General features: G+C 69.3%; 30 protein-coding genes and 1 pseudogene. 16 read left to right on the forward strand and 15 right to left on the reverse strand.

Annotated elements, in window-relative coordinates; genetic code table 11:
- The first annotated feature begins 471 nt into the window (after positions 1–471).
- From E1161_RS17380 to E1161_RS17390, 3 genes are all read left to right on the forward strand, one after another.
- A complete protein-coding gene (locus E1161_RS17380) occupies positions 472–2250 on the forward strand; it encodes a hypothetical protein (protein WP_132624550.1) in 1779 nt (592 codons plus the stop codon).
- Positions 2251–3680: 1430 nt separating this feature from the next.
- Positions 3681–7748, forward strand: coding sequence for an AAA domain-containing protein (locus E1161_RS17385; protein ID WP_132624552.1), 4068 nt, complete (start codon positions 3681–3683; stop codon positions 7746–7748).
- Positions 7748–8602: a hypothetical protein gene (locus tag E1161_RS17390; RefSeq protein ID WP_132624554.1), complete on the forward strand. Its 855-nt coding sequence runs from the start codon at positions 7748–7750 to the stop codon at positions 8600–8602. The genes E1161_RS17385 and E1161_RS17390 overlap by 1 nt, the downstream gene beginning before the upstream one ends.
- A 186-nt stretch (positions 8603–8788) precedes the next feature.
- Here E1161_RS17390 and E1161_RS28705 read toward each other — a convergent pair whose 3' ends face one another.
- Positions 8789–9598: an excalibur calcium-binding domain-containing protein gene (locus E1161_RS28705; protein WP_408011993.1), complete on the reverse strand. Its 810-nt coding sequence runs from the start codon at positions 9596–9598 to the stop codon at positions 8789–8791.
- Between the two features lie 1071 nt (positions 9599–10669).
- Between E1161_RS28705 and E1161_RS17400 the strand changes: the two genes are divergently transcribed.
- On the forward strand, positions 10670–11167 hold the full coding sequence (locus tag E1161_RS17400) for a hypothetical protein (RefSeq protein WP_132624556.1): 498 nt from the start codon (positions 10670–10672) through the stop codon (positions 11165–11167).
- A 195-nt stretch (positions 11168–11362) separates the two neighbouring features.
- Here the strand turns inward: E1161_RS17400 and E1161_RS28545 are convergent, their stop codons facing one another.
- Complete coding sequence (locus E1161_RS28545) at positions 11363–11872, reverse strand: DUF397 domain-containing protein (RefSeq protein ID WP_328591281.1); 510 nt, start codon at positions 11870–11872, stop codon at positions 11363–11365.
- A gap of 1333 nt (positions 11873–13205) precedes the next feature.
- On the opposite strand from E1161_RS28545, the gene E1161_RS17415 reads away from it, so the two are divergent.
- A complete protein-coding gene (locus tag E1161_RS17415) occupies positions 13206–15347 on the forward strand; it encodes a DEAD/DEAH box helicase (protein ID WP_165939843.1) in 2142 nt (713 codons plus the stop codon).
- Positions 15348–15568: 221 nt separating this feature from the next.
- On the opposite strand, the gene E1161_RS17420 is transcribed toward E1161_RS17415, so the two are convergent.
- From E1161_RS17420 to manD, 5 genes are all read right to left on the reverse strand, one after another.
- A complete protein-coding gene (locus tag E1161_RS17420; protein ID WP_132624560.1) occupies positions 15569–16873 on the reverse strand; it encodes a TRAP transporter large permease in 1305 nt (434 codons plus the stop codon).
- Entirely contained in the window at positions 16873–17385 is a 513-nt protein-coding gene (locus tag E1161_RS17425) for a TRAP transporter small permease (protein ID WP_132624562.1), read from the reverse strand. The genes E1161_RS17420 and E1161_RS17425 overlap by 1 nt, the downstream gene beginning before the upstream one ends.
- Positions 17382–18416: a TRAP transporter substrate-binding protein gene (locus E1161_RS17430; RefSeq protein WP_235875101.1), complete on the reverse strand. Its 1035-nt coding sequence runs from the start codon at positions 18414–18416 to the stop codon at positions 17382–17384. The genes E1161_RS17425 and E1161_RS17430 overlap by 4 nt, the downstream gene beginning before the upstream one ends.
- A gap of 11 nt (positions 18417–18427) precedes the next feature.
- Positions 18428–20947, reverse strand: coding sequence for a glycoside hydrolase family 31 protein (locus tag E1161_RS17435; RefSeq protein WP_235875102.1), 2520 nt, complete (start codon positions 20945–20947; stop codon positions 18428–18430).
- A gap of 88 nt (positions 20948–21035) precedes the next feature.
- Positions 21036–22274: a D-mannonate dehydratase ManD gene (gene manD, locus E1161_RS17440; RefSeq protein ID WP_132624564.1), complete on the reverse strand. Its 1239-nt coding sequence runs from the start codon at positions 22272–22274 to the stop codon at positions 21036–21038.
- Positions 22275–22434: 160 nt separating this feature from the next.
- On the opposite strand from manD, the gene E1161_RS17445 reads away from it, so the two are divergent.
- From E1161_RS17445 to E1161_RS17455, 3 genes are read left to right on the forward strand one after another with little or no spacing between them, the layout of a single operon-like run.
- Positions 22435–23430: a LacI family DNA-binding transcriptional regulator gene (locus tag E1161_RS17445; protein ID WP_132624566.1), complete on the forward strand. Its 996-nt coding sequence runs from the start codon at positions 22435–22437 to the stop codon at positions 23428–23430.
- Positions 23431–23487: 57 nt separating this feature from the next.
- Positions 23488–24975, forward strand: a complete 1488-nt coding sequence (uxaC, locus tag E1161_RS17450; protein ID WP_235875103.1) for a glucuronate isomerase — start codon at positions 23488–23490, stop codon at positions 24973–24975.
- Complete coding sequence (locus tag E1161_RS17455; RefSeq protein ID WP_235875104.1) at positions 24972–26279, forward strand: mannitol dehydrogenase family protein; 1308 nt, start codon at positions 24972–24974, stop codon at positions 26277–26279. Before uxaC ends, E1161_RS17455 begins: the two co-directional genes overlap by 4 nt.
- A gap of 394 nt (positions 26280–26673) precedes the next feature.
- Here the strand turns inward: E1161_RS17455 and E1161_RS17460 are convergent.
- Positions 26674–27500, reverse strand: a pseudogene (locus E1161_RS17460) (DUF1684 domain-containing protein).
- 535 nt (positions 27501–28035) lie between these two features.
- Here E1161_RS17460 and E1161_RS17465 point away from each other — a divergent pair.
- Entirely contained in the window at positions 28036–28830 is a 795-nt protein-coding gene (locus E1161_RS17465) for an SAM-dependent methyltransferase (RefSeq protein WP_132624568.1), read from the forward strand.
- A 100-nt stretch (positions 28831–28930) separates the two neighbouring features.
- Here E1161_RS17465 and E1161_RS17470 read toward each other — a convergent pair whose 3' ends face one another.
- Both E1161_RS17470 and E1161_RS17475 read right to left on the reverse strand, forming a co-directional pair.
- Positions 28931–30259 carry an MFS transporter gene (locus tag E1161_RS17470; RefSeq protein ID WP_132624570.1) on the reverse strand — a complete coding sequence of 443 codons (1329 nt, stop codon included), beginning with the start codon at positions 30257–30259 and terminating at the stop codon, positions 28931–28933.
- Positions 30259–31290 carry an MBL fold metallo-hydrolase gene (locus E1161_RS17475; protein ID WP_132624572.1) on the reverse strand — a complete coding sequence of 344 codons (1032 nt, stop codon included), beginning with the start codon at positions 31288–31290 and terminating at the stop codon, positions 30259–30261. The genes E1161_RS17470 and E1161_RS17475 overlap by 1 nt, the downstream gene beginning before the upstream one ends.
- A gap of 100 nt (positions 31291–31390) precedes the next feature.
- Here E1161_RS17475 and E1161_RS17480 point away from each other — a divergent pair, with 100 nt between their 5' ends.
- Positions 31391–32272, forward strand: coding sequence for a LysR family transcriptional regulator (locus E1161_RS17480; protein ID WP_132624574.1), 882 nt, complete (start codon positions 31391–31393; stop codon positions 32270–32272).
- Between the two features lie 708 nt (positions 32273–32980).
- A complete protein-coding gene (locus E1161_RS17485) occupies positions 32981–33991 on the forward strand; it encodes an NAD-dependent epimerase/dehydratase family protein (protein ID WP_132624576.1) in 1011 nt (336 codons plus the stop codon).
- Positions 33992–34333: 342 nt separating this feature from the next.
- Here the strand turns inward: E1161_RS17485 and E1161_RS17490 are convergent, their stop codons facing one another.
- Positions 34334–35428, reverse strand: a complete 1095-nt coding sequence (locus E1161_RS17490; RefSeq protein WP_132624578.1) for a 3-deoxy-7-phosphoheptulonate synthase — start codon at positions 35426–35428, stop codon at positions 34334–34336.
- 641 nt (positions 35429–36069) lie between these two features.
- Here E1161_RS17490 and E1161_RS17495 point away from each other — a divergent pair.
- From E1161_RS17495 to E1161_RS17515, 5 genes are all read left to right on the forward strand, one after another.
- Positions 36070–40488 carry an ATP-binding protein gene (locus E1161_RS17495; protein WP_132624580.1) on the forward strand — a complete coding sequence of 1473 codons (4419 nt, stop codon included), beginning with the start codon at positions 36070–36072 and terminating at the stop codon, positions 40486–40488.
- Positions 40489–40513: 25 nt separating this feature from the next.
- Entirely contained in the window at positions 40514–41554 is a 1041-nt protein-coding gene (locus E1161_RS17500) for an FkbO/Hyg5 family chorismatase (protein ID WP_132624582.1), read from the forward strand.
- Between the two features lie 206 nt (positions 41555–41760).
- Positions 41761–43140: a glycosyltransferase gene (locus tag E1161_RS17505; protein WP_132624584.1), complete on the forward strand. Its 1380-nt coding sequence runs from the start codon at positions 41761–41763 to the stop codon at positions 43138–43140.
- A 7-nt stretch (positions 43141–43147) separates the two neighbouring features.
- On the forward strand, positions 43148–44320 hold the full coding sequence (locus tag E1161_RS17510; RefSeq protein WP_132624586.1) for a cytochrome P450: 1173 nt from the start codon (positions 43148–43150) through the stop codon (positions 44318–44320).
- A gap of 47 nt (positions 44321–44367) precedes the next feature.
- The gene (locus tag E1161_RS17515) at positions 44368–44562 is read left to right on the forward strand and encodes a ferredoxin (protein WP_132624588.1); all 195 of its coding nucleotides are present in this window, start codon (positions 44368–44370) and stop codon (positions 44560–44562) included.
- Between the two features lie 502 nt (positions 44563–45064).
- Here E1161_RS17515 and E1161_RS17520 read toward each other — a convergent pair.
- From E1161_RS17520 to E1161_RS17575, 4 genes are all read right to left on the reverse strand, one after another.
- Positions 45065–75457, reverse strand: a complete 30393-nt coding sequence (locus E1161_RS17520) for a type I polyketide synthase (RefSeq protein ID WP_132624590.1) — start codon at positions 75455–75457, stop codon at positions 45065–45067.
- Positions 75458–75482: 25 nt separating this feature from the next.
- Positions 75483–94397: a type I polyketide synthase gene (locus E1161_RS28140; RefSeq protein ID WP_408011992.1), complete on the reverse strand. Its 18915-nt coding sequence runs from the start codon at positions 94395–94397 to the stop codon at positions 75483–75485.
- The gene (locus tag E1161_RS17570) at positions 94360–104820 is read right to left on the reverse strand and encodes a type I polyketide synthase (RefSeq protein ID WP_132624592.1); all 10461 of its coding nucleotides are present in this window, start codon (positions 104818–104820) and stop codon (positions 94360–94362) included. Before E1161_RS17570 ends, E1161_RS28140 begins: the two co-directional genes overlap by 38 nt.
- A gap of 37 nt (positions 104821–104857) precedes the next feature.
- A partial coding sequence (locus E1161_RS17575) for an SDR family NAD(P)-dependent oxidoreductase (protein ID WP_132624594.1) occupies positions 104858–107110 on the reverse strand: 2253 nt, incomplete at its 5' end.

The following is a 107110-nucleotide window of genomic DNA, read 5'->3' on the forward strand; positions in this document are numbered from 1 at the left end:
GCGGTCGTCCCACCACCCCCGCCGCCCACCATCAGACTTGCGACCAAAGCCGTTCCCACAACCCCAGCCGACGCCTGCTTCGTCCAGCGGCCCTGAGCATCCCGGGGCTGCTTCGGGTTGTACGCCAAGAACTTCCCTCCACCGAGTCGATACAGCGTCCCGATGCTCTTACCCAAATCCCCACCCGTCCGGATAACGCAACGACGCCACCCGAACGGCCTATCCGCCGTGCACTCCCAACCCAACCCACCGATCCCCAATCACGACGAGTGTCGAAGTAGATCACCCGGTTGTCGCAATTTCAGCCACCCTCAGCACCAATCATGAATCCGCCTGCAGATCCTGCGGGTGATCCAGATTACCGTGATCACCTACGACATTCAGCGGTCGCGGATAGGGGGCGCGCGCTTGAGTACAGTCCGTCGGACCAGGCAAGACGCGGACAGCACGGCTTACTCGGCAATCTGGACAGTGTCTGAGGACCACGGCCTGGTCCAGGCCGTCGAGTCCCAGTTCGAGAGCTGGCTGCGCGGGAAAGGATCGTGGGACCCACCAACGGAAAAGACGGGCTACTTTGCCGGCCCTCGGGGACAAGAACTCCTGGTGGTGCACCGCGATGGGGCGGACGGTCACAGCCTGAGGCTCCGTTTGACCGAAACAGGCGCGAACGGGTCCTGGCGGACCAACTTGACCGCCCACCAGTCAGCCGACGCGGAGTCCTGGCTAGGACTCCGCGTCGAGAATCCCGGCGGGAAACCTGCCAAGGTGCCACGCCTTGCCGCTTATCTTCTCGACGCACTGAAGCTCCACGATGGCGGTACGTGGCTGTCGGCTTCTCCGCGTCGCGTCTTCGGCCCGGACGTCGAACAAGTCGCGGAAGAGGTCACCGACGTCGACCGGCAGGGCCTCTACTTCGTCGCTGGCACCGACGAGCAGCTGCCGTTCGATTCGTTCGCGGACAAGGTCGGGCACTGGACTCACGACACGCGGGGCATGGCGCAAGTGGTCGTGCTCGATCCAGCCGCCACGCGCCAGTTCGAAGAGATCCTCGGACCGAGCCACGCGGTTTCTCCCTGGACGATCCGCACTTTCGATACCGATGTCGACCCGGCGGTCCCGGCTGATGGGCGACGACATCGCATTCTCAGCACGGGTCGACTCCTCGGGCGTGACGGCACCGTCCGCTCGATTCTGGGTCGCGCGACCCGCCTGCACGCCGTGCAGCGACCGCAGCCCGCTCGGTTCTCGCCTGTCCACCGGGCACTTTCCCGCCTGGAAGACAAGCTGCTCGTTGACGACCTGCTCCCGTCCACAACACCGGAACCGGAGGCTCCCTCCGAGGTCACACCGGTCCAGGAACCCGTCGCCCCTACCGCTCTCATCCAAGTAGAGGGGATCAATGGGGAAACCACCTTCCACGACGAACAGATCGAGCTCGTCAAAGAAGTCCTCGGCATCGCGAACATCGACCGCGAAGCGCTCACGGAGATCCGCAACCGCGCCGATCACGCATCCCGGAGCACGAACGCGATCGAACGCGTCACCAGGCAACTTCAAGAACGACTCGAACGCATCGAGGAACTCGAACTCGAACGCGACATCATGCAGGAGGCCAGTGAGGAACAAGAGCTCGAACTCGCGGTATCACTGGCTGATCAGGCAAAACTCGCTGACGAAGTCCGCTGGCTACGACGCCGGCTAGCGGCATCGGGAGACGCCGAGAACGCATACCGGCTCCTGCCGGAGGAGGAAACGAGCCGCTACCCGGGCGACTTCGCGGAACTGGTGGACATGCTCGCCACCAAGTCCGGAGAGGGCGTCGTGTTCAGCGGTGACGAAGAGATCGTGCGCGAACTCGCCGAACACGACACGATCGGCCGCGTTGCCGGCGTGACCTGGGACTGCGTGCTGGTCCTCTGCGACTACGTCAGAGCCCGCGAAGCCGGCGACCACACCCACGGCCTCCGCCAGTATCTCGAAAACACACCGCAGGGTTATCGAGCCGTGTCGCCCAAGAAGTTCGCAGCCAAGGAAACCGCCCGCACGATGCAGGAATGGGGCGACCAACGCCGCTTCCCGGCCCCCACCCACGTGGATACCACCGGAGAAACCGTCATGGAAGCCCACTTGAAACTCGGCAAGGTAGGCATGATCAGCCCCCGCATGTACTACCTCGACAACTACACCCAAGACGGCAAGGTCTACATCGGCTATATCGGAACCCACCGCCGAAACACCCAGACCAACTGAGACGGACGTCCATAAGAGCGCGACCTACGCCAGGCACCCCGGCCACAGCAAGCTCGTTCACAAACGCCCTCTTACTTGGAGCTAGCACGCTTGATTTCAAGAGAGCGAGCGACCAGCAAAAATGAGGGTATCCAACGTACTAAGGATCACCATCAACGACCCACCGAACTTACTGATATTCGATCGGTCAGCCTGATGGTCAATGGGGTATCCTTGGCAGCAGCGGACTGTGTCTGCGACACCAGAGAGTCCCCGCTCAACAGGGCTGGAACCGCACGGGCAGCGACCACGACCAACGCCAAAACCAACCCGAAGAGCAAGACGAGGCTCACTTCCATTTGGACGAATTGTTTACGACGCGAAACATCCCGCCACAACAAGACCACGGCCAGAGCGCTCGAAGGCCAATTCCGACTTCGCCGTGTCTAGTCCTCCAAGGGCGACTCACAAGGAACTTGCGCACCGAGGAGATACACCAGAATCCCTACCACAGCAACGTTCGCCGTCGGTGCGAGTGCCAGCCAGAGAAACACCGGCGATCTCTGTCGAACGATACGCATGAAGTACTCTGAAAGCCTCACGCAACTTCCGATGAAACCAGCTCTCGGAGACCTCTTCATCGCCAGCTACCTCCGGCTCGTTCTTGACTGTCGGTAATTCGGAATTGAAACGGAGATTTGCACACCCCCATCGACAGATCCCGTTTAAAACCAGATTCCCGACTGTAGAGCCCTCAACGCTGTTGCGGACCTGACCTCCGAGATTCTGCCGAGCGCAGCCACTCTCACCTCCTTCACCCATCGCTCTGCAGTGATCGTCGGACTCGTGGATCGACACCCGGAACCCCCAGTATCCCCAGCTGGTGCTCCGATCATTCTAGCGTCCGACCGTGGAATAGGTACGCGACCTACCATCACAACACCACGCGCAGGCACCAAAGCTCGTGCTGCCTTCTTGCCCTACCTGACCTCATCGATCGACGGCCGACATCCACCCGAATCAGCACCATCTGACTACTCCATTCGGGCGTTGATTGATCAACTGGTAAACGCCCGTGTCGTATGCCGTTCTAACCTTCCCCGGCCTGGCTCACGTGTGACGTCAGCGCAGACGCGACCTCCTGAACGACGAGGAGATTCACCGGTTCAAGATCTGCAAGCCAAGCGACCTGGCGGCCAGGAGCACACCAACCAGGAACTTCGTAACAAGCTGGACAACATCGACTGTTCACCGATGGCCGCTCCGCCAATCGGTTCATCTGCGCGCGCATCCGAGTGAAGCTTCGCGTGGTTCCTCGGCGGATACCAGCTTGTTCCCTATCAATTGATGACAGGACCCGATCTTTGATGCATACTGGAGAGTTCACCTTCAGCAGGTGGACCCTGACTCGGCTGATGCGGACAGGTCGACCGTTCTGATGGAGGTAGTGGATGGCCAGTCCGGCCGATGCAACGCGGCAACAATTGGTGCTGGAACAGTCAGACAAGTGGGCGAAAGATCTTATCGATCTCGACCACAAGAATACGCTGGTGAACTTCCGTCATTCAAAGACTGGAAGTCTTGACCTGTCCAGATGCGAAACGGAAACCCTCGCCCGCCTCCTCGCCGGCAACAAGACCTCGTTGAAGTCCCTGTTTCAGGAAACCCAGCAACACAAAGATGCATGCACCCGGGCCATGCACCTGAATCGGAAAATCACGACTTTCCGGGAGGAGCAGGGCGTCGAGGTCGGTCGCCTGGCAAGCGGATTCGTCAAGGTCAAGTCGGTCAAAACCGGTTCCCGCCCCAGCCTGCCTCTCTACGCACCGCTCTTGCTTCGCCCGATTGCCCTCGACCCCAAGACTGCCGCAGGAAACGACTTCAGCATCTCCGTTGAGTCAGAAGCCGAGCTGAACCCGGTGCTGCTACATGCACTCGAGCGCGAGTACGGACTCGATCTCGCCTTGGATGACATCAACGAGAAGTTCACCGCCCGATTGACCGAGCTCGTCGAGTTCCAGGATCAGGTCGACGGCACCTTCGAAGTTCTGGAAGAGATTGCAAGATCAGAGCGGCTAGAGCTCGAACTGGAACACGGGTGTGCGCTCGGCATCTTCAACTACCAGAAGCTTCCGATGGTGCGCGACCTCCAGGCAGCCGGCGAGCTTCTAGCCGAACACGAGCTGATTGCTGCACTTGCAGGCCACCACGAGTCCGTGAAACTGGCACACGACGAGGCTGCCGGGTATCAGCCGACCGCACCGGACTCGCTCACACCCGAGGACGAGTTTCTCGTGGTGGACGCGAACTCGTCTCAGTTCGAGGCCATCGATGTCGCTATGAACGGCCACCACCTGTCGATCGAAGGTCCTCCCGGAACGGGGAAGAGCCAGACGATCGCGAACATCATCGCCGGGGCGGCCGCACGTGGGAAGCGCGTTCTGTTCGTCGCTGAAAAGCGTGCTGCCATCCAGGCGGTAACGGACCGCTTGGAGCAGGTCCACCTCGCTGACTTGGTACTTGATCTCCACCGCAGCACGATCGACAAGAAGCACGTCGCGCAGCAGCTATCGGAAAGCCTGGCCCGGCTTACGCAGGAACCGCCTGTTGACGTCAGTTCGATCCACGAACGTCTTGCTACCCGCCGCGCTAAGCTGAACGACTACGAACGCGAGCTGCACGATAAGCGGGATCCCTGGGGATTCAGCCCCTATCAGGTGCGGGACGAGCTCATAGACCTCGGCGACGAGTACCGATCGCAGTGCTCGTTTCGCGGCCGACAGCTGAGAGATCTACACGCTGATGTCATCCCCAAGATCGAAGAAGACCTTGAAAACTTCATCGAGCAGGGTGGACTTCGGATCCTCAACGAGGAGTCTCCGTGGGCCCATGCCGACGTATGGGACGACAAGGACATGGCTCGTGTCATGCACGAGTTGGACGCGGTCACCACCCAGAATTTGAATCGCAGTAGCGACCGGATGCACAAACTGGTCAGCCAAGCCGGCCTACCGCTTCCGCAGGAGATCAGCGGTTGGCAACCAATACTGCACCTCCTCGATGAAGTTGCTCGGAGCGTGGACCGGTTCGGGCCAGAGGTTTTTAGCAACGACCTGGACGACATGTTCTTCGCGACTGCCGTCCGAGCAGAGCGCAGGAAACACCGGCCGGGTATGGACTGGCGGCAGCGCCGGTCACTGCTCAAGCGTGCCCGTTCGCTGCCGAAGAACGGACTTCGAAAGAAGGACCAACTACACAACGCACTTGCGGAAGTCCTCAGCCAGAGAGATCGCTGGTGGCAAATCGGCGGCCCTGAGACGAAGCCTGAGCAGGTAATAGGGCTCGCCGACATGATGGACGAGTACCAGCAACTCCGACGGCAGCTGGCTGCCGTCGCGTTGTCCACCAAGGCTGGCGACCTCGAATCACAACCGATCTCAAGGGTCACCGAACAGCTCGAGGAGCTGAAAGCCGACAAGGAGATGCTGTTTCGGCTTCCCCAAATCAACGGTCTACGTCAGCGATTCACCTCCATGGGGCTGTCGCCGCTGCTCGAGGAGTTCGCGGCGAAGCGCGTCCGAGCGAAAGACGCCAAGCGGATCTTCAGGCACACCTGGCTGCGATGCCTGGATGACGAGTTCAAAATGCACAGCCCGGCGCTGCGCCAGTTCACCCCGAGCCAGCACGACCGATACGCGGCCGAGTTCCAGGATGCCGACCGCAGGCATCGGGATACCGCAGCTTCGCGTATCCGCCGCAAAGTGGCGGTTGCGGCGCGGCAGGCCAAGGATAATTTCCCTGAGCAGACAAGGGAATTGCGCAAGGAGGCCAGTAAGAAGACTCGCCACATGCCATTGCGCAAGCTGGTCGAACAGGCGCCCGACGTCCTGCTCTCCCTGCGGCCGTGCTGGGCGATGTCCCCTCTGGTGGTGAGCCAGACTCTCCCTGCAGCACAGCTTTTCGATTTGGTAATTTTCGACGAGGCCAGTCAGGTCAGGCCACACGAAGCGATCACATCGATCATGCGTGGAAAACGGCTGGTCATCGCCGGAGATGAAAAGCAGCTCCCTCCGTCCTCGTTCTTCGACCGGCAGTTTGAAAGCCACAGCGAAGAAGAGGACGATTCCGACGAGCTGTCCGACTACGAATCAATCCTAACCTCCCTCCGACCTGTCGTACCGATCAGCCGCACACTTCGCTGGCACTACCGGAGCCAAGATGAACGTCTGATCGCCTTCTCAAACAAAGAGATCTACAACGGCGACCTCGTCACCTTCCCTGGTGCGCGCCAGGAGACCCCACTGCGCCACGTACAAGTCGAATCCGGCGCGGCATCACCCGGGCAGGCGGGCCTGCCCGAGGAAGAGGTCCGGCGAGTCGTCGAACTCGTCATCGAACACGCCGAAAATCGGCCTCACGAAACACTCGGTGTGATCACATTGGGGAGCAAGCACCGAGACCGCATTGAGCACTCCGTCAAGAATGCGCTTCGCGACCGTCATGACCTAGAGAAATTTTTCTCCGAAGGAGGCGACTCGAACCGCCGGTTCTTCGTCAAGAACATCGAGACCGTACAAGGCGACGAGCGAGACGCGATCATCTTCAGCATCGGCGTTGCCACGGGCCCGACGGGGCGGGTAAACCGTACCGGCTTCGGCGCACTTAACAGGCAGGGCGGCGGCCGGCGACTCAACGTAGCCGTGACCCGAGCACGAGTGCGTATGACTGTTGTCAGCTCGTTCCCTTCAACCGCACTCACTCCTGAAGAGTCAGCGAAGGGCACCGAGCTGCTGCGGCGGTTCCTGGAGATGGCCGAGCGAGAATCCGATCCCGCCGAGGTCGGACGAGCAAAAGACGTCGAGCTGAACGGATTCGAGCAGGACATCGCACGGCGACTGACAGACCAAGGCATCGACGTCTACCCGCAATGGGGCGTGTCGAGCTACCGAATTGACTTCGCCCTGGCTCACCCCGACGAGCCCGGCCGGATGGTCCTTGCTGTTGAGGCCGACGGAGACCGCTACCACAAAGCCGGTAGTGCGCGCGATCGCGACCGGCTCCGGCAGGAACACCTGGAGAGGCTGGGATGGTGCTTCCATCGAGTCTGGGCGTCAGCTTGGTTCGCCGACCCCGAAGGAGAAACCCGCAAGATCGTAGCCGCGTGGAGGGACGCGGTTGCCCACGCGAGCAAACCTGCCCCACCCCAACCTGAACCGACGCCAAAGCCCGAAAAAACACTCACAGTCCGCGGAAGCGCGCCAGAGCCCGACCTGGCAAGCCGTCGTGGCTCCAGGCCCCTTCTACGCGCACCGGGCACCAGCATCGATAGCTACGAGGAAGCCGAACTGATCGCGCTGTTCCGGTGGTTGCTGAGTGACGGCTTGCCTCTCGACCGCGAGGAACGGATCACGCAAGCAATCCAGGAGCTCGGCTACCGACGCAGGGGCCGGAAAATTGCAGAGCGATTGACCCGAGCCGCACAGATCGCGCAACACTTGGCAGATAAAGAGGAGAGTTGATGTTCCCCTTGGACCCGCGGACGCTCGAACGCATCGCCGCAATCGTGGTCGACACAGGCGGCCATTACGAGCGGAAAGGGTGGCAGCTGGAACAGCTCTTCTCTGCTGCTGGTTGGGTCGACCCACCGGAGTACGATGGGTCCCCACGAGTCCCATGGGTTGTCGAACAGCTGACGGAACGTTCGACTGATCGCTCAGCGATTGAACGGTTCCTCTGCCGCATATGCGACCCTGTTGAATACGACGAGGGCAAGCCCGCAGCGGACGCCTTTTGTCAGATCATCAATGAGAAGCTCCAGCCAGAGCGACTTGCGATCACCTACATCAGCGGCCGCCCGGTGCTCGGTGAGCTGACGGATGACGGCGGCGAGCCCATGTTCGTCCAGCCGCCAAACCTCGATCAAAGGCTGCGAGGACTAATCGAGAGCAAGACCACTGTCGACGTTCTGGTGAAGCGAGCAAAGGAAGCGGACATATGCGCCAGTTCCGGGGCGCACACGCTTGCGATCATTGGGATCGGAAGCTTCGTGGAAGGAATGCTTCTAGCCCTGCTGACCGAGCGCGACCGCGAAATCTGCGAAAACGGCTTTCCTGCTGGGAAGAACGGAAAGCACATCACCCCGCAGCGCGCAGGCCTCGAACTTTTGATCAACACAGCCCGGTCCAAGAACTGGATTCAGTTCGTCGCCGCCGACTTCATGCACCGGGTTCGTGATTACCGGAACTTTGTCCACCCCGGAAAGGAGCTCGCCGAGCTTCCAGACTTCGATCAAGAGAGCGTTCGCCTCTGCTGGGCACCTGTTCACGTCGTACTGAACGACCTCGAGGAACGTCTCACGCGGGTCGGCGGATAGCCAGTACAGAGTCACCGGTTCCGGTCGACGCCTCGGGACACCAACGTAGGTATGTAACCTGATCAAGGTGCGGCCGCGAGAAAGGCCCTGTGGGTCCTTGACAGAAGTGATGCCACCATCCGCTTCTCGTGAATATCAGGACCCACAGGCCACTTCTTCGGTCGCGCCATCTATCGAGAGCTCGGCCTACTCACAAGCTGTTCCGTCCCCATCGCGGTCGAGCCCCTTCCTGTAGCCGGGGTCTCCGGCGTACAACGGCGATTTGCCCGCTGCTCGCGCGGCTGCACAACTGGAGTAGTAGGCAGACCCACCGTCGTCACTTGACCTGTCCTCGGTACCCGACCCACTATCGTTGGCGCTGGGAACCGGCACATAACGCCTGTCCAAGTCCGGATCCGGGACATCAACCGGAGGGTTAAAATTGATGCCCGGCTGCTGCGGACACTCAATTCCCGGGGCGGCAACACTCAGGGTTCCGGACATCGAGCTTCGAACCGCGATTCCGGCCGCAGGATCCTGGAAGCAGACGATCCACTCATTCGGATTCGCCGGCGGCTGCTGGTCAAGATAAGCGCCGCGGGCCGTCAAGCTGCTAATCCCGACCTCTCGGAACTTGTTGGTTGCGTCCAAGTATTTTAGCCGTAGGACATCGGGGACCTTCGCCCACGGGATCGACTCTCCGTCCCGCGCAGGACACGGAGCACCGGACGGGACAACGCCGAAGTCCATGGACCGCTGCTCCGTCACCACCTGGAAACAAACGACCCAGTTCATATCGACAGTCGGCCTCACATCGCCGTCTGAAGCGTCATGCGCGACAGCGAGAATCCCCTTCTCCTGCGCCGCACGCTTCGCCTGAGTCAACGGCTGCCCAACCATACTGGGCATCTGATGCGGTTCGACGGAAGAGCTATTTGCTACCTCACTGGACCCACCACAACCCGATACCACCACCGCGAATAACCCCACAGCGAAAGCAGTGGCTGTTTTCCTCATCTTTCGCGACAGCTCAATCTTCACTATGCCCCAATCTCCGCACGAGGTTGGCCAATGCCCAAACCTGGCTGACAGCACCAGGATGGCGATGCTCGCAGGAGCCTAGGGGCGCAAGTTCGTTCGACTCAGCAACTTCTATCGGCGATCACCCAAATAGACCATTTGTAGTCCGCACGAGACCGGCCCAAAGCTCAGAGCTTGCGGCGTCTGTGTCTACTCTACCGACCCGGAAACTTAGGAGTACCTGGAGAAGACCACGCGTTGAACTGACCCATCGCCTCCGGCGACCTCACCCACGCCGGCAACCAGGAAGGCCACCGAGAAAAACGCACTCGCCCGTCCAGCTGTTCGCCGTACCGTGGCATCGCGGCCAGCATGGGTACCAGCCGCGCTCTGGGCCAACCGGCGCAGCTCAACCTCAGCTGGGTCACGGTCATCACGTCGGGCCTCGGCCAAGAGGTTTCTTCCGATACCGTCGCCCCGGCGCTTCTGCTTGTGTTCGTATTGACGAGCCTAGCGACTCTCGCCCTTCGTCCGCTGCCGGGCTCGTTCCGCGTGGACGGTGCCCTTCGTCTTCCTTGGCTTCCCTGCCGAGGACCACCTCCGGATCTGCTCGCAGACTCGCCGATCAACAACGACGACCTGCCATCCCAGCCCACGGGAGCCAGCACTGGGATAACGTCGCTGGCAACACACCGACCCAGCAGACATCAATGTCCCGTAATTAAAACGGAATCCACATCCTCGATGGTGGCGCCGATGGCACTGGCGGCCACTTCTACGGCACCGGCACCCCCGACAAAGACCGAATTCCCCGAATCCTGGTATGACGCGAAGATCTTCGATGCAGTTGAGGACGTCGCCAGAATTCTCACAGCCCGACGTTTCTGTCCGACAGTGGAAACTACAAGGGCAGTGGAACCCGGGGTGGCGTCGAGATCGAGGGGCACGTGACGCCAGAAGGCCAAGTCAAGCACCGGATTCCCTATTCGCGGCGAAGGCGTCGTCCGCAACGACGGATCTGGCAACCCGAACCCGGTACCCTGAAGCAAGTGTGTGGAGACGGAACGATTGACGGACGACTTGAACGGCGCTACACGAGAGCTGCTGGAGCAGCTCGCTGATCGTCTCCCGAAGCGTCGTCTGGACTCGTACCGAACGCTCGCCGATTCGGGTGAGTCGGCCGCACTGCTCAACGAGTTGTGCAAGGTTTTGATCGCCCGTAGCACCGCGGTGACGCCGTTCGAGAAGGCGATGTTGGCGCGGTTGCTGGACATGGCTCCTGCTGAGGGCCACGAGTACATCGCGAACCGCGACCAAACTTTGCCTCGATTCAGGTGGCCGAGCAGACGCAAACCCGTACTCAAGAGGATCTCCGCAAGCTCGGTTCCGATGCGCAGGCTCTTCTTGAGGTTTTGCCCGGCCGGCTTCCATCCGACCGGCAGGCGGAGTACCGGACGTAGTCACGTCGACGAATGGCCGATGCTCATCAACGAGTTGTCGGCCAGCCTCGTCAAGCGGCAGATCCCCGTGACCGTTGAGAACGGAACGCGCCCGAGGCGCTGCTGAACTGGTTTCCCACGGACTCGGGCCTAGAGTACATCCGCGACCGTGAAAATACGCTCGCCTCGTTGAACGTCAGCTGACCTGTCGACGCCACATCGATGCTGACCTGCAATGACAACGGAGGACAACCCGGGCACGTTTGCCCTGAGCAACCATCCCGCAGCATCAATTCTTGAGCTATTACCCGCTCTTCAGCGTCTACAGGAACGCTACCCAGTTCTCGCGGGTGAAGGCCAACATGCCGTCTTCGCGGTTCTTGGTGTCGCGGACTCCAACGATGGAGTGGGTTAACGCCACCTCGACGCAGTTGCCTCCCGCATCGCTGATGGTGGACTTGCGCCAGGTGACCTTGGACAGGCCAGGCATGGGTCGTGCCTTCCGATGCTGTTGCTCAGGTACTGCAACCAGCATCTCGGCTGAGTCAGCCTCGGACAGCGCCATATGGCGCAAATCATCAAACCTGTTGATCAGGGTGACTACGCCGGCATCGTCGCTGACCATGTGCCCGCCCAGCGGGCCGTCGAAGTAACCCAGCGGCGAATCGATCTTGGCGTCGGCGAAGTGCAGGACGGTGAAGTTGCCGGCTACGCCACCGCTCCCACAACTGTCCGCGGCAAGCACCTGGATGGTGATGGTAAGGTCCTGCGGAGGCTTCCACGAGGCGTCGCCCGAAGCTGCACGGAAGCGCCACCGACACCGTCGCTCTATTCACGGACCGTCATCGGGAAGACCAGAAGCCACGCGACGCCCTTGGCTGCCGCACGACTGAGACCGGGTTTCTGCACGACTTCGTACATCTCTTCGCCAAACTCGGTTTCACCCGAAGCCGGAGCCCTCACCTGGGATCGATGAGTTCCAGAACAGTGGAGCCTGGGACTGGCCAGCCCTTGAGGATCAGCGCGGAACTGTAGGTTCCGGGCACGAGGTTGCCTGAGCTGGTCTCGGCCGCACGAACGAGCTGTTTGCCTTCACATAATAAACAGCACGTGTTTCGGCGTCGTGATGTCGCTTTCCATGTCGACTGGGAACCCAACGACCCGCTCGACCTCTCCCGGTCGTCGTACTCGCCGAAGATGTGCACGGTGTCCCAGTCACCGGGCACGAGTTTGCTCATCGACCTGTGCCGTCCGGGTGATTGACAGCTTCGATCTTCCCGCAAGCTCCGCGTCGACGTGTGGTTCCACCTCGGCTCGAAATCCACCGCAGCCGGTAAGCATCGTGCCGAGCAACGCCATGGCGATGAGCCGTCGCAAGCCCGTGAACCGGCTCGACTTCCCGTCGCGGTTCGCCGTAGGAACCTGAGTACAAAAAAAATTGGGTCCGTCTTGCGTTGAAACACCTCATCGAGTCCCCCTGGCTGGTCAGAGTCGGTGACGCGGAGGTCGCATGACACGACCCCATGCTCGTCTCGCAACGTGATCGACGGCGGAGCGGAGTTCTCGACGATCACCTTCGTCTTGGGGTGCCAGCGTGAACCAACCGCGCTGGTACGGAGCTGGTGGTAGTGCTCGACGACCTGATACCGAAACCAAACGCAGCGAGTCTGGCTGAGATGCGACTGGAAGATCTCGCTTTCCGCTTGCCAGGGGAACGCGACCAGGTTTGGCCCCGGCTGCCGTAGCTCCCGTGTCGTGACCGGCCTGGCCCTGCGGACGGCCCGCACGTCACGCAGCACGGAGTGGTCAACCGACAACCCTACCGGCAAGAGCAGTAGGAACAGGCATCCGATGACGATCAGAACTACGACACATCCACGATCTCAATGAGCAGCACACGACAGAGTTGGTGCGGGCCCAGACACATCGTCGTGATCCCGATCCACGTCTAAGGAGATCTGCGCGCGGACTCACATGGCCGTAGCCAAATAACCGGTCTAACCGGCTCGTCACCGTATAGCGGTGCGCTTAACAACCCGAAGCACCAAGCAGCCGCGAGCGGACGAGGTGATCCGGCATAATACTCGGGCGACGTAAGGAGAGGAATGGCTCCGAAATCTGGGGGATCTCTGCCGGCTTTGGGTGGCTTCTCTGCTGCCAGGTCCGTGCTTTCGCATGCCAAGTCGTTCCTGGATGCTGCGGGGTCTGTTCACGCGGCACCCCAGAGCCTCTGGCAGCGGGCGCACGAGCAGTATCGCTGGTTGCAGGAGCAGGAGGTCCTGCGGCTTCTGGGGCAGATGCCTCTCGAGAAGTTGCGCGAAGTGAGCTCGGGGCAGCTCCGGCTCGGCGGCCTCGAGAAGGCGGGGAGACGGAGCGTCGGCGACGTCGCTTTCGCGTCGCTCGAGGAGCTGCAGCGCCACCCTGGTATCGGGCCGAAGACAGCGCAGCAGATCCGCCATGCGGCTGACGCGCTGGCCGGCTCGGCTCGGAAGAAGGCGGTCTTCCGGTTCGACGCAGACCGTCCGGATGAAGCCCAGAAACAGCTGCTCAGCACACTGCACGCCCTGGAGGTCGCCGAGCGCGAGGTCAAAGAACTGGGCCAGGGCGTCCACCCTCTGACCGGCCATGTCAATGGGCTGCACAAGCAGGCGCGACGCACGGGCAGCCGCGTGCGGATGTTCTTCTCAACACCGAGGAAGAAGTCCGAGGCACGGCAGGCGTTGGACGAGCTCGCAAACGTGCTCCGCGGGCCGCTCGCGGAACGGACATTCGCGGCAGCCCGGCGGTTCGGGGAGGCCACCCAAACCGACCCGAAGTGCCTGTGGAGCGATTACCGGCAACGCGCGGCCAGCTACAACACCCTCCTCGGCCGCGTCACCGGCGAGCGATCCACGGACTCCACGCGGGAGACGATGCCTGACGAGATCCAGCGCGAGATCTCCGCGACGGCACTCGACACGAGCCTCCTCCGCGTCTCCCTGCGCGGCTACCAAGAGTTCGGCGCCAAGTTCGCGCTGGCGCGTCGCTTTGCGATCCTCGGCGATGAGATGGGGCTCGGGAAGACGATCGAGGCCCTCGCTGTGCTGGCACACCTCACCACGACCGGCCGGCGGCACCACCTGGTCGTCTGCCCGGCGAGTGTGCTGGTCAACTGGTCTTCCGAGGTCGGCAAGCACAGCCGCCTCGACGTCCACATCCTGCACGGGCGGGACCGCGATGAGCAGGACCGACGGTGGATGCGCGAAGGCGGCGTCGCGGTGACCACCTATGACACCCTGCGGCGGCTACCCGAGTTCCGCCAGGTGCGGCTGGGCGTGGTCGTCGTCGACGAGGCACACTACGTGAAGAACCCGGGCGCCAAACGTTCCCACGTCGTTGCCGCTCAGGTTCGGCAAGCCGAGCATGCGTTGTTCCTCACCGGCACTCCCATGGAGAACCGAGTAGAGGAGTTCAAGCAGCTGGTCTCCTACCTCCAGCCGGATGTCGCGCGGAAAATCCGAGCCCAAGATGCGCTCATGGCTCCCGAGGCGTTCCGGCGGACCGTGGCACCGGTGTATCTGCGTCGCAACCAGGAGGACGTGCTCACCGAACTGCCCGAGAAGCTCGAACTCGACGACTGGGTCGAACTCGGCGACGCCGACGGGCGCACGTACCGGAAAGCGGTCGTCGACTGCAGTTTCATGGCAATGCGGCGAGCCGCCTACGCGCCAGGCACAGTCAACGACTCAGCGAAGCTCGACCGGCTGCGCGACATCGTCGAGGAGTCGGCCGCCAACGGCTGGAAGGTCGTGGTCTTCTCGAACTTCCTCGACGTCCTCGAATCCGTGCGCAAGGTCGTGGGACCGAGTTCGATGCCACCGCTGACCGGGAAACTCTCACCCGAGGCCAAACAAGAACTCGTCAACAAGTTCAGCTCGCACGATGGGCCCGCGGTCCTCCCTTGCCAAATCAACGCCGGCGGGGTCGGTATGAACATCCAGGCGGCGTCGGTGGTCATCATCGCAGAGCCCCAGCTCAAGCCGAGCACCGAGTCCCAGGCCATCGCACGCTGCCACCGCATGGGTCAGACCCGCAAGGTCCACGTCCACCGTCTGATGGCCAAAGACACCATCGACCAGCGACTTCAGGAAGTGCTCGAAGGCAAGACCCGCCTGTTCGACGCCTACGCCCGCGAAAGCACCACCAAGGACAGCAACACGGCGGCCACCGACGTCACCACGGTCAACGAGAACCTGCTGCACGACACCACGATTCCAATTGATCACCGGATCGTGCAGGCAGAACGCCAACGGCTTGAGCTTGACTGATCGGTGGGGCTCTCTCGGGAGCCGACGATGCGCCATAGAACTCGATCTGCATCCGCGCACGACATGGGCACGCGCAGCCGTGGCAAGCTACATCAATCAAACCTCCCATAGCCAGTGCTCTGAGCCTGGGTGCGAATCTGGGTGCGAACTGCAGCCAAGGGCGCCTACGAAGCGACATCTTCGCCCGCGATTCGATGCCGATCCTCTTCCCGGCGGAGGAGCTACTCGAGCAGGCCCATCATGCCCGGCAGCGCCAGGGACAGCGCCGGGATGAAGGTGACGGCGATGAGCAGCAGGAGCAGCCCGATGAAGTGCGGGATCAGCTTCGGGACGACTCGTTCGATCGACACCCCGCTCACGCCGGTCCCGACGAACAGGACCGAACCGACCGGCGGCGTCATGGTGCCGATGCACATCGCGAGGATGAGCACCATGCCGAACTGGACCGGGTCCATCCCGAGCTCTTCGGAGATCGGCAGCAGGATCGGGGTGAAGATGAGGATCGCCGGCGTGATGTCCATGAACGTGCCCACCACCAGCAGCACCACCAGCATCAGCCCCAGGATGATCACCCGCGAGTCCGACACCGAGAGCAGCGCCTCGGTGATCGCCGCCGGGATGCCGGTGTAGGCCATCACCCACGACATTCCCGTGGAGGCCGCGATGAGGAACATGACGACACCGGTCGCGACGACCGTTCGGGTCACCACGTCCTTCAGGGCCGTCCACGACATGCTCCGGTACGCCAGCGACAGCACCAGCGTGTACAGCACGGCCACCGCGGCGCCCTCGGTCGCCGTGAAGACGCCGTACACGATGCCGCCGACCACCACGACGATCAGCAGCAGGCCGGGCAGCGCCCGGAACAGGCACTGGATGGCCTCGCTCGAGGTGACGCGGTCGGCCTTCGGGTACTCCGCCCGCCGGGTGACGACGAACGCGATCACCATGATCACCAGGCCCATCAGGATGCCCGGCACGTAGCCCGCCATGAACAGCGCCGAGACGGACACACCACCCGCGACCGTCGAGTAGACGATCGCGGCCGTCGTCGGCGGGATGAGCAGCCCGGTTGGGGCCGAGGCGATGTTGACCGCGGCCCCGAACGCCGGGTCGTACCCGGCTTCGCGCTGGCGGTCGTGCAGCGTGCTGCCGATCGCGGCGGCCGACGCCACCGCCGAGCCGGACAGCGCGCCGAACAGCATGTTCGCCAGCACGTTGGTGTGCGCCAGCGCGCCGGGAACACGGCCCACCACGACCAGCGCCAGGTCGACCAGGCGGCGGGCGATTCCGCCTGTGTTCATGATGTTGCCCGCGAAGATGAACAGCGGCACGGCCAGCAACGAGAAGCTCTCGAGGCCAACGTTCATCTGCTGCCCGATGATGTAGGTCGAGTCGTCCCACGGCAGGAACGCCAGCGCGGTGACGAACGAGGCGACCCCGAGCGAGACCGAGATCGGCACGCCCCCGAACAGCAGGACGAAGAACGCGCCGAACAGGATGGCGACAGCGGCCAGAGCACTCATCAGTCGGTCCCCTCCGTCTCGATCGAGACCTCACCGATGAGGTCCTCCCAGATGTTGAGCAGCTGCGCGAGCGCGATCGCCAGCCCGGCGACCGGGCCGACCGCGTAGACCAGGCCCCGGGAGATGCCCAGCAGGGCCGAGTAGTTGGTGGCCGCGCTGAACGCCAGCATCGTGCCGCCGATCACCAGCACGACCACGGCGAAGACCAGCACGAGCACGTCCGAGCCGAGGACCAGCGCGCGCCGGGTCGCCGGCGAGAACCGGTCCACGAGGACGGCGAGGGCCATGTGCTTGCGGTGGACGAACGCGTACGCGGCGCTGATCATCGACGTCCAGATGAGCGCGTAGCGCACGAGCTCCTCGGTGAAGGCCGCGGGCGAGCCCACGACGTAGCGGGTGAAGACCTGGTACAGCACCAGCAGGGTCATGATGACGAGCAGGGCACCGGCTAAGCCCGCCAGCGCGCCGCCGAGCGCTCGTCGCACCCCGTGCAGTCGATCGAGTGCGGTCATGGTGTGCCTCGCTTCCCGGCCGTGATGACGGAGAGGAGTTCCGCGACCTCCGGGTACTGCCGGGCGTAGCGGTCGACCACCGGCCGGGACGCGTCGCGGAAGGCTGTGGTGTCGACGTCGGTGATGAACTCGACGCCCATCGCCTTCGCCTCGGCGACCGCCTGCTCGGTGGTCTTGGCCCAAGCGGCCTTCTGCTGCTCGGTCGAGGCCCGGGCTGCGTCGGTGAGCATCTGCTCGTCGGCCGGGGCGAGCCGCTCCCACGTCTGGGTGCTGATCACGAGCACGTCGGGGATCCGGGTGTGCTCGGTCTTCGAGAACGCGTGGGAGACCTCGCCGTGCGCGCTCTCGGTGAGCACCGTCTCGTTGCTCTCGGCTCCGTCGATCAGGCCGGTCTGCAGCGAGGTGTAGGTGTCGCTGAAGGCCATCACGACCGGGGCAGCCCCCAGACCGCCGACCAGGTCGGTCTGCGATCGCATGTCCTGCACGCGGATCTTCATCCCGCGCAGGTCTTCCGGGGTGCGCACCGGCGTGTTCCGGGTGTAGAAGGAGCGCGCGCCGGAGCTGTAGTAGGTGAGTCCGAGGAAGCCCTCGTCCGCCGTCGATCGGAAGTACTCGGCCATCTGAGGCGAATCCATCGCCTCGTAGAACTCCTGCTCGGAGTTGAAGACGTAGGGCAGGCCGAAGGTGTGGTAGCCGGGGGCGTAGGTCGCCAGGCCCGGCGCGCTGGTGCGGGTCATGTCGACGATGCCCTCGTGCAGCTGGCCGAGCACCTCGGGTTCGGCGCCCAGCTGACCGCTGCCGTAGATCTTCACCACGACGCGGCCACCGCTGCGCCGCTTGACGTCCTCGGCGAAGGAGGCCAGCGCTTGGGAGGTGACGTGGTCGTCATCGAGGTTGTTCGCCAAGGTCAACACCAAGGGGTTCTCGGGCGTCGCCTCAGCGCTCGTTCGCGCGCCGGACGCCGGCGCGCACGCGGCGAGGGCCGCAACGAGGACCAGGGCGACGGTGCCGCTGATCAATCGGTTCCTCATGGCTGCCTTTCTCACATGCCGATCATGTCGACGGGCTCGAAGGAGATCGTGACGGCGAGATCGCCGCCGGGGTCGGGGGTCTTGATCAGCACTGATCCGAGCTCGATGTCGTAGTGCCAGCCGACTTCCGCCGCGTCGAAGCGACCGCGGTGGAGGTGCTGCGGGAGGCGAGCGCCGTCGAGGGTGACCCAGTGCGGGCTCTGCCCGGGCCGGACGACGTCGAACAGCAGTCGCTCGACAGTGCTCCGGTGCTCACCGCGCCGGGTCAGCTCCAGGCGCACCTGCTCGCCCGCGATCATCCGGACGTCGGTCTCGCGGAACGCGCCGTGCTCGTGAGCGCGGGTGAGGCCGTCGTCCTCGTAGAGGGTGAAGTGGGCGTCGCGCTCGGGGACGCAGATCAACCGCAGGTCGGTCACCGCGTCCCGGGTGAGGCTGTGCAGCTGGTTCTCCGCGACCGGAACGATGCCGCCGCCGCGCAGGAACAGCGGGATCGAGCCGAGGTCCACCGGCAGTTCCACGACCTGCCCGCCCTCGTGGCGCTCCCGGGTCCAGGCGTCGTAGAACACCTCGCCTTCCGGGAGCCGGACGACGCGGGTGCTCGCCCCCGGGCTGAGCACGTTGGCGACGAGCAGCGCGTCGCCGAGCATGAACTCCTCGGACGTCTCGTCGAGGGCCGCATCGTTCTGGAACGCGCTGACCAGCGGTTCCATGATCGGCCATCCGGTCGCCGCAGCGCGCGCCGCGAGCGAGTACAGGTACGGGAAGAGCCGGTAGCGCAACTTGATCGCGTCCCGCACGTGGTGCGTGTGGGCCGGGTACATCCACGGTTCGGTCACCGTGTTGTCGGAGTTGACCGAGTGGATCGAGAACCTCGGTTGGAAGACGCCGTGCTGCACCCACCGCACCAGCAGCTCGGGATCGGGCGCCGGGCCGTGGAACCCGCCGATGTCGCAGCCGTGGTGCGGGAACCCGGACAGGCCCATACCGAGGATCGTGGCGATGTTGTGCCGCAAAGATTCCCAGGACGTGGAGTTGTCGCCCGCCCAGCTCTGGGCGTAGCGCTGGATGCCCGCGTGACCGGAGCGGCACACGATGTAAGGGCGGACCGTCGGGTTCGTCGCGGCGATGCTGTCGCGGGTCACCCGGCACATCAGGTTCGGCATGACGCTGCGCAGCCGGCCGATGGTCGCGCCGGCACCTTCGAAGTCGACGCCGGAATCGGCGTCGATGATGCCGTCGTACTCGCAGTTGTCGTTCCAGACCGACGTCGTGCCCTTGTCCAGGACCGCTTCGGTCAGCCAGCGCTGCCACGCCTCGCGGGCGGCGGGCTTGGTGAAGTCGACGAACCTGCCCGGCCCGCCCCACCACGCGCCGACGGCGGGGCCGTCGCCGGCCGTCGCGGCGGCGTCGGCGCTGCGGGTGACGAAGACGTCCGCGCTGCTGAACTCGTCGATGCGGGGGTGGACGTCGAGGACGCCGGGTTTGACGTTCGGCGACACGGTGATGCCGCGCTCGGCCATTCCAGTGAAGAAGCTCTCGGGATCGGGGAAGCGGCGCTCGTTCCAGGTGAAGACGCAGCGCTTCGACCCGGCCTCGGTGTCCTGCGCCGTGTAACCCGAGGAGAGCTGGAAGCCGTCGACGGGGATGTCCTCGGCCCTGGCGATGTCGATGAACTCGGTGATCGCGCGTTCGCTGTCAGCGTCGAGCTCGGAGTAGTACATCGACGAGGCGAGGTAGCCCAGGGCGTGCTTGGGCAGCAGCGGCGGCCTGCCGGTCAGCGCGGTGTAGCGCTGCACGACGTCGCGGATGCCCGGGCCGGCGATCAGGAAGAGGTCGACGTCGCCGCCGTCGGCGCGGTAGCGGCTGTGCGGCGGCCAGTAGTTGCTGCGCTCCCGGCCGAGGTCGAAGTCGCAGTCGTGGGTGTTGTGGTAGAAGTACCCGACCGCTGTGCGGTTCTGCCTGTTCATCTTCAGGTAGAACGGGATGTGCTTGTACAGCGGGTCGGTTTCGCGCGGGTCGTAGCCGAGGGCGTCCTTCGGGCTCATCGTGATGAGCTTCTGCGCCTTGTTCAGCGGTCCCGTGGTCTCGCCGAAGCCGTAGAAGGCGTCGTCGCGCGAGATCTCGCTGGTGTGGATGCGGCGACCGTTGGGATCCTGCAGGTACCCGAGGCCGACGACGTCCGAGTGCAGCAGGGTGCCCTCGTCGTCGTGGACGCGGATTCGGAACGGGTCCTTCTCGATGTCCACGCGGAGGTTCCCGCCGGTCACCCTGACGACGTCGCCCAGGTCGTCGACGTCGAGCGGCAGCGGCGTCACTCGCGTGCGCTCGGGACCCATGAACTCGTCGAGCCGGTCCGGCCACGCCGTCGTCGTGAGCGTGTAGGACTCCTCGGCGAAATCGCCGTCGAAGCCGGCCCGAATGCGCAGGATTCCGCCGGCCACGACGATGAGCCGGATTTCGACGCCATCGGTGTGGACGTCGACCCGGTCACCGGCTCGTTCCACTCGCTCGACTCGTGATGTGACGCGCACGTGAACTTCTCTCGATCTGGCGGACTGATCGCTGCCGAGCAGCGCCGACGTTGTCAAGGATGAGGCAGCAGAAGCGGTGACGCGGCTGTCACCAGTCGTGGACCGTTCCGTCCGGGAGCCGGTTCACCGGCAGGTACGCCCGCTCGTAGGGGTGCTCGGCCGCCAGGGCCTCGTCGAAGTGGATGCCCAGACCGGGTTCCTCGCTCGGCCGCAGGCCGCCGCCTGCGAACTCGTGCGTAGGCCCGAACACCTCCCGCGTCCGTTCACTGTGGACCATGTACTCCTGGATGCCGAAGTTGTGCAAGGCCATGCCGAGGTGCACCGCGGCCGCCAGCCCGATCGGCGAGACGTCCGTCGGCCCGTGCATGCCGGACTTGACCTGGTACATCGCCGCGTAGTCCATGATCCTGCGCACGCTGCTGATGCCGCCCGCGTGCGTGATCGGCGAGCGCACGTAGTCGATGAGCTGCTCGCGGATCAGGTGCTGGTAGTCCCACACGGAGTTGAACACCTCGCCGATGGCGAGCGGCGTCGTCGTGTGGTGGCGCACCCAGCGCAGCGCCTCCTGGTTCTCGGCCGGCGTGACGTCCTCGAGCCAGAACAGGTCGTAGGGCTCCAGGGACTTGCCCAGCTTCGCCGCCTGGATCGGGGTGAGCCGGTGGTGCGCGTCGTGCAGCAGCGCCACGTCCTCGCCGAACTCGCCGCGGACGGCTTCGAAGACCGAGGGCACGTGGCGCAGGTAGGCGCGCGTGTCCCAGCTCTCCTCCGCGGGCAGCGCCGAGCGGCGGGCGGGTTCGTAGTCGTAGCGCGTGTCGTCCCCGATCGAGGCGGCCGCGCTGGAGGCGACGCCGTACACCGAGTCCAACCCCGGCACGCCGGTCTGGATGCGGATCGCCCGGAAGCCCTCCTCGAGGTGCGCGCGCACCGAGTCGAACAGCTCGGGGACGTCCTTGCCGCTGGCGTGGCCGTAGACCAGGCACCGCTCGCGGGAGGCTCCTCCGAGCAGCTGGTAGAGAGGCAGTCCGGCGACCTTGGCCTTGATGTCCCACAGGGCCGTGTCCACGGCGGCGATCGCGGCCATCGTCACCGGACCGCGCCGCCAGTACGCGCCGCGGTACAGGTACTGCCAGGTGTCCTCGATGGCGTGCGCGTCACGCCCGATCAGCAGCGGGACGACGTGGTCGGTGAGGTAGCTGGCCACCGCCAGCTCCCGGCCGTTGAGCGTGCCGTCGCCGTAGCCGACCACCCCGTCGTCTGTGGTGATCTTCAGCGTGACGAAGTTGCGCCCGGGGCTGGTGACGATGACGTCTGCGCGCTCGATGAGCACTGGTCCTCCTTGACTGGAACGACGAGCGGTCGCCTGTCCGCCGGGTTCTGGTGATCGGTGGCCGCCTCGTGGTCGGTTCAAAGTAGGAGCCACCCCCTAGGCTGGCAATCAGTTGCCATTTGTTGCCAACATCAACAGCGCAGGACCACGGAGGTACGCGGTGGACGGGACCAAGCCGACGATCTACGACGTCGCGCAGCGCTGCGGCGTCGCGGCCTCCACCGTGTCGCGGACCTTCTCCCACCCGAGCCGGGTCAACCCCGCCACCCGCGAGAAGGTGCGCGCCGCCGCGGAGGAGGTCGGTTACCTGCCCAGGCCGCTGGCGCGCGCGGAGGCGCCCGGCCGCACGCGGACGATCACCCTGGTCGTCACCGACATCGCCAACCCGTACTACGTGCCGCTGATCAAGGCCGCCCAGTCGCAGGCGCTGGAGAAGGACTACACGCTCGCGCTGACCGACAGCGACGAGTCACCGCACGTCGAGGTCAGCAACCTGCGGCAGCTGCTGGCCACCACCAGCGGCGCCATCCTGGCCACCTCCCGCCTGTCCGACGACGTCATCCGCCAGATCGCCCAGCACCGCCCGCTGGTCATGGTCAACCGCGAGATCGAAGGGATCCCCGGCCTCGTGGTCGACACCGCGGGAGGGATGCGCAAGGCCGTTCGCCACCTGGCCGCCATCGGGCACCGCCGCATCGCCTACCTCGCCGGCCCCCGCAACTCCTGGATCAACAGCGCGCGCTGGCGCGCCGTGCAGGAGGAATCCGGCGCGCTCGGTCTCGACGCGACGTTCCTGGGACCGCACGTGCCGAACGTGCGGGGTGGCCACGAAGCCGCCGACGCGCTGATGCTGGAGCGCGCGACCGCCGCGATCGCCTACAACGACCTCATCGCCATCGGCGCCCTGCAGCGCGTGCAGGCGGCCGGTGTCAGCGTGCCCGCGGACTTCAGCCTCATCGGGTGCGACGACATCTTCGGCTCGGACCTGACCTCCCCCGGCCTGACCACGATCGCCGGTCCGACCGAACGCCTCGGCCGGTCCGCCGTCGACGCCTTGCACGCCCAGCTCACCCGTCGGACGCGGATCGATCCCACGCGCTTCGACGCCCACCTCGTGACCCGCGGCTCCACCGCCGCCCCGCGACATGACAACTGATGGCAACTAGTTGCACCAGTTGCTCCCGATGACCAGGCTGCCGGTATGGAACGCGGCATGGCAGCAACTCCCGGGTCCCCGCACGGCCACGAGCACGCCGACTCCCCCGCCCCACCTCGTGCGACCGGCCGCGTGCCGCTGGCCCCGCACCCGGACCGGCTCCTCCCGCCGGAACCGTCCCAGCGGGGCATCGCGCGGCGGCTCTACGAGAGCGTGCGCGATCTCCCGCTGATCAGCCCGCACGGGCACGTCGACGCCCGGTTGCTCGCGACCGACGAGGCGTTCACCGACCCCGCGTCGCTGCTGGTCACGCCCGACCACTACGTCACCCGCCTGCTGCACTCCCACGGCGTCCCGATGGCCGACCTCGGACTGCGCGACAGCACCGGCGACACCGCCCCGGCTCAGCCGCGCGAGGTGTGGCGGACCTTCTGCGAGCACTGGCACCTGTTCCTCGGCACCGCGTCCCGCGGCTGGCTGGAGGCCGAGCTGCACGACGTGCTCGGCGTGACGGTGCAACCCTCGGCCGACACCGCCGACGAGCTGTTCGACGAGCTCACCGCGCGGTTGCGCGAACCCGAGTTCCGGCCGCGCGCGCTGCACGACTCGTTCGCGATCGCGGCGCTGGCCACCACCGACGACCCGGCCGACGACCTGTCCCACCACCGGGCCTTGGCCGAGGACCCGTCCTGGTCGGGCCGTGTCGTGCCGACCTTCCGCCCCGACCGCTACCTCGACGCGACCGGCTCCGGCTGGACGGCGGCGCTGGACGACCTGGCCGCGGCCAGCGGCATCGGCACCGGCGACTACGACGGCCTCGTCCAGGCGTTGGAGGACCGCCGGGAGCACTTCCGCGCGCACGGCGCCACCGCCACCGATCACAGCGCCCCCGATGCGCGCATGGCGTTCCTGGACATCGCCGAGGCGCGGCGCTTGTTCGACGCGGTCCGATCCGGCACGGCCACCACCGAGGACGCACGGCTGCTGTCGCAGCAGCTGCTCGGCGAGATGGCCCGGATGTCCAGCGAGGACGGCATGGTCATGGCGCTGCACACCGGCAGCAGGCGCAACCACCACCCGGACACGATGCGCCGGTTCGGACCCGACACCGGCCACGACATCCCGCTGCAGGCGGAGTTCACCCGCGCGCTGCAACCGGTGCTGGAGCGCTTCGGCACGAACCCGCGGTTCCAGACGGTGCTGTTCACCCTCGACGAGACGGTGTTCTCCCGCGAACTCGCTCCCCTCGCCGGGTTCTACCCCTCGGTCTACCTGGGCGCGCCGTGGTGGTTCCTCGACGCTCCCCGCGCGATGCACCGCTTCCGCGACGCCGTCACCGAAACGGCCGGCTTCTACCGGAGCGCGGGTTTCATCGACGACACCCGCGGGTTCTGCTCCATCCCGGCCCGCCACGACACGGCCCGCCGGGTGGATGCCGCCCACTTGGCCGGACTCGTCGCCGAGCACGTGCTCAGCGAGGACGACGCCGCCCGCGTCATCCACGACCTCCACGACCGCCAGCCGCGAAAGGCGTTCCGCCTGTGACGACACGACTGACCCGCTCTTCCGCCGACGCGCGCCCGCCCGCTCCGGTGCGCGCCGTCCACCTCGGACTCGGCGCGTTCCACCGGGCCCACCAGGCCGTCCACACGATGGCCGACCCGGAGTGGGGCATCGCGGCGTACACGTTCCGCAACACCGAGCTGCCGCGCAGGCTCACCGAGCAGGACGGCCTGTTCACGCTGCAGGTGCGCGGAGAGGGGCAGCCGGAGGCCGTGATCGTCGATGCGATCAGCCGGGCTCATCCCGGTGGCGACACCGACCAGTGGCTCACCGACTTGGCGTCGCCGGACGTGGCGCTGCTGACGCTGACGATCACCGAGGCCGGGTACCGGGGTCATCAGGACGGGAGCGCGATCGGCCGCGTCCTGGCCGGTCTGCGCGGACGGCACCGCGCCGGTGGCGCCCCGATCGCACTCGTCCCGTGCGACAACCTCCCCGGCAACGGCGGCGTGCTGCGCGAGGCGCTGCGCACCGCCGCAGCCGGAGAGGCACCGGACTTCCGCTCGTGGATGGAGGACCAGGTGTCCTACGTCGACACGGTCGTCGACCGCATCACGCCTGCCACGACCGAGGAGGACGTCACCACCGCCGCGCGGCTCACCGGGTTCGAGGACCGGGCTCCAGTGGTGACCGAACCGTTCAGCGAGTGGCTGCTGTCCGGGGACTTCCCGCTCGGCAGGCCCGCGTGGGAGGAGGCCGGGGCCTGGTTCGTCGACGACCTCTCGGCGTACGCGCAGCGCAAACTCCGGTTCCTCAACGGGGCACACACCTTGCTGGCCTACGCCGGTTCCGCGCTGGGCTGCGCGACGGTCGACGAAGCCGTCCAGCACCCGGTGCTGGCGAGCTTGACCGCGTCGTGGTGGGACGTCGCGGCGCGCCACACGCCGCTGCCGGCGCAGGAGTTGGCCGACTACCGGCAGCGCCTGCTGCTGCGCTTCTCCTCCCGCGGGGTGCGGCACAACCTGGAGCAGATCGCCGCCGACGGTTCCCAGAAGCTCCCCGCGCGTATCCTGCCCGTGCTGCGAGCCGAGCGCGCCGAGCAGCGGATGCCGGAGGCCCCGGTCGCGGCCTTGGCCGGCTGGCTGATCCACCTGCGCGACCGCCCGGTCAGCGATCCCCGGGCCGACGAACTGGTCCCACTGGCCCGCTCGAAGGACGCCCCGCGACGTGTCCTCTCCGCGCTCGACGTCACCCTCGCCGATGACGGGGAGCTGGTCTCCGCGGTGGGGGACTACGTCGAGCACCTCCGGTTCCCTGGCGCCCGAACCGCGCGAAGCCGCCACTGAGGCAATGCGCGGCTGAGCTCGTTCGTCACGCATCCTCCACACGACCGCGACGCAATGCCGATGACCCGGAAGGTGCCGACCGCGTGCGTCGCATCAGTCCCGCTTGGCCCTACACCCGCGCTGTTCACCCGGTGCATTCGATCCGGGTGACGGTTTCCGTGGTGCGACCGCCATGCGGGTTGGTCTCGTCGTCCTCCGAGCGTGCGCGCACTGCAGAGCGCGTTTGGAAGACCCACCCCGCAGCTCGCGCCGCTGTGTCGTTCCCTGCCGGGCGGATTTCTGACACGTCGGCACCGTTAGGACGACACGAAGCCGTGGCAGGCGTGCACGTGTCCTGGCGCCTGGGGGCCGGACGGCGTGTCGAGTTCAGCTACCCCCGCTCCGCATGACGAGTTCAGGAGCGAGCTCGGGGTTCTTCGGATCGCTCGTAGGGGAGTAGTTCGCCGGCTGTTACCTCGAAGGGCAGGTGGTTCCCCTCGGGTGGTAGTGGGCAGGTGGCGAAGTCGGTGAAGGCGCAGGGGAGGTTGATCGCGCGGTTGAAGTCGAGGGTGACGGTGCCGTCGGCGGCAGGTTCGGTGGTGGCCACGGAGCGGTTCGCCGGGTAGGTGGTGACCCCGCTGGTGGCGTCGGTGAACAGGATGTTGAGGCCGTTGCCGGTCTTCCCGTTGACGCGGTCAGCGTGTGCTCGGTGCCGTCGTGCTCGAATCGCACGAGACCGGGGGCCTGGTAGACGTGGTTCAGGCCGGGCGTGACGGCGCCGACCGTCGTCGGTCGGGGTTCGGCGAACGGTTCGAAAGTACCCGTGATGACCCAGTTCGGGTCCGGTTGGTAGGTCGGCACGCCTCGGAACTCGCTTAGGGCTGGGGCTTTCGGCGAGTGCACCCGGATCAGGTAGCCGGAGCGGCGTGCCACCTCGACCTCCACGTCACTGGTCGACACCCGGGTGCCTGCTCCGCTGTTGACCAGTTCGAAGTGCTGGACCCCGGTGATCGGCTCGCCCTGGTAGGAAAGTTCGGCGCCCTGTGGATCGACGTAGGCGGCATCGGCGTCCTGCCACCACACGCCGGGGGCCGCCGGGTAGGTGGCGGGAACGTCGGTCAGCCATTCCAGGGAGACCAGGGCCAGCCAGCCGTAGGGGTCGGCGAGCTCCCGCTCACGGTTGGCGTGCCAGTCCTGCCACTGCTCGATGAACGCACTCACGGCTCCTCCACCAAGTCGCATCCAGCTGCGGGTCGACACCGTCGCCGCCAGCCGGGCGACGGAGCTATGCCTCCCGATGGTTGGTGCCCTCGACGATACGGCGCTCGCCCGCAGGTCGACGGCACCGTCCACAGCGTGGAACCACACGCACGGACCCTGCCGACCAGCGGAGCTGTGGCCCTCCCCGCCTTTGTTGTGCTCATGTTCTGCTCCGTGAGCCTGCCGTGCAGGAGGGCGCGCCCTTCTTGCTGAGGAAGGTTGGCCCCACTGTCGGTGACGCCAGCAACCAGCGAAGGCCAGCTGCGCCGACGCACGGGCGCCTGCTGCCTGAGTCCCTCGCCCCAGCAGACAACTCATTCGACTTCGCGTGGTGCGCTGCAGGGCGCCCCGTGCTCCGAGTTGCTCATGTCCTGGTGTGCTCGAGACGTGCCAGGTCATCGACGGCGGTGACGGACAGTGGTTCGACCGTTACGATTGCGCCCGATATTTTCCGCGCGAAGGAGTTTGGCTAGTGTGCTCTGACTACAAGCGATGGGCCGGCCGCGAGGGTCGGCTCATGCCGTCGGTGGGACTGGACGACGGCGTGCCGACGGCGGCCCGCGTCTACGACGTCATGCTCGATGGCAAGGACAACTATGCCGTTGACCAGGAAGTGGCGGCCGCAAGTCTGGCCGTGATGCCAGAGCTCAAGCAGATCGCCATCCACAACCGAGAGATGCTGCACCGCGTCGTGCGATACGTCGCCGCAGAACGAGGAGTCACCCAGTTCCTCGACCTCGGGTCTGGATTACCGACTGCGAGGAACACCCACGAGGTAGCCCAGGAAGCTCGTTCCGACGCACGCGTTGTCTACGTCGACATCGATCCCATCGTGCTTGCCCACGGACGCGCGATCCTCGCCAACGACGACAACACACGCGTGGCCACCGCTGATATTCGTCAACCGCAGCAGGTGCTCGAACACTCCGAAACACTCGAGCTGATCGACTTCAGCCAGCCGGTGTGCGTGATGCTGTGTGGCATCCTGCACCACATCCTCGACGAAGAAGACCCCCACGGCATCGTCGCCACGCTGCGCGGAGCGGTTGCGCCCGGTTCCTTCTTCTTCATCACCAACTTCACCAAGCTCGGTGATGCGCCGGAATCCGTTGAGCTCGAGCGGGTTCTGCTCTCCCAACTGGGCACCGGCCGCGTCCGCACACCAGAGGAGCTCGCACGCTTCTTCACCGGCCTGGAGCTCTTGACCCCGGGAGTTGTCCCGCTCCCGTTGTGGCGTCCGGACGCACCCGTCACCGATGCCACCTCCATCGCAGCGCGCTTCATGACGGGAGGGCTTGCGCGGAAGCCCTAGTGGACGCGGCCTGCGTTCCCCCGATCTCGTGCGCGGGCAGGATGGCCTGCCCGTGCACGAGCGGCGCAGAACGGGCGCATGGCAGCACCGATATGGCCGGTCATGCGATGTCGTGCAGATCGCGGTCCTTGCCCTCGGTGGACAGCAGCAGCGCGACGAGGCTGATCGACGTCACTCCCATCCATGCCAGCGCGACCATCCACAGTCCGCCGCCGGCCAGCAGGACCAACGACGTCGCGGTGATGGGCATGAGGCCAGCCCCGAACGCGGCGGCGATCTGGTAGCCCAGTGACGCGCCGGTGTAGCGGATGCGGGTGGGGAACAGTTCGGCGGCGTAGGCACCGTAGGGACCTGCGACGAATGACTGGATCCCGGCCAGGCCGAGGAACAGGGCCAGGAACACCGTGAACACGCTGCCCGAGTCGAGCAGGAACATGATCGGGAAGGCGAGTGCGATCGCGGTGACGTTCCCGCCGAGCAGAACTCTGCGGCGGCCGAGCCGGTCCGACATCCGGGCTGCGACGACGATCATGGCGATGACGCAGACCCCGGCCACCGCTTTCACGTTGAGCACCCCCGTCGAGGACAACTGCAGCTCCTTGACGGCGTACGACAGCGCCCACACGCCCATCAGGCCCTGAGCGGCCTGGCCGGACACGCCGGCGCCGATCGCGAGCAGGAGCTGGCGGGGGTAGCGGGTGACGATCTCGCGCAGCGGGACCTGCTTGTCCTTCGCGGACTCGGCCGCCTGCAGGAACACGGCGGACTCGGCCGTCTTGAGCCGGATCACCAGGCCGACAACGGCCAGCACCGCGCTGAACAGGAACGGGATGCGCCATCCCCAGCTCAAGAAGTCCTCCCGGGGCAGCGTGGAGAAGAGGCTGAAGACCAGCGTCGCGAGGATGGTGCCGGCCGGTGCTCCCATGTAGGCGAAGGAAGCCGCGAATCCGCGAGACCCCTTCTTGGCGCGCTCGAAGCCGAGCAGCATCGCACCACCCCACTCGCCGCCGACCGCGATGCCTTGCAGGATCCGCAGGAACACCAGCATCAGCGGTGCCGCGACGCCGATCTGCTCGGTCGTTGGCAGCAGCCCGATCAGCGTGCTCATCACGCCCATCAAGACCAGGGTCACGACCAGCATGGACTTGCGGCCGAGCCGGTCACCGAGGTGACCGAAGATGATTCCGCCGAGCGGGCGGGCGAAGTAGCCGGCGGCGAGGGTTCCGAAGGCCAGGACCTGGCCAGTCCCCGAGCTCACGCCAGTGAAGAAGACGGTGTCGAAGACAATGCTGGCGGCCGTGGCGTACAGGAGGAAGTCGTAGTACTCGATCGCCGTGCCGATGAAGCTGGAGGCGAGGATGCGACGCATCTCCTGCGGGGATGCCTCGGTCGCCGGTGCCACGGTCGGAGAGTTCCCGGGCGAGTGCATCAGGCCACCTCCGTCCGGAGCCGGGCGCCGACCGCGAACTCGATGACGTCGAGGTCGTCCGGGATCAGCAGCGGGCCGTCGAAGGTCTCCGACGCCGTCAGGAATGACGAGGCGGGGGAATCGCCAGGGACGAGGTGGTGGAGCACCAGCGCGCGGGCGGTGGCCGCGGTGGCGATCTCGCCGGCCTGCCGGGGAGTGGTGTGCGCACGGCGGTGGTGCTCCATCGTCGCCCGGCGCATCGCCTCGTCCGTGTAGCGGCTGCTGATCGCGTCGAGGTCGATCGCCTCGTGCAGCAGCAGGTCGGTGTCGCGCCCCAGCCGAACCAGGTTGTCGCACGGCGCCGTATCTCCGGAGATCGTGACCGAACCGTCGGCCGTGTCGAACCGGAACGCGTACGCCGGTGCGGTCGGTGGGTGGTCGACCAGCGTCGCGGTGACGAGGACGCGGTCGTCGCGGAAGATCTCGATCGGCTCCATCGGCGGGGCGACGGTGTGGTCCGGGTCGAAGCCGGTCCCCGCAGGCAGCTCGATGTCGTGCACTGCGAGCTGGTCCGCCGGAGAGCTGGTCAGCGAGTCGAAGATCCGGTCGTTGAGGTCGGTCGCGTGCGCCGCGCAGAGCAGTTCGATCATCTCGGCCGTACCCGGGGTGGGGTTGGCAGGGGCCACAGGTTCCGGTCGCAGGTTCGCGTGGGGCGAAAGCGGGGGCAGCACGCCGCGCGGGCCGGGCCCGTGCACTGCGAGCGGCACCACGTCCGGTTCCCTCCGCTCGAAGAGCCCGAAGAGCAGCAGCCCGGTGAGGTCGGCGACGTGGTCAGAGTGGAGGTGGGTGAGGAACAAGGCGCGGACCTGGTCCATCCGGAGCCCGGCGCGGGTCAGCTGACGGCCGGCGCCTTGGCCGGCGTCGACGAGGTAGATGGCGTCGCCTACGACAACAGCGGTACTGATGCCGCTGCGTGCCGCTGCAGCGCCCGGGCGGTCCCACCAGCGGGGGCCGCCAGCCGTTCCGAGGGTCACAACGTGCGGACTGGGCATGGCACTCCTTTGTGCGTGTTCTCCTGCCTTCGGAACACTGTCGCGCGGCCCGATGCCCAGGCATAGTTGATTCTGCTTCGCCAAGTCATAAGCTGCGCTTGTGAAGGACGTGACGCTGAGGCAGCTCGAGTACCTGGTGGCGGTCGCCCGGGACGGGTCGATCACGCGCGCCGCCGTGCGGTGCCAGGTCACCCAGGCGGCGATCAGCCAGGCAATGCGCGAACTGGAGACCGCCTTGGGTGTGCAGCTCGCCGTGCGGCGCACGGCGAAGGGCGTCCACCTCACGTCGGCGGGCCGGGCGGCCGCGACCCAGGCCCGGAACGTGCTGCAGGAGGTCGGCCGGCTCACCGGCCACGACGAGGGCGAGGTCGGCACCTTCACCGTGGGCTGCTTCCCGTCAGTGTCCGCTCAGGTCATTCCCGAGATCGTGGAGCTGCTCGCACGCAGACGGCCGAAGGTGCACGTCGACATCGTCGAGGCGCCCGCTGCGGAGCTGCAGGACCGCATGCTGCGCGGGCAGATCGACTTGTGCTTCCTCTACGAGGTGCAGCTGCTGAAGGAGATCGAGCCGATCGTCCTACGCGAGCGCCGGATCAAAGTCGCTGTGGCCGCGGATCACCCGCTGGCCGACCGGCCAGTGGTGCACGTCGCCGACCTCGCCGACCACCCCGGGGCCCTGCTGAACGTCGAGCCGGCCAGCTACCTCAACGAGACGCTGTTGCGCCGGTTCGGCGTCACGCCTCGGATCTCCTACCGCAGCTCCGACATCCAGACGATTCGGGCGATCGTCGGCCGAGGGCTGGCCTGGTCATTGCTCATGACCGAGGTGCGGGCCAGCCACGACGGCCGTCCCTTGAAGTTCCTGCAGATCGCCGAGCAGCTGGGGACGAACTCGCTGGTCGCCGCCCTTCCTCGCGACACCCGGGCCACTGCCGTTGTCGACGAGGTGATCGCACACTGCCACCGTGTCCTGCCAGCGTGACTCGCGCGCACGGGTCGCCGTGGAGAGCTGGCATGTCGCCGGTGGCGACCGGGTCAGCCAGGCCGCGCACTGGCGTAGCCAGTGCACCTCGTCGGACAGCCGGTCGGCCACCTTCGATCCGCTCGCCCAGCTCGAGATCACCACCGCACCCGCGCACCGGAGATCGCCTCGCCGGCCCTGGAGCAGCCACCGACGCTCGTCGGCCACGCCGCCCGGACGGCCCTCGTCGGCGGCCAACCGCGGGCTGAGGTTGTGCTCGCGGCGCGGAGTTTCGATGTGGCCCACGGCCTCGGCAGGGTCCCTCGTCCCGATCCGACGACAGGCTCGAACGTCGAGTCCACCGGCCCGTTTTCGCGTCGAGTTCGCAGCGGCCGACTCATTTCGCGGGTCTTCCGGGCGATGCCGGCATCTGCGCGATGGACCGCTTGTGCTCGGTCCCACGCACAACGCAGGCGACAGCGTCCCTCCGGAGTCAACGACGCGCCTGTGGTACCTGGTACGCGGTCCCCGTCGCGGCGACGGGTGCATGGGTTCGCGCCACGATCTGCCGGGGACCTGCCCTTCGTCACCACCCCGAACAGATCACTGTCTACAAAGCTCACCGAACACCAGCTTGAAACACAGTAGGGTCAACATCATCCCGTTTCGTTCACTACATGGTGGTTCGCGCCGGGCAGACGTAGCCGTCCTTGGAAGATCCTCTAACCCATGGACGTTGTGGTCACCGGTGGTGCCGGATTCATAGGATCGACGCTTGTCGATCGCTTGCTCGGGGACGGGCACCGCGTGCACGTGATGGACAACTTCAGCAGTGGCTGCAGGCAGAACCTTGCGGCAGCCGAGAGCTCAGGAATGTGCACCGTGTTCGAGCTCGACATCAACGGCCCTGAATTGGCCAGCGCGATGGCTGCCGCTAGCCCGGAGATCGTGTTCCATCTCGCCGCCCAGGTCGGCGTGCACACAAGTGTGAATGATCCGCTCGCTGACGCGGCGGTCAACGTGCTCGGCACGATCAACGTAGCGCAAGCCGCGAGCGGAGCTGGGGTGCGCAAGGTCGTCTTCGCCTCCTCTGGGGGCGCGATCTACGGCAACGCAGGTGCTTTGCCGTTGGGCGAGAACGCGCCCAGCCAGCCGATTTCTCCGTATGGCGCGGGCAAAGCGGCCGCCGAGGTGTACCTGAACACCTATGGCACGATGCACGGTTTGAACTGCTCGCACGTCGCTTTGTCCAACACCTACGGACCGCGGCAGGACCATCGCGCAGAAGCGGGTGTGGTTGCCGCGTTCGCCGATGCGCTGCTCACCGGGAAGCCCACCCGGCTGTTCGGCGACGGCAGCAATACGCGCGACTACGTCTACGTCGACGATGTCGTCGACGCGCTCGTGCGAACGGCGATCAGAGGCCGCGCGGGCGCTCGGTACAACATCGGAACCGGCGAGCAGACAACTGACCGGGAGCTGCACGCGATCGTCGCCGAGGTGGTTGGCGCGCGCGACGCACCCGAGTTCGTCCCGGCACGGCTCGGCGACGTCAGAGCTTCAGCGCTCGACGCCTCTGCGGCATACCGGGATCTGGGCTGGACACCCCGCATGTGCCTCGCCGAAGGCGTTCGACGAACCATCGCACACATTTCGCAGCAAGCTGTCATCAGCAGCGTGTCATTCCCAGCCCAGGTGCAGGACGATCAGGCGCTAGCCCATGCGACTGCGAGGCTGTGACTGAAGCCCGGTTGGAGACGAGGCGTGGCGCAGGTGGGTGCGCTTGCGATCGTCCTCGCACTCTGGACCGACCTCATCGGCTTGACACGTCATCAACTACACCTGCAATAGGAACCAGGAGTCGGTCAAGGTCACGCTGGCAACACGTCCCAGTGCAAGCTTCAGCCGTAGAGACGGCCCGAACAAGAGGAAGCTGCTGGGACGACTGTCGATTATCACTTCGGGAGGACGAATCCCTGCTCCTCGACTGCCCGCGGGTCGGTTCCGGTCCCTTCACGAACACGATGTCCAACGCTGAGCAGGACGGCGAGGTTTGGCCCCGATCTAGCTCGTCGACTCCTCTCAGCCGGCGCGGCGTCGGGTTCCTACCGTGGTGGCGAGGTGGTCGAGGAGGGTTGCCGTGGTCGGCCAGTCGAGGCAGGCGTCTGTGATGCTGCGGCCGTAGGTGAGTTCGTGGGCTCTGCCGAGGACCAGGTCTTGGCGGCCTGCGGCCAGGAAGCTCTCCAGCATCATGCCGACGATGCCCCGCTCACCAGCGCTGATCCTGTCGGCCAACTCCATGGCCACGGCGGCTTGGCGTTCGTGGTCCTTGCCGCTGTTGCCGTGGCTGGCGTCGACGATGACCCGCTCCGGCAGGTTCGCGGCGCGCAGGCGGGTCAGGGTGTCGGCCACGGTGGCGGCGTCGTAGTTCGGGCCTGCCGATCCGCCCCGCAGGATGACGTGGCAGTCCGCGTTGCCGGTGGTGGTCAGCAGTGCGGCCACGCCGTCCGCCGTGATCCCGGTGAACACGTGGCCGGCCGCGGCTGCGCGGATGGCGTCGACGGCCACCTGCACGTCGCCCTCGGTGGAGTTCTTGATCCCGACCGGCATGGACAAGGCGCTGCACAGCTGGCGGTGCACCTGGCTAGCCGCCGTGCGGGCGCCGATCGAGCCCCAGCTCACCGCGTCGGCGATGAACTGCGGGAGGATCGGGTCGAGGAACTCGCAGCCCACCGGCAGGCCGAGCGCGCCGATGTCCAGCAGCAGGCGGCGGGCGGTGCGCAGGCCCTTGTTGACGGCGAAGCTTCCGTCCAGGTCCGGGTCGTTGATCAAACCTTTCCAGCCCAGCGTCGTCCGCGGTTTCTCGAAGTAGACCCGCATCACCACGTGCACCTGATCTCGCACCTCGGCGGCCTTGCGGGCGAGCCGCTGAGCGTAGTCCAGCGCTACTTCCGGGTCGTGCACCGAGCAGGGTCCGACGACGACCAGCAGCCGATCGTCACGTCCGGCGAGGATGTCCGCTGCGGCGGTGCGGCCGTGCTCCACGGTCTTGGCCACATCCGGGGTCATCGGATGTTCCTGCCGCAGCAGCGCCGGTGAGATCAGCGGGTTCACAGCTGTGATCCGCTGATCATCCAGGTCGGGTGAGGCGTCCGCTGGGCCTGCGGTCAGAGTCATGGCGGAGGGTTCCTTTCGGTGACCGGCCCGCAACGGCAACCCCACGAGCCGATCTCGTCGATCCGGCTCGCGGTGGGAGGTCAGCGCACGGCGGGAGAGGCGGGCTGGATCGTCTCGGGCTGACCAGCCGGACCAGGAGAATGACAGCCGCGTTGCTACCGCTGGAGGACCGTAGCACCCCGGCGCAACCGCTCCGCCTGGCTCCACGACAAGCGTTGCGGGTCATGCGTTGTCGCTCAACGACCCTGGAGCGCTCATTCCACGTTGGACATACAGCGGCCGTTGTCGCTGCGCACGACCATTGCGTTGATCGGCGACACGGGGACCGAAGGGGAGGGCCGCCATCGCGTGCGAACCGCCTCGGGCGACGAGCTCGTGATCACGCGCCACAATCCGGCATTTCCCTAGTCATTCGCGCCGTAGGGTGCTGTCGTGTTGCGCGCCAGCCTCGCATGGAACGACGACTGGGAGGCATTCCCAGAGGCGCGTTCCGCCGAAGCCCTGCACAACCGCAGGTCCGGCACGGGCGATGCGGGACGTTGGCGCACCCGTCAACGATCGACCACTGTGGACAGGTGGCGACCGGCGCCCCGGTGCCTGGACGCCGCCTTCCGCACGCGGGTACTCGGGAGGCTTGACCGATGTTCAGCCGTGTCGCCATCGTCAACCGCGGGGAAGCCGCCATGCGGCTCATCCACGCCGTCCGCGACCTCTCAGCGGAAATCGGGAAGCGCATCGAGACCGTCGCGCTGCACACCGACGCCGACCGCGACTCCACCTTCGTCCGAGAAGCCGACCTCGCCTTCTCGCTGGGCCCGGCCGCGGCCCGCCCCTACCTCGACCACGCGGTGCTGGAGCGCGCACTGGTCGATTCCGGTGCCGATGCGGCGTGGGTCGGCTGGGGCTTCGTCGCCGAGGATCCGGCGTTCGCCGAGCTCTGCGAGCGGATCGGCATCACCTTCGTGGGCCCGAGCGCGGAGGCGATGCGCAAGCTCGGAGACAAGATCGGTGCCAAGCTGATCGCCGAAGAGGTCGGCGTGCCGGTCGCGCCGTGGAGCCGCGGCGCCGTCGCCACGCTCGACGACGCGTTGCGCGTCGGCGACGAGATCGGGTACCCGCTGATGCTCAAGGCCACCGCGGGCGGCGGCGGGCGCGGCATCCGCAAGGTCGCCTCCGCCGTGGAGCTGTCCGAGTCCTACGAGCGCACCGGCCGGGAGGCGTCGCGCGCCTTCGGGTCCGGCACCGTCTTCCTGGAGCGGCTGATCACCGGGGCCCGCCACGTCGAGGTGCAGGTCATCGCCGACGGGCAGGGCACCGCGTGGGCGCTGGGCGTGCGGGACTGCTCGGTGCAGCGGCGCAACCAGAAGATCATCGAGGAATCCGCGTCCCCGGTGCTCCAAGTGGATCAAGTCGCCGAGTTGAAGGCCTCGGCCGAGCGGCTCGCCGTGGCCGTCGGCTACCGGGGCGCCTGCACCGTCGAGTTCCTCTACCACCCCGGGGAGGAGGTGTTCGCCTTCCTGGAGGTCAACACCCGCCTGCAGGTGGAACACCCGATCACCGAAGTCACGACCGGGACCGACCTGGTCCGGATGCAACTGCACGTGGCCGGTGGCGGAACGCTCGATGGCGCCCGGCCGGACGAGGTGGGGCACGCCGTGGAGGCCCGGCTCAACGCCGAGGACCCCGACCGCGACTTCGCACCCGCCCCTGGCCGCATCGCCCGGCTCGTGCTGCCCGCTGGGCCCGGCATCCGGGTGGACACCGGCGTCAGCGAGGGTGACACCATCCCGCCGGACTTCGACTCGATGATCGCCAAGATCATCGCTCACGGCCGGGACCGCGACCAGGCGCTGGCCCGGCTGCGCCGCGCGATGGCCGACACCACGGTCATCATCGAAGGCGGCGCCACCAACAAGAGCTTCGTGCTCGACCTGCTCAACCGGCCCGAGGTCGTCGACGCCAGCGCCGACACCGGCTGGATCGACCGGGTGCGCGCCGAAGGCGGCCTGGTCAGCCACCGGCATTCGGCGGTGGCCCTGGGCGCGGCCGCGATCGACGCCTACCTGGACGCGGAGGAGATCAGCCGCCGGCGGCTGCTGGCCACCGCGCAGGGCGGACGGCCGCAGGTGCAGCACGACCCGGGTGCGCCGCTGGACCTCAAGCTGCGCGGCGTCGGCTACCGGGTGAGCGTGGTCCGCGTCGGGCAGCAGCGCTTCCGCGTGGGCATCACCAGCGGCGGCGACGTGCACCCCGCGGACGTCGAGGTCGAGCGGTTCGACGCGCACAGCAGCCGAATCGTCGTCAACGGGCGCGGTTTCCGGCTGACCTCGGCCACCCACGGACCCACCCACCTCGTCGAGGTCGATGGCGTGACGCACCGGATCAGCCGGGACGAGGGCGGCGTGGTGCGCTCTCCCGCGCCCGCGCTGGTCGTGGCGAATCCGCTGTCGGTCGGCGACGAGGTCGCGGCGGGCGCACCGGTGCTGGTGCTGGAGAGCATGAAGATGGAGACGGTGCTGCGCGCACCGTTCCGCGCCCGGATCCGCGAGTGCCCGGTGTCGGTGGGCAGCCAGGTCGAGACCGGTGCGCCGTTGCTGCGGTTGGAGCCGCTGGTCGGGGACGGCGCCGAGCAGACCGAGGCCAACCCCGAAGTCGTCAAGATCGATCTGCCCGCGCAGCCCGCGCCCGGCGAGGCGACCGAGCGGGCGGAGCGCGGCCTGCGAGACCTGCGCGGCCTGCTGCTCGGCTACGACACCGATGAGAGGCACCGGGAACGAGTGCTGTCGGACTACCTCACCGCGCGTGCGGAGGTGGGCTGGTCGTCCTTCGAGGGCGAGCTGGAGCTGCTGGCGGTGTTCGTGGACCTCGCCGAGCTCAGCAGGGACAAGCCGCGCGGCGACCTCGACACCGAACCGGGCAACCCGGTGCACAGCCCCCGCGAGCACTTCCACCGCTTCCTGCAGAGCCTCGACGTCGAACGTTCCGGTGCCAGCGAGGTCTTCCAGGACCAGCTCCAGGAGGTTCTCGCGCATCACGGCGTCACCGAGCTGGAACGCACTCCGGAGCTGGAGGGCGCGATCTTCCGGATCTTCCTCGCGCTGCAGCGGATGCCGTCGGACATCGTGGTGGTTTCCGAGTTGCTGACCCGGTTGCTGGCCGGACCGACACCGGACGAGTCGGTGCGCGAGCGCGCCGGGCTCGTCCTGGAGCGCCTGGTCGAGGCGACGCGGATGCGCTACCCGGCGGTGTCGGACCTGGCCCGCGACGTGCTGCTGCGGAGGTTCTCCCGCCGGTTGCCGCGCGTCACCGCGGACCCCGTGCGCGGTGCGCGCGTGCACGCTGAGGAGCCCGCTCGGCCGCTGGACGACTACCAGCAGAAGGTGCTGCGCGCCGCCCGGCGCGGGACCGTCTACCCGTACGAGCTGATCGACCTGCTCACCGGTCCGAATGGTCGTTTCGTCGAGCACGACCTCGACGAGGACGGCGTGCTGGTGCCGGTGGACCGGCCGAAGGGCTACAACACCTCGGCGATCGTCGCGGGCGTGGTCACCACGCCGACCGCGCTCCACCCCGAGGGCGTCGAACGCGTTGTGCTGCTGGGCGATCCGACCAACGCGCTCGGTGCGCTCGCCGCGCCGGAGTGCGCTCGGGTTGTCGCCGCGTTGGACCTGGCCGAGCGGATGCAGGTGCCGCTGGAGTGGTTCGCGCTCTCGGCCGGTGCGCGGATCTCGATGTCCTCGGGAACCGAGAACATGGATTGGGTTGCCGCCGCGCTCAAGAAGATCGTCACGTTCACCCAGGGTGGCGGTGAGATCAACTTCGTGGTGGCCGGTATCAACGTGGGTGCGCAGCCGTACTGGAACGCCGAGGCCACGATGCTGATGCACACCAAGGGGATCCTGGTGATGACACCGGATTCGGCGATGGTGCTCACGGGAAAGCAGTCGCTGGACTTCTCCGGTGGTGTCTCGGCCGAGGACAACTTCGGCATCGGCGGTTACGACCGGGTCATGGGCCCGAACGGTCAGGCGCAGTACTGGGCGCCGAACCTCGCAGCGGCCAACGACGTGCTGATGGCCCACTACGAGCACACCTACATCGCCCCGGGCGAAACCGGGCCGCGCAGGGCCCCGACCACCGACCCGCGCGACCGCGACATCTCGACCTACCCGCACGAGCTCGCCGACAGCGACTTCACCCGGGTCGGCCAGATCTTCTCCGACGTGCACAACCCCGACCGCAAGAAGCCCTTCGACATCCGGACCGTGATGCGCGCCGTCTCCGACCAGGACCACCCGGTGCTTGAGCGGTGGGCCGACATGGCCGACGCCGACACGGCCGTCGTCCAGGACGCGCACGTCGGCGGCCTGCCCGTCTGCCTGCTGGGCATCGAATCGCGCTCGGTGCAGCGGCGCGGTTACCTGCCCACCGACGGCCCCGACACCTACACCTCGGGGACGCTGTTCCCGCGCTCGTCGAAGAAGACCGCTCGCGCCATCAACGCGGCCAGCGGGAACCGGCCGCTGGTGGTGCTGGCGAACCTCTCCGGGTTCGACGGCTCTCCCGAATCCATGCGCAAGCTGCAGCTGGAGTACGGCGCCGAGATCGGCCGGGCCATCGTCAACTTCGACGGCCCCATCGTGTTCTGCGTGATCTCCCGCTACCACGGCGGCGCGTTCGTCGTGTTCTCCAAAGCGCTCAACCCCAACATGACCGTCCTCGCCGTCGAAGGCTCCTACGCCTCCGTCATCGGCGGCGCACCAGCAGCGGCGGTGGTGTTCTCCCGCGACGTGCACAACCGCACCGAGGACGACCCGCGAGTGGCCAAGCTGCACGAACAGCTCGCGGCAGCGGACGACGCCGAGCGGGACGCGCTGAACGCGCAGCTCGCCGACGTCTGGTCGGCGGTGCGGGCGGACAAGCTCGGCGAGGTCGCCGCGGAGTTCGACCGGATCCACAACATCGAGCGCGCGGTCGAGATGGGCTCGGTGGACGCGATCATCAGCGCGGCCGAGCTGCGGTCGCGAATCGTCGAGGCCGTCGAGCACGGCTTGAACTGACATCGACCCCTGGAGCGACCTCCCCATGACACAGCAGCAGATCCTCGACCTGCCCGCTTCGAAGTTCGCGATGCCCGACGACCTCGATGAGGAGACGTCCGGGGCCAACGTGCTCGGAGTCATCAACTACACCTCCGGTGCCACCGACCCGGACGTGACGAGCGGGCACCTGCGGTTCGACCTCCACATGACCGGGACGGCCGCTGACGGGTTCGCCGAGGTGTGGACGACCGAACGGCCGGTGGAATCAGGAGAGTCCGGCGGCATCGCCTACTCGCACGACGGCGAGCACCTGCTGTGCGCGGGCCGCATCCCGCCCGCCACCAGCTACGCGGAAGGCACCCGCGCCGCGTACACGACGACGCTGGAGCTGATGGACGCCCTCGGCTACGACAACTGCGCGCGGATGTGGAACTTCGTGAACCGCATCAACGAGGACAACGCCGAGGGCCTGGAGATCTACCGGGACTTCTGCAAGGGCAGGGCCGAGGCCTTCGAGGCGTTCAACTTCAGCGACACCTCGGTGCCCGCGGCCACCGGAATCGGATCGCTGGGAGGCGGGATCGCCTTCTACGTCCTGGCTTCCCGCACGAGCTCGCTGACCGCGATCGAGAACTCCAAGCAGGTCTCGGCGTACAACTACCCGGAGCAGTACGGTCCCCGGCCGCCGAAGTTCGCCAGGGCCACCTACCAGAGCGCGACCAGCGCGGACCGCACGTCCGGGCAGATCTACGTCGCGGGAACGTCGAGCATCCGCGGGCACGAGACGCTGTTCGCCGGGGACGTCGAGAAGCAGGCGCTGCTGGCGCTGGACAACATCGCTCACCTGATCGGGCCCGAGACCCTCGCCGACCACGGGATCGAGCAGCGCAACACCCTGGCAGACCTGGACACCATCAAGGTCTACGTCCGGCACGGCGAGGACATCCCAGCCGTCCGGCGGATCTGCGAGGAGCACTTCTCGCCCGACGCCCAGGTCGCCTACCTCAACGTCGACGTCTGCCGCGCAGACCTCTCGGTGGAGCTGGAGGGGATCATCCACTCGGCGAACCGGTGCGAACCGTAGTCCTCGTCACGCCGGCCGGCTCGCGCACCCGCAGCCGCCCCGTCGACCAGTTCCACAACGGCCCGGCACCCGGTGGTGGGAAGCAGCGCCCAGGACTAGGGCTTCTCCTCGACCTCCCCGCAGATCCGGGACAGCGCGGAGCCAGTCCGGCAGGCTTCCGCGGGAGTGCCACGTCGGCCCGCCTACGCCGAAGGGTGTTTTTGTCCATGAGCTCGACTCCACGGCCGATCCTGTTCGTCAGCCTGCCCGAGGCCGGTCTGCTGAACCCGATGCTGGTGCTCGTCGAGGAGCTGTCGCGCAGGGGCGTGACGGACCTGTGGTTCGTCGCGGACGAGAAGGCGCGGGCCGGCGTGGAGGCGGCCCAGGTGGGATCACCCATCCAGTTCTCCTCCCTCGGTGACGTGACCCCGGAGATGTCGTCTGTCACCTGGGACGACGAGACCTACCGCCGGGTCACCCAGCGCTCGCGGTTCAAGGCCCACCGCGCGGTGATCGAGCAGACCCACCGGCCGGAGCAGCGGGTTCCCAAGTACCGCGCGCTGGAGGAGGCCGTCGAGGAGGCGCAGCCTGCGTTGATGGTCATCGACTGCATGTGCCAGTTCGGGCACGAGCTGGCGATCACCAAGAAGATCCCGTTCGTGCTCAGCGACACCTTCGTGCCGAGCTACATCCTCACCTCCGCCGTACCGATCGGGAAGTCCTACACGCCGGCGAACTTCCCCGTGCCGAACTCGGGGCTTCCGCTGGAGATGAACGTCCGCCAGCGGCTGGCGAACCGGCTGTTCAAGTGGCGCACGCTGAGCCTGGCGTTCTCCTCGATGATGAAGGAGCGCAACGCCCGCGATGCGCGGGTCCGCGCCGAACTCGGCATCGACCCGTCCACGTACGGGCAGTTCACGCGCGTCGAATTCGCCGAACTGGTGCTGTGCTACGCGATTCCCGAGATGGACTACCCGTTCGAGATCCCCGGGATGCTGCACAACGTCGGCGCGATGATCCCGCCGCTGCCGCAGGCGCCCGGCGAGGAGCTCGGCCGGTGGCTGGACGAGCGGCAGTCGGTCGTCTACGCCGGTTTCGGCACGATCACCCGGCTGACCGGCGAGCAGGTCCGCTCCTTCGTGGAGGTGGCGCGGCGCCTGGAAGGGCAGCACGACGTCCTCTGGAAACTGCCTCAGGACCAGCAGCGATGGCTCCCAGAGGACCTGCCGGGCAACCTCCGCATCGAGTCGTGGGTGCCCTCGCAGCTGGACGTGCTGGCGCACACCAACGTCAAGGTCTTCTTCACCCACGGCGGCGGCAACGCCTACACCGAGGGCATCCACTTCGGCACACCGATGGTGATGCGGCCGCTCTGGGTCGACTGCTACGACCAGGCGGTGCGCGGTCAGGACATCGGCGTGAGCCTCACCCTCGACAAGCCGCACGCCATGGATCCGGACGACGTCCTCGACAAGCTCACCCGGGTGCTCGGCGATCCCTCGTTCCGGCAGCGCGCCGAGCACCTGGCCGAGCTCCAGCGCGTCGCCGGGGGCCGCACCGCTGCGGCCGATCTGGTACTCGGCCTGCCCGCGCTCGCAGTGGAGTGAATCCGCGATGAACACAGAACAACAGCCGGTCCCGTTCATGCTCCGCCGGCCGGGGGTGTCGTTCCCGCCGCCGGAGTACGCGCAGTTCCGGCAGCGGCCGGGCCTCACCCGGGCGGCGCTGCCCACCGGCGACACGGTGTGGCTGGTGACCAGGCACACCGACGTGCGCGAGGTCCTCACCGATCCGCGGATCAGCTCCAACCCGGCGCACGAGGGCTTCCCGACCCCCGGCCGCACCGGTGGGGTTCCCGCCGCGAGCGAGATCCCAGGGTGGTTCGTCGCCCTCGACCCGCCGGATCACTCGATGTTCCGCAAGCAGCTGCTGCCCGAGTTCACCGTGCGGCGGATCCGGGCTCTGCGGCCGGCGATCGAGGCGATCGTCGACCAGTCCATCGACGCGATGCTCGCCCGCGGCAACAGCGCCGACCTCGTCGAGGACTTCTCGCTGTCGGTGCCGTCGCTGGTCATCTCGGCGCTGCTGGGCGTGCCGAAGGGCGATCGGGCCTTCTTCGAGGCGAAGACGAAGATCCTCGTGACGATCAACTCGACGGACGAGCAGCGCGACGAGGCGAGCAAGCAGATCCTGCGCTACCTCAACAGGCTCATCGCGATCAAGCGGAAGCGCCCCGGGGACGACCTGCTCAGCAAGCTCGGCACGAGCGGCGACATGTCCGTCCAGGAGCTCGCCGGCGTCGCGATGCTGCTGCTCATCGCCGGGCACGAGACGACGGCGAACAACATCTCGCTGGGCGTGATGACCCTGCTCTCCCACCCCGAGTGGATCAACGACGAGCGGGTCGTCGAAGAGCTGCTGCGCTACTACTCCGTGGCCGACATGGTGGCGCTGCGAGTGGCGACCGAGGACGTCGAGATCGGCGGGCAGCTGATCAAGGCCGGCGAGGGCGTCGTGCCGCTGGTCGCCGGAGCCAACCACGACTCGACCGTCTTCGAGCGGCCGGACGAGTTCGACCCGACCCGCTCGGCGCAGGGTCACGTGGCCTTCGGCTACGGCGTGCACCAGTGCCTCGGGCAGAACCTCGTCCGGCTGGAGATGGAAGTCGCCTACTCGAAGTTGTTCGAGCGCATTCCGACGCTGGAGATCGCCGTCCCGCTGTCGGAACTGCCCTTCAAGTACGACGGAATCCTCTTCGGACTGCACGAGCTGCCGGTGCGCTGGTGACGGCTTCGGGGTCCGATCCAGGGTCTCCCGCAGAAAGGTGAACGAGCATGGCTCAGATCGTCGTGGACACCACGAAGTGCGTCGGAGCGGCACAGTGCGTGCTCTCCTCCCCCGACCTGTTCGACCAGGACGACGACGGCTTCGTGATGGTCCTGGAGGACAACCCCACGGGCGAACTCGCCCAGGCGGCCGCCACGTCCGCCACCCTCTGCCCGTCGCAGGCCATCACGGTCCAGGACTGACCAGGATCGACAAGAGCCCCTGGCCACCGAGTCGCTCACCGGAGCGTCGCTGGTGCACGATGCTCGCCCCCTGCCGGTATCAAGCGACCACGGCGACCAGGACGACGATGCCCCGCACCCGCACGAGGTGCGGGGCATCGTGCTCACCGCTGGCCGAGCCCGTCCGCCTTGACCGCGGATGAGGACGACGCTTGCCGCCGGCTCGGCGTGGCGGTGAACCAGCCCTGGACGCGGTCCTTGGGATCCCTCACCGCAGCATGCCCGTCGGCGTTGCCGATCTCGGCGGCTCACCGTCGCGAGGACGGCCTGCTGCGCGGAGCACTGGCGTCCTCCGCTGTTGGACCGCCTGGAGCAGCCTCCCTGATCAACGCTCACATCGCCGCCGTTGCCGAGATGTACCCAACGCAGTCACCGGCCTTCCCCGGCTGATCGCCGGAACCCCGGATCACGGCGGTGTTCCGGGGTTCCGATCACGGCCGCGATCCGGGCGTCTACGGGCTGGTCAGGCGTCTCCTAGTTCGTCGTCGAGGAGAGCGAACATCTCGTCGTCGGAGGCGTTGTCTAGGTCGATCTGCTGCTCGGGGACTTGGTCCGCTCGGCGGGATTCCCACCTCGTCCTGAGCACTTCGAGTCGGCCTGCGACCTGCTTGTGCAGCTCGTCGTCGATCTGCGTGTTGGTGAGGGCGTTCTCCAGGCGTTCCAGTTCGGCGAGGAGCGAGGTGACTCCTGGTTCGTCGGCCGGGGCCAGTGCCGCGAGCAAGTGGTCGGCGAGTTCCTCCGGGGTCGGGTAGTCGAAGACCAGGGTGGCGGGCAGACGGGTGGCCGCCGCCTTGCTGAGTCGGTTCCGGAACTCCACCGCTGTCAAGGAGTCGAAGCCCATCTCCTGGAACTGGCGGGTGGGTTCGACCGCGTCCTTGTCGTGGTGGTTGAGCACTTCGGCGGCTTGGCGCTGGACGAGGTCGAGGACGATCTCCGCTCGTTCGGTGGCTGCGCGGCCGGCGAGCTTCGTCACGAGCGGGTCCACCGACGACTCGGTGACCGCGCGGCGGGTACGGCGGCGGAGAAGGCCGCGCAGCAGCGGTGGTGTCTCACCGCGGGCGCGGATCGCCGCCAGGTCCAGCCGGACCGGGAGCACCACCGCGCGGTCGACTGCCAGGGCCGTGTCGAACAGCGCCAGCCCCTCCCGGGTGGACAGCGGTGGCATCCCGGATGTGGCCATCCGCTGCGCTTCCACGTCAGCGGCCATGCCGGTCTGGTCCCACGCTCCCCACACCATCGACGCGCCGGCGAGGCCGAGCGCGCGGCGCTTCTCGATCAACGCGTCCAGGAACGCGTTGCCCGCCGCGTAGTTGCCCTGCCCGTGATTGCCGAACGTGCCTGCGATCGAGGAGAACACGACGAACGCCGAGAGGTCCTCGGTGAGCTCGTGCAGGTGCCAGGCGGCGTCCACCTTGGGCCGCAGCACGGCGTCCACGCGTTCGGGGGTGAGCGCGTCGATCGGGCCGTCATCGAGCACGCCCGCGGTGTGCACGACCGCCGACACCGGGTACCGGCCCAGCAGGTCGGAGACCCCGGCCCGATCCGCCACGTCGCAGGCCACCACTTCCACCGAGGCGCCGAGCTCCTCCAGGTCCGCGATCAGCTCCTCGGCGCCCGTGGCGTCCGGTCCGCGGCGGCTGACGAGCAGCAGTCGGCGCACGTGGTGCTCGGTCACCAGGTGCCGGGCCACCACCGCGCCCAGACCACCGGTGCCGCCGGTGACCAGCACGGTGCCGTCCGGTTCCCAGTCGGTGCGGTGCGACGGGCTCACCCTGCTCAGGCGCGGCGCCAGCACGTCACCGCCTCGGATCAGCAGCTGCGGTTCGTCGGTCGTCAGCGCCCGAGCGAGCACGGCCGGGTTCACCGCGTCGGCGTCCACGTCCACCAGCAGGAACCGGCCCGGGTGTTCGGACTGCGCCGACCGCACCAGACCCCACACAGCGGCTCCGGCCACGTCGGCACCCGACACTGCTCCCCGCGTCACGAACACCATGCGGGAGTCGCCGAACCGCTCCTCGCCCACCCACTCCCGCGCCAGGCCGAGCGCGTGCGCGGTGAGGTCGTGCGCGGAAGCGACCACGTCGTCCGCAGACCCGGTGATCGGGACCAGCACCACACCGGCATCGGTACCCGCTAGGCCGTCGCAGACCGCCCCTGGCAGTTCCAGGGCGTCCGGCGCGAGCACGGCCCATTCCAGTTCGGGTGCGTCGGTCGGCGCGGTGACCGGGACCCACTCCAAGCCGAAAAGGCAATCGCGTCCCCGACCTGCGATGTCGGTCGAGACCGGGCGCACGGCCAGCGAGTCCACCGAGGCGACCGGAGCACCGGTGGTGTCGGCCAGCACGATGTTCATCGATTCGTCGTCAGCCACCGACAGCCGCACCCGCAGTTCCGCGGCACCCGACGCGTGCAGCGACACGCCGGTCCAGGAGAACGGCAAACCGGCTCCGCCGTCGCCATCGCGGAGCAGCGCCGCGTGCAGGCTCGCGTCCAGCAGCGCGGGGTGCAGGCCGAACCCGCCGGTCTCCACACCCTCGGGCAGCGCGACCTCGGCGAAGACCTCGCCGTCGCGCCGCCACGCCGCGCGCAGCCCCTGGAACACCGGGCCGTAGTCGAAACCGGCTTCCGCGAACCGCTCGTAGCAGTCCTCCAGCGGAACGGGCTCAGCGTCGGCGGGGGGCCATGCGCCGTGGTCGACCGGGGCCGGGTCTCCCCCGGCCACGAGCACGCCGGTGGCGTTCTCCGCCCACGGCGCGTCGACCTCTCCTTCGGCGCGGGAGAACACCGCCACGCTGCGACCGCCCGACTCATCAGGGGCGCCGACCGCGACCTGCAGCTGGATCGACCCCTCTTCGGGCAGCACCAGCGGCGAGGCGAGCGTCAGCTCCTCGACCCGATCACAGCCCACCTCGTCGCCCGCGCGAACCGCGAGTTCCACCAGGGCGGCTCCGGGAACGAGCACCTGACCCATCACGACGTGGTCGGCCAGCCAGGGCTGCGACCGCACCGACAAGCGGCTGGTGAACAGGTACCCGTCCGACCCGGCCAGCTCCACCCCGGCACCCAGCAGGCGGTGCTCGACCTCCTGCAGACCCAAACCCGTGGCGTCCCGGGACTCCGTCGTCGGCATCGGCCAGAACCGCTTGTGCTCGAAGGCGTAGGTGGGAAGTTCCACCCGGCGAGCACCGGTTCCCGTGAACAACGGCGCCCAGTCCACGTCGATCCCGGACACGTGCAGCTGGGCCATGGCGGTGACCGCGGAAACCTCTTCGGCACCGTCCTTGCGCAGTATCGGGACCAGGACCGCGTCTTCGGCCGACTCGGCCGCCATGGCCGAGAGCACGCCGTCGGGCCCGAGCTCCAGGAACGCCGTCACGCCCGCGTCGGCGAGGTCGGTGACGACATCACCGAACCGCACCGCCTCCCGCACGTGCTGCACCCAGAACTCCGGCGAACTGACATCGCCCGCCACCACGACCGGGACGCTCGGCGCCTGGAACGACAGCCCGCTGATCGCTTCGCGGAAGTCGTCCAGCATCGGGTCCATCAAGGGCGAGTGGAACGCGTGCGAGACCTGCAGGCGGGTCGACTTCCACCGCGAGGACACAGCCAGCACCGCGGCCTCGTCACCGGCCAGCACCACCGATGCCGGGCCGTTGACCGCCGCGATCGAGACGCCGTCCGCGAGGTGCGGCAGCACCTCGTCCTCACCGGCCCGCACGGCCACCACGGCGCCGCCCGGCGGGAGGTCCTGCATGAGGCTCGCCCGCGCGCTGACCAGCGTGCAGGCGTCCTCCAGCGAGAGGACGCCAGCCACGTGCGCGGCCGCGATCTCCCCGACCGAATGCCCGGCCAGGTAGTCGGGCCGCACACCGAAGGACTCGACCAACCTGAACAGCGCGACCTCGACCGCGAACAACGCGGGCTGGGCCATCCCGGTCTGGTTCAGCGCTTCGGGGTCCGCGCCCCACATGACATCCCTGACACCTGCGTCGAGCTGGTCGAGCACGGCGTCCAGCGCCTCTGCGAACGAGGGGAACCGGTCGTAGAGCTCGCATCCCATGCCGATGCGTTGCGATCCCTGACCGGAGAACAGCACCGCCAGCGACGGCTCACCGGCCACGCCGCGCGCTGCCTCGACGAGGCCGGTGTCCCCGTCCAGCAGGACCGCGCGGTGCTCGAACACCGACCGCGAGGTCACCAGCGAGAACCCGACGTCGACCGCGGATTCCTCCTCGACAGAGGACTTGATCCGCTCGATCTGCCCGGACAGCGCGCCCACGGACTTCGCCGACACCGGCAGCGGCACGACACCGGGGAGCACCTGCGTGTCCTCCACCGGAGCGTCCACCACGGCGGGCTGCTCCAGGATCAGGTGGGCGTTCGTCCCGCTGATCCCGAAGGACGACACCGCCGCCCGGCGAGGCCGGTCCACCTCCGGCCACGCGGCCGAGTTCGTCAGCAGGTCGACGGTGCCCGATTCCCAATCCACTCGGGACGTGGCCGCTTCCGCGTGCAGGGTCTGCGGGAGCACACCCCGCTGCATGGCAGTGATCATCTTGATCACACCAGCAACACCGGCAGCAGCCTGCGTGTGCCCGATGTTGGACTTGATCGACCCGAGCAGCAACGGTCGCTCGCGGTCCTGACCGTAGGTGGCCAGCAACGCCTGGGCCTCGATCGGATCGCCCAAGGCTGTCCCGGTCCCGTGGCCCTCGACGGCATCGACGTCCGATGTGGACAGATCGGCGCTGGCCAATGCTTGGCGGATCACCCGCTGCTGCGACGGACCGTTCGGGGCGGTCAAGCCGTTGGAGGCACCGTCCTGGTTCACGGCAGAGCCGCGGACCACGGCCAGCACCTCGTGTCCGTTGCGCCGGGCGTCGGACAACCGCTCCAGCACGACCACGCCCGCGCCCTCGGACCAGCCCACACCATCGGCCGAATCCGAGTACGCCTTGCACCGGCCGTCCGGTGCGAGTCCGCGTTGCCGGGAGAACTCCACGAACGACCCGGGAGTCGACATCACCGTCACACCGCCTGCCAGCGCCAGGGAGCACTCGCCGCTGCGCAGCGCCTGCATCGCCCAGTGCATCGCCACCAGCGACGACGAGCACGCCGTGTCCACCGTGACCGCCGGACCTTCGAACCCGAAGGTGTAGGAGACGCGGCCGGACACCACGCTCGGCGAATTGCCGGTTCCCTGGTGGCCTTCCGAGGTTCCGCTGAGGAGTTGGCTGTAGTCGCTGTACATCACCCCGGCGAACACGCCGGTTCGGCTGCCTCGCAACGTGTTCGGGTCGACCCCGGTCCGCTCCAGCGCTTCCCAGACCGTTTCCAGCAGCAGGCGCTGCTGGGCGTCGGTCGCCAACGCCTCGCGCGGCGACATCCCGAAGAACGCGGGGTCGAAATCGCTTGCCTCGTGCAGGAATCCGCCAGATCGGGTGTACGAGGTGCCCGGGTTGTCCGGATCGGAGTCGAACAACCCGTCCAGGTCCCACCCTCGGTCGGCCGGGAACTCCGAGATGGCGTCGACACCGTCCGACACCAGCCGCCACAAGTCCTCCGGCGACGCGACACCACCGGGGTACCGGCACGCCATGCCCACCACGACCACCGGGTCGTCGGCCGTGCTCGCCAGCACCGGCAGCGAGGCAGTGGGCTCGTCAGCTCCGCCGAACAGCTCGTCCCGGAGGTGGTCGGCGAGCGCGTTGGCCGTCGGGTAGTCGAAGACCAGCGTGGCGGGCAGCCGCAGCCCGGTCGCGGTGCCCAGCTGGTTCCGCAGCTCGACCGCCGTCAACGAGTCGAAGCCCAGGTCCTGGAACGCCCTCGACGGATCGATGGCACTCCCGTCCACATGTCCCAGCACCGCGGCGACCTCACCGGTGACCAAGCCGATTAGCGCTTCCTGGCGGCCCGCCGCGCCCAACCCGCTCAGGCGGGCGATGAGCGACTCGGCCGTGCGCGTCTGCGCCAGCGACCGACGCGCCCTGGTCCGCACGAGCCCGCGCAGCAGCGGCGGAACCTCGCCCCGCGCGCGGATCGCCGCCAGGTCCAGGTGGACCGGCAGCACTACTGGCCTGTCCGTGGACAACGCGGCGTCGAACAGCTGCACACCCTGCTCGGTGGACAGCGGCGGCATCCCCGATCGCGCCACCGCGTCGGAGGCCATGCCGTCCTGGTCCCAGGCGCCCCAGGCGAGGGAAACACCGGGCAAGCCGCGTTCGCGACGATGCTCGATCAGGGCATCCAGGAACGCGTTGCCCGCCGCGTAATTACCCTGACCCGGAGTGCCGAACGTTCCAGCTGCCGAGGAGAACACCACAAACGCCGAGAGATCCTCCGCCAGTTCGTGCAGGTGCCAAGCCGCATCCACCTTCGGCCGCAACACCGCATCCACACGTTCAGAAGTGAGGGACTCGACCACACCGTCGTCGAGAACACCCGCCGCATGCACCACCGCCGACACCCGGTGCTGCTGCAACAGATCCACGACCGCATCTCGATCGGCCACATCACACGCAACCACATCGACGCGGGCGCCAAGATCGGTCAGCTCAGCCGCCAACTCACCAGCACCCGCCGCACCCAGACCCGAACGGCTCACCAGCAACAGGTCACGAACACCGCGCTCAGCGACCAGGTGCCGCGCCATCACAGCACCCAAACCACCCGTACCACCGGTGACCAGCACGGTGCCCTCGGGCTCCCAGGCGGCGCCATCCGAAGGGCTCACCCTTCCCAGGCGCGGCACCAGCACTTCACCGTCGCGGATCAGCAGCTGCGGCTCATCGCTGGACAGCGCCCGCGCCAGCACCGACGAACCCACCGAATCGACGTCCACCAGCACGAAACGGCCCGGGTGCTCCGACTGCGCCGACCGCACCAAGCCCCACACAGCAGCAGCAGCCACATCAGCACCCGACACCGCGCCCCGCGTCACGAACACCAGACGCGAACCGGAGAACCGCTCCTCAGCCAACCACTCCTGCAGCACGAACAGCACGTGAGAGGCGTTGGCGCGAACGGAATCAACGACGGCATCGTCATCACCCACCACCGGCACCAACACCACACCGGCATCGACACCGGTCAAGTCGTCATGCCGAGTTCCGGGCAGGCCCAACGCGTCCGGCCCCACCACGGCGCACTCCGGCGCATCCGCACCGGCCGAAGCCGGAACCGGGACCCAGTCCACCCCGAACAGCAAATCGCGGCCGATGCTCGAGCCACCGAGCTGATCGGCCGAGGCCGGCCGTACCGCCAGCGACCGCACCGAGGCCACCGGGACCCCGGCGGTGTCGGCCATGTCGAGCGTCATCGCGCCGTCAGCGCCTCGGGACAGCCGCACCCGCAGTTCCGTCGCCGCCGCGGCGTGCAACGACACCCCGCGCCAGGAGAAGGGCAGACCGGCCCGGCCGTCGTCCTCCACGACGAAGGCCGCGTGCAGGCTCGCGTCGAGCAACGCCGGGTGAAGCCCGAATCCGCTGGTCCGCACCCCGTCTGGCAGCTCGACGTGGGCGAAGACCTCGTCTCCGCGTCGCCAGGCGGCACGCAGGCCCTGGAACACCGGACCGTAGTCGAAGCCGGCCTCCGCGAGCCGGTCGTAGCAACCTTCCAGGGACACGAACTCGCCGCCGGCGGGCGGCCACGCTTCCAGGTCGACATCGGCCGGTTGCGCTCCCTTGCTGAGAACACCGCTGGCGTGCTCGGTCCACGGCGTCTCCGCCGCGCTCTCCGGCCGCGAGTGCACAGTGATCGGGCGCCGGCCCGACTCATCGGCGGCGCCGACCGAGACCTGCAGCTGGACCGCATCCCGTTCGGGCAGCACCAGGGGGGCCGCCATCACCAATTCCTCGACCTGGTCGCAGCCGACCTCGTCGCCCGCCCGCAGCGCCATCTCCACCAGGGCGGCACCGGGAACGAGCACCTGACCCATCACGACGTGGTCGGCCAGCCAGGGCTGCGACCGCACCGACAGCCGGCTGGTGAACAGGAACCCGTCCGACCCGGCCAGCTCGGCACCGGCGCCCAGCAGCGGGTGTCCCAGGGCCGTCAGGCCCAGGCTCGACGCGTCCTGGAGCTGCGTCGTCGGGGTCGGCCAGAACCGCTGGTGCTCGAACGCGTAGGTGGGCAGGTCAACCCGGCGGGCACCCGTACCCGCGAAGAACGGGGACCAGTCCACATCGATCCCGCAGACGTGCAGCCGGGCGAGCGCGGTGGCCGCGGCCGCCTCTTCAGCGACGTTCTTGCGCAAGATCGGGACCAGCACCGCTTCCTCAGGTGTGGAGTCGGCCGCCATGGCGGACAGGACACCGTCCGGCCCGACTTCCAGGAACGCCGTGACCCCCGCACCCGCGAGATCACCAACGGCATCGGCGAACCGCACGGTGTTCCGCACGTGCCGCACCCAGAACTCCGCCGACGCCGCGGAACCCGGACCACCCCCGCATTCAGACCCCTGATCGCGGCCGTATTCCGGGTCCGCGCTCGTGACGAGCGCAATGACCGGTTCGTGGAACGACACACCGCTGATCGCCTCGCGGAACTCCTCCAGCATCGGGTTCATCAGCGGCGAGTGGAACGCGTGCGACACGTTCAGGCGCGCGGACTTCCAGCGCGAGGACACCGCGAGAACGGACTCCTCGTCACCAGCCAGGACCACCGATGTCGGGCCGTTCACCGCCGCGATCGCCACACCATCGATGAGGTGCGGGAGGACCTCGTCCTCGCCGGCCTGCACCGCCACCATCGCCCCGCCCGACGGCAACGCCTGCATCAACCTCGCCCGCGCGCTCACCAGCACGCAGGCATCCTCCAGCGAGAACACACCCGCCACGTGCGCAGCAGCGACCTCACCGATCGAATGACCCGCCACGTAATCCGGCCGCACACCGAAGAACTCCACCAACCGGAAAAGAGCCACCTCGACCGCGAACAACGCAGGCTGCGCATTGCCCGTCTGGTTCAGCGCTTCCGCGTCCTCGCCCCACATCACATCCCGAACCGCTGGGTCCAGGTGCTCCAACACCGCGTCCAAGGCCTCGGCGAACACCCGGAACCTGCCGTACAACTCCCGCCCCATCCCGAGCCGCTGCGAACCCTGACCCGAGAACAACACCGCCAGCGAGCCTTCGCGGGCGACGCCGGTGGCGACCTCCGAGGTGTTGTGGTCCTCCGCCAGCAGCACCGCGCGGTGCTCGAACACCGACCGCGAGGTCACCAGCGAGAAGCCGACGTCGACCGCGGATTCCTCGTCGACGAACGTCCGGATCCGCTCGACCTGCCCGGACAGCGCGCTGTCGGTCTTCGCCGACACCGGCAGCGGGACGACGCCCGGAAGCACCTGCGGTTCTTCCGCAGGCACGTCCACCACGGCCGGCTGCTCCAGGATCAGGTGGGCGTTCGTGCCGCTGATCCCGAAGGACGACACCGCTGCTCGGCGAGGCCGACCGGTCTCCGGCCACTCGCTCGACGACGTCAGCAGCGCGACCGAACCGGCTTCCCAATCCACGTGCGACGACGGAGCCTCCGCGTGCAACGTCTGCGGGAGCACACCCCGCTGCATGGCAGTGATCATCTTGATCACCCCCGCCACACCAGCAGCAGCCTGCGTGTGCCCGATGTTCGACTTCACCGACCCCAACAACAACGGCTGCTCACGATCCTGCCCGTACGTCGCCAACAACGCCTGAGCTTCAATGGGATCACCCAGCGTCGTACCCGTACCGTGCGCTTCCACCACGTCCACGTCCGAAGTGGACAAACTCGCGCTGGCCAACGCCTGGCGGATCACCCGCTGCTGCGACGGACCGTTCGGGGCTGTGAGCCCGTTCGACGCACCGTCCTGGTTCACCGCAGAACCCCGCACCACCGCCAGGACCGGGTGCCCGTTGCGCTGCGCATCCGACAACCGCTCCAGCACCAGCAGGCCCACACCCTCCGACCAACCCACACCGTCGGCCGACTCGGAGAACGACTTGCAGCGGCCGTCCGGCGACAAGCCACCCTGCCGCGAGAACTCCACGAACGAACCAGGGGTCGACATCACCGTCACACCACCGGCCAGCGCGAGCGAGCACTCACCGCTGCGCAGCGACTGCGCCGCCAGGTGCATCGACACCAGCGACGACGAGCACGCCGTGTCCACCGTCACCGCCGGACCTTCGAAACCGAAGGTGTAGGAGACGCGGCCGGACACCACGCTCGGCGAGTTCCCGGTTCCCTGATGGCCCTCGGACGCTCCGCTCAGGAGCTGGACGTAGTCGCTGTACATCACCCCGGCGAACACCCCGGTCTGGCTTCCCCGCAGCGAGGTCGGGTCGATGCCGGAGCGCTCCAAGGATTCCCACGCCACCTCCAGCAGCATCCGCTGCTGGGCGTCGGTCGCCAGCGCCTCGCGCGGCGACATCCCGAAGAACCCGGCGTCGAAATCACCGGCGGCGCCGAGGAACCCGCCCGACCTCGTGCAGGAAGTTCCGGTGTGCTCGGGGTCCAGGTCGAACAGCACGTCGAGGTCCCAGCCTCGGTCGGCCGGGAACTCCGAGATGGCGTCGACGCCCTCCGACACGAGCCGCCACAAGTCCTCCGGCGAGGACACGCCGCCCGGGTACCGGCACGCCATCCCCACGACGACCACCGGGTCGTCAGCGATCTGGGTGGGCATCAGCACCGAGGCCCCGGTCTCGGCCCCGAACAGCTCGTCTCGCAGGTGTTCGGCGAGAACCGCGGTGTTCGGGTAGTCGAAGACGAGCGTGGCGGGCAGCCGCAGCCCGGTGGTCGAGCCGAGCCGGTTGCGCAGCTCCACCGCCGTCAGCGAGTCGAAACCGAGGTCCTGGAAGGCCTTCGACGCAACGATCGCACTGCCATCGGCATGTCCCAGCACCGCGGCGACCTCGCCGCGCACCAGGTCGATCAGCGCTCCGAGGCGCTCGGCCTCATTGAGACCGGCCAGTCGAGCGACCAGTGACTCCGCCGTGCGGGAGCCCGCCCCAGCCCTGGACATCCTGCTCCGGACCAACCCGCGCAGCAGCGGAGGCACGTCGCCCCGCGCGCGGATCGCCGCGAGGTCCAGGTGAAGCGGCAACACCACGGGCCGGTCGGTGGACAACGCCGCGTCGAACAGCGCGAGCCCGTCCGAGACCGGCAGGGCGGGCATCCCCGTCCGCCCCGCCGCTTCGTGGACCATCCCGGTCTGCTCCCAGGCACCCCACGCCAGCGAGGCGCCCGGCAGACCGAGGGAACGCCGGTGCTCGACCAGCGCGTCCAGGAACGCGTTGCCCGCGGCGTAGTTGCCCTGGCCGGGGTTGCCGAAAACTCCCGCGGCGGACGAGAACACCACGAAGGCCGAGAGGTCCTCCGCCAGTTCGTGCAGGTGCCAAGCCGCGTCCACCTTCGGCCGCAGCACCGCGTCCACGCGCTCAGGGGTCAACGACTCCACAACACCGTCATCGACAACACCCGCCGTGTGCACCACCGCCGACACCCGGTGCTGGTCCAGCAGATCCGCCACGGAGGACCGATCCGCCACATCACACGCGGCCACCTCGACACGAGCACCCAAGTCGGTGAGCTCGGCCGACAGCTCGCCGGCGCCGTCCGCGTCCGGCCCCGAGCGACTCACCAGCAGCAGATCGCGCACACCGCGCTCGGCGACCAGGTGCCGCGCGACCACCGCCCCCAGGCCACCGGTGCCACCGGTGATCAGAACCGTGCCATCGACATCCCACTCGACCTGCTCGTCCGCCGGGGTCAGCCTCGCCAACCGGGCAGCCAGCACGTCACCGCCGCAGACCACCAGCTGCGGCTCGGCGGATTCCAAAGCCGCTGCCAGCGCGCCGGGATCCACGGACTCGGCGTCCAGGTCCAGCAGCCCGAACCGGCCCGGGTGCTCCGACTGCGCCGACCGCACCAGGCCCCACACGGCGGCCGCGGGCACATCGGCACCCGACACCGCGCCGCGCGTCACGAACACCAGACGCGCATCGTCGGGACGTTCCGCGGCCAGCCACTCCTGCAACACGCTCAGCACGCGGGTCACAGCGGCGTGAGCCGAACTCGGAACCGAGCCCGGCTCCGGTGCGGTCGGGGCGAGGACCACGCCGCCGGCCACCGATCGGAGGTTCGGCGCGGGGCTCACCTCGACCCCCGCCTCGCGCAGGAACCCGATCAGCCCGAACCCGTCCGAACCGACGACGGTCACCGGCTCGTCCAAGGCCTCCGACGAGACCGGGACCCACTCGACCCCGAACAGCGATCGCCGCTCGGGGCGCGTGGTGGTCAGCTGGTCGTCGGAGACCGGGCGCACCGTCAGCGCTGCCACCGAGGCCACCGGCGCACCGTCGGGATCGGCCATGGCGAGCTCGATCGAGCCGTCGGCCTCCCTGCGAATCCGAACTCGCAGCTCCGCGGCATCCCAAGCGTGCAGCGACACACCCGACCAGGAGAACGGCAGGCCCGGTTCACCGTCGCCGGCGACGGCCGCCGCGTGCAGGCACGCGTCGAGGAGTGCGGGATGCAGGTCGAACCCGTCGCTGCCCACCCCGTCGGGCAGAGCGACCTCGGCGAAGGTTTCCGCACCTCGCCGCCAGACGGCGCGCAGGCCCTGGAAGACCGGTCCGTAGTCGAGCCCGGCCTCGGCGAGCCGGTCGTAGCAGTCGTCCAGCGGAACGGCTTCCGCCTCGGCCGGTGGCCAACCTGCGGCGTCGAAGTCGGTCATGCGCGATTCGCTCGTGAGCACGCCGCTAGCGCACGGCGACCAGGGCTGGTCCTCGTCGCCGTCCGGCTGGGTGTAGACGTTCACCGAACGGCGCCCGGACTGGTCCTCCGCGCCGACCCAGACCTGCACCCGCACCCCGCCGTGATCGGGAAGGACCAGCGGTGCGATCAGGATCAGCTCCTCGACGCCGCCGCAGCCGACTTCGTCACCGGCGCGGGCGGCCATCTCGACCAGCGCCGCGCCCGGCACGACCGGTCGCCCCAGGACGGCGTGATCGGCGAGCCACGGGTGCGACTGCAACGAGAGCCGGCTCGTGAACAGGGCACCTTCGCCCTCGGCCAGTTCCACCGCGGAACCCAGCAGCGGGTGCTCGGTCGACAGCAGCCCGAGTCCCAGCGAGCTGTCGTGCCGGGCCGCGACCGCGGGCCAGAACCACTGGCGCTGGAAGGCGTAGGTGGGCAGGTCGACGCGGCGCGCACCGGTTCCCGCGAAGAGCGGTTCCCACGTCACCTCGACACCGGACGCGTGCAGCCGGGCCAGTGCCGTGACTGTCGAGTCCTCCTCGCCGCGTCCCTTGCGCAGGAGCGGGACCAGGACGGTGTCCTCACCAGCGGTGCTCGCGGCCATGCCGGAGAGCACTCCGTCGGGTCCGAGCTCCAGGAACGCCGTGGCTCCGGCTTCGACCAGGTCCGCGACTGCGTCACCGAAGCGCACCGCTTCCCGCACGTGCCGCACCCAGAACTCGGGCGAGGTCACGTCGCCGGAGGTGACGACGGGAACGCTCGGCGTGTGGAGGGAAAGCCCGCTGATCGCCTGGCGGAAGTCATCGAGCATCGGGTCCATCAACGGAGAGTGGAACGCGTGCGAGACCTCCAACCGCGTCGACTTCCACCGCGAGGACACCGCCAGCACCGCTTCCTCATCACCGGAGAGCACCACAGACGACGGGCCGTTCACCGCCGCGATCGCCACACCATCGATGAGGTGCGGGAGGACCTCGTCCTCGCCGGCCTGCACCGCCACCATCGCGCCACCCGACGGCAACGCCTGCATCAACCTCGCCCGCGCGCTCACCAGCACGCAGGCGTCCTCCAGCGAGAACACACCCGCCACGTGCGCAGCAGCGACCTCACCGATCGAGTGGCCGGTGAGGTGGTCGGGCCGCACGCCCAGCCACTCCACCAGGCGGAACAGCGCGACCTCGATGGCGAACAGCGCCAGCTGCGCGTTGCCGGTCTGGTTCAGCGCTTCGGCGTCCTCGCCCCACATCACGTCGCGCACCGCGGGATCGAAGTGCGCGAGCACGGCGTCGAGGGCTTCGGCGAAGACCGGGAACCGGTCGTGCAGCTCGCGGCCCATGCCGAGGCGTTGCGAGCCCTGGCCGGTGAACATCACCGCCAACGATCCCGTGGCCGCCACACCGCGCGCGGCCGGGACCACGCCACCTTCCGAAGCGACCAGCACCGCGCGGTGCTCGAACGACGAGCGCGACGTGGCCAGCGAGTACGCGATGTCCAGCGAGGACGCCTCAACCGATCGGAGTCGTGCGACCTGGTCGTCCAAAGCGGCCTCGGACTTCGCCGACACCACCCACGGCACTGCCGCGGGCACCATCCGCGGTTCTTCGGCGAGCGCGTCGACGGCGGGTCCCTGCTCCAGGATCACGTGCGCGTTCGTGCCGCTCACACCGAACGACGACACACCGGCCCGGCGAGGGCGGTCCAATTCCGGCCACTCGGTGGCCGCGGTCAGCAGCTCGACCGTTCCCGCTTCCCAGTCCACGTGCGACGACAGAGCCTCGGCGTGCAGGGTCTGCGGGAGCACACCCCGCTGCATGGCAGTGATCATCTTGATCACACCAGCAACACCGGCAGCAGCCTGCGTGTGCCCGATGTTGGACTTGATCGACCCGAGCAACAACGGTTGCTCACGATCCTGACCATAAGTGGCCAGCAACGCCTGGGCCTCGATCGGATCACCCAGCGTCGTACCCGTACCGTGCGCCTCCACCACGTCCACGTCCGAAGTGGACAAACCCGCGCTGGCCAACGCCTGGCGGATCACCCGCTGCTGCGACGGACCGTTCGGCGCCGTCAACCCGTTCGACGCACCGTCCTGGTTCACCGCAGAACCCCGCACCACCGCCAACACGCGATGCCCGTTGCGCTGCGCATCCGACAGGCGTTCAAGCACCAGCAGGCCGACACCCTCCGACCAACCCACACCGTCGGCCGACTCGGCGAACGACTTGCACCGACCATCCGGCGACAGGCCGCGCTGCCGCGAGAAGCCGATGAACGCACTGGGCGTGGACATCACCGTCACACCGCCGGCCAGCGCCAACGAGCACTCGCCCTGGCGCAGCGACTGCGCCGCCAGGTGCATCGAGACCAGCGAGGACGAGCACGCCGTGTCCACCGTCACCGCAGGGCCCTCGAACCCGAAGGTGTAGGAGACGCGGCCAGACACCACGCTCGCTCCGCCGGTGGCCTGGTAGCCCTCGGCGTCACCGGTCAGGAGCTGGGCGTAGTCGTTGTACATCACGCCGGCGAACACACCGGTCCGGCTGCCGCGCACCGACACCGGGTCGATGCCGGAGCGTTCCAGGGACTCCCACGCCACCTCCAGCAGCAGGCGCTGCTGGGCGTCGGTCGCCAACGCCTCGCGCGGCGACATCCCGAAGAACGCGGGGTCGAAAACACCTGCGTCGTGCAAGAACCCGCCCGACCGCGTGTAGGACGTGCCGGCGCGATCCGGATCAGGGTCGAACAGCGCGTCCAGGTCCCAGCCTCGATTGGCCGGGAAGTCCGAGATGGCGTCGACCCCGTCGGATACCAGTCGCCACAGGTCTTCTGGTGTCGAGACACCACCGGGATAGCGGCACGCCATGCCCACGACGACCACCGGGTCGTCGGCCGTGCTCGCCAGCACCGGCAACGAGTTCGTCGGCTCGTCGAGCCCTCCGAAGAGCTCGTCGTGCAGGTGGTCGGCGAGCGCGTTGGCCGTCGGGTAGTCGAAGACCAGCGTGGCGGGCAGCCGCAGACCGGTGGTCGAGCCGAGCCGGTTGCGCAGCTCGACCGCCGTCAGCGAGTCGAAGCCCAGGTCCTGGAACGCCCTCGACGGATCGATGGCCTTCTCGTCGGCGTGCCCCAGCACCGCGGCGACCTCGCCGCGCACCAGCTCCACGAGGGCGGCCGGACGCTCGGCCTCACCCAACGACCCCAACCGTGCGACCAGGGACTCCGTCGCGCCCGATCCGGCCAGTGATCGTCGCGACCGGGTCCGCACGAGCCCGCGCAGCAGCGGCGGAACCTCACCGCCCGACCGCAGCACCGCGAGGTCCAACCGGACCGGCAACACCACTGGACGAACGGTGGACAACGCGGCGTCGAACAGCCGCACACCCTGCTCGGTGGACAACGGCGGCATCCCCGATCGCGCCACCGCGTCGGAGGCCATGCCGTCCTGGTCCCAGGCGCCCCAGGCGAGGGAAACACCGGGCAAGCCGCGTTCGCGACGATGCTCGACCAACGCGTCCAGGAACGCGTTGCCCGCCGCGTAATTACCCTGACCCGGAGTGCCGAACGTTCCAGCTGCCGAGGAGAACACCACAAACGCCGAGAGGTCTTCGGTCAGTTCGTGCAGGTGCCAAGCCGCATCCACCTTCGGCCGCAACACCGCATCCACACGTTCAGGAGTAAGGGACTCGACCACACCGTCGTCGAGAACACCCGCCGCATGCACCACCGCCGACACCCGGTGCTGCTGCAACAGATCCACGACCGCATCTCGATCGGCCACATCACACGCAACCACACCGACGCGGGCGCCCGCGTCGGTCAACTCAGCCGCCAACTCACCAGCACCCACCGCACCCAGACCCGAACGGCTCACCAGCAACAGGTCACGAACACCGCGCTCAGCGACCAGGTGCCGCGCCATCACAGCACCCAAACCACCCGTACCACCGGTGACCAGCACGGTGCCCTCGGGCTCCCAGGCGGCGCCATCCGAAGGGCTCACCCTTCCCAGGCGCGGCACCAGCACTTCACCGTCACGGATCAGCACCTGCGGCTCATCGCTGGACAGCGCCCGCGCCAGCACCGACGAACCCACCACATCAGCATCTACCAGCACGAAACGGCCCGGGTGCTCCGACTGCGCCGACCGCACCAAGCCCCACACAGCAGCAGCAGCCACATCAGCACCCGACACCGCGCCCCGCGTCACGAACACCAGACGCGAACCGGAGAACCGCTCCTCAGCCAACCACTCCTGCAGCACGGACAAGACGTGAGACACGTTGGCATGAACGGAATCCACAACACCACCGGCATCACCCACCACCGGCACCAACACCACACCGGCATCCACAGCCGTCAAGTCCTCGCGGACGGAGCCCGGCAGGCCCAGCACGTCCGGACCGACGACCTGCCACTCCCCCGCAGGCTGCTCGCCGGTCACCGGAACGGGAGTCCACTGCAGACCGAACAGCGCATCGCGTTCCGGACGAGCGAAACCCTCGGCCGACACCGGTCGCACGGCCAGCGAATCCACGGACGCCACCGGAACTCCGGTGGAGTCGGCCAGCGCGATCGACATCGAGCCATCAGGACGCCTGGACAACCGCACCCGCAGTTCGGTCGCGCCCGAGGCGTGCAACGACACGCCGGACCACGAGAACGGCAGGCCGACCGAGCCGTCCCCGGTCGCCCCGGCCGCGTGCAGGCACGCGTCGAGCAGCGCTGGGTGGAGGTTGAAACCGCTGGTCTCGGCCTCATCCGGCAGGGCGACCTCGGCGAAGACCTCGTCGCCGCTCCGCCAGGCGGCTCGCAGTCCCTGGAACACGGGTCCGTACTCGAACCCCGCCTCCGCGAACAGGTCGTAGCAGCGGACCACGTCCACCTGCTCGGCGTCCGCAGGCGGCCTGAGGTCGTCGTCGAACATGAGCGGTCGTTCCCCGGCGGCGAGAGTTCCGGTCGCGTGTTCCGTCCAGAGCGCGTCCACGGTCTGCGCGGACCGGGAGAACACCGTCATGGGACGGCTGCCCGACTCGTCCGCGGCACCCACCGAGACTTGCACCTGGACGGCGCCCCGCGCGGGCAGCGTCAGCGGGGCGGCCAGCGCCAGCTCCTCGACCCGGTCGCAGCCGACCTCGTCGCCTGCCCGCAGCGCCATCTCCACCAGGGCGGCGCCCGGAACCACGACCTCGCCGAGGATGACGTGATCAGCCAGCCAAGGCTGCGATCGCACCGACAGGCGGTTGGAGAACAGGAACCCGTCCGATCCGGCGAGTTCCGCGCTCGCGCCGAGCAGCGGGTGCTCCACGTCCACCAAGCCGAAACCGGAGACGTCGCCGTTCCGGGTCGGCAGGTTCGGCCAGAACCGCCGGTGCTGGAAGGCGTAGGTGGGCAGATCGATCCTGCGCGCCCCCGTGCCCTCGAACGCCGGTGCCCAGTCGACCTCGACGCCGGAGACGTGCAGTCGAGCCAGCGCCGTCAGCAGCGCCGGTTCCTCGGCGCGATTCTTGCGGAGCACCGGAGTCGCCACCGCGTCCTCGGGGATGGAGTCGGCCGCCATGGCGGACAGGACACCGTCCGGCCCGATCTCCAGGAACGCCGTGACACCCCCATCAGCGAGATCCGCGACCGCGTCGGCGAACCGCACGGAGTCCCGCACGTGCCGCACCCAGAACTCGGGCGAGGTCACGTCGCCGGAGGTGACGACGGGAATGCTCGGCGTGTGGAACGACACACCGCTGATCGCCTCGCGGAAGTCATCGAGCATCGGGTCCATCAGCGGCGAGTGGAACGCGTGCGACACGCTCAGGCGCGCGGACTTCCACCGCGAGGACACCGCGAGAACGGACTCCTCGTCACCAGCCAGGACCACCGATGTCGGGCCGTTCACCGCCGCGATCGCCACACCATCGATGAGGTGTGGGAGGACCTCGTCCTCGCCGGCCTGCACCGCCACCATCGCCCCGCCCGACGGCAACGCCTGCATCAACCTCGCCCGCGCGCTCACCAGCACGCAGGCATCCTCCAGCGAGAACACACCCGCCACGTGCGCAGCAGCGACCTCACCGATCGAATGACCCGCCACGTAATCCGGCCGCACACCGAACGACTCGACCAACCTGAACAGCGCGACCTCGACCGCGAACAACGCGGGCTGCGCGTTGCCGGTCTGCCTCAGCAGTTCAGCATCCGCACCCCACATCACATCGCGCACCTCGGGGGCCAGGTGCGCCAGCACGGTGTCCAGGGCTTCGGCGAACACCGGGTAGCGGTCGTAGAGCTCCCGGCCCATGCCCAGACGCTGCGAGCCCTGACCCGAGAACAGCATCGCCAGCGAGCCTTCGCGGGCGACGCCGGTGGCGACCTCCGAGATGTTGTGGTCCTCCGCCAGCAGGACCGCGCGGTGCTCGAACGTCGACCGCGAGGTCACCAGCGAGAGACCGATGTCGGTGGGAGGTTCGTCCCACTCGCGGAGTCGTGCGACCTGCTCGTCCAAGGCGGCCTCGGACTTCGCCGACACCACCCAGGGCACCACCTCCGGGACGGTCTGCCCCTCGGGCTCCTCGACGGCGGGTCCCTGCTCCAGGATCACGTGCGCGTTCGTGCCGCTCACACCGAACGACGACACCCCCGCCCGGCGAGGGCGGCCCACTTCCGGCCACTCGGTGGCCGCAGTCAGCAGCTCGACCGTTCCCGCTTCCCAGTCCACTTGCGACGACGGCGTCTCGGCGTGCAGCGTGCGGGGCAGCTGACCGCGCCGCATGGCGGTGATCATCTTGATCACACCGGCAACACCGGCAGCTGCCTGCGTGTGCCCGATGTTGGACTTGATCGACCCTAGCAACAACGGCTGCTCACGATCCTGCCCGTACGTCGCCAACAGCGCCTGAGCCTCGATCGGATCGCCCAGCGTCGTACCCGTACCGTGCGCTTCCACCACGTCCACGTCCGACGTGGACAAACTCGCGCTGGCCAACGCCTGGCGGATCACCCGCTGCTGCGACGGACCGTTCGGGGCGGTGAGCCCGTTCGACGCACCGTCCTGGTTCACCGCAGAACCCCGCACCACCGCCAGAACCGGGTGACCGTTGCGCTGAGCATCCGACAGGCGTTCAAGCACCAGCAGGCCCACACCCTCCGACCAACCCACACCGTCGGCCGAATCGGCGAACGACTTGCACCGACCATCCGGCGACAAGCCACCCTGCCGCGAGAACTCCACGAACGGGCCCGGTGTGGACATCACGGTCACGCCGCCGGCCAGCGCGAGGGAGCACTCGCCGCTGCGCAGCGACTGCGCCGCCCAGTGCATCGCCACCAGCGACGACGAACAGGCCGTGTCCACCGTCACCGCAGGGCCCTCGAACCCGAGGGCGTAGGAGACACGACCGGTGGCGATGCTGGGAGAGCTGCCTTGTCCCTGGTGGCCTTCGAAGTCACCGCCGTTGAGCAGACCGCTGTAGTCGCTGTACATCAACCCGGCGAACATCCCGGTCTGGGTGCCGCGCAGCGACACCGGGTCGATGCCCGAGCGCTCGATCGCCTCCCATGCGACCTCCAGCAACAACCGCTGCTGGGAGTCCGTGGCCAGCGCCTCGCGGGGGCTCATCCCGAAGAAGTCCGCGTCGAAATCGGCGGCGTCCCGGAGGAACCCACCGGATCGCGTGTACGAGGTGCCGACGTGGTCGGGGTCCGGATCGAACAGGGTGTCCAGCGGCCAGCCACGATCGGTCGGGAACTCCGAGATCGCGTCGACCCCGTCTGACACCAACCGCCACAGGTCCTCCGGCGACGACACGTCGCCCGGGTACCGGCAGGCCATGCCCACGACCACGACGGGGTCGACAGCGGTGTTCCCCAGGACCGGCACGTTCGCAACGTCCTGCGCACCCGTGCCGAACAGTTCGTCGTTGAGGTGCTCGGTGAGGGCATGGGCGTTCGGGTAGTCGAAGACCAGCGTGGCGGGCAGCCGCAGACCGGTGGTGGAACCGAGCCGGTTGCGCAGCTCCACCGCCGTCAGCGAGTCGAAGCCCGAGTCCTGGAACGCTCGCGACGGGTCGATCGCCTTGCCCTCGGCGTGCCCCAGCACAGCGGCGACCTCGCCGCGGACCAGGTCGAGCAGCGCCTCCGAACGTTCAGCCGCGCCCAGCCCGCTCATGCGTGCGACCAGCGATTCCGCCGCTCGCGATCCGGCCAGTGATCGTCGCGAGCGGGTCCGCACGAGCCCGCGCAGCAGCGGCGGAACCTCACCGCCCGACCGCAGCACCGCCAGGTCCAACCGGACCGGCAACACCACTGGACGAACGGTGGACAACGCGGCGTCGAACAGCTGCACACCCAGTTCGGTGGACAGCGGCGGCATCCCCGATCGGCCCAGCCGCTCAGCATCCACATCCGAGGCCATCCCCGCCTGCTCCCAAGCACCCCACGCCAGCGAAGCGCCCGGCAGACCAAGAGAACGCCGATGCTCGACCAACGCGTCCAGGAACGCGTTGCCCGCCGCGTAATTACCCTGACCCGGGCTGCCGAACGTTCCAGCTGCCGAGGAGAACACCACAAACGCCGAGAGATCCTCCGCCAGTTCGTGCAGGTGCCAAGCCGCATCCACCTTCGGCCGCAAGACCGCATCCACACGTTCAGAAGTGAGGGACTCGACCACACCGTCGTCGAGAACACCCGCCGCATGCACCACCGCCGACACCCGGTGCTGCTGCAACAGATCCACGACCGCATCTCGATCGGCCACATCACACGCAACCACACCGACGCGGGCGCCCGCGTCGGTCAGCTCAGCCGCCAACTCACCAGCACCCACCGCACCCAGACCCGAACGGCTCACCAGCAACAGGTCACGAACACCGCGCTCAGCGACCAGGTGCCGCGCCATCACAGCACCCAAACCACCCGTACCACCGGTGACCAACACCGAGCCATCCACACCCCACTCAACCGGCTCGTCCCGCGGCGTGACCCTCGCCAACCGAGCGGCCAGCACCTCGCCGTCGCGCACCAGCACCTGCGGCTCGGCAGATCCGAGAGCCGCTGCCAGCAAGTCGGAATCCACGGGTCCTGCGTCCAGATCTAGCAAACCGAACCGGCCCGGATGCTCCGACTGCGCCGACCGCACCAAGCCCCACACAACAGCGGCAGCCACATCAGCACCCGACACCGCGCCCCGCGTCACGAACACCAGACGCGAACCGTCGAACCGCTCCTCAGCCAACCACTCCTGGATCGAACCCAGCGCGTACGACGCACGAGCATGAGCGGAGTCCACGACACCACCGGCACCGCCGACCACCGGCACCAACACCACACCGGCATCTACGGTGGTCAAGTCGTCATGGCGAATTCCGGGCAAACCCAACGCGTCCGGCCCCACCACGGCGCACTCCGGCGCCTCCGCACCGGCCGAGACCGGAACCCACTCCACGCCGAACAGCGAATCGCGCGCCACCTGCGCATCGCTGACCTCGTTGTGCGCGAGCTCGCGCACGACCAGGGACTCCACAGTCGCAACCGGAACACCGCCGGCGTCGGCCAGCGCAATCCGCATCGACCCGTCGTGGGCCACCGACAGCGCCACCCGCAGCTCGGAGGCGCCCGAGGCGTGCAGCGAAATTCCCCGCCAGGAGAAGGGCACACCAGCGGACGTGCCCTGACCGACGAGCGCCAGCGCGTGCAGGCTCGCGTCCAGCAGGGCGGGGTGCAGGCCGAATCCGCTGGTGTCCACGCCTTCCGGCAGCACGACATCGGCGAACACCTCGTCGCCGCGTCGCCACGCCGAGCGCAGGCCCTGGAACGTCGAGCCGTAGTCGAAACCGGCCTCGGCGAAGCGGTCGTAGAAGCCGGCGACCTCCACCGGTTCGGCGCCCGCAGGCGGCCACACCGCCGTGTCGAAGTCGTGGGACAGCGCTTCGAGACCGAGCAGCCCGACGGCGTGCTGCGTCCAGGGAAGTTCCGCGTCGTGCTCGGGCCTGCTGTGGACGGTGATGGAGCGGTGGCCGGAGTCCTCCGCCGGGCCGACGCGCAGCTGCAGCTGCAGCGCGCCCTGCTCCGGCAGCACCAGTGGCGAGGAGAGCGTCAGCTCCTCGATCCGCTCGCACCCCGCCTCGTCGGCGCCCCGGATCGCCAGCTCCAGCAGGGCGGCTCCGGGAACGAGCACCTGCCCCTGCACGACGTGATCGGCCAGCCACGGCTGGGACCGCACCGACAAGCGGCTGGTGAACAGGAACCCGTCCGAATCCGCGAGCTCCGCCGCCGCCCCCAGCAGCGGGTGCTCCACCGATGCCAGGCCGGCGCCGCGCACATCACCCGACTCGCCCGACACGTCGGGCCAGTACCAATGGCGTTCGAAGGCGTAGGTGGGCAGGTCGATCCGACGAGCGCCCGTGCCTTCCAGCACCCGCTCCCACCGCAGGTCCGCACCGGCCGAGTGGAGCTTGGCGAGCGCGGTGACGAGCGCGGTCTCCTCGTCGTGGTCCTTGCGCAGGACCGACGTGATCACCGAAGCGTCCGGCGCGGATTCGGCCGTCATCGCGGAGAGCACGCCGTCCGGCCCGATCTCCAGGAACGCGTCCACACCCAGCTCGTCCAGCGCCCGCACGCTGTCAGCGAACCGCACGGTATTCCGCACGTGCTGCACCCAGAACTCCGGCGACGTCACGTCACGCCCAGAACCCGGAAAATCTCCGTACTCCGGTCCCCGACTTCCACTGAAACCCGGAACCCGGCCGGTGACCAGCGGGATCACCGGCTGCTGGAACGACACACCGCTGATCGCCTCGCGGAAATCCTCCAGCATCGGATCCATCAACGGCGAGTGGAACGCGTGGGAGACCTCCAAGCGCGTCGACTTCCACCGCGAGGACACCTCCAGCACCGCGGCCTCATCACCGGCCAAGACCACCGACGACGGGCCGTTCACCGCCGCGATCGACACACCATCCGTGAGGTGCGGCAGAACCTCCTCCTCACCGGCCTGCACCGCCACCATCGCGCCACCCGACGGCAGCGCCTGCATCAACCTCGCCCGAGCGCTGACCAGCGTGCACGCGTCCTCCAACGAGAACACACCAGCGACATGGGCAGCAGCGACCTCACCGATCGAATGCCCCGCGAGATGGTCCGGCCGCAACCCGAACGACTCCACCAAGCGGAACAGCGCCACCTCGACCGCGAACAACGCGGGCTGCGCGTTGCCGGTCTGGTTCAACGCCTCCGCGTCCTCACCCCACATCACATCGCGGACCGCAGGGTCCAGATGCCCCAGAACCGCCTCCAAGGACTCGGCGAACACCGGGAACCGGTCGTAGAGATCCCGACCCATCCCCAACCGCTGCGAACCCTGACCCGAGAACAACACCGCCAAGGGAGGCTCACCGGCCAGGCCACGCGCGACCTCGACCACGCCGCTGTCCGAGGTAAGCAACACCGCGCGGTGCTCGAACACCGCTCGCGACGTCACCAGCGAGAGGGCGACATCGGCAGGTGCCGCGTCGAGGTCGCGAAGTCGCGCGATCTGCTCGTCCAACGCCGCCTCGGACTTCGCCGACACCACCCACGGCACGACGCCCGGCGTCACCCGCGGCTCGTCCGCGGGTTCCTCGACGGCAGGACCCTGCTCCAGGATGACGTGCGCGTTCGTGCCGCTGACACCGAACGACGACACACCGGACCGGCGAGGCCGACCCGTCTCCGGCCACTCCGCGGGAGCTCCCAGCAGCTCGACCGAACCGGCTTCCCAGTCCACGTGCGACGACGGTACGTCCGCGTGCAGCGTCCGCGGAACCACGCCGGTGCGCATCGCCATGACCATCTTGATCACGCCCGCGACACCGGAGGCGGCCTGGGTGTGCCCGAGGTTCGACTTGATCGAACCCAGCAGCATCGGCTGTTCGCGTTCCTGCCCGTACGTGGCGAGCAGCGCCTGGGCCTCGATCGGATCGCCCAGAGCCGTACCGGTTCCGTGCCCCTCCACCACATCGACGTCCGAAGTGGACAGACTTGCGCTGGCCAACGCCTGGCGGATCACCCGCTGCTGCGAGGGACCGTTCGGGGCGGTGAGCCCGTTCGACGCGCCATCCTGGTTCACCGCGGAACCCCGCAGCACCGCCAGAACGCGATGACCGTTGCGCTGCGCATCCGACAGCCGCTCCAGCACCAGCAGACCAGCGCCCTCGGACCAGCCCACGCCGTCGGCCGCATCCGAGTAGGACTTGCACCGGCCGTCCGCGGCCAGGCCGCGCTGGCGGGAGAAGACCACGAAGGACGCCGGGGTCGACATCACGGTCACACCGCCGGCCAGCGCCAACGAGCACTCGCCGTGCCGCAGCGACTGCGCCGCCAGGTGCATCGACACCAGCGACGACGAACAGGCCGTGTCCACCGTCACCGCCGGCCCCTCGAACCCGAAGGTGTAGGAGACGCGACCGGACAGCACGCTCTGCGCGGTGCCGGTGCCCTGGTAGCCCTCGAAGGTCTCGCCGTCCAGCAGCGTGCCGTAGTCGTTGACCATCACACCGGCGAAGACGCCCGTCTGGCTGCCCTGCAGCGACGTCGGGTCGATGCCGGCCCGCTCGATGGCCTCCCACGCCGTCTGCAGCACCAGCCGCTGCTGGACGTCGGTCGCCAGCGCCTCTCGCGGTGACATCGCGAAGAAGTCCGCGTCGAACTCGCCCGCGTCGTGCAGGAATCCGCCCGCGTTCGCGTAGGAGGTCCCCGATCGGTCCGGATCGGTGTCGAACAGGCCCCCCAGGTCCCAGCCCCGGTTGGTCGGGAACCCGGTGATCGCGTCTGAGTCCTCGGTGACCAGCCGCCACAAGTCCTCCGGCGACGACACACCACCCGGGTACCGGCAGGCCATCCCCACGATCACGATCGGGTCGTCGTCGAGCGACGGGAGCGGCGAAAGGGGCGCGGGCGTGTCGAAGACCACGCCGAACAAGTCGTCGCGCAGGTGCTCGGCGAGCCTGGTCACCGTCGGGTAGTCGAACACCGAGGTCGCGGACAGCCGGGTGCCGGTCGCCGCCGTCAACCGGTTCCGCAGCTCCACCGCGGTCAACGAGTCGAAGCCCAGGTCCTGGAAAGGACGCGAGGGATCGACTCCCCCGGCGCTCGTGTGCCCGAGCACGGCCGCCACCTCGTCGCGGACCAGCTCCACCAACCGCTCGGTGCGCTCGGCTCCGGTCAACGCGGCGAGGCGATCCCCTAGCGCTTCCGTCTCAGCGCGGGACGCCGCCGACGTCCGCCGGATCGGCGTGCGGATCAGCCCTCGCAGCAGGGGCGCGAGCTCTCCGCGAGCGCGCAACGCGGGTAGGTCGAGGCGCACCGGCAGGAGCTGCGGCTCGCCGGTTCCCAGCGCCGCGTCGAACACCTCGACGCCCTGCTCCACCGACAGCGGGCGGACTCCCATCCGCGAGATCCGCTGGAGGTCCGCTTCGGAGAGCTCGCTCGTCAGGCCGACCGACTGCTCCCACGCACCCCACCCCAACGACACGGCAGGGAGCCCGCGCTCCCGCCGGTACCGCGCCAGACCGTCGAGGAAGGCGTTGCCCGCTGCGTAGTTGCCCTGCCCGGCGCCTCCGAAGGTGGCCGCGGCGGAGGAGAACAGGACGAACGCCGACAGGTCCCCGGCGAGTTCGTGCAGGTGCCAGGCGGCGTCGACCTTCGGGGCCAGCACGGTGTCGACGGCCTCGGGCGTCAGCGACTCGATCACGCCGTCTTCGACGACGCCCGCGGTGTGCACCACGGCTCGCACCGGGTGCTGCTCCAGCAGTGCGGCGACCGAGGCGCGATCCGTCACGTCGCAGGACACGACCTCCGCGGTGGCGCCCTGCTCGGTCATCTCGGCGACGAGCTCTTCGGCTCCCTCGGCGTCCGGGCCCCGGCGGCTGACCAGCAGCAGGTCGCGCACGCCGTGCCTGCTCACCAGGTGACGGGCCAGCACAGCGCCCAGGCCACCGGTGCCACCGGTGATCAGCACGGTACCCCCGCCGTCCCAGGCGGGTTCCTGCTCGGAACCGGTCGCCCGGCCGATGCGCGGGGCGAGCACCTGGTCACCGCGGATCAGCACCTGCGGTTCGTCGCTGGTGAGCGCGCGGGCCACCGCCTCAGGTCGGGTTCCGGGCTCCACGTCGACCAGCACGAACCGTCCCGGGTGCTCGGTCTGCGCCGACCGCACCAGGCCCCACACCGCCGCGCCGGTCAGGTCCTCGCCCGAGGTCGCGCGGCAGGTCACGAACACCAGTCGCGAGTCGGTGAACCGGTCTTGCGCCAACCAGTCCTGCAGGAGCTCCAGGACGCGCGTGGTCGCCGCGTGGACGGAGCCGACGACGTCCTCGCCGTCACCGACGACGGGCACCAGGAGCACGACGGCGTCGACGTCGGCCAGGTCGTCGTGCGCCGCTGCGGCCAGGCCGAGGTCGTCCGGGCTGAGCACGGCCCATTCGGGGTCGATCGCCTCCGAGGTGGCGACGGGAGTCCAGTCGAGCTGGAACAGCGCATCGCGCGCTGCCGATGCGTCGGCGAGTTGTTCGGCGGGCAGTTGCCGGGTGACGAGGCGGTCGATCGTGGCCACCGGGGAGCCGGTGGCGTCGGCGACGGAGAGCACCGTCGTGGCGTCCGGTCCCGGGGCGAGCCGCATCCGCACCACCGAAGCGCCCGAGGCGTGCAGCGACACGCCTTGCCACGAGAACGGCAAACCGCTCCGGCTGAGCGCGCCGACGTCGCCGAAGCCCGATGCGTGCATTCCGGCGTCCAGCAGGGCCGGGTGCAGGCCGAAGTCCTCGGCGCCGACGCCGTCCGGAAGCGCGACTTCGGCGAACAGTTCGTCACCACGGCGCCACACCGCACGCAGCCCGCGGAACACCGGGCCGTAGTCGAACCCGACCTCGGCGAACCGCTCGTAGCAGCCGGCCACGTCGACGGGCTCGGCACCGGCAGGCGGCCAGGCACCCAGGTCGAACGTCGGATCGGCCGCCGTCACGGCGAGCACGCCGCTGGCGTGCTGGGTCCAGACCCTCTCACCCTCGTCCGCACGGCGGGAGAAGATGGCCACCTGTCGTCGGTCCGATTCGTCGGCAGCACCCACCGACACCTGGACCTGCACGTCGCCCTGCGGGGGCAGCACCAGCGGTGCGGACAGCGTCAGTTCTTCGACGTGGCCGCAGCCCACCTCGTCGCCAGCGCGAATCGCCAGTTCGAGGAAACCGGTGCCGGGGAAGAGAACTCGTCCGTGCACCACGTGATCGGCGAGCCAGGTGTGGGTGCGCAGCGTCAACCGGCTGGCGAGCAGGAACCCGTCCGAGCCCGCCAGTTCTGCTCCGGCGCCCAGCAGCGGGTGTCCGACCGATTCCAACCCGGCGGAGCGCACATCGCCCGATGCGGTGACGGGCCGGGGCCAGAACCGCTCGCGCTGGAACGCGTACGTCGGCAGGTCCAGTCGTCGCGCACCGGTGCCCGCGAAGAACCGCGCCCAGTCCACATCGACACCGGCCACGTGCAACCGCGCCAACGCATCGACCAAAGCCGATCCCCCATCGCGACCCTTGCGCTGCGCAGGAACCACAACCGCGCCCTCCGACACGGAATCCGCGGCCATCGCCGACAAGACACCACCCGGCCCGAGTTCCAGGAACGCGTTCACACCCCGCTCCCCCAACGCCCGCACGCTGTCAGCGAACCGCACGGTCTCCCGCACATGCCGCACCCAGAACTCCGGCGACGTCATGTCACCGTCAAAACCCGAATTGCACCCGTGCTCCGGTCCCCGACTCCCACTGGAATCGGGAACCCGACTCCCACTGAAATCCGGGACTTGATTTCCACTGAACTCCGGGGCCTGATCTCCACTGAAATCCGGAACCCGGCCGGTGACCAGCGGGATCACCGGCTCCTGGAACGACACACCGCTGATCGCCTCGCGGAAATCCTCCAGCATCGGATCCATCAACGAGGAGTGGAACGCGTGGGAGACCTCCAAGCGCGTCGACTTCCACCGTTCCGACATCGCCAGCACCGGGGCCTCATCACCGGCCAAGACCACCGACGACGGGCCATTGACCGCCGCGATCGAGACACCGTCCGTGAGGTGCGGCAGGACCTCGGCCTCGCTGGCTTGCACCGCCACCATCGCGCCACCCGACGGCAGCGCCTGCATCAACCTCGCCCGAGCGCTGACCAGCGTGCACGCATCTTCCAGGCAGAACACACCAGCCACGTGCGCGGCTGCGATCTCACCGATCGAATGCCCCGCCACGCAATCCGGCCGCAACCCGAACGACTCCGCCAAGCGGAACAGCGCCACCTCGACCGCGAACAACGCGGGCTGGGCGTTGCCGGTCTCATTCAGCGCTTCCGCGTCCTCACCCCACATCACATCCCGCACCGCCGGATCCAGATGCCCCAGAACGACGTCCAAAGACTCGGCGAACACCGGGAACCGGTCGTAGAGATCCCGACCCATCCCCAACCGCTGCGCACCCTGACCCGCGAACAACACGCCCAACGACCGCTCACCAGCCACGCCGCGCGCCGCCTCGACCACGGCATCGCGGGAGGCGAGACGCACCACCCGGTGCTCGAACGTCGAGCGGGAGGCGGCCAGGGAATAGCCGATGTCGACCGGCGAGAGGTGCGGGTGGCGCTCCGCGAACGAGTCGATCCGATCGAGCTGCGCCGCCAGCGCGGCCTCCGACTTCCCCGACACCACCCACGGCACCTCGACGAGATCGGACACCCCCTCGGGATCGGGCAGCGCGGCTTCCGGAGCCTCCTCGATGATCAGGTGCGCGTTCGTGCCGCTGACGCCGAAGGCCGACACCCCAGCCCGGCGCGGCCGATCACCCCGCTGCCACTCCCGGGGCGAGCTCAGCAGCTCCACCGCACCGGCGGACCAATCCACGTTGGACGATCGGCTCTCGACGTGCAGCGTCTTCGGCAGCACGCCGTGGCGCAGCGCCATGGCCATCTTGATCACGCCGGCGACACCCGCAGCGCCCTGCGGGTGGCCGACGTTCGACTTGATCGAGCCCAGCAGCACCGGCTGCTCGCGGTCCTGCCCGTAGGTCGCCTGAACAGCCTGGGCTTCGATCGGATCGCCCAGGGTCGTGCCCGTGCCGTGAGCCTCGACCACGTCGACGTCTCCGGCCGAGAGGTTCGCGTTGTCGAGGGCGGTCCGGATCACCCGCTGCTGCGACGGCCCGTTCGGGGCGGTCAACCCGTTCGACGCGCCGTCCTGGTTGATCGCCGAACCGCGCAGCACGGCCAGCACCTCGTGGCCGTTGCGCTGCGCGTCCGACAGCCGCTCCAGCACGAGCACGCCGACGCCCTCGGACCACCCGGTCCCGTCAGCGGAATCGGAGAACGCCTTGCACCGGCCGTCCGGCGCCAGACCGCTCTGCGAGCTGAACGCGGTGAACGCGTTGGGCGTCGACATCACCGCCACGCCACCGGCCAGCGCGAGGGAGCACTCGCCGCCGCGCAGCGACTGCATGGCGTTGTGCAGGGCGACCAGCGAAGAGGAGCACGCGGTGTCGACCGTGACCGCCGGTCCCTCCAGCCCCAGCAGGTAGGAGATGCGTCCCGAGAGCACGCTCGCGGCGAACGCCGTGGTGGAGTACAGGCCCACGTCCTCGCTGGAAGCCGCGAGGAGTTCGCTGTAGTCCTGGCCGGTGGTGCCCATGAACACGCCGGTCCGGCTCGAGCGCAGCGAAGCGGCGTCGATGCCCGACCGCTCGACGGCCTCCCACGAGACCTCCAGCAGCAGCCGCTGCTGCGGGTCCATGGCCACGGCCTCGCGCGGCGAGATGCCGAAGAAGCCCGCGTCGAACCCGGCGACGTCGGACAGGAAACCGCCCTGGGAGGTGGCGCTGGAGAGCTCGCTGACGTCCCAGCCGCGATCCGCGGGGAACTCCGAGATGACGTCGCGCCCCTCGGCCACCAGCTCCCACAGCTCCTCGGGCGAGGACGCACCGCCCGGGTACCGGCAGCCCATCCCCACGATCGCGATGGGCTCCACCGCGGCGGCGATGAGCTGCTGGTTCTGCTTGCGCAGGCGATCGTTCTCCTTCAAGGACGAGCGCAGAGCCTCGACGTACTGCTTCTCAGAGCTGCTCATCGGTTTCCTTTGATCGCCGTGTCTTTCAGTTCGCGGAGTTCTCGGTCGCCAGCCGCAGGAGGCTTTCGCCGTCCATCTCGTCGATCGAGCCCACATCGTCGGGCGGGGGTTCGGCGGCATCGCCGTCGTCGTGGGCGAGTCCCAGGACCAGGTCCAGCAGTCCGGCCTTGCGCAGGCGGCCGACCGGGATGGCCGCCAGCGCCTCCCGGATGTGCGCGTCCGGGTCGGCCCCGCTCGCGGATGCGCCGGGCAGGAGTAGTTGTTGCAGGTGTCCGGCCAGGGCCGCGGGCGTCGGGTGGTCGAACACGAGCGTCACCGGGAGCGCCAGCCCGGTGGCCGCCTTGAGGCGGTTGCGCAGCTCCACGGCCGTCACCGAGTCGTAGCCGACGTCGCGGAAGGCCCGGTTGGCCGGGAACGCGTCGTCGGTGAATCCGAGCGTCACCGCGGCTTCGCGGCGAACCAGGTCGAGCACGACGCGGCCCCGTTCGGCCTCGGGCAGAGACTCCAGGCGCCGCTTGAGCGCCGACTCGTCCGGTTCCGCCTCGGGCTCCGCCAGCGCCTGGCGGGCTTGCGGGATCCCGGACAGCAGCGGGCTCGGGCGTCCTGCGGTGAAGCTGGGTGCGAACCGCTCCCAGTCGGTGTTGGTCACGGTGAGGGTCGCGAGCCCGTCCGCCACGGCCTGCTGCAGCACCAGGACCGCCAGTTCCGGGGCCATCTGCAGCACGCCTCGCCGGCGCAGGCGCTCGGCGTCCTCTGCGTCCGAGGCGGCCTTGCCCGCTTCGGACCACGCTCCCCAGGCGATCGACGTCGCGGGCAGGCCGAGGCTCCGCCGCTGCTGCGCCAGGCCGTCGAGGAAGGCGTTGGCCGCCGCGTAGGCGGCCTGGCCGCCGCTGCCCCAGCTCGCCGCGCCCGAGGAGAACAGCACGAAGGCCTCCAGCTCGCGGTCCGCGGTGAGCTCGTGCAGGTGCCGCGCCGAGGTCATCTTCGCGCGCAGCACACCGTCGACCTCCTCGCCGGACAGGGAGTCGAGACCGACGCCGCTGTCGAAGATGCCCGCGGCGTGCACGATCCCGCGCAGCGGGCGGTCGTCCGGGATCTCCGCCAGCACCGTCGCCAGCGCGTCCCGGTCGGCGACGTCGCAGGCCCGCACCGTGACCTCCGCGCCCGATGCCTGGAGTTCGGCCCGCAGTTCAGCGGCACCGGGGGCGTCGGGTCCGCGGCGGCTCACCAGCACCACGTGCTGGGCCCCGCGGCCGACCGCCCAGCGAGCGACCCGGGCGCCCAGCCCACCGGTACCGCCGGTGATCAGCACCGAGCCGCTGACCCGCCAGTCGTCGGTCCGCGGACCGCGCGGCGCACGCGCCAACCGCCGTCCGAACGCACCGGAGGAGCGCACCGCGATCTGGTCCTCGGAACCCGCCAGCGCACCGGCGAAGTGCTCCAGGACGCGTTCGTCGAGCTCGTCGGGCAGGTCGATCAGACCACCCCACCGGCGCGGCAGCTCCAGCGCTGCCACGCGACCCATGCCCCACAACGCCGTTTGGGCCGGGCTGCAGGGGGCGTCCGAGTCGCCCACCGACACCGCACGCCGGGTCGCGCACCACAGCGGCGCGTCAACGCCGAGATCGCCCAGCGCCTGGAGCAGCGTCAACGTCGAGAGCATGCCGACCGGGGTCGAGCCGAGCACCGGATGCGCCGTCTCGAGGACGCCCAGCAACGACAGCACCCCGGCGATCTCGGTCCCCTCCGACGCGACCCCGGCGAGCTCGGACGCCAGCCGGTCGCGGTCCGCGGTCGGCGAAACCTCGACCACCACCGCATCAGGTCCCAGCGCCGTGAGCGCCGAGTTCGTCCACTCGTCACCGGAACCGCTGGGCACGACGGCGAGCCACACACCGGACGGCGCTTCCGCGGCGAGTCCCGTCATCGCGGACCAGGTCTCCTGGTACCGCCAGGCGCTGGTGACCGAGTGTGCTCGCTGGTGGTTGCGCCAAGAGGCCAGCGCCGGGGTGATCGCGGCCGCCGTCTCGGCGTCCAGGCCCAAGGCCGAACCCAGGTCTCCGCCTTCGACCAACTCCCAGAAGGCCGAATCCACCGGATCCACCGCGGCCGCGGCGGCACCCGGTTTCGGCCAGAACCACTGCCGGTGGAAGGCGTAGGTCGGCAGGTCGACGCGGCGCGCACCGGTGCCGGCGAACAACGGCCTCCAGTCGACCTCCACACCGCGCACGTACGCCTCGGCCATCGAGGTCGCGAAGCGAACGGGACCGCCCTGGTGGCGTCGCAACGTTCCCACGGCCGTCACGTCGACCTCGGCGTCCTCGGCCATCCGCTGCAGGTGCATCGTCAGCACCGGGTGGGCGCTGGGCTCGATGAACACCCGGTGGCCGTCGACGAGCAGCGCGCCGACGGCACCGGCGAAGTCGACCGGCTGCCGGGCGTTCTGGAACCAGTACTCGGCGTCCAGCTCTGCGGTGTCGATCCGGGCGGCGGTGACGGCCGAGTAGAACGGCACGTCCGCCGACCGAGGCCGCACCGACGCCAGCGACTCCAGGAGGGCGTCCCGCAGCGGTTGCACGTGCGCGCAGTGCGAGGCGACCGGGGCGACGACCCGCGCCCGAATCCCCCGCGCCTCGCAGGCCGCCACGAACTGGTCCAGAGAGTCCTGGTCGCCCGCGACGGTGACCGCGCCGGGCCCGTTGACCCCGGCGAGGGCGAGCTGGTCCGGCCAGTCGTCGAGCAGCTCCCGGACGTCCTCCCGGGAGGCCGCGACGGAGGCCACTCCTCCCTCGCCCACCATCTCCTCGGCGAAGAGCCGGCTGCGCACCACCACGATCCGCGCCGCGTCCACCAGGCTCAGCGCACCGGCGACGTAGGCCGCCGCGATCTCGCCCTGGGAGTGACCGACCACGGCGGCGGGCCGGACCCCGCAGGAGCGCCAGACCTCCGCCAGCGACACCATGACCGCGAACAGCAGCGGCTGGAGGACCTCGATCCGCTCCAGCGCGGCGGCGCCCTCCTCGGTCGTGGACTCGCGCAGCACCTCCAGCACCGACCACCCGGCCAGGGGTTCGATGGTCGCGTCGCACTCGTGCATGGCGGCGCGGAAGACCGGCGACGCGTCCAGCAGCTCCAGGGCCATGCCCGCCCACTGGGTGCCCTGCCCCGGGAACACCAGGACCGGACCGGGGCCGACTTCGCCCACCTCGCCGCGCACCGCACCGACGGCGTCACCGCCCAGACGCAGTGCCACAGCGCGGTTCTCGAACACCGAGCGGGTGGTCAGCAGCGAGAAGCCGACGTCGACCGGGGCGATCTCGGGGTTGTCGGCGGCGAAGACCTCCAACCGGTCGAGCTGACCGTCCAATGCGGACTCGGACCTGGCCGAGACGACCCACGGGACGACACCGCCCAAGGTCTCGCTCGGACCGGAGCCCTCGGCCGACGGCTGGTCGGGCTCCGCCTGCTCCAGGATGAGGTGCGCGTTGGTTCCGCTGATGCCGAACGACGACACCGCTCCTCGCCGCGCCCGGCCGACCTCCGGCCACTCCGCGGGCGAGCTCAGCACTTCGACCGCGGCCGTGGACCAGTCCACGTGCGAGGAGGGCGTCTCGGCGTGCAGCGTGCGCGGGAGCATCCCCTGCCGCAGGGCCAGCACCATCTTGATCACGCTCGCCACGCCTGCAGCGGCCTGGGTGTGACCGATGTTGGACTTGATCGAGCCGAGCAGCAAGGGGTGCTGCCGGTCCTGACCGTAGGTCGCCGCGAGGGCTTGGACCTCGATCGGGTCGCCCAGCGCGGTACCGGTCCCGTGCGCGTCGACCGCGTCGACGTCCGATGCGGACAGACCTGCGGCCGACAGCGCCTGCTGGATCACCCGCTGCTGCGAAGGACCGTTCGGCGCGGTGAGGCCGTTGGAAGCACCGTCCTGGTTCACCGCGCTGCCCCGCACCACCGCCAGCACCTGGTGCCCGTTGCGCTTGGCGTCCGACAGGCGTTCCAGCACCACCACGCCGACGCCTTCCGCCCAACCGGCGCCGTCGGCGTCGTCGGAGAACGCCTTGCAGCGCCCGTCGGGGGCCGAGGCACCTTGCCGCTCCAACTCCGAGAGCGTCGCCGGTGTGGACATGATGGTGGCGCCACCGGCCAGCGCCAGGTCGCATTCGTCCTGGTGCAGCGACTGCGAGGCGAGGTGCATCGCCAGCAGCGACGAGGAGCAGGCGGTGTCCACCGTGACGGCCGGGCCTTCGAAACCGAAGGTGTAGGCCAGTCGCCCGGAGATCACGCTGCCCGCGACGCCGGTCAGCGCGTGGCCGCCGGTGTCCTGGTCCGAGCTGGTCAGCACGTTCGCGTAGTCCTGCATCGTGCTGCCCACGAACACACCGGTCCGGCTTCCCCGCAGGGACGCCGGGACGACCCCGACGCGTTCGAGCGCTTCCCACGACGTCTCCAACAACAGGCGCTGCTGTGGGTCCATGGCGAGCGCTTCGCGCGGCGAGATGCCGAAGAACACCGGGTCGAAATCGGCCTGGTCGACCAGGAAGCCGCCCTCGCCGGGCACCTCGCCGGAGCCCAGCAGCGCGTCGAGGTCCCAGCCCCGGTCGGTGGGGAACGCGGCGATCGCGTCCTCCCCCTCCACCAGGAGCTGCCACAGGTCGTCCGGGGAGGCGACACCGCCGGGGAAGCGGCAGGCCATGCCGACGATCGCGATCGGCTCCTCGACCCGGTCGCGGCGTTGCGCCACCTCGATCTCGGCGCGGTCGCCGAGCAGTTCGCCGAGCAGGTGCTCGGCCAGGGCCCGAGGCGTCGGGTAGTCGTAGACCAGGCTCGCGGCCAGCGTCCGTCCGGTGGCGGCGGCGAGCTGGTTGCGCAGTTCGACGCCGGTCAGCGAGTCGAAGCCCAGGTCCCGGAACGCCTTGTCGAGTCCGATCGCCGCCGGCTCGGCGTGCCCCAGCACGGCACCGACGCGGGTGCGGACCAGGTCGAGCACCAGGTCGGTCCGCTCGGCCTCGGCCAGCTCGTGCAACCGGGCGGCGAAAGCGGTCGGTCCCACGTCCGGGCGGGCGGACCCGACGGCGGCCAGGGCCGATCGCGCTTCCGGCAGCTCGGACAGCAGCGGCATCGGGCGCAGTTCGAGCAAGGCGCTCAGCGTCGGTGGGTGCACCAGGTCGGCGATGATCGTCGTCGCGGCAGGGCGAGTGACGGCCTGCCACAGGGCGGTGATCGCCAGGTCGGGGTCCAGCGTCCCTGCGCCGCCGCGTTGCAGCCGCTGGGCGACCTCGTCCTGGGCGGCCATGCCGCCGCCTGCCCAGGCACCCCACGCGATGGAGGTGGCGGGAAGCCCGGCGCTGCGGCGGCGCTGCGCCAACGCGTCCAGGACCGCGTTGGCGGCGGCGTAGTTGGCCTGGCCCGGGTTGCCGACCGCACCGGCCACGGACGAGAACAGCACGAAGAAGTCCAGATCGCTCGTCAGCTCGTCCAGCAGCAACGCGGAGTCCACCTTGGACCGGAACACGTCGGTGAAGCGGTCCGGTGTCAGCTGCTCCAGCACGCCGTCGTCGACCACACCGGCCGCGTGCACCACGCCGGACAACCGCTCGACGCCGGCCAGCAGGGCGGTGAGGCTGTTGCGGTCGGCGACGTCGCAGAACTCGACCCGAACCCGCACGCCCATCGCGGTCAGCTCGTCGCGCAGCTCGGCGGCGCCGGGTGCCTGCGGCCCGCGGCGGCTCACCAGGATCAGCTCTTCGGCCCCGCGTCCGGCCAGATCACGCGCGACGGCGGCGCCCAGCGCGCCCGTACCACCCGTGATGAGCACGGTCCCCGATGCCGAGAACGGTTCCGGGACGGACTGGGCACGCGGCGCGGGCAGCAGTCGGCGGCCGTACGCGCCCTGCGCTCGCACCGCGACCTGGTCCTCCGCGCCCGAGCCCAGGACTGCGGTGAAGCGCTCGATCGTGCGCTCGTCGAGCACGTCGGGCAGGTCGATCAGGCCGCCCCAGCGGCCGGGGAGTTCCAGCGCGGCGACCCGACCCAGACCCCACGTCCCGGCACGCATCGGATGGCGGACCGGGTCGTCGTCGCCGGTCGACACCGCTTCCCGGGTCACGGCCCAGACGCGCGCGTCGATGCCCGCGTCGCCGAGCGCCTGCACCAGCAGCGCGGTACTGCTCAGGCCCCGCTCGGCGACGCCGAGCAGCGACACCACACCCGACACCTCCGGCAGGGCAGCGAGCCGGTCGGCCGTCTCGCCGCGTCCTCCTCCGTCGGTGATCTCCAGGACTTGAGAACTCGCGCCGAAGGAGTCGACCACGGCGCTGACCCACAGGTCGTCCGCGAGTTCGGCGGGCACGACGATTAACCAGGTCCCCGTCGTCGGCGAGGAGGACGGAGGGTCCAGCGGGGTCCAAACTTCCTGGTAGCACCAGGAGTCCACCCGCGACTGCACGCGCCGCCGGTTGCGCCACGAGGACAGCGCGGGGGCCAGACCGGCCACCGCTTCCTCGTCAAGGCCCAACTCCGAGGCCAGCGAGCCGTTGTCGACCAGTTCCCAGAAGACGTCATCGCCGGTGTTCGACCCCACCCGATCCGGCCAGAACCGCTCCCGCTGGAACGCGTACGTCGGCAGGTCGATCCGGCGCGCGCAGGTGCCTGCGAACACTCCGGTCCAGTCGACCTCGACACCCGAGACGTGCAAGCGCGCCAGCGCGTCGAGCAGCACCGACTCGGCGTCACGACCCTCGCGCTGCGCCGGAACCGCGACCGCGTTCTGCGGCGCGACCTCCGCGGCCATCGCGGCGAGGACCCCGTCCGGACCGATTTCCAAGAACGCCGTGACCTCGGCGTCGACCAGGTGCGTCACCGCATCGGCGAACCGCACGGTCTCCCGCACGTGCCGCACCCAGAACTCCGGCGAGGTCACGTCCCCGCCGGTGGCGATCGGGATGATCGGTTCCTGGAACGACAATCCGCTGATCGCTTCGCGGAAGTCGTCCAGCATCGGGTCCATCAACGACGAGTGAAACCCATGACTGACCAGCAGACGCCTAGACTTCCACCGCGACGCCGCTCCCAGCACCGCAGCCTCATCACCGGCCAGCACCACCGACGACGGACCGTTCACCGCCGCGACCGACACACCACCGGTGAGGTGCGGCAGAACCTCCTCCTCACCGGCCTGCACCGCCACCATCGCCCCACCGGGCGGAAGTGCCTGCATGAGGCTCGCCCGCGCACTGACCAGCACGCACGCATCCTCCAGCGAGAACACACCAGCAACATGCGCAGCCGCGACCTCACCGATCGAATGCCCCGCGAGATGGTCCGGCCGCAACCCGAACGACTCCACCAAACGGAACAGCGCCACCTCGACCGCGAACAACGCAGGCTGGGCGTTGCCGGTCTCATTCAGCGCTACCGCGTCCCGGCCCCACATCACATCCCGCACCGCAGGGTCCAGGTGCCCCAACACCGCGTCCAGAGCCTCGGCGAACACCGGGAACCGGTCGTAGAGATCCCGGCCCATGCCGAGGCGCTGAGAGCCCTGCCCCGAGAACAGCACTGCGAGCGACGAATGCTCGCGGGCCACACCACGCGCGACCTCCACCACCTCGGAGTCCGAGCCCAGCAGCACCGCGCGGTGCTCGAACACCGCCCGCGACTCCGCCAGCGAGGAACCGACGTCGACGGGTGAGAGCTCGGGGGCGTCCCGCACGAAGGTCGTGAGCCGCCGCAGCTGCTCCGACAAGGCGGCGTCGGAGCGCGCCGACACCACCCACGGGACCGCGGTCGGCTCGACCTCCGGCTCCTCCACCGGCTGGTCCACCACGGGCGCCGATTCGACGATCACGTGCGCGTTGGTTCCGCTGACGCCGAACGAGGACACCGCGGCGCGACGAGCACGGCCGGTCTCCGGCCAAACCCTCGGCGAGCAAACCAGTTCCACCGCGCCGGCCGACCAGTCCACATCGGACGATGGCTCTTCCGCGTGCAGCGTGCGCGGCACCACCCCGTGGCGCATCGCGGCGACCATCTTGATGACACCGGCGACGCCACCCGCGGACTGCGCGTGCCCGATGTTCGACTTGATCGAACCCAGCAGCACGGGAGTCTCCCGGTCCTGGCCGTAGGTCGCCAGGAGCGCCTGCGCCTCGATCGGATCACCCAGCGCGGTACCGGTCCCGTGCGCCTCAACAACATCCACATCGGACGGTTCCAGGCCGGCGGCGGCCAGCGCCTGGCGGATCACCCGCTGCTGCGACGGACCGTTCGGCGCCGTCAGCCCGTTGGAGGCGCCGTCCTGGTTCACCGCAGAGCCGCGCAGCACCGCCAGCACGCGGTGCCCGTTGCGCTGCGCGTCCGAGAGCCGCTCCAGGGCGAGCACACCCACGCCCTCGGACCAGCCGGTGCCGTCCGCCCCGTCGGCGAACGCCTTGCACCGCCCGTCCGGGGCCAGGCCGCCCTGCCAGGTGAACGCGGCGAACGCGTTCGGCGTCGCCATCACACGCACCCCGCCCGCCAGGGCGAGGTCGCACTCGCCCTGCCGCAGGGACTGCGCGGCCAGGTGCATCGCCACCAGCGACGACGAGCACGCCGTGTCCACCGTGATCGCCGGGCCTTCCAGGCCCAGCAGGTAGGAGATGCGGCCGGACAGGGCGCTCGCGGAGAACGCCGTGGTGGCGTAGAGCTGGAAGTCCTCGCGAGCGTTCGAGTTGGTCAGCAGGTCACCGTAGTCCTGGTCGGTGGTGCCGGTGAACACGCCGGTCGGAGTGCCCCGCAACGACGACGCGTCGATCCCGGCACGCTCCAGCGCCTCCCACGAGACCTCCAGCAGCAGCCGCTGCTGCGGGTCCATCGCCAGCGCCTCGCGCGGCGAGATGCCGAAGAAGCCCGCGTCGAAACCGGCCACGTCATCCAGGAAACCGCCCTGCGCCGTAGCGCTGTTGATCCGCTCGGGGTCCCAGCCGCGATCGGTCGGGAACGACGTGATCACGTCCCGTCCTTCGGCGACGACGTCCCACAGCTCCTCGGGTGAGGACACCCCGCCCGGGTACCGGCACCCCACACCCACCACTGCGATCGGATCGTCGGAGTGCACCGCGCCGGCGACCGGAGCCACGACCGCCTCGCGGTGACCGAGCAGCTCGCCCCGCAAGTGCGCGGCCACCGCCTTCGCCGTCGGGTGGTCGAAGACGAGCGTGGTCGGCAGCGCGAGCCCGGTCACCGCCTTGAGCCGGTTGCGGACGTCGACGGCGGTCACCGAGTCGAAACCGAGGTCGCGGAACGCGCGTTCCACGGGAAGCTCACCGGGATCGGCGTAGCCCAGGGCCCGCCCGGCTTCGGTGCGCACCAGGTCGAGCAGGACGCGCTCCTGCTCGACCTCGGTCAGGCCGGTGAGCCGCCGCTCCAGCTCGGAGGCGCTCTCCTGCTGGACGGTGGTGGCCGCCTCGGAGAGCGCCTGCCGGGCTTCCGGAATCCCGGTCAGCAGCGGGCTCGGCCGACCGGCGGTGAAGCTCGGCGCGAACCGCTGCCAGTCGGTGTTGGTCGCGGTGAGCGTCGCGACCCCGTCCTCGACCGCGTGCTGCAGCACCAGCAGCGCCTGCTGCGGATCCATCGGCAGCACGCCGAGCCGCCGCATCCGCTCCGCGCGCTCCGGGTCGGTGGCCATACCGGATTCACCCCACGCGCCCCACGCGATCGAGGTCGCCGCCAGGCCCAGACCTCGCCGGTGCAGCGCCAGGCCGTCCAGGAACGCGTTCGCCGCCGCGTAGGCGGACTGCCGACCGCTGCCCCAGCTCGCCGCACCCGAGGAGAACAGCACGAAGGCGTCCAGCTCGCGGTCCGCGGTGAGCTCGTGCAGGTGCCGCGCCGAGGTCATCTTCGCGCGCAGCACGACGTCGAGGTCGTCGGCTTCCAGGAGGTCGACGGGAGCTTCGCCCTCGCCGTGCGCGGCGGCGTGGACGACCGCCGTCAGCGGAAGGTCGTCCGGCACGCGCGACAGCACGCCCGCCAGCGCGTCCCGGTCCGAGACGTCGCAGGACTCGACGGTCACCCGGGCGCCCAGCGCCTCCAGGTCCTCGCGCAGTTCGCGGGTTCCGGGCGCTTCAGGGCCTCGACGGCTCACCAGCAGCACGTGCTCGGCTCCGCGGCCGACCGCCCAGCGAGCCACCTGCCCGCCGAGGGCTCCGGTCCCGCCGGTGATCAGGACGGTGCCCCGTACCCGCCACTCCCCCCGGCGCGGACCGCGCGGGGCGCGGGACAGCCGCCGCCCGAACGCCCCGGAGGAGCGCACGGCGATCTGGTCCTCACCACCGGCGCCCGCCAGCGCGCCGACGAAGTGCTCCCCGACCGTTTCGTCGAGATCATCGGGCAGGTCGATCAGACCGCCCCACCGGTTCGGCAGGTCCAGCGCGGCGACCCGGCCGAGACCCCACAGCGCCGTCTGCACCGGGTTGCGCACCGGATCGGAGTCCCCGATCGACATCGCACCACGCGTCACGCACCACAGCGGAGCGGTGATGCCGGCGTCGCCCAGCGCTTGGATCAGCAGCACCGTCGAGGTCAAGCCGACCGGGCTCGACACGTGCACGGGATGCGCGGCTTCCGAGGTGCCCAGCAACGACACCACACCGTCCAGGTCGGGCAGCTCCGCCAACCGACCCGCCAGCCCGGCACGGTCCTCGTCACCCACCTCCAACCACACCACCTCGGTCGCCGCTTCCAGGGCCGCCAACACCCGCCCCCGAACACGGCCGTGATCCGGACCCCGAGAACCGCTGTGCTCCGGGTTGGCTCCTGTGGGGGCGGTCGGGGTGATGACCAGCCAGGTTCCGGGTGGGGTGGTTCGCCGGGTGGGGAGCGAGGTCCAGGTTTCGCGGTATCGCCAGGTGTCCGCGGTGACCTGCGCACGTGAGCGGTCGCGCCAGGACGCGAGAGCTGGTGCGACCACGGCAGCGGTCTCGGCGTCGAGCTCCAGGGCCGATGCGAGGTCGCCGTCCTCGACGAGGTCCCAGAGGGCGGAGTCCACCGGGTCCACGTCGACCGCCGGTTCCACCGGGTCCTCCCAGTAGCGCTGGCGCTGGAAGGCGTAGGTGGGCAAGTCGACGCGGCGCGCGCCCGTGCCCGCGAACAGTGCTGCCCAGTCCACCGGCACACCGCGGACGTGGGCCTCGGCGACGGAGGTCAGCAGCTGCTCCCAGCCGCCTCGCCCGCGTCGCAACGAGCCGAGGACGATTCCCTCGGCACCGGCGTCCTCGAGCGTCTGCTCGACCGCGCCCGTGAGGACCGGGTGAGCGCTGGGCTCGATGAACACGTCGTGCCCGTCGGCCAGCAGGGTTCGCGTTGTCCGCTCGAACCGCACCGCCTGACGCAGGTTCGCGTACCAGTACTGCGGGTCCAGCCCGGCGGTGTCGATCAGCCCGCCGGTCACCGTCGAGTAGAACGGGACCGCGCTGGAACGCGGCCGGATGTCGGCGAGGTCGTCGAGCACGCGCTCGCGGACCGCCTCCACCTGCGGGCTGTGCGACGCGTAGTCGACGGTGACCCGCCGCGCGCGAACACCTTCGGCCTCGCACTCCGCCAGCAGTTCGTCCAGCGCGGCGTTCTCACCGGCAACGACCGTCGAGTGCGGCGCGTTCACCACGGCCACCGCCAGCCGCTCGCCCCACCGGTCCAGCCGCCCGCGCAGTTCCTCCTCGGGCAGCGCGACCGAGAGCATCCCGCCGTGTCCGGACAGGCACTCGGCCACGGCCCGGCTGCGCAGGGCGACCACCCGGGCGGCGTCCTCCAGGCTCAACGCACCGGACACCACCGCCGCAGCGATCTCTCCCTGCGAATGACCGACCACCGCAGCGGGTTCCACGCCCAGCGAGCGCCACAGGTGGGCGAGCGAGACCATCGTCGCCCACAGCACCGGCTGGACGACGTCCACGCGTTCCAGGGACGGCGCGTCGTCGGCTTCGCCGAGCACGTCGAGCAACGACCAGTCGACGTACGGGGCCAGTGCCGCCGCGCACGCGTCGATCCGCTCGTCGAACGCCGCCGAGCGCCCCAGCAGCTCGCGGCCCATCCCGGCCCACTGCGATCCCTGGCCGGGGAAGACGAACGCGGTCTTGCCCGCGGTTCCGGCGACACCCCGCACGACGTTCTTATCGGGCCGGTCCGCGATCAGCGCGTCCAGGGCACCGCGCAGTTCGTCGAGGTCGGATCCCAGCACGACGGCGCGGTGCTCGAAGGCCGTCCGCGAGGTCACCAGCGAGAACCCGACGTCCTCCGGCCGGACGTCATCGCCCGCAGCGGACATCAACCGAGCTGCCTGCTCGGTGAGCGCCTGCTCCGACCTTGCCGAGACCACCCACGGAACCGCCGCGGGAGGTCCGGTCCGCTGACCGGTCGGCGATTCGTCGTGCTGCGGGGCCTGCTCGAGGATGACGTGCGCGTTGGTACCGCTGATCCCGAACGACGACACCCCGGCCCGGTGCGGCCTGCCCACCTCCGGCCACGGCCTCGATTCGTCCAGCAGTCGAACACCACCGGTGGACCAGTCGACCTGCCGACTGGGTTCGTCGGCGTGCAGGGTCTTCGGCAGGAGGCCGTGGCGCAGCGCCATCACCACCTTGATGACCCCACCCACGCCCGCGGCGGCCTGCGCGTGCCCGATGTTCGACTTCAGCGCGCCCAGCAGCAGCGGCTGCTCGCGATCCTGGCCATAGGCGGCGATGAGTGCCTGCGCCTCGATCGGATCGCCCAACGGCGTCCCGGTGCCGTGGCCCTCCACCGCGTCCACATCGGACGGTCGAAGTCCGGCGGTCGCCAGTGCCTGCCGGATCACCCGCTGCTGCGAGGGACCGTTCGGCGCCGTCAACCCGTTGGAGGCGCCGTCCTGGTTCACCGCGCTGCCGCGCACCACCGCCAGCACCTCGTGGCCGTTGCGACGCGCGTCCGACAGGCGCTCCAGCACCACCACGCCGGCGCCCTCGGACCAGCCCATCCCGTCGGCCGCGTCGGAGAACGGCTTGCACCTGCCGTCGGGCGCGAGTCCGCGAAGCCGTCCGAAGATGGTGAACGCCTCCGGCGTGGACATCACCGTCACACCACCGGCCAGGGCGAGATCGCACTCGCCGGAACGCAGCGACTGCACCGCCAGGTGCAGCGCCACCAGCGAGGACGAGCACGCCGTGTCCACCGACAGCGCAGGGCCTTCCAGACCGAGCGCGTAGGCGACCCGACCGGAGACCAGGCTGCCTCCGCTGCTGCTCGCCGAGTCGGTTCCCCGCGCGTAGTCGTGGTACATCACCCCGGCGAACACACCGGTCTGGCTGCCCTTCAGCGAGCGCGGGTCGATGCCCGCGCGCTCGACCGCCTCCCAGGCCACTTCCAGCATCACCCGCTGCTGCGGGTCGGTCTGCGTCGCCTCCGCCGGGGAGATCCCGAAGAAGCCCGGGTCGAACTTGGTGGCGTCGTCGACGAAACCGCCGGTCGACACGTAGGTCCGCCCCACCTTGCCCGGTTCGGGGTGGAAGATGCGGTCGAAGTCCCAGCCGCGATCGGTCGGGAAATCGCCCATGGTGTCGGTGCCGTCGAGCAGCAGCTGCCACAGGTCCTCGGGGCTCGTCACCCCACCCGGGTAGCGGCAGCTCATCGCCACCACCGCGATCGGGTCATCGTCGACCCGGCTGCGGGTGGTGGTGACCGCGTCCGCCCGGACCGCCCCGGTGAGGTCGTCCTCCAGGTGGCCCACGACCGCCAGCGGAGTCGGGTGGTCGAAGACGAGCGTGGCGGGGAGCCGCAGCCCGGTCGCGGAACCCAGCCGGTTGCGGAACTCCACCGCGGTCAGCGAGTCGAACCCGAGCTCCTGGAAGGCGCGGTCGGGCTCGACGGCTCCTGCCGACGCGTGGCCGAGCACCGCCGCGGCCGTGGAGCGCACGAGTTCGAGCAAGGCGGCGCGCCGGTCGGCGTCGGTCAGCCCCGCCAGTTCGCGGGTGATCGACGAAGTCCGCGCCACCTGGCGCACCGGACCGCGCACGAGACCGCGCAGCAACGCGGGGATCTCGCCGTCCCGTGTCCGGAGCGCGCCGGAGGCGATCCGCAGCGGAGCGAGTTGCGCGGCGTTCGAGGCCACCCCCGCGTCGAACAGGGCCAGCACGTCCTCGGCCGACAGCGGCAGGTGGCCATGCTCGCGCATGCGGTCCCAGTCGGTCTGCGCCAGTCCGGCGCTGAGTCCTCCGCCGATGTCGAGAACGCCGTAGTCCAGCGAGATCGCGGGAAGGCCCTCGCGGCGGCGGTGCGCGGCGAGGGCGTCCAGGAAGACGTTGGCGGCCGCGTAGTTCGCCTGGCCCCCGGCGAGCACCAGCCCTCCTGCGGAGGAGACCAGCACGAACAGCGACATCTCCCGGTCGCGGGTCAGCTCGTGCAGGTGCCACGCGGCGTCGACCTTCGGGCGGAACACGTGGTCGAGCCGCTCCGGCGTGATCGACTCGACCACGCCGTTGTCGGTGACACCGGCCGCGTGGACGACACCGACCAGGGGGTGCTCGCCGGGAACGCCGTCGAGCACCTCGGCGAGGGCTTGGCGGTCCGCGACATCGCAGGCGACGATGGACACCGAGGCGCCCAGTTCAGCGAGTTCGGCGCGCAACCGGTCGGCACCCGGCGCGTCCGGGCCGCGACGGCTGGTGAGCAGCAGGTGGCGCACGCCGTGCGCGGAGACCAGGTGCCGGGCCACCAGCTCGCCGAACCCGCCGGTGCCGCCGGTGACGAGCACGGTGCCGTTCGGCAGCGCCGGCCCCGCCGAGTCGGCGGGAGCGCGGGTCAGCCGAGGCACGCGGAGCAGGCCGTCGCGGACCGCTGCCTCCGGTTCACCCGCCGCGATCGCGGCCTGGACGTGTGCGAGGTCGTCCACGTCGAGGAGCTGGAACCGGCCGGGGTTCTCGGCTTCGGCCGCCCGGACGAGGCCCCACACCGGAGCCTGGCCGAGATCGATCGCGCCCTCGTCGGCCGCGACGGCACCTTCGGTCACCACGACCAGTTGGGACCTGGCGAAGCGGTCGTCGGCGAGCCACCCCTGCACCGCGTCGAGCACCGCTGCGGCGACGTCTCGGACGCCGTCCAGCAGGTCGTCCGCGGCGCGCGGGCACACGAGGGCGACGACGTCCGGGACGTCCTCGCCCACCGATTCGATCAGCTCGGCGAGGTCGGCGTGCGCCGCGACGTCGGGAACCGCTGCGCCATCACCGACCACGGCCCAGCGCAACTGCTGCGGACCCGGAAGCGGCCGGGACCTCCACTCCAGTGCGAACAGCGAGTCGGCAACGCGCTGCGAGCCCAGCTGCTCGGCCGTCACCGCGCGGCCGACCAGGTTCTCCACCGACAGCACGGGCCGACCCAGCTCATCGGCGAGGTGCAGGGACGCGGTGCCGTGCCCCCGCGTCACCATCCGCACCCGCACGGCCGACGTTCCGGTGGCGTGCAGCGACACCCCGTTCCACACGAACGGCAGCGACACGCCTTCGTCGCGGTTCTCCCCGTCGACCAGCGAGACGTGCATGGCCGCGTCGAGCAGCGCGGGATGGATGCCGTACGGCGCACCGCTCTCCGGTTCGGCGAGCACGATCTCGGCGAACAGCTCGTCACCGCGACGCCACGCCGCGCGCATGCCCCGGAAGGCGGGGCCGTACGCGTAGCCATCGGCGGAGAGCACCTCGTAGGCGTCGTCGAGTTCGATCGGATCCACTCGCGGCGGAGGCCATTCGGCGAAGTCGAAGTCGGGCACCGCACCGCCGGGCACCACGGCGCCTTCGGCGTGCAGCGTCCACGGGGCCTCGGTGCTCTGGCGCGCGTGCACGGTGAGCCTGCGCCTGCCGGAGTCGTCCGCACCGGCGACGGCCACCTGGATCCAGACGCCGCCCTCCTGCGGGATCACCAGCGGCGCGCGCAGCGTGAGTTCCTCGACCACGTCGCAGTCCACGTGCTGGGCGGCGTGCGCGGCCAGCTCCACGAATCCGGTGCCCGGCAGGAGCACCGCGCCGAGCACGACGTGATCGGCCAGCCACGGCAGCGCGCTGGTGGACAGCTTGCCGGTGAACGTGACGCCATCGGAGTCGGGCTGCTCGACCACGGCACCCAGCAACGGGTGCTCGACCGCGTCGACGCCCCTCGCGGCGAGCCCGCCGATGTCGCCGCCGAGCCACGACGCGGCCAGGTGCTCGCGGGGATCCAGCCAGAACCGCTGGTGCTGGAAGGGGTAGGTGGGCAGGTCGATCCGGCGCGCTGCGCTGTCGCGGTAGAACGCGGCCCAGTCGACGAGGGCGCCCGCGGTGAACAGCCGGGCCAGGCCGGTGACCACGGTCGTGCGCTCGGTCCGGTGACGCCGCCCGAGGGGAACCGCCACCGGCGCGGGCGCGGTGGCGGTGCTGTCCTCCTGGTCGAGGGTTTGCAGGACCATCGGCGCCAGGGCGGCATCGGGCCCGAACTCCGCGAACCGCGACACGCCCAGCCGACGCATGGTGACGACCGCGTCGGCGAACCGCACGGTGTCGCGCACCTGCCGAACCCAGTAGCCGGGATCGGCCACCTCGTCGGCGACCTGGGCACCGGTCACGGCCGACACCAGCGGGATTCGCGGCGGCTCGAAGGACAGCCCGCTGACCTCGGCGGCGAAGGCCTCCAGCATCGGTTCCACCAGCGGCGAGTGGAAGGCGTGCGACACCCGCAGCCTGCGGGTGCGCCACCCCTGCTCGGCGCACCGCTCACCCACCGCGAGCACCGAGCTCTCCGAGCCGGAGACGACCACCGACGCCGGACCGTTCACGGCCGCGATGGCCACGTCCCCGAACAGCAGCGGGAGGACGTCGTGCTCGCCCGCACCGACGGCGACCATCGCGCCGCCGGTGGGCAGGTCCTGCATCAACCGACCGCGGGCGGCCACGAGGACGCACGCATCGCGCAGGGACAGGACCCCGGCGACGTGCGCGGCGGCGATCTCACCGATCGAATGCCCGGCCACCACGTCGGGACGGACGCCGAAGGACTCCAGCAACCGGTGCAGGGACACCTCGAACGCGAACAAGCCGGCCTGCGCGAACAGGGTCTGGTCCAGCAGGTCGTCACCGGCTTCGCCGAAGATCACCCCGCGCGGGCAACGCCCCAGCAGCGGCGTGAGCTCGTCGGTGATCTCGTCGAAAGTGCGGGCGAACGCGGGGAAAGCGGCGTGCAGGTCCGCACCCATGCCCGCCCACTGCGCGCCCTGGCCGGAGAAGACGGCTCCCGTCGAACCGGACACCGCGCGGCCCGACGCCACGCCCGGCGCGTCGGCGCCGCGGGCGAGCGCGTCCAGCCCGGCCGACAACTCCTCGGGATCGGTGCCGACCACGACGGCGCGGTGCTCGAACACCGCGCGGGAATCGACCAACGAGAACCCGACGTCGACCGGACTCCCGTCCACATGGGACAGAAGGTCTCGGGCCCGGTCGTGCAGCGCGTCAGGGGTTCGTCCGGACAGCACCCACGGCACCACCGGGACGGAAACCGGTTCCTCCGCAAGGGGTTCTTCCTCCGGCGCCTGTTCGAGGATGATGTGCGCGTTGGTGCCGCTGATCCCGAACGACGACACGCCCGCACGACGCGGCGCGTCGGTCTCCGGCCACGGCACCGGTTCGCGCAGCAGGCGAACTCCGCCGGTGGACCAGTCGACCCGGCTGCTGGGCTCGTCCACGTGCAGCGTCCTGGGCAGGACGCCGTTGCGCAGCGCCATCACCATCTTGATGATCCCGCCCACACCGGCGGCGGCTTGCGCGTGCCCGATGTTCGACTTCAGCGACCCGAGCCACAGCGGACGCTCGGCGGGCCGGTCGGCACCGTAGGTCCCGAGCAGCGCCTGCGCCTCGATCGGGTCGCCCAGCGACGTACCGGTGCCGTGCCCCTCCACGACGTCGACCTGATCGGCCGAGACCCGCCCGTTCGCCAGCGCCTGGCGGATCACGCGCCGCTGCGCCGGACCGTTGGGCGCGGTCAGGCCGCTCGACGCGCCGTCCTGGTTCACCGCGCTCCCCCGGACCACCGCCAGCACCTGGTGGCCGTTGCGCCGCGCGTCCGACAGGCGCTCGACGACGAGCATGCCGACGCCCTCGGACCAGGACGTGCCATCGGCGGATTCCGCGAAGGACCGGCAGCGACCGTCCGCGGACAGGCCGCGCTGACGGCTGAACTCGATGAACGCCTCGGGGGTCGCCATCACCGTGACACCACCGGCCAGCGCCAGCTCGCACTCCCCGGAGCGCAGCGACCGCACCGCCGCGTGCAGCGACACCAGCGACGACGAGCACGCGGTGTCCACCGTGACGGCCGGGCCTTCGAGGCCGAAGACGTAGGACAGCCGACCGGAGGCCACGGAACCGGAGTTCGAGTTGGCCGGGTAGTCGTGGTACATCATCCCGACGAACACACCGGTCTGGCTGCCCCGCAGCGCGCCGGGATCGATGCCCGCGCGCTCGAACGCCTCCCACGAGGCCTCCAGCAGCAGGTGCTGCTGCGGGTCCATCGTCGCCGCCTCGTTCGGGCTGATGCCGAAGAACGCCGGGTCGAAATCTCCTGCGTCGTGCAGGAAACCGCCGTGCCGGTTGTACGTGGTGCCCGGCTCCTGCCCGGTGGGGTCGTGGAGTCGTTCGACGTTCCAGCCGCGGTTGGTGGGGAACTCGGAGATGGCGTCGACCCCGTCGTCCACCAGCCGCCACAGGTCCTCCGGGCCGGCCACACCACCCGGGTAGCGGCAGGCCATGCCGACGATCGCGATCGGTTCCCCGGCCGCGGCGACGAGCTCCCGGTTCTGATTGCGCAGCTGTTCGGTCTCCTTCAGCGAGGCCCGCAGCGCCCCGATGAGCTTGTCGCTGGACTCAGCCATGTCAGCCTCACGCTTCCCGTGTCGCATCGTCGGATGCGGCCGCACCCTCGAACGCCATCGTGATCAGGTCTTCCGCGTCCATCTCGTCGATGTCACCGACGCCGGTGCCGTGCTCCGCCCCGGTCGAGCCGCGCACCCCGCCGAGTTCGAGCAGGGCGTCGAGCAGGCCCGCGTCGCGGAGCCGGGTCAGGGGAACGTGCCGCAGGACTTCGCGGATGCGGTCCTCGGTCAGGGCCGAGGCTTCCGCGTCCACCGGGGCGAGTTCTGCGCTGAGGTGCTCGGCGAGCGCCGTCACGCTCGGGTGGTCGAACGCCAGGGTGGCGGGAAGGCGCAGCCCCGTCGCCCTGCCCACCGAATTCCGGAACTCCACCGCCGTCAACGAGTCGAAGCCCATGTCGGTGAAACCCGCGCTCGTGTCGACCGAAGCGGCGTCGGCGTGGCCGAGCACCGTCGCGGCGTGCGACTGGACGAGCTCGACGAGCATTGCCGCGCGCTCGTCGTCGGAGGCGTTCCGAAGCCGGTCGTGCAGCACCGGTTCGGCGCTCGCGCGCACCTCCCGGCGGCGCTTCGGACGGATCAGGTCGGCGAAGATCCGGGGCACGTCGGCTACCGCGTCGCGGAGCGCCTCGGCTTCCAGGCGCATCGGCACGACCGCGGCCGCGTCGCGCGCGCAAGCGGCGTCGAACAGGCGCACGCCCTGCTCGACGGGCAGCGAACCGACCCCGTTGCGGGCGGTCCGCTGCCGCGCCGCGTCGTCCAGCTCGCCGGCCATTCCCGGTGAACCGGCGTCGTCCCACAGGCCCCAGGCGAGCGCCTGCCCCACCAGTCCGCTCGCACGCCGGTGCTGGACAAGGGCGTCGAGGCACGCGTTGGCCGCCGCGTAGTTCCCCTGGCCCGGACCGCCGATCACCCCGGCGGCCGAGGAGAACACCACGAAGGCGGACAGCGGGAGTTCTCGGGTCAGCTCGTGCAGGTGGAAGGCGGCGTCGACCTTCGGTCGCAGCACCGAGTCGACCTCCTCGCCGGTGAGGGACTCGATCACGCCGTCGTCGATGACACCCGCCATGTGCACCACTCCGGTCAGCGGGTGGTCCTCCGGCACGGCGGCGAGCACTGCGGCCACCGACTCGCGGTCGGCCACGTCGCACGAGGCGAACTCCACCTGCGCGCCCAGCTCCACCAGCTCGACGCGCAGCTCCTCGGCACCGGGTGCGGCGCCGCCGCGACGACTCGCCAGCAGGAGGCGGCGGACTCCGCGCTCGGCCACCAGGTGCCGGCTGAGCAGCCGTCCCAACATCCCGCCCGCACCGGTGACCAGGACCGTTCCACCTGCGTCGAACGTCGACGCAGGCGGTCCCGCATCGCCGGTCGCGCGGCCGAGCCGCGCCCCGAAGGAACACGAACCGCGCACCACGACCTGCGGTTCCCCGGTCGCCACGACGCTCGCGGCACTGAGTTCGCCGTCGACGTCCGCCAGCACGATCCGGCCTGGGTGCTCGGCCTGCGCGGAGCGCACCAGGCCCCACACCGCGGCACCCGCGAGATCCGTGACGTCCTCCCCGGACACCGCGACCGCCGACCGGGTCACCACCAGCAGCGTCGCGTTGGTGTCCCGGGTCAGGAATTCCTGGAGCAGGTCCAGGACCCGCCGCACCTCGGCCCGCACACCGGTCCCGTCGGCACCCGGCTCGGTGCGGATGACCTCGACGTCCCGCGCGAACCGCGCGCCCGGTGACACCGGAACCCACCGCAGCTCGAACAGGTCGTCCGCACCGGAGCCGAAGCCGGCGAGGTGCTCCGCCGAGACCGGGCGGGTGACCAGCGAGTCGATCGAGGCCACCGGTGCACCGGTGCCGTCCGCCAGCGCCAGCGACATGGTCCCGTCGTCGAGCCGGGTCAGCCGGACCCGCAACGCGGAAGCGCCGGAAGCGTGCACCGACACGCCCTGCCAGGAGAACGGGAGCGCCGCTTCGGTGAGCTCGGCGGCGTGCAGCGCCGAGTCCAACACCGCCGGGTGCAGGCCGAAACCCCCCGGCCCGCCCTCGTCCGGCAACCGCACCTCGGCGAAGACCTCGGGACCACGTCGCCAGGCGGCGTGCAGACCTCGCAACAGCGGGCCGTAGTTGAACCCGGCCTCGGCGAAGCGCTCGTAGCGGGCCTCGACGTCGACCGGTTCGGCGTCCGGGGGCGGCCAGGCCGCGTCGTCGAACGGGGTGCCGTGCTGGCCCTGCACCGCGAGCGCTCCGCTGGCGTGCTCGGTCCACGGCACGTCCTCGGCACTTGCGGGGCGGCTGTGGATCGCGACGGCGCGACGACCGAGATCGTCCACAGCGCCGACCCGCACCTGCAGGTGCACGGCGCCCTGCTCCGGCAGCACCAGCGGCGCCGCCAGGGTCAGCTCCTCCACCCGCTCGCAGCCGAGCTCGTCACCGGCCTGGACCGCCAGCTCCAGGAACGCAGTGCCGGGGAACAGCACCCGCCCCAGGACGACGTGATCACCGAGCCACGGGTGGCTGTCGACCGACACCCTGCCGCTGAACAGGAACTCACCTGACCCGGCGAGTTCCGCACCCGCACCGAGCAGCGGGTGTTCGACCGCCGCCAGCCCCAGGCTCGACGCATCGCCGGAGCGCGCGGACCGGGCCGCCCAGAACCACCGGTGCTGGAAGGCGTAGGTCGGCAGATCGACCCGACGCGCTCCGGTTCCCGCGAAGAAGGCGTTCCAGCGCACGTCGATCCCGACGACGTGCAGCTCGGCGAGAGCTCGGATCAGGCAGTCGTGCGCGTCCTGGTCCTTGCGCTGCACCGGCACGATCACCTCGGCGTCCGGTGCCGATTCGGCGACCAGCGCCGACAGCACGCCGTCCGGGCCGAGTTCCAGGAACGCCGTGGCCCCGGCACCAACGAGCCGAGTCACCGCATCCCCGAACCGAACAGCCTCCCGCACGTGCCGAACCCAGAACTCCACCGACGCCACATCACCCGCAGACCCCGGATCACCGCCGTACTCGGGCCCCCGACTTCCACTGAATCCCAGTCCCCGATCCCCACTGAGATCGGGGACCCGATTTCCACTGAAGTCCGGAACCCGGCCGGTGACCAGCGGGATCATCGGCTCCTGGAACGACACACCGCTGATCGCAGCGCGAAAATCCTCCAGCATCGGATCCATCAACGGGGAGTGGAACGCGTGGGAAACTCTCAGGCGCGTCGACTTCCAGCGAGAGGACACCTCCAGCACCGCGGCCTCATCACCGGCCAGGACCACCGACGTCGGACTGTTGATCACCGCGATCGACACGCCGTCCGTGAGGTGTGGCCTGACTTCGTCCTCGCTGGCCTGGACTGCGACCATCGTGCCGCCCGGCGGAAGTGCCTGCATCAGACGGGCCCTCGCGGTGACCAGCGTGCACGCGTCCTCCAACGAGAACACGCCCGCGACATGAGCTGCCGCGATCTCACCGATGGAATGACCCCCCACAAATTTCGGCCGCACGCCGAAGGATTCGACGAGCCGGAACAGCGCGACCTCGACCGCGAACAGCGCGGGCTGCGCGTAGCCGGTCCGGTTCAGCACCTCGGCGTCGTCACCCCACATGACCTTCCGCACGACGGGGTCGAGCTCCGCCAGCACCCCGTCCAGCGCCTCGGCGAACACCGGGAACCTGTCGTAGAGGCCCCGGCCCATGCCGATCTGCTGCGCTCCCTGTCCGGAGAACAACACCGCCAGCGACCGCTCACCGGCGATCCCCCGGGCCACCTCGGCGAGACTCCCGTCCGAGGCCAGCAGGACCGCGCGGTGGTCGAACAGCGACCGGGACGTCACCAGCGAGAAACCGACGTCCGCAGCGGGTTCCTCGACCGAGCGCAGCCGAGCGATCTGCTCGTCCAGCGCGGGGTCGTCCTTCGCCGAGACCACCCACGGAACCGCATCCGCCGTCGGCCCCGGCTCCTCGTCGGGGTGAGCCGCCGCGCGCGGCTGCTCGATGATCACGTGCGCGTTGGTCCCGCTGACCCCGAACGACGAGACCCCGGCCCTGCGGGGGTGATCGGCATCGACCCACTCCCGCGGCGAGGTGACCAGTTCGACCGCGCCGGACTCCCAGTCCACGTGTGAGGAGCGCGTATCGGCGTGCAGCGTCTTCGGCACCACGCCGTGCCGCATCGCCAGCACCACCTTGATCACCCCGGCCACGCCGGAAGCCGCCTGCGCGTGACCGATGTTGGACTTGATCGCTCCCAGCAGCAGCGGGCGCTCGCGGTCCTGCCCGTAGGTGGCCAGCAGCGCCTGGGCTTCGATCGGATCGCCCAGCGTCGTCCCGGTCCCGTGCGCCTCGACCACGTCGACGTCCGATGTGGACAGCCCGGCGCTGGCCAGGGCTCGGCGGATCACCCGCTGCTGCGACGGACCGTTCGGGGCCGTCAGACCGTTCGACGCGCCGTCCTGGTTCACGGCAGAACCGCGCACCACGGCCAACACCTCGTGGCCGTTGCGCTGGGCTTCGGAGAGCCGTTCCAGCACCAGCACACCCACGCCCTCGGACCAGCCCACGCCATCGGCCGACTCGCCGAAGGACTTGCACCGTCCGTCCGGCGACAGGCCGCGCTGGCGGGAGAACTCCAGGAACGTCCGCGGCGTGGACATCACGGTCACACCACCGGCCAGGGCCAGCGAGCACTCGCCCTGCCGCAGCGACTGCGCGGCCAGGTGCAGCGCCACCAACGATGACGAGCATGCCGTGTCCACCGTCATCGCGGGACCCTCGAACCCGAAGGCGTAGGACAGGCGGCCTGACACCACGCTCGGAGAGGTGCCGATGTTTTGGTAGCCCTCGAACGCGGCATCGTCGAGCAGGTCGCTGTAGTCGTTGTACATCACGCCGGCGAAGACACCGGTCTGACTCCCCCGCAGCGACGACGGGTCGATTCCCGTTCGCTCCAGGGACTCCCACGCCACCTCGAGCAGCAGGCGCTGCTGGGCGTCGGTCGCCAACGCCTCGCGCGGCGACATCCCGAAGAACGCGGGGTCGAAATCACCTGCCTCGTGCAGGAATCCGCCGAACCGGGTGTACGAGGTGCCCGGGTTTTCCGGATCGGGATCGAACAACCCGTCCAGGTCCCACCCTCGATTGACCGGGAACTCCGAGATGGCGTCGACACCGTCCGACACGAGCCGCCACAGGTCTTCTGGTGTCGAGACACCACCGGGGTACCGGCACGCCATGCCCACGACGACCACCGGGTCATCCGCCGTGCTCGCCAGCACCGGCAGCGGTTGAGCGGCAGGCACGTCCGAGCCGAACAGCTGGTCGTGCAGGTACTCGGCCAGCGCCTTCGCGGTCGGGTAGTCGAAGCTCAAGGTGGTCGGCAGCCGCAGGCCGGTCGCGGAGCCCAGCTGGTTCCGCAGCTCGACCGCCGTCAACGAGTCGAAGCCCAGGTCCTGGAACGCCCTCGACGGATCGATGGCCTTCTCGTCGGCGTGCCCCAGCACCGCGGCGACCTCACCGCGCACCAGATCCACGAGGGCACCCGGACGCTCCGGCTCGCCCAGCGCGCTCAAGCGCGCGACCAACGACTCCGCAGCTCGCGATCCCGCCAGCGAACGGCGCGAGCGGGTCCGCACGAGCCCGCGCAGCAGCGGCGGGACATCACCACCGGACCGCAGCGCCGCGAGGTCCAACCGGATCGGCAGCACGACCGGCTGCTCCACCGACAGCGCGGCGTCGAACAGCCGCGCACCCTGCTCGGTCGTCAACGGCGGCATCCCCGAGCGGTCCAGCCTCGCGGCGTCCACGTCCGAGGCCATGCCGAGCTGCCACGGTCCCCACGCCAGCGAGGCAGCCGGAAGACCGAGCGACCGCCGGTGTTCGACCAGCGCGTCCAGGAACGCGTTGCCCGCCGCGTAGTTCGCTTGCCCCGGGGTGCCGAGCGTGCCCGCAGCGGACGAGAACACCACGAACGCCGACAGGTCCTGCGTCAGCTCGTGCAGGTGCCAGGCCGCGTCGACCTTCGGCCGCAGCACCGCGTGCACCCGCTCCGGAGTCAACGACTCGACCACGCCGTCGTCGAGCACGCCCGCGATGTGGACGACCGCCCGCACGTCGTGCTCATCGAGCAATCGCTGCACCGAAGGGCGGTCGGCGACGTCGCAGGCCCGAACCGCGACGGTGGCGCCCTGAGCCGTCAGGTCGGCGATCAGGTCCCCGGCGCCCTCGGCATCCGCGCCGCGACGGCTGACCAGCACGAGGTCGCGTACCCCGTGCTCGGCCACCAGTCGGCGGGCGATCACACCCCCCAGACCACCGGTGCCACCGGTGATCAGCACCGAACCGCCGGCGTCCCAGCGAACAGGTTCGTCCTGCGGTTCGGTCCGGGTCAGCCGGGCGCCCAGCAGCTCGCCGTCGCGGATGGACAGCTGCGGTTCGTCGCTGCCGAGCGCCCGCACCACCACCTCGTGGTCCACCGGGTCCGGGCCCAGGTCCAGCAGCCCGAAGCGCCCGGGGTGCTCCGTCTGCGCCGACCGGACCAGGCCCCACACAGCCGCGGCCACCGGATCGTCGCCGCAGAGCGCACCGCGCGTCACGAACCACAAGCGGGAATCGGCGAACCGCTCCTCAGCCAACCAAATCTGCACGGCGGACAGCGCTTCCGCAGTGGCCTCGTGGGCGGAGGCGACCACATCACCGCCACCCGCCACCGGCATCGCGACCGCGCCCCCACCGCACGAGTCCAAGCCGGGTGCGACGTCCACGTCGAGTCCGGCGACCCGGTGACCACCGGCGAGGCCGTGGGCGTCCGAACCGGCGATCGTGACCGGTTCTGTTGGCGCAGCACCGGCCAACGCCGTCCACTCCACGCAGTACAGCAAGTTCTCAGAGCCGTCGCGCGTCCCGAGCGGCACCGGGCGGGTGCGCAGGGAGTCGATCGACGCCACCGGCAGGCCGTGGGTGTCCGCGACGGTGACAGCGACCTCGCCCTCGGGTCCCGCAGACACCCTCACCCGCACGGCCGAAGCCTCGGTGGCGTGCAGTGCCACACCTTGCCAGGAGAAGGGCAGCCCGCCCCGCTCGATCACCTCGGGATCAGCGGCTCCGGACGCGTGCAGGCATGCGTCCAGCAGCGCGGGGTGCAGACCGAAACCGCTGGTCCCCACCCCTTCCGGGAGCGCGACCTCGGCGAAGACCTCGTCGCCGCGCCGCCACACCGAGCGCAGGCCCCGGAACACCGGACCGTAGTTGAACCCGGCCTCGGCGAACCGCTCGTAGCCGCTGTCCACGTCCGCGGGAACGGCACCGGCGGGGGGCCACGCCTCCAGGTCCCCCGGCCCGTCTTGCCCGCGGAGGCCGAGGACGCCGCTGGCGTGCTCCACCCACGGCAGGTCGGTTCCGCCCTCGGGCCGGGAGAGCACCGCGATCGGGCGCCTGCCGAACTCGTCGGCCGCGCCGACCGACACCTGGAGCTGCACCGCGCCGCGCTCGGGGACCACCAGCGGGGCGGCGAGCATCAGCTCTTCGACCTGGTCGCAGCTCACCTCGTCACCGGCCCGGAGCGCCAGTTCGAGGAACGCCGTGCCGGGGAACAGCACTCGACCCGCGACGACGTGGTCGTCGAGCCAGGAATGCGCGTCCAGCGACAGCCGACCCGTGAACAGGAATCCGTCCGAACCGGCCAGCTCAACGGCCGCGCCCAGCAAGGGGTGTTCCACCGCTGCCAGCCCCGCCGCGCGGACATCGGCTCGCCCGGCCGGAAGCCGGGGCCAGAACCGCTGACGCTGGAACGCGTAGGTGGGCAGGTCCACCTGCTGCGCCCGCGTGCCCGAGAAGAACGGGGTCCAATCCACGTCGACACCGGCCACGTGCAGACCAGCCAGCGCCGACAGCACGGCAGCCCCATCGCCGCGGTCCTTGCGGAGCGTGGAGACCAGCACCGAGTCCTCAGGCGCGGATTCCGCGGCCATCGCCGACAAGACACCATCCGGCCCGAGTTCCAGGAACGCGTTCACACCCCGCTCCCCCAGCGCCCGCACGCTGTCAGCGAACCGCACGGTCTCCCGCACATGCCGCACCCAGAACTCCGGCGACGTCACGTCACCGTCAAAACCCGGATTGCTCCCGTATTCAGGACCGCGATTTCCACTGAAATCCGAACCCGGAAAACCCCCGTACTCGGGTCCACGACCTCCACTGAATTCCCGTCCGCGATTTCCGCTGAAATTCGGAACGCGGCCGGTGACCAGCGGGATCACCGGCTCCTGGAACGACACACCGCTAATCGCAGCGCGAAAATCCTCCAGCATCGGATCCATCAGGGGTGAGTGGAAGGCGTGGGAGACCTTCAAGCGGGTCGACTTCCACCGCTCCGACATCGCCAGCACCGCGGCCTCATCACCGGCCAAGACCACCGACGACGGGCCGTTGACCGCCGCGATCGACACACCACCGGTGAGGTGCGGCATTACCTCGTCCTCGCTGGCCTGGACCGCCACCATCGCGCCACCCGACGGCAGCGCCTGCATCAACCTCGCCCGAGCGGTGACCAGCGTGCACGCATCTTCCAGGCAGAACACACCAGCCACGTGCGCGGCTGCGATCTCACCGATCGAATGCCCGGCGAGGTAGTCCGGGCGCATACCGAAGGACTCCACCAGCCGGAACAGGGCGACCTCGACCGCGAACAGCGCGGGCTGCGCGTTGCCGGTCTCATTCAGCGCCTCGGGGTCAGCACCCCACATCACCTCCCGGACGCCCGCATCGAGCTGATCGAGGACCGCCTCCAGGGCCTCGGCGAAAACCGGGAACCTGTCGTGGAGCTCCCGACCCATCCCGAGACGCTGCGACCCCTGACCCGAGAACAGCACGGCCAGCGACCGCTCACCGGCCACACCACGCGCGGCCTCGACCACGGCATCGCGGGAGGACAGCAGCACCGCGCGGTGCTCGAACACCGATCGCGAGGCCACCAACGAGAAGCCGACGTCGACCCGGACCTCGTCCAGCCCGCGCAGCCGCGCGACCTGCTCGTCCAACGCGGCCTCGGACCTCGCCGACACCACCCACGGCACCACCGCAGGTGACACCCACGGCTCCAACGCCGACGTCTCCGCTGCCTCCGGCTGCTCCAGGATGACGTGCGCGTTCGTGCCGCTGACACCGAACGACGACACACCGGCCCGGCGAAGCCGACCCGTCTCCGGCCACGCCGCGCTCGCGGTGAGCAGTTCCACGCTCCCCGCCGACCAGTCGACGTGGGACGAGGGCGTGTCGACGTGCAGCGTCTTCGGCAGCACGCCGCGCCGCATCGCCATCACCACCTTGATCACGCCCGCAACACCAGCGGCGGCCTGGGTATGACCGAGGTTCGACTTCACCGACCCCAGCAGCAGCGGACGTTCCCGGTCGCCGCCGTAGGCGGCGACCAGCGCCTCCGCCTCGATGGGGTCACCGAGCGCGGTACCGGTCCCGTGCGCCTCCACGGCGTCCACTTCGGACGGTTCGAGGCCCGCCGACCGCAGCGCCTCTCGGATCACGCGCTGCTGCGACGGACCGTTCGGCGCCGTCAGACCGTTCGACGCACCGTCCTGGTTCACCGCAGAACCCCGCACCACCGCCAGCACGCGGTGCCCGTTGCGCTGCGCGTCCGACAGCCGTACCAAGGCCAGCACGCCGACGCCCTCGGACCAGCCCGTTCCATCTGCCGAGTCCGAGAACGCCTTGCAGCGGCCGTCGGCCGCGAGGCCGCGCTGCCGGGTGAACTCGAAGAACGCGTGCGGCGTGGACATGACCGTGGCACCGCCGGCCAACGCGATCGCGCACTCGCGCTGCCGCAACGAGCGCGCCGCCAGGTGCATCGACACCAGCGACGACGAGCACGCCGTGTCGACGGTCACCGCCGGGCCCTCGAACCCGAACGCGTAGGAGACCCGGCCGGAGAGCACGCTTGCGATGTGCCCCGTGGACGAGTGCCCCTCCGGGACCTCGGGCTCGGTGCCGAGGAGGGTGGCGTAGTCCTGCCCGTTGGTGCCGATGAACACACCGGTCTGGGTGCCTCGCAAGCCGGCGGGGTCGATGTTCGCCCTCTCCAGCGCTTCCCACGACGTTTCCAGGACCAAGCGCTGCTGCGGGTCCATCCCCACGGCTTCGCGCGGCGAGATGCCGAAGAAGTCGGCGTCGAAATCCGCTGCGGAGTCGAGGAATCCGCCTTCGGAGGCGAGGCTGGACTCCGCCAGCGCCGCCATGTCCCACCCGCGGTCCTCCGGGAACGCGGAGATGGCGTCCCGGCCTTCGCTGACCAACTGCCAGAGCCCCTCGGGGGATGTCACTCCCCCGGGGAAGCGGCAGGCCATGCCGATGATCGCGATGGGTTCGCTGTTCCTGAGCTCCAGTTCGGACACGCGCTCTCGGGCGCGGCGGAGATCGACAGTAGCTCGCCTCAGGTATTCGACAACTCTGTCGTGCTGGTCTTCCTGCACCGGTCCACCTTCATGTCACGTGTCGAGCTGGATCTCGTCAGGAGAGGTCGAGCAGCCCGTTGTCGATGGTGTTGAGCAGTTCGTCGACGGGCATCGCCTTGATGTCCTCCTCCGACGGGCCGCCGCCTTCCTGGGAGGGTGCTCGCTCGCGCAACCAGGCGAGGATGTCTTCCAGCCGCTGCCGGATCGTTCCGCCGTCGGCGTCGTCCGCGGACGACCGGAGTGCCACCTGGAAGCGGTCGAGCTCGCTGAGCGCGGAGCCGATCGACGCCGTTTCGTCGACGGTGAGGTTCGCCAGCAGGTGGTCGGCGACCGCGCGCGGTGTCGGGTGGTCGAACAGCAGGGCCGACGACAGCGGCGCTCCGGTCGCCTTCCGCAGCCGGTCGCGCATCTCCAGGCTGGTCAGCGAGTCGAAACCCAGTTCGCGGAAGGCGTTGTCGACTCCGATCGCTGCGGGGCTCCGGTGTCCGAGGACCGTTGCCGCCTCGGCCCGGACGAGGTCCAGGACCGCTCGACCTCGGTCCGCCGGTGCCATGCCCGAGAGCCGCTGCGCGAGCCTGGGTTCCGATCGATCCGACGGCTGCGCGTCGGTGGCTCCGCGCGCGTCGTCGATTCCCGACAGCAGTGGGCTGGGCCGGACCGCGGTGAAGGTTCGGCCGAAGGTCTCCCAATCCACGTTGGTCACCGTCACCACGGCCCGCGCCTGGGCGACCGACTGCCACAGCGCCGTGATCGCGAGTTCCGGCTCCATCGGGAGCACACCGAGCCTCCGCAACCGCTCCGCGATCGAGGTGTCGGCCGCCACGCCTGCGCCGGCCCAGGCTCCCCACGCGATGGAGGTCGCGGGCAACCCTTCGGCACGACGCCGGTGGGCCAGCGCGTCCAGCACCGCGTTGGCCGCCGCGTAGTTGGCCTGCCCCGGGTTGCCGATCGCGCCCGCGACGGACGAGAACAGCACGAAGAAGTCCAGGTCGTGGTCGCGCGTCAGCTCGTCCAGCAGCAGCGCGGAGTCCGCCTTGGGCCGGAACACGTCGCTGAACCGCTCGGGCGTCAACTGGTCCAGCACGCCGTCGTCGACGACACCGGCCGCGTGCACCACGCCGGACAGGTCATTGATCCCCGCCAGGACGGCCCCGAGCGCGTCGCGGTCGGTGACGTCGCAGGATTCGATCCGCACCCGGACGCCCTGCTCGGTCAGCTGATCCCGCAGCTCCGCGGCACCGGGCGCCTGCAGACCGGTCCGGCTCAGCAGCACCAGGCCTTCGGCACCCCGTTCGGCCAGGTCGCGCGCCAGTTGGGCACCCAGCGACCCGGTCCCTCCGGTGATCACGACCGTGCCGGACAGCGGCTTCGGTTCGGAGGCGGCGTCCGAGCGAAGGGCGGGTGTCAGTCGGCGGCCGAACGCTCCCCAGGGGCGGATGGCCACCTGGTCCTCGACGCCTGCCGCGAGCACGTCGGTGAACCGTTCGGCGCTGCGGCCGTCGAGATCCTCCGGCAAGTCGATCAAACCACCCCACCTGCCGGGGAGTTCGAGCGCGGCGACCCGGCCGAGGCCCCACACGCCCGCGCGCACCGGTTCCGCGACGGCATCGCCGGGAACGACCGACACCGCGCCACGGGTGACCGCCCACACGCGTGCGTCGATGCCCGCATCGCCCAGCGCCTGCAGCAGCACCGCGCACTCGACCGCGTCGACCAGCGCCACCACTCCTGCGAGGGCGGGCACGTCGGTCAGCTGCTTGGCCACCTCGTCGCGCTGGGGGCTCCCGCTGGTCTCCAGGACAAGTGCGTCACCGCCGAAGGCTCCGATCACCGAGGCGGCCCACGGACCGTCCGCGAGCTCAGCGGGCACGACGATCAACCAAGTCCCGTCCTCCAGCGTCGAGGAGGTGCCGGTCAACGCGGTCCATGACTCCTGGTAGCACCAGGAGTCCACCCGCGACTGCACGCGCCGCCGACCGCGCCACGAGGACAGCGCGGGAACCAGACCGGCCACCGCTTCCTCATCAACGCCCAGCTCCGAGGCCAGCGAGCCGTTGTTGACGAGATCCCAGAAGGCGTCATCATCGCCGGTGTTCGACTCCGGCTGCTCCGGCCAGAACCGCTCGCGCTGGAACGCGTACGTCGGCAGGTCCAGCTGTCGCGCACCGGTGCCCGCGAAGAACCGCGCCCAGTCCACATCGACACCGGCCACGTGCAACCGCGCCAACGCATCGACCAAAGCCGATCCCCCATCGCGACCCTTGCGCTGCGCAGGAACCACAACCGCGCCCTCCGACACGGAATCCGC

It is taken from the genome of Saccharopolyspora aridisoli (genome assembly GCF_004348445.1).
GTDB lineage: Bacteria > Actinomycetota > Actinomycetes > Mycobacteriales > Pseudonocardiaceae > Saccharopolyspora > Saccharopolyspora aridisoli.

What these genes read in the sequence shown, in the direction of transcription:
- E1161_RS17385 (WP_132624552.1), top strand. Translation starts at nt 3,681, where the DNA reads ATGGCCAGTCCGGCCGATGCAACGCGGCAACAATTGGTGCTGGAACAG.
- E1161_RS17390 (WP_132624554.1), top strand. Translation starts at nt 7,748, where the DNA reads ATGTTCCCCTTGGACCCGCGGACGCTCGAACGCATCGCCGCAATCGTG.
- E1161_RS28705 (WP_408011993.1), bottom strand. Translation starts at nt 9,598, where the DNA reads ATGAGGAAAACAGCCACTGCTTTCGCTGTGGGGTTATTCGCGGTGGTG.
- E1161_RS17420 (WP_132624560.1), bottom strand. Translation starts at nt 16,873, where the DNA reads ATGAGTGCTCTGGCCGCTGTCGCCATCCTGTTCGGCGCGTTCTTCGTC.
- E1161_RS17425 (WP_132624562.1), bottom strand. Translation starts at nt 17,385, where the DNA reads ATGACCGCACTCGATCGACTGCACGGGGTGCGACGAGCGCTCGGCGGC.
- E1161_RS17430 (WP_235875101.1), bottom strand. Translation starts at nt 18,416, where the DNA reads ATGAGGAACCGATTGATCAGCGGCACCGTCGCCCTGGTCCTCGTTGCG.
- uxaC (WP_235875103.1), top strand. Translation starts at nt 23,488, where the DNA reads ATGGCAGCAACTCCCGGGTCCCCGCACGGCCACGAGCACGCCGACTCC.
- E1161_RS17465 (WP_132624568.1), top strand. Translation starts at nt 28,036, where the DNA reads ATGCCGTCGGTGGGACTGGACGACGGCGTGCCGACGGCGGCCCGCGTC.
- E1161_RS17470 (WP_132624570.1), bottom strand. Translation starts at nt 30,259, where the DNA reads ATGCACTCGCCCGGGAACTCTCCGACCGTGGCACCGGCGACCGAGGCA.
- E1161_RS17475 (WP_132624572.1), bottom strand. Translation starts at nt 31,290, where the DNA reads ATGCCCAGTCCGCACGTTGTGACCCTCGGAACGGCTGGCGGCCCCCGC.
- E1161_RS17485 (WP_132624576.1), top strand. Translation starts at nt 32,981, where the DNA reads ATGGACGTTGTGGTCACCGGTGGTGCCGGATTCATAGGATCGACGCTT.
- E1161_RS17490 (WP_132624578.1), bottom strand. Translation starts at nt 35,428, where the DNA reads ATGACTCTGACCGCAGGCCCAGCGGACGCCTCACCCGACCTGGATGAT.
- E1161_RS17495 (WP_132624580.1), top strand. Translation starts at nt 36,070, where the DNA reads ATGTTCAGCCGTGTCGCCATCGTCAACCGCGGGGAAGCCGCCATGCGG.
- E1161_RS17500 (WP_132624582.1), top strand. Translation starts at nt 40,514, where the DNA reads ATGACACAGCAGCAGATCCTCGACCTGCCCGCTTCGAAGTTCGCGATG.
- E1161_RS17505 (WP_132624584.1), top strand. Translation starts at nt 41,761, where the DNA reads ATGAGCTCGACTCCACGGCCGATCCTGTTCGTCAGCCTGCCCGAGGCC.
- E1161_RS17510 (WP_132624586.1), top strand. Translation starts at nt 43,148, where the DNA reads ATGAACACAGAACAACAGCCGGTCCCGTTCATGCTCCGCCGGCCGGGG.
- E1161_RS17515 (WP_132624588.1), top strand. Translation starts at nt 44,368, where the DNA reads ATGGCTCAGATCGTCGTGGACACCACGAAGTGCGTCGGAGCGGCACAG.
- E1161_RS17520 (WP_132624590.1), bottom strand. Translation starts at nt 75,457, where the DNA reads ATGAGCAGCTCTGAGAAGCAGTACGTCGAGGCTCTGCGCTCGTCCTTG.